Raw genomic sequence first — 115343 nt, 5'->3', positions numbered from 1 at the left:
CTTGCCCCGCCGGACCAGCGCGACCGTGTCGATCTCCAGCAGCAGCGCGGCCGTGCAGCGCTCGGCGTCCGCCTCGGGGTAGAACACGTGCGCCGTGCCGTACGAGGTGGAGAAAGCCTGGGCCCTGCCGGGGTGCTTGTGCAGCAGGTACCCCAGGTCGGTGGCCGGGTGCCCGGCCGTACCGGTGGTGGAGATCGTCACGAACATGCGGTCGAGTCTCCCCGGCCGGTGCCCCCGCCGACCACCGGTTTTCCTTACGGCGACGGCCGGCCCGCGCCGGACCGGCCGCGCCGGCTCCTCGCTCAGGACGCGGCGTCGACGATCTTCCGGGCGTTCGCCATGGCCCGCCGGTCGTCCGCGCGCCGGTCGTCCAGCGCCTTCTTGTTCCGGGTGATGACCTTCTTCTGCGCACGGCTCTCGACGGCGTGCACCGCCTGGATGTACCGGGTGTCGAGCTTGCACCGGGCGTCCGCGGCGGCGGTCTTCTTCTCCTTGGCCGACGGCTTGTCACCGCGGTACCAGGCGGAGTCGGTGGAGGCCTGGTCCGGATCGCTGTAGTGGAAGCCCTCGTCCTTCATGCACTTCGACCAGGCGCGGTCGGCCTTCTTCCAGGCAGGGTCCTTCCGCGCGTCCTTGTGCGCCATGTACCAGTACTGCAGGGGGAGCGAGTAGTAGCCGCTCAGCTTCACGCCGCCGATCTCCGTCGGCTTGGGCTCGGGGCCGTAGATCTTCTTGAGCGCCTCGCCCATGCACCCCTTCCTGGGGATGGGGTTGCCGTGCGCCCGGTGGCTGTCGCCGGACTCGAAGGTGCCGGTGAGGGCCGCGTACTGGTCGGCGGGCCATTCCATGGACTGGTTGTCGGACTCGGTGTCGGACTCGTCCCGCCGCGCGTGGTGGTAGCCGTGCTCGGCCGCCAGGTCGGGGTCGTCCACGCCGTACGGGCTGGTGTCACCGACCGTGCTGCTGACCGTGAGGGCGCCCTGCCGGACCGGGTAGGTCGACTCGACCGTCCTGATGTCGAGCGTCTTGAAGCCGCTGAAGCCGAGCCGGACCATGCACTGCTTGGCGAGGATCCACTGCGCGGTGCCGACCGCCTTGCCGTCACGGCTCGTCGCGTCCGGTATGTAGGCGTTCAGCGGGAACGACTTCATGGTGTTGAGGCGGCGGGCCTCGCCGTCGGTGTCGTCGTCGCCGACGAACTGGCAGGCCGAGACGGCGAGCAGGCCGGTGAGGGCGAGGGGGAGGAGTTTACGCACCGGGTCATCCGATCAGCCGGAGAACGGGTGCGCTGTGGTGGAGCCCACAGTTCCGCCACAGGGTGTCCACTGTTGGTCTGTTGTGAACTCCGCGTGTCCTCCATGTGATCTCCGTTATGGCTCCGAGGTCCCGGACCTGATGGAGTGAGCCTTCGTCAACTGACCAGTGACAGAAGGGGGAAACCATGACCCACGGCCAGGGAATCCGCGGCCGCCGGAGAGCCGCCGTAGCGCTGACGGCCGGAGCCGTCCTCGGCGCCGGCGTCCTCGCGACCGCTCCCGCCCAGGCGGCGGCGCCGGCCACGGCCTCCGCCCCGCACTCCGCCGCCGCGGCGCCGCAGGTGTCGGCCCAGGGCGCGTACGCCATGAACACGGCCACGGGCAAGCAGCTCTTCGGCAAGGCGCCGGACGGGCGGCTGCGCACCGGCTCCACGACCAAGATCATGACCGCGCTGGTGGTGCTGTCGCAGCGCGACGTGAACCTCGGGAAGAAGGTGAAGATCAAGAAGGAGTACACCGACTACGTCATCGACCCGGTCACGCACCAGCAGCGCTACTCCAGCGCCGGCCTGCTCCTCGGCGACTCGATGTCGGTCGGCGACCTGCTGTACGGCCTGCTGCTCCCCTCGGGCTGCGACGCGGCCTACGCACTGGCGGACGCCTACGGCACCGGCTCGACGACGGCCCAGCGCACGAAGTCGTTCATCGGCAAGATGAACGCCAAGGCGCGTGAACTCGGCCTGACGAACACCCACTTCGACTCCTTCGACGGGGTGTCCAACGGGAAGAACTACTCCTCGCCGCGGGACCTGGCCAAGCTGGCCGGGGTCGCGCTGAAGAACAAGACGTTCAAGAAGGTCGTCGGGACGAAGGTCTACGACGACATGAAGTCGTACCGGCCCGGCGGCGGCACGCACGCCATGCAGCCGTGGAACAACTCCAACAAGCTCCTCGGCTCGTACCGGGGCGCGTTCGGCGTGAAGACCGGCTCCGGGCCGGAGGCGAAGTTCTGCCTGGTCTTCGCGGCCACCCGCGGCTCGAAGACGGTCGTGGGCACGATCCTCGCGGACACGTCGCCGGACCAGCGCTTCAAGGACGCGACGAAGATCCTCGACTACGGCTTCACTCAGCGCGGCTGAGCCTCGCCGGGGGGATCATCCGGTCCCCCCGGCAGCTCTTCCGGCGGCGGAGCGTCGCGGGACGCGGAGCCCGGCGGGTCTGCCCGGGGGGCTACGACAGCTGCGACTGGACCTGGCCGGCGATCAGTTCCAGGTGGTCCAGGTCGTCGAGGTCCAGCACCTGGAGGTAGATCCGGCTGGAGCCGATCTCGGCGTACCGGCCGATCTTGTCGACGACCTCGGCGGGGGAACCCGCCAGCCCGTTGGCCTTCAGCTCGTCCACCTCACGGCCGATCGCGGCGGCCCGCCGGGCCACCTCCTGGTCGTCCTTGCCCACGCAGACCACGAGCGCGTTGGAGTACGTCAGGTCGTCCGCGGCCCGGCCCGCCTCCACCGCGGCGGTCCGCACCCGGGCGAACTGCCGCGCGCTGTCCTCGACCGAGCCGAACGGGACGTTGAACTCGTCGGCGTACCGGGCGGCGAGCCGCGGGGTACGGGTCGCGCCGTGGCCGCCGATGAGCACCGGGACCTTCCGCTGGGCGGGCTTGGGCAGCGCCGGCGAGTCGGTGAGGTCGTAGTACGTGCCGTGGAAGTCGAAGGTCTTGCCGACCTCGGTCGCCCACAGTCCGGTGACGATCGCGAGCTGCTCCTCCAGCCGCGCGAACCTCTCCTTCGGGAACGGGATGCCGTACGCCTTGTGCTCCTCCTCGAACCAGCCCGCGCCGAGACCGAGTTCGACCCGGCCGCCCGACATCTGGTCGACCTGGGCGACCTGGATGGCGAGCACACCGGGCAGCCGGAAGGTGCCGGCGGTCATCAGGGTGCCGAGGCGGATGCGCTTGGTCTCACGGGCCAGGCCGGCCAGCGTCATCCAGGCGTCCGTCGGGCCGGGCAGCCCGTCCACGGCGCCCATGCGGAGATAGTGGTCGGAACGGAAGAAGGCGTCGAATCCGAGGTCCTCGGTGGCCTTCGCCACGGTGAGCAGGGTGTCGTAGGCAGCCCCCTGCTGGGGCTCGGTGAAGATTCGAAGGTCCATACACCTATCCTGCACGGCACCTGCCGTGTCAACCGCGCCGGCGCCCTGCGGCACGGCCGTGCCCTGCCGGGTGAGAACCGGCCGCCCCGCGCGCCGGCCCCGTCGCCGGCACGATCGACTTCTCGGACGTCGATCGACGCCACCGCCGTCGCCGAGGTGCCCGCGGCGCTTCACACCCCGGACGGGCTGTCCTGGGCGTCCTCCGGCACCACCTCCGCCCGTGCCGCCAGCTTGCGCAGCATCTCCAGGACGCGGTCGCGCGACTCGTCGGCCGCGTCGATCGCCTCCATGCACTGCCAGTACGTCGTCTCGTCGGCCGCGGCGCTGGCCATGCCGACCAGGGCCATGCCGACCTCACCGAGCAGGCCGCCGAGGCAGAGCAGGGTCTCGCGGGCGTCGTCCAGCCGGGTGAGCTGGGCGGCGCGCAGGTCGCCCGGGTCGAGGTCGGGCGGGTCCAGGACCCCGCAGCCCCGGCCCGCCAGCTCGGTCAGCCCCAGTGCCTCGCCCCGCAGCTCCGGCGGGCCGGAGACCGCGAGCCGGCTGCCGATCGCCTGCGCCAGGGCCTGGGCCTGCCAGACCTCCGTCATCATCTCCGCCGTGTCGGCGCCCCTTGCCAGGGCGCGCCTGCTCGTGAGGATGAGCCGAACCGCATCCATACGATGAACCCCCGTCCGTCGGCCGCGCCATCCCGCACGGCTACGTGAACTCCCTTGTTCACTACCCAGAGTGAGGGCCAGTGAGACGAAAAGCCAGAGGTAGGCGGAAATCTGTGGACAACAATTCGGATTCGACAGGCAATTCGGCTACGCAGCGTTATAACGGAGTTCAGGCGTCCGGCCGGCGGTCACCGGCACCGGGGAGCGGGAAGCGGAGTTCGTTGCGCTCGATCTTCGCGGCCAGGGCGGCCAGCGGATCGACGCCGAGGACGTCGCAGAGCTGAAGCAGATAGGCCAGGACGTCGGCGACCTCGTCGGTGACGCGGTGCGCCGTGCCGGGGTCGTCCATCACCCGGGCCGACTCCTCCGGCGTCAGCCACTGGAAGATCTCGACCAGTTCGGAGGCCTCCACCGAAAGGGCGGAAGCGAGGTTCTTGGGCGTGTGGTACGGCTGCCAGTTGCGCGCGGCGGCGAACTCGGCCAGCCGGCGCTGGAGTCGGGCCAGGTCGGGGTGTTCCGTCACGGGTTCAGGTGTACCACCGTGGTCCCGGGGATCCCGGTGGCCCAGGAGGCGTCCTGCACAGCGGCCACGCAGCGGATGTGCCCGCGCTCGCCCATCCGGACGGCCAGCCGCAGCAACTCGCGGCGCTGGCGGGGGTCGAGGCCGCGGTCGAAACCGTCGGCGAGGACGGTGAGGGTGCGCAGCGCGTCGGGCACCTCGCCCGGGGTGTCCACGTCGAGCACGCCCGGACCGGTCAGCAGCACCAGCGTCAGCGCGAGGTAGCGCAGCTCGCCGTCGCCGAGCCGGGCGAGAGCGGTACGGAAGCCGTCGCCGCGGTCGAGCAGCGCCCGTACCGTGCCGTCGGCCATCGGCTCGGCGACCAGGTCGGTCACCGGGCCGGCGCAGCCCGCGTGCAGCGCCCCGACCAGCTGACCGTGCCGCCGGCCGCACTCCGCGCGCGTGCGCCACAGTACGTCGGCGAGGTTGTCGCAGCCGGGCAGCAGCCGGCCGGAACCGGACGGCACCGGCCGGCGCATGCGCTCCGGGCGGGGATCGCAGGGGAAGACGGAGCGCAGGGCGACGACCATCTGCTCGGCAGCGGCGAGCACATGCCGCTGGCCGTCCGTCTTGCCGGCCACCCGCAGCGGCAGCAGGGCCGTGCCCAGGCGGTCGTCGGGGAGCGGGGCGCGGGTCACCGGGGCGGAACCCGCGGTGTGCCAGGCGGCCTGGACGGTGCGGCGCCCGGGGTCGCGCAGCGCGGTCTCCAGCAGGACGACCCCGCGCGCGGTCAGCCGCTCCCCCACGATCCGCGGGTACGGTTCGGCCTGGACGGCGACGTCGAGCCGGACCGGACCCTCCGCGCCGTCGGCCGTACAGCCGATCCGGAAGCCCCGCCGCCCCTCGGCGTCGGGCCGCGCCCGCTCCGGCACGCAGGAGACCGGGTCCGGGAACGCCTCGGCGAGCGGGGCGCCGCCGCCGAGCCGGGCCAGCGCCTCGTACGCGGCGAGCGCGGTGGTCTTGCCGGAGCCGCTGGGCCCCGCGAAGACGGTCACCGGCCCCAGCGGAAACCCGGCCCGCCGGTGGCCGGCGAAGGCCGACAGCCGCAACTCGGTGATCCGGCACCGGACGTCGACGGACTCCCGACCGTGCGCGCGGCCTTGCGCGGCAAGGGTGGCGGCGGACGCGTCGGCCGCCGGCGGCTGAGCGGACGCGGAGGGCGCGGAGGGCACGGCCATAGGCGGACCGTAGGGCTCCGCCCCCACGGGGAACCGTTTCGGCGCGGGGACGTTCCTACGATCGGGGGACACCCCGCTCCCCCCGGAGCCGCCGCGCGTACCGGACCGGCCGGCACCGCACGCCGGGGCGGGCCGAAGGCGACCGAACCCCGGCCGGGTGTCCGCCACACCGGAAAGCAAGCCGGCCTGGCGCCCGCCCCGCACGCTGGAAAGCAAGCCGGAGGCGACCGAAGCCGGGCCGGGTCCCGCCTCGCACGCTGGAAAGCAAGCGGAAGCCCGACCGGAAGGAGCAGCGCCCGCCCCGCACACCGGAAAGCAAGCGGAGGCGGCCGGCCCCGACCACAAGGGACAGCACCCGCCCCGCCCGCACACCGCAGACCGACAGCGACGGACCCCGACCGGAAGGAGCAGCGGCCGCCCCGCACACCGGAAAGCAAGCGGAGGCGGCCGACCCCGACCGCAAGGGACAGCACCCGCCCCGCCCGCACACCGCAGACCGACAGCGACGGACCCCGACCGGAAGGAGCAGAAGCAGCGGCCGCCCCGCACACCGGAAAGCGAGCCGGAGGCGACCGAAGCCGGGCCGGGTCCCGCCCCGCACGCTGGAAAGCAAGCGGAAGCCCGACCGGAAGGAGCAGTGCCCGCCCCGCACGGCGGAAAGCGAGCCGGAGTCGACCGGGCCCGACCGCAGGGGACAGCGCCCGCTCCCCACTCCGCAGGCCGACGGCGACCGGACCCCGGGCTGAAGCAGCGTCCGGAGGCGGCCCGCCGCCCGGTGCGTGCCGGCTGTCAGCCGCCCGAGATGCCCGCGCCCTCCATCAGGCCGCTGACCTCGGTGCCGGGCGGGGTGAGGAGGAAGACGTTGCGGTCGACGCGGTGCATTCCGCTGCCCAGGCCGAAGACGACGCCGGTGCTGAAGTCGAGGACGCGCTTGGCGACCTCGCCCTCCGCGCCGGACAGGTCCAGCAGCACCGGCACGCCGGCCATCAGGGTCTCGGCGACCTCCCGCGCGTCCGCGAAGACGTTGACGCGCAGGACCACGAACCGGCGCCGGGTCTCTGTCTCCGCGTCGGGCAAAGAGCGGTGGTTCACCGCCGACGGCCAGGCGTCCCGGCCCCGCAGCGGCACGACCTGGGCGAGCCCTTCCCACTGTTCATCGGTGACGTCGTAACGGCTCACCGGCTCCCCCCGACCTGACTCGCACTCGATGCCTGCACCAGCCAATTCTTACGCCAAGTCACCCGTTCGGCCCAACAGCGACACGGTGCGCGACCGATTCGGCACCCCCTCCTCCGCCCCAACCGGCGACATATATCCGCAATCGCCCGCTTCTTACCGGGCTCATACCCGACTCTTCACCACCCTCCGCGCCCCGCTCACTCGGCACCGGTAGCGTCCCGTGCCGTGCACTTGGCAGAAACGCAGCAGGTGACACCCGGTCGGCGGCTGCCGGCGGCGGTGTCCGCCGTACCGGTTACCGCCCCACCGGCCCCGGACGGCCCCGCGCAGTGGCACCGCGTGCTGACGCTCCTCGCCGACGTCAGCCTGTTCATCGGCACCCGTTCGGTGTGGACCCAGGCGGCCACGCACCAGCTGGTCCTCGCGGGGGTCATCTCGGTCTGCTACGCCTCGATCCTGGTGACCGGCGTGCTCGCCCTCACCGTCCGCCGCACCCGCTCGCTGGCCCGCCTGGACCTGGTGGTCCTGGCGACCGCGGTGACCCTCACGCTGTGCGCCTGGACGCTGAACCACCGCGGCGGCGACGAGGCGGCCCTGACCAGCCAGGCCGCGCGGGAACTCGTCGCCGGCCACCCGGTGTACGGGCAGCCCTGGCCCTGGCTGTTCCAGGCCAAGGGCGTCGCGCTGACGCCGACCTTTGACGGCGGGTACGACTTCACGTACGGCTATCCCCCGCTGACCCCGCTGCTCACCGCCCCGCTGCTGTGGCTGGGCCACGGCGGCGCCCCGGCCACGGGGGCGGCGACGGTGGCCCTGGTCGTGGGCGCGGTGGTGCTGTGGCGGCTGCTGCCGGTGCCGTGGCGTTCGGCGGCGACCATGGTCTGCCTGGGCTTCGGCTTCCTGCCGGGGTACGCCCGGCAGGGCTATCCGGCGATCGTCGCCCTGGCCCTGCTGGTGCCGGTGGTGGTGCGCTGGCCGCGACTGGGTGCGCGCGGCCGGCTGGGCGCGGCCGGGATCGCGCGGGCCGCGTGTCTCGGCGCCGCGTGCGCGGCCCAGCAACTGCCGTGGTTCGTCACGCCGTTCCTGCTGGCCGGGGTCTACGCGGTGCGGCGCGGCGAGCTGGGCGGGCGGGCGGCCGCGCGGGTGGTGCTGCGCATCGCGGGGATCGCGGTGCTCACCTGGCTGCTGGTGAACGCGTACTTCGCGGTGAGCGAGCCCGGCCACTGGCTGGAGGGCATCGCCCTGCCGCTGACCCAGGGCGCGGTGCTGCACGGCCAGGGCCTGGTGGACGTGTCGCTGTACTTCACCCACGGCAGCGACCGGCTCGACTGGTACGGCCACGCGAGCGTGCTGCTCGCCGCCGCCCTGCTGGCGGTGTTCGTGCTGTTCGTCCGGCGGCTCGGTCCGGCCGCGACCGTGCTGCCCTGGTGCGCGTTCTACGTGGCGACCCGGTCCCAGGACGGCTACTACCTGATGATGACCCCGCTGTGGCTGGCGGCGGCGGTCACCGCGCCGCTGCCGGAGTTCGCCCGCGCCTGGCAGCCGCGGCCGCGCCCGCTGACCGGCCCGCGCCGCCGGCCCGCGCTGGCCGCGGCCGTCGTGGTGCTGCTGGCGCCCGCGCTGGTGAGCGCGGCCCTGGCGGCGACCGGGAGGCCGCCGCTGCGGATGGACGTCACGGCGGCCCGGCACACCTCGGGGCAGACGCTGTCCCGGCTGACCCTGCGGGTCACCAACACGGGCGGTACCGCGCTCACCCCGCACTACATGCTCACCACCAGCCAGGGCATGAGCCGGTACTGGTCGCTGGCGCGCGGCCCGGCCACGCTCGCCGCGCACACCACGGCGACCGTGGAACTGCGGGCGCCGTCCGGCGGTTTCACGCTGCCGGCGAAGAAGAGCGCCCGGCTCCGGCTGCGGGCCTTCACGGGGAGCCCGCAGACGCTGTCCACCCGGGACCTGAGCCGGGCGGAGCTGGGTCTCAGGCCGCCGCGCGGGTGAAGCGGAGCGCGGCCGTCACCGCGGTCAGGCCGCGCATCATGCCCAGCTGGTTCCAACCCATGCCGAACTGGTCGCGGTCCACGGCGAACTCGGCCTCCAGGGTCAGCGCCTCGGCGCTGACGCCGGTGAGGCGGGCCGTGACGGACAGAGGCCGGCTGACGCCCCGCACGGTCAGCTGCCCGGTGATCCGCACCTGGTCGCCGTCGAGCCGGTCGGCCCCGCGCACGGCGAAGGTGATCTCCGGGTGGTGGCCGGTGTCGAAGAAGTCGGCCGACCGCAGGTGGGTGTCCCGCTTGGCGCTCCTGGTGTCCAGGGAGGCCGCGTCCAGGGTGACGGCGCCGGTGACCGAGCCGTCGGGACGGACCTCGCCGGAGCCGCCGACGCCGGCGAAGGTGCCCTTCACGGTGACCAGGCCCCAGAAGGTCCTGTGCCGCAGGCCGACGGTGGACGCGGTCGGGTCGAGCTGCCAGAGGCCTGTTTCCACGGCGACGGTCATGGTCGTACTCCAGAGTGGTTCAAATTTGGATGACTTTGCCGCCTCACGCTAGCCCTTCATCCAAATTTGGACAACCCTGGCGGAGGGGGCTCGCGGCCAAGCCGTACAAATGTGGACGACGGCTAGACTCGCCTCCATGTCCGCCGCCGACACGCACGCCGCCGACCAGCCCGCCTGTCCCCTCGCGAGCGGTGACGGGCTGCTCCCGGACGAGCTGCGCGCCTGGATGGTCCTGCTGGCCGCGACGGGCACCGTGGAGCAGCGGCTGCGGTCGGTCGTGAAGGAGACCCTCGACGTCTCCCACGACGAGTTCCTGATCCTGTGCCTGCTGGCCGGACAGCCGCACACCGGGTTGCGCATGACCCGGGTCGCCGACCTCCTCGGCCGCCCCAAGACCCGCCTCACCTACCAGATCGCCTGCCTCCAGCGGGCCGGTCTCGTCACCCGCACGTCCGTGTGCGGCGACAAGCGGGGCGTGCAGGTCGCCCTCACCGACAAGGCCCGCGAGCTGCTGCGCGCCGCCTCCGCCCGGCTCGCCGGCACCGTCCGCCAGGCCCTCGCCGACTCCATGGGCCCCGAGCAGCGGGCGGCGATGTGCGCCCTCGTACCGGACCTGGACGACGAGGCCCGCTGACCCGCCGGGCGGGGCCGGGAATGTCAGTGGGGCCCTGCATGATGGGGCAGAGACGCGGCGAGATGCGCGGGGGGATGCGTTGGAAGCCATGACTGCGGCCGAACTGCAGAGCACCTTCGGGTTGTCGGCGAACAGCTGGGAGCAGATCACCTCCAGTCCTGACATGCCCCGGCCGATGGACCCGAAGTACACGGACGGCGTCACGAAATGGGCCGGACAGTACTTCGCCCGCTGGCTGGCCCGTCAGCACCCGCTGCTGGCCGGCAGGGTTCCGTCCCTGCTCCATCCGGCGCCCGCCACGAAACCCTGCTACCTGGACGGTCGCTACGCCACGTCCGACGAGGCGGGATGGGACCGGGAGCACTTCGCCGGGCTGTGGGAGACCTGCACCGGGGTCGTGGCCGTCATCTATCCGCGCTCCCGTATCGGCGCTCCCCGCGACCTCCTGGAGTTCCACGAGAACGCCGCGACCGTCGTGACCGTCCAGCCCGACTACGACCTCTACGGCCCCTCCCTCGAGGCGGTCGACCGCGCCCTTCCCGATCTTCAGTACGAGCCCCGGTGGTCGGAGGTCGCCGCGCATGTCGGCACCCAGGTCCCCTGGTGGCCCAGTCAGCTGCGGCGCCCCGAGCATCTGACCTCGTGGCGCCCTGGCGACGATCCGGTCCCCGTGGACGTGGTCACCTGGCCGTCCTGGGAGCCGCTGTACGAGCTGGCCGGGGCGGAACCCGAGGGCTCGCCGGTGCGCGGCGCGTGCTTCACGATCGGGCACGAGATGAGGACGAAGGCCGCCGAGTGGATCGAGCACGAGGTGACGGAGATCCTCGACACCCGGGGAGACTTCGGCAGGGGCAAGAGCCCCAAGGCGGCGGCCGAGAGGGCGGCCATGGTCCTCCCGGCAGTCCCCTCGACCGAGGACCCCGGTCGGTCCGAGACCGTCTCCGCCGACGTGGTCGCACTCGGCCTCGCCGAACTGTGCCGACGCACTGACGACCACTCGGTGGAGTGCCTGGAACAGATCAGCATGTGGAGCAGGGAACACCTGCCGTTCGGTGGTGTCTTCAGCATCACGCGCACCGACGTCTCCCGCGAGGGCGCGGAGTGGATCAATCGGCTGCGCCGCGTCAGCCCGACGGCGATCCACCGTCTGTGGACGGTGAACGGAGACGATCCGGTGGGCACGTTCGTCGACCCCGTCACCGGCAGTCCCGTGGTCGCGTTCAAGGGCCGCTTCATGTTCCGCGACAGCCGCGAGATCAGTTACCTGGGCAGCGCACCCAAACGGCTGCCGGCCGGGTCCGTCCTCAAGGAGGTCATCCTCGACGAACCGGTCTGGGTCAGGACCACGGACGACATCCTCTATCCGGCGCCGTCCCTGGACGCCCCGGGGCTCTCCTGGGGATACAGCGGCTCGGGGCCCGGCACCCTCGCTCAGTGCGTGGGCCGACTGCTGGACGACGGGTCGGCCCACGCGGTCACCTACGGCGACCGTCAGGACGAACCAGGACTCGAAGCCTTCTTCCAGATCAAGCACGAGCGAGGCACGCGGATACCGCGGCAGCGCCTCGAAGCTCTGCGGACCTCCTCCTGACACCGTCTCCGCACTCCGAAAGGTTCGCCACACCATGCCAGGACGCCGCCGGGCCGCACCATGGCAGGTCGCCGATCACTTCGCGTACGGGCGGGAGGCCACCGCCTACGACGCCGTGCTCGACGCCTGTCTGGCCGAGCGGGGCATCGCACGACGGCTGGGAATGAGGCCCCAGGCCACAGCGGAGAACGTCCGCGCGACCATGCTGACGGAAGCCAACGTCGGGCGGGCGCTCGAGCCGTGCCGGGCACACCAGGAGCGGTTCCGTGCCGCGCTCCGCCGGTACGAGTCCATACGGACACGGATCGACTACCTGCATGACCCGGTCGCTCCCGAGACGGTGTTTCTCTCCCTGCTCTCACTCGGCTTCCTGCTCGTCCTCGCCGTGGCTCCGTGGACGGTGGTGGCCGTCGTGGCGATCCCGCCGGTCGTGGCAGGGTTCGCGGTCCGGCTGAATCCCGTATGGCGGATGCACGTACGCCACAATGCGGGTGAACTGGCCCTGACATCGATCAGGCCCGTGTACGAGGCCCTCGCGGACTCGAGGGAGCGGGCCTGGCGCCGTGAACTACAGGCGAACGGCGCCGGCCCCCTGATGGGAAGGGTGGTCGAGGCGCTCCTCGGCGAGGACCGTGACTCGCTCCTCCTGCCGGACAGCTACGAGGGGCTCCGTTCCCCACGGAACCGGCAGTACGTGATCGGCAACGAGGCGTCCCAGCGGCTCTCCCGGAAGATGGCGCAGCTCGAGGGCGGCACCATAGCCGTCAGCGGGCCGCGCGGGGCGGGGAAGTCGACACTGCTGGAGAGCTGCGCGGAGGAGGCGGACTTCGCAGTCGTTGTCCAAGCGCCCGCGACCTACTCGCCGCACGAGTTCCTCCTGTCGCTGTACATAGAGGTCTGCGAGCGGTATCTCACCGAGCAGGGCCACGACCTCCCTGAGTTCGCCCGGCTGACCATTCTGCGCAGAATCGCCCGGCAGTTCGCTCCGACGGCCCGGCGCCTCGCGCGGTGGCTGGTGTTCGCCCTACCGGCGGGCGCGTTGGTCGTCCTCGGACTGGCCGCCGCGACACGCTCCGTGGGACTGCGTTACGAGGACGGGGCGCGGCACCGTGCGCAGGATCTCTGGGCGGACCTGACCGACACCGCGCAGGGGGTGTGGGGCGGTGAGAGGGTGGGCACGGCACTGGCCGTCACCGTCGCCGGGGTGCTGCTCTGGCAACTGCGCCGATGGCAGGGCTGGGGTGCACTGTTCGGGACGCTGCGGCTGCTGGCCACCACCGTGGGCGGCATTCTCCTCATCCTCGCGGCCCCTGCCTCTCTCTTCTTCGACACAGGGGTTCGGCATGGCGCCCGGGAAATGCTCGACGGAGCACCGCTGGCGACCCTGTACCTGGCGCTCGTGGTCTTTCTCCTCGTGGGCTTGGAGGGCCGGTCCCGATGGACCGTGGGCGGGGTCAGTCTCGCCCGCCGGCCCGTCTACGGTTTCCTGCTGGTCGGCGCCCTGGTCCTGCTCTACCGGACTCCGCCCATGTACGCGATGGTGACCGACACCGGCAACACCCTCCGTGTCGCCTGTGTGCTGCTCGGTCTGCTGCTTCTGAAGGCGCGTACCTGGACCTTCCCGCAGCCGGAGCCTCCCCTCGTCACCCAGTGCCGCAACCAGCTCTACCGGCTCCAGACGGTGCAGACCTCGTCCTCCGCCGTCACCACGGGCTCGCCCGCCCTGGTGTCCGCTCACACGACGTCTCTGTCCACCGTGCCGCCGAACTTCCCCACGCTTGTCTCCGACTTCCGGGAGTTGCTGACGAGCATCGCCCGGGAGCGGTTCGCCAGGAAGGGCCGGGTGGTCATCGCCATCGACGAGGTCGACCGGCTCGGTTCCGACACGCAGGCCTTGGCGTTCCTCGGCGAGATCAAGGCGATCCTGGGCGTGCCCCATGTGCACTACCTCATCTCGGTGGCCGAGGACGTCGGCGCGTCGTTCATCCGCCGTGGGCTCCCGCACCGCGGGGTGACCGACAGCTCGCTGGACGACATCGTCCATGTGCAGCCCTGCACGCTCAAGGAATCGAAAGGCATCCTCGAACGCCGGGCACCCGGGCTGTCGGAGCCGTACAGCCTGCTGGCCCATGCGCTCTCCGGGGGAATACCGCGGGACCTCATCCGTTACGGACTGCGCATCATGGAGATCGAGGACAAGACGCGCTTCTTCGAGTTGACGGACATCTCCCGGCAGATGATCCTCGAGGAGCTGGCGGAGACACTGGCCGGCTTCCGCGTCCTGCTCGCCAAACAGGAGTGGACCAGCGAGACGAGCGCGGTGCTGCTGAGTTTCCGCAACCTCATGGGGCATCTGCGCCATGTGTGCCCGTGCCCGGACGGCAACCTGCACCGAGCACTGCACCACATCGCCTTCTACGACCCGGACCAGCACTTGGGCAACGCCGCCGGCGGGCTTTCGGACAGGGCACGCTCGCTGCTCCAGGAGGCCTCCACCTATGTGCTCTTCTCGCTCACGCTGCTGGATGTCTTCGGTGCCCCCGACTTCGCTCGGCGCAGGGCGGCGGCGGCACTCCGCGCGGACGGCGACCCGGACATACTGGCGCAGGCCCGGCACGAGCTGGAGGTGTCGCCGTACAGCGCACGCTCGTTGATCATGGCGATCCGAACTGCCTGGCGGGTCCCGCACCCCTCCGGCCAGATCGTGACGGCCGTCCCCTCGCCGCGCACCGCCCCCTGTTCCCTGCACCCGCAGCCGGCCTCCTGAAGCGGCCCCCATCAGGCACGAGAGCCAGACCACAGCCGTAAGGAGGGAAACCTCACAGCCCCTGCTCCGCCTAGGCCCGAGCCGCCTGCCCTAGCATCCGAGCCATGACGGTCCTGCCTGACGACGGGCTCTCACTGGCCGCCGAGTTCCCTGACGCGACACACGAGCAGTGGCAACGCCTGGTCGAGGGCGTACTGCGCAAGTCGGGCAAGGAACTTACCGGCGCGGCAGCTGAGGACGCCCTGTCCACGACGCTGGAGGACGGGCTGCGCACCCGGCCCCTGTACACCGCGCGCGACAGCGCGCCCGATCCCGGACTGCCGGGCTTCGCCCCCTTCGTGCGGGGCAGCCGCCCGGAGGGCAACCTCACGAGCGGCTGGGACGTACGGCAGCGGCACACGGCACTCGCCGGCGGCACGGCGGACGCCGTCCTCACCGACCTGGAGAACGGCGGCACCTCCCTCTGGCTGGTGCTCGGCGAGGGCGGCATCCCGGTCTCCGAGCTGGGCCGCGCCCTCGACGGCGTCTACCTCGACCTGGCGCCGGTCGTCCTGGACGCGGGCCGCGACACGGAGCAGGCCGCCGAGGCCCTGCTCGCGCTGTACGCGCAGAAGGGCGTGGACGCCGAGGCCGTACGCGGCAACCTGGGCGGCGACCCGCTCGGGTACGAGGCCCGCACCGGGACCCCGCTGGACTGCGCGCCGTACGCCGCCTTGGCCGCGCGCTGCGCCGGGCAGTACCCGGGGCTGCGCGCGCTGACCGTGGACGCGCTGCCCTACCACGAGGCGGGCGGCTCGGCCGCGCAGGAGCTGGGCGCCTCGCTGGCCACCGGTGTGGCCTACCTGCGGGAGCTGACCGAGGCCGGGCTCGGGATCGAACAGGCCGCCGCGCAGCTGGAGTTCCGCTACGCCGCCACCGCCGACCAGTTCCTGACCATCGCCAAGCTGCGCGCCGCGCGCCGGCTGTGGGCGCGGGTCGCCGAGGTGTGCGGTGCGCCGCAGGCGGGCGCGCAGGTGCAGCACGTCGTGACCTCGCCGGTGATGATGACCCGCCGCGACCCGTGGGTGAACATGCTCCGCACGACGGTCGCGACGCTCGCCGCGGGGGTGGGCGGCGCCGACTCCGTGACCGTGCTGCCGTTCGACCACGCGCTCGGGCTGCCCGACACCTTCGCCCGGCGGATCGCCCGCAACACCTCGACCATCCTGATCGAGGAGTCCCACCTGGCCCGGGTCATCGACCCGGCGGGCGGCTCCTGGTACGTGGAGCGGCTGACGGACGAACTCGCCGAGGCAGCCTGGCAGTTCTTCCGGTCGATCGAGCGCGACGGCGGCCAGGCGGCCGTCCTGCGCTCCGGCCGGCTGCGCACCGACCTGGCGACGACCTGGGCGGAGCGCTCCAAGCGGCTCGCCAAGCGGCGTGAACCCATCACCGGCGTCAGCGAGTTCCCGCTGCTGGCCGAGAAGCCGGTGGAGCGCGAGCCCGCGCCCGAGCCGCCGTCCGGCGGTCTGCCGCGGGTACGCCGGGACGAGGCCTACGAGGAGCTGCGCGCCCGCTCCGACGCCCATCTGGCGGCGACCGGCGCCCGGCCCCGGATCTTCCTCGCCACGCTCGGCTCCGCCGCCGAGTACACCGCCCGCGCGACCTTCGCCGCGAACCTCTTCCAGGCCGGCGGCATCGAACCGGTCACCGGGGGCCGCTTCGAGGACAGCGGCGCGACCGAGGCCGTGCTGTGCTCCAGCGACGCGCTCTACGCCGAACAGGCCGGGCAGGCCGCCGAGTCGCTGCGCGCGGCCGGCGCCCGGCACGTGTTCCTGGCGGGCCGGGGCGACCACCCCGGCATCGACAGTTACGTCTTCGCGGGCTGCGACGCCGTCGACGTCCTCTCCGCGACCCTCGACCGCATGGGAGTGTCCTGATGGGAATCCCCGACTTCTCCGGCATCGAGCTGGGGACCCCGGTCACCGACGGCACCGACGGCGAGTGGCGTGCGGCCCTGGAGCGGGCCACCGGGGGCGCGGAGCCGGTGTGGGAGACCCCGGAGGGCATCGGGGTCAAGCCGCTGTACACCGGCCGTGACCTGGAGGGCCTGGACTTCCTGGGCACCTACCCGGGCATGGCGCCGTACCTGCGCGGCCCCTACCCGACGATGTACGTCAACCAGCCCTGGACGATCCGCCAGTACGCGGGCTTCTCCACCGCCGAGGAGTCCAACGCGTTCTACCGGCGCAACCTGGCGGCCGGCCAGAAGGGCCTGTCGGTCGCCTTCGACCTGCCCACGCACCGGGGGTACGACAGCGACCACCCGCGCGTGACGGGTGACGTCGGCATGGCGGGCGTGGCCATCGACTCGATCTACGACATGCGCCAGCTGTTCGACGGCATACCGCTGGACAAGATGACGGTGTCGATGACGATGAACGGCGCCGTGCTGCCGGTGCTGGCGCTGTACATCGTGGCGGCGGAGGAGCAGGGCGTACCGCCCGAGAAGCTGGCCGGGACCATTCAGAACGACATTCTGAAGGAGTTCATGGTCCGCAACACCTACATCTATCCGCCGAAGCCGTCGATGCGGATCATCTCCGACATCTTCGCGTACACCTCGCAGCGGATGCCCCGGTACAACTCCATCTCCATCTCCGGCTACCACATCCAGGAGGCGGGCGCGACGGCCGACCTGGAGCTGGCGTACACGCTCGCGGACGGCGTGGAGTACATCCGGGCCGGACGGGAGGCGGGCCTGGACGTGGACGCGTTCGCGCCCCGTCTCTCCTTCTTCTGGGCGATCGGCATGAACTTCTTCATGGAGGTCGCCAAGCTGCGCGCGGCGCGGCTGCTGTGGGCGAAGCTGGTGAAGCAGTTCGACCCGAAGAACACCAAGTCGCTGTCGCTGCGCACCCATTCGCAGACCTCGGGCTGGTCGCTGACCGCGCAGGACGTCTTCAACAACGTCACCCGCACCTGCGTGGAGGCGATGGCGGCGACCCAGGGCCACACCCAGTCGCTGCACACCAACGCCCTCGACGAGGCGCTCGCGCTGCCGACGGACTTCTCGGCGCGCATCGCCCGCAACACCCAGCTGCTCATCCAGCAGGAGTCGGGCACCACCCGGGTCATCGACCCGTGGGGCGGCAGCGCGTACGTGGAGCGGCTGACGTACGACCTCGCCCGCAAGGCCTGGGCGCACATCCAGGAGGTCGAGCAGGCGGGCGGCATGGCCCAGGCCATCGACGCCGGCATCCCCAAGCTGCGCGTGGAGGAGGCGGCGGCCCGCACCCAGGCCCGCATCGACTCGGGGCGCCAGCCGGTGATCGGCGTGAACAAGTACCGGGTGGAGAACGACGAGGCGATCGAGGTCCTCAAGGTCGACAACTCCTCCGTGCGGTCCCAGCAGATCGAGAAGCTGCGCCGGCTGCGGGAGGAGCGGGACGAGACCGCGTGCCGGGACGCCCTGGACGCGCTCACCCGGGCCGCCGACGGCGACGGCAACCTGCTGGAGCTGGCCGTGCACGCGGCCCGCGCCAAGGCGACGGTCGGTGAGATCTCCGACGCCCTGGAGAAGGTGTACGGGCGGCACGCGAGCCAGATCCGTACGATTTCCGGCGTGTACCGCAACGAAGCAGGCCAGTCCCCGTCGGTGGACCGCACCCGGGCCCTGGTGGACGCGTTCGAGGAGGCCGAGGGGCGCCGGCCGCGGATCCTGGTCGCCAAGATGGGCCAGGACGGCCACGACCGCGGCCAGAAGGTGATCGCCACCGGTTTCGCGGACCTCGGTTTCGACGTCGACGTCGGCCCGCTGTTCCAGACGCCGGAGGAGGTCGCCCGGCAGGCGGTCGAGGCGGACGTGCACGTGGTCGGCGTGTCCTCGCTGGCCGCGGGTCACCTCACGCTCGTCCCGGCGCTGCGCGAGAAGCTCGCCGAGGAGGGCCGCGAGGACATCATGATCGTGGTCGGGGGGGTCATCCCGCCGCAGGACGTGCCGACGCTGCGGGAGATGGGCGCGGCGGAGGTGTTCCTGCCCGGGACGGTGATCCCGGACGCCGCGTACGACCTGGTGCAGCGACTGTCGGCCGACCTCGGCCACGACCTGTAGCCCCCGCATGGCTGCGATCGATCTCGACACCTATGTGAAGGGTGTGCTCGACGGGAAGCGGGCCCTGGTGGCCCGCGCCATCACGCTCGTGGAGTCCACCCGGCCACAGCACCGGGCGCTGGCCCAGCAGTTGCTCACCGAGCTGCTGCCGCACAGCGGCCGGGCGCGGCGGATCGGTGTGAGCGGGGTGCCCGGTGTCGGCAAGTCGACGTTCATCGACGCGTTCGGCACGATGCTGACCTCGCTGGGCCACCGGGTGGCGGTCCTCGCCGTCGACCCCTCGTCCACCCGCACGGGCGGCTCCATCCTGGGCGACAAGACCCGGATGGAGCGCCTGGCGGTCGACCCGGACGCCTTCGTCCGCCCCTCCCCCAGCGCGGGCACGCTGGGCGGCGTCGCCAAGGCCACCCGGGAGTCGATGGTGGTGATGGAGGCGGCGGGCTACGACGTGATCCTCGTGGAGACCGTCGGCGTCGGCCAGTCCGAGACGACGGTCGCGGAGATGGTCGACTCCTTCCTCCTGCTCACCCTGGCCCGCACCGGCGACCAGTTGCAGGGCATCAAGAAGGGCGTCCTGGAGCTGGCCGACGTGATCGCCGTCAACAAGGCGGACGGCCCGCACGAGCGCGACGCCCGGGCCGCCGCCCGGGAACTGGCGGGCGCACTGCGCCTGATGCACGGCAAGGACGCCTTCTGGACCCCGCCGGTGCTGCACTGCAGCGCCCGCGAGTCGACCGGCCTCGACACCGTCTGGGAGCGCCTGGAGCAGCACCGCACCCTGCTCGACTCCACCGGCCGGCTGGCCGCCAAGCGCCGGGACCAGCAGGTCGGCTGGACGTGGGCGATGGTGCGCGACGAACTCCTCGGCCGCCTGCACTCCGACCCCGCGGTCCGCGCGACCGCCCCTGACCTCGAACGGCAGGTCAGGGAGGGCCGTTTGACGGCGACGCTGGCGGCGGAACGCATCCTGGCGGCGTTCGAGGGCCGCACGCCGCCGTCACCCGCGGGCTGAGCGGGGGGCGTTGAGGGCTCCGGGGCGGTTTCGCCGGAGAGGCCTGCAGGAGCGCGCGTACGACGTCCGTCGCCGCGCGTTCCTGGGCCTTCCGGGTGCTGGCGAGGACCTCGGCGTCCACGGTGGCGGCGGTGCGGACGAGGAGGGCGAGGGCGGCCGGCGGCAGGCGGTCGGCGACCGGGACGACACGGCAGGTCATCGAATTTCTGCCCAGCGGGTGTGGGAAGCTGCTGGGCTGTGCGGGGGTGACGTGCACCCGGGGTGGCCGGATACGGGCGGGCCACCCCGGTGCCGCGGCTCAGCTCTCGACCGCCATCACGATGCCGAAGGCGATCATGACCGTGCCCGCGGTGGCGTCGACGTTGCGGCGGACCGTGCGGCGCTTCATCCAGGTGCGCAGGCCGTGGGCGCCGAGGCTGATCAGGCCGTACCAGATGATCGCCTCCACCGCGTTGACGGCGGCCAGCGCGGTGCCCATGAACGCGGGGGACGCGCCGGACGGGATGAACTGCGGGATCGTGGCGCCGTAGAAGACACCGACCTTGGGGTTGGCCAGGTTGTTGAGCATGCCGCGGCCGAAGGAGCGCCACAGCGAGGCGGACTCCGGTTCCAGCTCGGTGTCCTTCTCCTGCCCCGCGCCGATGGCCCGGGCCGAGCGCCACAGCCCGATGCCCAGCCAGACCATGTAGGCGGCGCCGACGATCCGGAACACGGTGTACGCCGTCTCGGAGGCCTCCAGCAGCGCGCCGATGCCCACCGCGATCGCTGCGCCCCAGATGACGGCGCCGACGCCCACACCCACGCCGGTGATGAACCCGTGGAGCCGGCCGCGCGCGACGGTGTTGCGGATGACCAGGGCGGTGTCCACGCCCGGCATGATCACCAACAGGGCCGACACCAGGGCGAACGAGACCAGTGACTGAAGAACCGACACGCTTACACTCCTGACTTCTCGGCCGTGATGTCGGCCAGGGGGATTCCGCCGCGCGTGAGACCACGCAGCCAGTTGCGGTAGAAGAGCCGTCCGTGATCCTGCCAGTTCTCCACCGGGTCCGCCGAAGGATCGTCGTCCGGGAAGTAGTTGACCGGAAGGGCGATGTCCGCGCCCTTGGCCTGGTCGCGGCGGAACTGCCGCAGCAGGGTGTCGGGGTCGTACTCGGGGTGCCCGGAGACGTACAGCTCCCGGCCGTCCCGGCCGGCGGCGATGTGCACCCCGGACTCGGGCGACTCCACCAGGATCCGCAGCTCCCCGGTCTTCTCGAAGTCGGCGCGGAGGTTCTCGGTGTGGCGCGACTGCGGCACCGCCACGACCGGTTCGAAGTCGGCCAGGAGCGGGGAGGAGGGGTCGGTGAGCCTGTTCGGGAAGTTGCCGAACAGCTTGGCGGGCAGCTCGTGCTTCGGTATGCCGTACCGGTGGTACAGCGCGGCCTGGGCGCCCCAGCAGACGTACTGGGTCGAGGTGACGTGCTCCTGCGCCCAGTCCATGATGCCGCGCAGCTCGTCCCAGTACGTCACCTGCTCGAAGGGCAGCAGCTCGACGGCGGCGCCGGTCACGATCAGGGCGTCGAAACGGCGGTCGGCGACGTCCTCGTGCGTCTGGTAGTGCTCCTTCAGGTACGTCTCGGGGGTGCTCCTGGAGACGTGGTCACGGGGGCGCAGGAGGGTGACGCGGACGGGGAGCCCGGCGCCGGACAGCAGGCGCAGCAGCTGGGTCTCGGTGACCGGTTTGTCCGGCATCAGGTTGAGGATGGCGAGTTCGACGGCCGGGATCGCGGCGCCCGCCCCGCGGGGCTCGACGGTGACCGCGATGCCTTCCTCGGTGAGCTGGTCGACGGCGTCGATCCGGGTGGGGACGATGAGGGTCACTGCTCAGGGCTCCTGGTGGTCTCGGGCTCGGTGGCGGCGGCGAGTTCGGCCAGTACGGCGGTGACGCACCGGTCGGCGTCCGCCAGCGCGCGGTTGCGCCCGCCGGGCGAGGGCACGTAGTGGTTGTAGAAGGTGGCCCCCTCGCAGAGCGGGCCGAGGACGCGGACCTTCCGGTCGGGCCGACCGTCGGCGGCGACGGGATGCTGGTCCGCCGTGATGTCGACACCGAGGCTGCTGCGGGCGCCGGGGCGGTGCCGGCACAGACGCCCGCCGGCCACGAGGTCCGCCAGCAGCGGGCTGCCGGTCGCCTCGACGTCGGGCTGGCCCGAGGTGGCGTACGCCAGCCAGTCGGCCCGTGCGCTGTGGCCGGTGCCGAGCCGGGTGGAGGAGATCCGCCACGCCGTGCCGTCCCACTCGACGCGCGGTGCCGGCCCGAAGGGGACGCTGACGATCCCGGCCTCCAGCAGGGCGAGCAGCTCCTCGTGGCGGTCGAGCTGCGGGCCGGTCACCGAGCGGTTGAGGGTGGCGGTGAAGGAGCCGTAGAACTCGTCGTGGGAGTCCTCGTCCAGGCCGCCGAAGTCGACGGCGTGGCGTACGACGTCGCGCAGGTCGCGCAGGACTTCCAGGCCGGCCTTGGTGGGGCTGCCGCCGAGGCCGAGCCGGGCCTCCACGAGGTCCGACCGCAACCGCTCCTCGTACCACTTCTGGTAGGCGTCGCTGGAGTCGGACTCGGCGCCGTCGGGGAAGAGCAGATCCTGCGGGTCGAAGTGGCCGAACCGCTCGGCGTGTGCCAGGTCGAGGGCGCGCAGTTCGTCGTCCAGGGTGCCCGCGTCCGCCGCCGCCCGGAGCTTCGCCGTCAGGGCGCCCTCGGCTTCGGTGCCCCGGGCGAGGGCGGCGCCGTGGCGGTGGAAGGCGATGCGCATCTCGGTGCGCAGCAGCGGAAGCAGGTCGCCGCGCAGGCTCAGGGGGCGGTCGTCCCCGGTGGAGCGGAGCCGGTCGAGGGCCTCGGGGGTGAACACCACCGGCCGGTACGGTCCGCCAGTGCGGTTGGCGGCGGGCCGGGCCCGGAAGGGGATGCCGGTCCGGGAGAACAGCAGGACACGCGGTTCCCGTCCGCTGGGCAGGTAGCGCAGGCCGCCGTCGGCCGCCTCGTACCGGCCGCCCCGGCCCAGGGTGAGCGAGGCGAGGACGTCCATGGCCGACAGGCCGGTGCCGCCGAGGGCGAGGGTCCGGCCGGCGGTGACGGCCGCGAAGGCCGCGGCGGGCGGGTAGATCTCGTGGATACGGCGGGACGCTCCCGGTGCCTCGGGGTCGGGGGCGGCCGGCGGGGTGTGGCCGGTGGTGAGGAAGACCGAGTCCACCGGCAGGGTCTCGCCGGTGTCGAGGGTGATCCGCCGGGAGTCGTCCGGGCCGGCGGACAGGCCGGTCGCCGTGGCGCGGTGGAACCGTATCTCCACGTTCTCGGGGACGCGGTCGAGGAGGCGCCGCAGGAACCAGGCCAGGTACTCGCCGAGCACCCGCCGGGGCAGGTAGTCGTCCGGCCGTACCGGCCGGCCCTCGTCGCCGAGGGTGTGACCGTCGTCGGCCACCTTCAGGCCCCGGTCCGTCACCCAGGTGTACAGGTCGGGACCCCGGTCGCCGACGGCCGCGCCCACCGTCGCCTCCTCGGGGAAGAGGCTCACCTGCGTGCAGATCGTGTTGAGCAGCAGGTGGTCGGGCTGGTCCACGGTGTGGATGCCGACGCCGGTGCCGTCCGGGTCCACCACCTCGACCACGAGCCGGCGGCCCGCCCAGTCCGGCCGCGCGGCGCGGGTGACGAGGCGTTCGAGGACGCCGATGCCCCGCGAGCCCAGGCCGATGATCCCGACGGTGCCCGCGACCGGCGTCCGCCGGAGGGAAGTCGTCACCACCGCTCGGTCTCCCCGAAGAAGTCGGCGATCGCGGTGACGCGGCCCGACTCGGCGGCGACGCGGTGCACTTCGAGGCCCACGGCGAGGTCCAGGACGCCCAGGCCGAAGGGGGAGAAGACGACCGGCTTGTCCGTGCCGACCGTGACCTCGCCGTTGATCACCTCGGCGATGGTGCCGGTGACGAAGTCCCGGTTGCCGTACTTCTGTTCCGCCAGGTGCGGGGAGGTGTTGGCCTTCAGGCAGTGGTCGACGTCGTCCAGCACGTTGTAGGAGCCGGCGATGATCTCGGCGCCGATGTCCCGCAGGGAGATGTTGAGGACGATCTGCCCGGGGGCGAAGGCGCCGGGTTCGAGGACGTACGGCTCCCCGGCCGTGGTCGCGAAGACGACCACGTCGGCGCCGGACACGGCCCCCTGGAGGGTCTCGGCGTAGGACGCCGGGTACGCCAGCCGCTCGGTGGCGTGGGCCGCCAGGGCCGTGCCGTACTCCTGGCTCAGGTCGTGCACCGCGACCTGCTCGAACGTCCACTGCTCGGCGTGGAAGAACTCCAGGATGTTGCGGGCGATGATGCCGGCGCCCACCACCGCGAGCCGGCCGCCCTTGCGCCCCCCGGTGAGGACGTCCGCCGCCAGGACGGCCGACGCGGCGGTGCGTGCGGCGCTGATCTGCGAGGCCTCCAGGAGCGCGAACGGGTAGCCGGTCTCGGCGTCGTTCAGGACGAGCGTGGCCGAGGCGCGGGGTATGCCGCGCTCGATGTTGGCCGGGAAGCTCGCGATCCACTTGATGCCGGCGACCTCGCGCTCGCCGTCGAGGTAGGCGGGCAGGGCGATGATCCGGTCCGCCGGCTTCTCGGGGAAGCGCAGGAAGTAGCTGTCCGGGTTCACGGAACGCCCGGCGTGGTGGGCCAGGTAGGTGTCGCGTACGACCCGGACGATGTCCCGGCGGCTGTCCCGGACGATGTCACGGACGGTTCGGCCGGTGACGACATCGAATTCGAACATGGTGACTCCTTCGATTTCTGTGCGAGGTGCGCGGTCGTGCGGGGACGGCGACGGGGTCCGGGTCAGTCGTCGACGGCGCCGAAGCGCTCGCCGACCCAGTCGTCGTCGTAGATCGTGTCGAGGTAGCGCTCGCCGAGGTCCGGGCTGATGGCGACCACCGAGGCGCCCTCGGGGATGTCGCGGTGCCGGGTCTCGACCGCGGCGAGCACCGACCCGGTGGAGCCGCCGGCGAGGACGCCCCGCCCGGTCGCGAGCCGCCGGCACATGCGCACCGCCTCGGCCTCCGGCACCATGACGACCTCGTCCACGAGTCCGTCGCGGAAGATCTCCGGGCGCCGGCTCGTGCCCAGGCCGGGGATGTGCCGGCGGGCCGGGGAGGAGCCGAAGGTGACCGAGCCGGCCGTGTCGACGGCGACGATGCGGGTGCCGGGCGAGTGCTCGCGGAAGTACTCGGCGCATCCCCTGAGGGTGCCGGTGGTGCCCGCGCCGACGAAGAGGACGTCGACCTCGCGCTCCTTGAGCAGGGCCGGGGCGGTGCGCCGGTAATGCGCCTGCGGATTGGCCTTGTTGGCGTACTGGTTGGGCCACACCAGGCCGGGGTCCTCGCGCAGCCGGGCGTGGATGTGGTCGATACGGGACTGGAGGAAGCCGCCGTTGGCGTCCCGCCGGTCGACGATGACGACATCGGCGCCGTACGCCCGCATCAGACGGACGCTCGTGGTCGCGGTGTTGGGGTCCGCGACACAGGTGAACCGGTAGCCGCGGGCCGCGCAGACCGAGCTGAGCGCGATGCCGAGGTTGCCGGATGACGACTCGATGACCCGGCCGCCGGGCTTGAGCAGGCCACGGCGCTCCAGGTCCTCCAGGAGGCCCACGGCCGCCTTCAGTTTGATGGACCCGGCGAGGTTGAGTCCCTCGATCTTGAGCGTGAGATCGACGCCGGGGACGAAACCGCTCAGGTCGAGGAAAAGGTCGTCGAGGACCAGGTCGTACGCATTGCGAAAGATCATCGAGCACCTTCGGAAACAGGTTGAACGTGACGGAGGTGGTACGAGTGCTGCGGTGCGGTGCCGACGGCATGACGACGACGCCCCGGGCGCGGCAGGAGCACGGGCAGGCCGACGCGGGGCGGGACCGGCGTGGGAGATCGCACGGACGGGAGCCGCGGCGCGCCGACGGGGTGCTGCCCACCCCGTCCGTCCGGACGTCGGGAGAGCGCGGTCTCAGCCGTGCAACGTGCCTGGTCTGTCGATGAGTTGTCCGGTGCGGCAGAGTGGAAGGCGTGCCCGGGCTCGCGGACACGGGGCGGGCCGGGCGGCGGCGCAGGGCTCGTCCCCGGATGCGGCGAGTCGCCGGCGCGTCGGAGGGAATCCGCCGTACTGGTCAGGACACCGCTCTACGCGGTGTGGTTGCCGCCGACTCCGGTCGGCCGGACGGGAGTTCGCTCGCCCTGGCGACAGGGCCTCGATGAGCGCTAAGTGGTCGTCCGACTCCTCGCGGACCGACGCCGCCGACGGTCCGGAGCGGCTTTCCCTCGGTGCGACGAGCGCATGCGTGACGTGCACGCCTTTCCCCTTCCCCCGTGGCAATGGTGTTGCCGGTGCGTCACGGACTGCCGGTGTGGCCACAGTGCGTGATCTTTGGGCAACTCTAACTCGCTCTCCGTGACGCGTCTATGACAGCCAGATGAAACGCCTACGACAGCCGCTGCCCGCCGGACGCCCGCCCCGCGCTCAGCCGGGGAGACGCCCGGACGAGCGGAGCGTCCAGCGGCGCTCGGCGTAGGCCAGATCGTCGCGCCACAGGCGGGCGGCGGCGGCCCGGACCAAGGGGCGCAGCAGGGGGGCGGCGTGGCGGACGGCGGTGAACCCCGGCCGGCCGGAGGTGGCGACGACGGCCTCCACGACCGCCGTGCGCGGCCGGCCCAGCACGTCCGGGCCGAGCGGGGTGGCATGGGTCTCCACGACGGACCCCTCCCCCTCGCCCCGCACGATCCGCATCACCACCGTGCGCGGCCCCGGTGCGGTGAACACCGCGCGCACCGGGACGACCAGCCGCCCGGTGACCCGGAACGACACGTCCACCGTGAACGCGTCGCCGTCCCCGTCCGGTCCGGGCACCCCGACCACGGTGAGGTCGGCGAAGGAGTGCGGGTGGAACCACGCCCCGTGCCAGGGGTCGAGGCGGTTGGCGACCACGTCGTCGGGCTCGCACCGGCCCACCCCGGTGTACACGGCCGTCAGTGCCCCGGCCACCGCGGGGCGCTCCGGCACCGGCGGGCGGCCGGTGGGTGGGTCCGCACCGGCCTTGTCCAGCCGTACCCAGAGCAACACCCCGTCGTCGTGGGCCGGGTACGGCTCCCAGCCCGCGAACGGCCCGCCGTCCAGAGCGAGTCCGTGCCAGCGGCACACCAGGGTGCCGCAGCGCACCGCGCCGTCCCCGAGCGGGGCGCCCAGGTGCGGGCAGCTTCCCGGCCCGGCCACCGGGCGTCCCTCTCCGTTCCGCCACAGCACGATCTCCCGCCCGGCGACCGTGCGGGCGAGCGGCCGGCCGGGGCGCAGGCCGCGGGAGGCGCCGACGACGTACCAGTTGCCGGCGGGACGGGCCAGGGCCCGTTCGAGCGCCTCGGCGATCAGCGCGGGCCGGGCCTCGCGCCAGGTGGGGCGCTGGCGTTCCCAGGCGACGGGGGCGCGGCGCAGGCCTAGCGGCAGCCGCCGGGGACGGGACGGCGGGGCGGGGCTCACGTGACCTCCTCGTGGCCGCGTGGGGAGCGGGCGGCGGTGCGGGGGGCCGGAGGTACGGCGGGCGGCACGGCCCGGCGCCCGGCCAGGCGTGCGGCGGTGCGGGCCGCGGTCACCCGCACCAGGCCGTCCGCGGCGACCAGTGCCCGGCGCCGCCGGGGCACCGCGGCACGGCGGTGCAGTACCGCGTAACCGGTGCCCGCGACGGCGTCCAGGATGCCGCCGTACAGGACGAACGCGGTGCGGATGCAGGGCCGGGAGACCGGGTCGAGCAGGTCGATGCCGGGGGCGGCGCGCCGGTAGGCGGCGCGGGTGAGCGACGCGAACTCCCGCAGCGCGCGCACGACGTGGGGTTCGGAACGGCCGGTGGCCCGGCAGTGGCGGAGCAGGGCGCGGTCGACGCCGTGGGCGGCGAGGAGGTCCTCGGGGAGGTAAACGCGTCCGCGGTCGAGGTCCTCTCCCACGTCCCGCAGGAAGTTGGTGAGCTGGAAGGCGACGCCCAGTTCGGCGGCGTAGGGCTCCGCCTGCCGGCGGGGCGCCACCGTGCCGAGTACGGGCAGTATCTGCAGGCCGATCACCGCGGCGGAGCCGTGCATGTAGCGGCGCAGGTCGGTGTAGGTGGCGTAGGAGACGGTCGTCAGGTCGCTGCGCATGGCGGCGAGGAAGTCGGCGAAGTGGTGGTGGTCGATGGCGTAGCGGCGGGCGGTGTCGGCGAGCGCCCGCACCACCGGCTCGGCTCCCGTGCCACCGGCCAGGCCGCGGGCGAGATCGGCGTCCAGCCGGTCGAGCGCGCGGGCGCGGGCGTGCGGGCCGGCGGTGCTGTCGAGGGAGTCGACGATGTCGTCGGCCCAGCGTGCGAAGCCGTACAGGGCGTGCACGGCGGGGCGCCGGCCGGGGGTGAGCAGCCGGGTGGCGAGGAAGTACGTGCGGCCGTGCCGGGCGTTCAGCTCGCGGCAGCGGGTGTAGGCGGCCCGCAGTTCCGCACCGGCGACACCGGCGGCGTCCAGCTCCCGCGCCGTCACGACCACACCTCCTGCACACGGGCCTGCGCCCCGGCCCTGCGGGTCATACGCCCGCTCCCCTCGGACGGGCCGGCACCCCGGCGCTGCGGGTCGTGCGCGGGCTCCTGCCGGGCGTCCCGGCGCTCCATGCCGTACGCCCGGCTCCTGCCGCGCGGGCCGGCACCCCGGTGCTCCAGGTCATGCGCGGGCTCCTGCCGGGCGGGCCGGCGCTCCATGCCGTACGCCCGGCTCCTGCCGCGCGGGCCGGCACCCCGGCGCTCCGGGTCATGCGCGGGCTCCTGCCGGGCGGGCCGGTGTCCCGGCGGGTCGCGGGGTGGTGGTGCGGGCGGTGCCGGTGAGGCGGGCGGCGGCGAGTCTGCCCGACAGCAGCACGGGCGGCACGCCCACGCCGGGCGTGGTGCCGCAGCCGGCGAGGACGGCGTTGGCCGTGCCGCGCACCAGGTTGCGGGGGCGGAACGGGCCGGTCTGGGCGAAGGTGTGCGCCGCGGAGAACGGCGTACCGGCCGCGTGCCCCTGCGCGGCCCAGTCCGCCGGCGTCACCAGGCACTCCTCCTCGATCGCGGCGGCGATACCGGCCAGGCCCCGGCGGTCCAGGGTGCGCAGGACGCTGTCGCGGTAGCGCGGGCCGAGGTCCGTCCAGTCGGCGGCGCGGGGCCCGATGGCGGAGTTGGGGCAGGGCGCGAGGACGTAGTGCAGATGGCGGCCGGGCGGGGCCAGCGCGGGGTCGGTCGCGGTGGGCCGGCTGATCAGCAGCGAGGGGTCGCTCATCAGGTCGCCGGTACGGGTGAGTTCGTCGAAGGTTCGCCGCCAGGCGCGGCCGAAGGACAGCGTGTGGTGGGCCAGTTCGGGCCACGTACGGTCGCAGCCGGCGTGCAGGACCACCGCCGACGGGGCGTGCCGCAGCCGCAGCGGACGGCGCGGGGTGCGGCCCAGCAGGCGGTAGGTGACGGGCAGGTCGGGGGTGAGGACGACCGCGTCGCACGGGATGCGCTGGTGACCGGCGATCACGGCGGTGACGCGGTCGCCGGAGCGTTCCAGCCGGGTGACCGCGTGTCCGTAGTGGAAGACGGCTCCGGCCTCCGCGGCCGCCTCGGCCATCGCGCGCGGCAGGGCGTGCATGCCGCCCCGCGGGAAGCAGACGCCGGCGACGGTGTCCATGTAGGCGATGACCGCGTAGGCGGCCAGGGCGCGCGCCGGGGGCACCCCCGCGTACAGGGCCTGGAAGGTGAAGACGCGGCGCAGCCGTTCGTCGCGCAGGTGCCGGGCGACGGCGGCCTCCCAGCGGCCGAAGCCGCCGAGCAGGGCCAGCCGGAGCAGGCCGGGCCCGAGCAGTTGCCGCGCCGAGTCGAAGTCGGCGTCGAGGAACCGGTGCCGTTCTGCGCGGTACAGCTCGCTCAGCCAGTGCCGCAGGTGCTGGTAGCCGGCGGCCTCACCGGGGCCGGCGAAGCGCTCCACCTCCGCCTCCATCGCGTCGGCGTCGGTGTGCACGTCGAGACTGCTGCCGTCGGCGAAGCGGGCGCGGTAGGCCGGATGCAGCGGGATCAGCTCGACGTGGTCGTACAGCGAGGCGCCGACCGCCGCGAACGCCTCGTCGGCGATCTCCGGCATGGTCAGCACGGTGGGGCCGGTGTCGATCAGGTAGCCGCCCCGCTCGATCCGGCCGGCGCGTCCGCCGGGCCCGGCGTCGCGTTCCACGACGGTCACCCGGCGGCCCGCGCCGAGCAGGTGCAGTGCGGCGGACAGGCCGGCCAGGCCGGCACCGACGACCACGACATGATCGGTGGGCCCCTTCACCGCTCTGCTCACCGGACGCCTCCGTAGCCGTGCGCGGCGGCGCCCGGCATCCCCCCGGCCGGTCCGGGGAGCTGCCCGAACGCGCCGGTGACCCCGGTGGGCGGCACACAGGCGCCGGACAGGCCGGTGACCCCGGCGGGCGACACACACGCGCCGAACACCCCGGTGACCCCAGCGGACAACGCACACGCGCCGGACGGGCCGCGGCCTGCTGCCCGGTGGTGGCCGCGAGCGTGCCGTGGGCGGGCGCCGGGTGGCTCCGGGTCCCGGTGGGTGTCCTGGGTGCAGCGCATCGCGGTTCCTCTCGCCGGTCGTGACATCGCCTGCCTGTGTCCCTTCCGCGCGGGGCGCCGAAGCGGCTGCGCCGTTCGGGTGATGCGGTGCGCTCCGAGGCGGGTGACACGCGACACGCCGGGTGCCGCATCCGTACGGTCCGGTCGGCCGGACGCACGTCACACCACGGGACGCGGGCCGCGCGGGGGACGCGACGGCCGCCGGACGCGGCGGGCGGGAGAGGAGCGAGGGACGTGGAGCTGGAAGCCGATGTGGCCGTCGTGGGGGCCGGCGCGGCGGGGCTGTCGCTCGCGCTGCGCCTGGCCCGTCCGCCGGCGCACGCCCGGCGGCTGGACACGGTGCTGCTGGCCGCCCCGCCCGGCCCGGGGCGGGCCGCACCGCGCACCTGGTGCTTCTGGGAACCGGACGGCGGCCCCTACGACGAGGCCCTGACCGCCTCCTGGCAGCGGCTGCGCGTCCACGGCGCCGACGGCGCGGCCGTGACCGCCGGCATCGCCCCGCTGCACTACAAGATGCTGCGCTCCGACGCCTTCGAGGAACTGGCCGGCCGGGCGATGGCGGCGAGCGGCGGACGGGTGGCCCGGGTCGACGCGGCCGTCGGCCGGATCACCCCGGCGCCCGGCGGCGGCGCCCTGGTGCACGCGCGGCGCGCGGACGGCACCAGGGTCGCCGTACGCGCCCGCCGGGTGTTCGACTCCCGCCCGCTGCCCCGCCTGCCACCCGCCCGTACGACGCTGTTCCAGCACTTCCGCGGCTGGTTCGTCCGTACCGCGCGACCGGTCTTCGATCCGTCCGTCGTGGAGCTGATGGACTTCCGCACGCCGCAGCCGGCGCACGGGCTGTCCTTCGGCTACGTGCTGCCCGTCGGCCCGTGCGAGGCGCTCGTGGAGTACACGGAGTTCTCCGGCCGGCTGCTCGACCGTGCCGGGTACGACCGGGCGCTGCGCGACTACGCGGGGCGCGTGCTGGGCCTGGAGGGGTACGAGGTGACCGGGTGCGAGCAGGGCGTGATCCCGATGACCGACGCGGGCTTCCCCCGGCGGGCCGCGCCGGACGTGTACCGGATCGGGGCGTGCGCCGGCGCGACCCGCCCCTCGACGGGCTACACCTTCAGCGCCGTGCAGCGGCAGACGGCCGCGGTCGCCGCCGCCCTGCACAGCGGGCGGCGGCCGCTCCCGCCCCGCCCCCACTCCGCCCGCGCCCGTCTCATGGACGCCGTCCTGCTGCACGCACTCGACCGCGGCCGGGTGGACGGACCGGCCTTCTTCACCCGCCTGTTCACGCGCGTGCCCGCACCGCGGCTGCTGCGCTTCCTGGACGGCCGCACCGGCCTGGCGGAGGACCTGGGCATCGGCGCGCACGTGCCGGTCGCCCCCATGCTCGCCTCGGCCCTGACCCTGCCCTTCGTCCCGCGCCGGACCTCTCCCGCCGCCTGACCCCCGGAGCCACGACCCGTATGCCCCCGTCACCCCGCACACCCCGGACCCGGCCCCCGCTCCTGCGCGACGCCGAACTGGCCGGCGCCTTCGACCACGCCGCCCGCAGCTACGACACCCTGGTGGCCGCCAACCCCGGATACCACGCCCAGCTGCGCCGCTCGGTCCGGCGGCTCGGTCTGCCGCCGGACGGGAGCGGGCTGCGGGTGCTCGACCTGGGCTGCGGCACCGGAGCGTCCACGGCCGCGCTGGCCGCCGTACTGCCCGGCGCGGACATCACCGCCGTCGACGCCTCCGCGGGCATGCTCCGGCGGGCCGCCGCGCGGCGCCGGCCCCGGCCGGTGCGCTTCGTCCACGCGCCGGTGGAGCGGCTGGCCGAGGCCGGGGTGCAGGGCCCGTTCGACGCGGTCTTCGCCGCGTACCTGCTGCGCAACACCGCCGACCCGGACGCCGTACTCGCCACCGCCCGCCGGCTGCTCGCACCGCACGGCCGCCTCGCGGTGCACGAGTACGCGCTGAGCGGCCGGGCCGTGCACCGGGCGGTGTGGACCGCGGTGTGCGGCGGACTGCTCCTGCCGGTCGCCACCCTGCTCGGCGACGGGCCGCTCTACCGCCACCTGTGGCACAGTGTCGTCGCCTTCGACACCGCCGGCGCCCTGGGCCGACGGGTCGAACGGGCCGGTTTCGAGCGGGTGCGGGTGCTGCCGCTGCCCGGCTGGCAGACCGGCATCACGTACACCGTGGTGGCCCGCCGGCCGGACGAGGCAGGGTGCGGCGGCGTCGATGCGGAAGGCCCCCGGTGACCCGCCGCGCCGGGCGGCCCCTGCCCCGCCCGGGCCGCGACCGGCTGGCCCGGCTGCTGCCCGCACCGCCCGGGGCGCTGCGGGCGGACCCCGCCTCGGCCCCGCGCGCAGCGGTCGTCGGCGGCGGCATCGCCGGGCTGTCCGCGGCGACCGCGCTGGCCGAGCGCGGGGTGCGGGTCACCCTGTACGAGCGCGAGGAGACACTCGGGGGCCGGCTGGCCGGGCGGCCCACGCGGCTGGCCGACGGGAGCACGGTCACGATGAGCCGCGGCTTCCACGCCTTCTTCCGCCAGTACTACAACCTGCGTGCCCTGCTGCGCCGCACCGATCCGGCCCTGTCCCGCCTCACCGGCCTGCCCGACTACCCCCTGCGGCACGCGGACGGCGCCCGCGACGGCTTCCGGCACGTCCCGCGCACCCCGCCGCTCGGCGCGCTCGGGTTCGTCGCGCTCAGCCCCTCCTTCCGGGTGCGCGACCTGGCCCGGATCAACGTCCGGGCCGCGCTCGGGCTGCTCGACGTGCGGGTACCGGAGGTGTACGACCGGCTGGACGCGACCAGCGCCCACGACCTCCTGGAGGAGATCCGTTTCCCGGCCGCGGCACGGCATCTCGCCTTCGAGGTCTTCTCCCGCAGCTTCTTCGCCGACCCGCGCGTGCTGTCGGCGGCGGAGATGGCGCTGATGTTCCACATCTACTTCCTCGGATCGGCCGAGGGCCTGCTGTTCGACGTGCCCACCGAGCCGTTCCCGCAGGCACTGTGGGATCCGCTCGCCGGGTATCTGGCCCGCCGCGGGGCGCTCCTGCGCACGGCGACCGCCGTCGAGTCGGTGACGGCCCTGCCCGGGGGCGGCTTCGCCGTGGCCGCCGGCGGCGGGGAGGAGCACTGCGACGCCGTGGTGCTGGCCGCGGACCCGGGCGCCCTGCGCGCCCTGGTCGCCCGGTCCGCGGACCTCGGGGACGAGCCGTGGCGCGAGCGGATCGCGCGGCTGCGCACCGCGCCGCCGTTCCTGGTCTCCCGGCTGTGGCTGGACCGGCCGGTGCGCGGCGACCGGCCCGGCTTCCTGGGCACCAGCGGCTACGGCCCGCTGGACAACGTCAGCGTCCTGGACCGCTGGGAGGGCGAGGCCGCCCGCTGGGCCGCCCGCACCGGCGGCTCGGTGGTGGAACTGCACGCCTACGCCCTGCCCGGCGACACCGACCGGGAGCGGTGGCAGAAGGAGCTGCTCGCCGCGCTGCACCGCCTCTACCCGGAGACCGGCCGGGCCCGCGTGGTGGACGCCCGCCACGAGTGGCGGGCCGACTGCCCGCTGTTCCCGGTCGGCGGACACGGTGACCGGCCCACCGTGCGCACGCCCGTGCCGGGTCTGGTCGTCGCGGGCGACACGGTGCGCACGGATCTGCCGGTGGCCCTGATGGAGCGCGCCGCCACCAGCGGCTTCCTCGCCGCCAACACGTTGCTGGAGCGCTGGGGTCTGCGCGGGCACCCGCTGTGGACGGTGCCCGGCGGTGGCCGCTGGGCCGCCCTGCGGCGGGCGGCGCGCGCGACCCGCCGCGGTTGACGACGGCCGGCGGACACGAGGTCACTGCGGACGGGCGCGGGCCCGGCGGAAGCGCTCCAGGCCCTCGGCCAGCCCCACCACCGGGTCGGGGTAGTCCAGCGCGGCCCGGTCGGGGCCGGGCAGCTTCCAGGGCTCGTGGACCGCGGGGCACTCCACGCCCCGCAGTTCGGGCACCCAGCGACGCACGTAGGCGCCACCGGGGTCGTACTTCTTCGCCTGCGTGACCGGGTTGAGGACCCGGTTGGGGCGGGTGTCGGTGCCGGTGCCGGCCACCCACTGCCAGTTCAGCTGGTTGTTGGCCACGTCCCCGTCGACCAGCCAGTACAGGAAGTGCGCGGCGCCGATCCGCCAGTCGACGTAGAGCGTCTTGGTCAGGAAGCTCGCGGTCAGCAGCCGGGCCCGGTTGTGCATCCAGCCCTCGTGGCGCAGCTGCCGCATCGCCGCGTCGATCACCGGATAGCCGGTGCGGCCCTCCTGCCACGCCTCGATGTCGTCCCGCGCGGTGCTCTCGGTGCGCCAGCGGTCGTGCCGGGTGCGGTAGTCGGTGTGCGCAGCGTCGGGGCGGGCGGCCAGGACCTGGCGGTGGAAGTCGCGCCAGACGAGCTGCCGGACCAGCGCCTCGGCGCCGGGACCGCCGTGGCGGCGGGCCCGGTGGACGAGTTCCACCGCGGACAGGGTGCCGAAGTGCAGGTGCGCGGAGAGCTTCGAGGTGGCGTCGGCGGCCAGGTCGTCGCGGGTGTCGTCGTAGGCGTCGAGTCCGGTGCGCCAGTAGGCGGTCATCCGCCTGCGGCCCTCGCTCTCCCCGCCGGGCGCCAGGGCGGGCGAGACGCCGGGGACGGAACCACGGGCGGGCAGCGGCTCGCCCCGGACGTGGTCGGGGACGGGGACGCGGCGCGGGGCGTCGAGGGCCGCGCGCAGCGGGACCTGCGTCCAGCGCCGGAGGTACGGCGTGAAGACGGCGAAGTGGTCGGACGAGGCGGGGGTCACCTCGCCGGGCGGTACGGCCACGGTGACCGCGTCGTGCACGGACAGGCGGCGCCCGTCGGACTCCAGCGCCCGCCGCAGCCGCTCCTCGCGCCGCGTGGCGAAGCGGCTGTGCGCCGCCGCCAGGTGCACCTCGTCGGCGTCCGCCTCGCGCGCCGCGCGGCACACCTCCTCCACCAGGTCGCCGGAGCGCACCACGAGCCGCCCGCCGCGCTCGCGCAGCGCGGCGTCGAGGTCGGTGAGGCAGTCGGCGAGGAACGCGCTGCGGTTGGGGGTGGCGAACCCGGCCGCGGCCACGGCGCGGTCCCGCACGAAGAGCGGCACGACCGCGTCGGCGGCCGCCAGGGCCGCGCGCAGCGGCGGGTGGTCGTGCACACGGAGGTCGGAGGTGAACAGGACGACCGAGACACGCATCGGTGTCAGCCTCTCTCGTGGGACGCGGTGCCGGGTCGGTCCGCGTCGCCCGGCCGGGCGGCGGTGCCGCGCTGCTGCACGCGTTCGGCGGCACGGACGATGTTGCGGGCCATGCCGCCGAAGACGACCGCGTGGAAGGGCGACACGCTCCACCAGTACAGCTGGCCGAGCAGCCCGTGCGGGTGGAACACGGCCCGCTGCCGGTAGCGGGCGCCGCCGGCCCCGTCCGCGTCGACGTGCATCTCCAGCCAGGCCAGGCCGGGCAGCCGCATCTCGGCGCGCAGCCGCAGCAGCCGCCCGCGCTCGATCTCCTCCACCCGCCAGAAGTCCAGCGAGTCGCCCACCCGCAGCCGGCGGGCGTCCCGGCGTCCCCGGCGCAGGCCCACTCCGCCGGCGAGGCGGTCGAGCCGGCCGCGCACCGCCCAGGCCAGCGGGAACGAGTACCAGCCGTTCTCGCCCCCGATGCCCTCGACGACGTCCCAGAGCGCGGCCGGAGCCGCCTCGGCGTGGCGTTCGCGTACGTCGGTGTAGAGGCTGCCGCCCGCCCAGTCCGGGTCGGTGGGCAGCGGGTCGCTGGGCGCTCCCGGTACGGAGGCGGAGGACCAGCGGGTGGCGACCTGCGCGTCGCGCACGCGCTCCAGCGCGAGGGCGACGGCGCGGTCGAAACCGATCGGGTGGCCGGGCGGGCTGGGTACATAGCGCTCGATGTCCCGCTCCCGGCACACCACTTCGTGCCGCAGCGACTCCGTGAGCGGGCGGGCGAGGGCGGCCGGTACGGGGGTCACGAGGCCGACCCACTGACTGGACAGGCCGGGGGTGAGCACGGGCACGGGGACGATGAGGCGCCGGGGCAGCCCGGCGACGGCGGCGTACCGCCGCATCATCTCCACGTACGTCAGCACCTCGGGGCCGCCGATGTCGAACGCCCGGCTGACGTCGGCGGGCAGCCCGGCGCAGCCGACCAGAACGCGCAGCACGTCCCGTACGGCGACCGGCTGGATGCGGGTGCGCACCCAGCGCGGGGTGACCATCACCGGCAGCCGTTCGGTGAGGTAGCGCAGCATCTCGAAGCTCGCGGACCCGGAGCCGATGATGACGGCGGCCCGCAGCACGGCCGTCGGCACGCCGGAGCCGAGGAGGATGCGCCCCACCTCGGCGCGGGAGCGCAGGTGCGGGGACAGCTCCCGTTCGGGCACGCCGGCCGGGGTCAGCCCGCCCAGGTAGACCAGGCGTCCGATGCCGGCCCCGCGGGCCTGCTCGCCGAACACACGGGCCGCCTCCCGGTCGGTCTGCTCGAAGTCGCGGCCGGTGCCGAGCGCGTGCACCAGGTAGTAGGCGACGTCGACACCCTCCATCGCCGCCGCCACCGAGCCGGCGTCGGTGACGTCGCCCCGCACGACCTCCACCCGCCCGGCCCACGGCTGGTCGCGCAGCTTCCGGGGCGTGCGCACCAGGCAGCGCACCCGGTACCCGGCGTCCAGCAGCTCAGGCACCAGTCGCCCGCCGATGTAGCCGGCGGCGCCGGTCACCAGACAGAGCCTCGCGTCCTCCACGTGTACCGCCGCCTCCGTAGTCGTCCGGGCGCCGTCGCGCCCCCTCGTCTCCCGGTACCCACAACGGTGCCTCCCGGCCGTCCGGATGCACCGGGTGCGCCCGGCAACCGGGTGACGTCCGGTGGTGCCGGGCACACACGCAGGGCCCGGCCGTCCGTCGGCCGGGCCCTGCGAGGGGGTGTGCGGGTGTCAGATCACCATCTGTACCACCGGCTGCGGCCACCGCCGACCGTGGTGGAGCGCATGACGAAGCCGAGGAGCCACAGCACGAGCACGGCCACGGCGACCCACCAGAGGACCTTGAGCGCGAAGCCGGCTCCGAAGAGGATCAGTGCCAGAAGCAGGACGAGAAGCAGGGGAACCATGTGTATCAACCTCCTGGCGCCCGTCTGCCCTTCAATCCCACCCATACGCCCCGACAATGGCTTGTTTATGAAGGGAAAGACCGGGCACCAGCCGTCAGTTGACGCTCGTCCCGGTGATGCCGTCCTCCTCCTGGCGGTCCGTCGTGCCCTCGCCGCTCGCCGGGGCGGTGAGGTGGTCCAGCACGTTCGTCAGACGCAGCATCCGCTCCAGGACGTCGGGCCGGTGGTCCAGGTGCAGTGTGGCGCCGACGGCGGCGGTACGGCGACGGACCACCAGCAGGGCGGTCAGGCCCGAGGAGTCGATCCAGGTCAGGTCGCGGAAGTCCAGGCGTACGTCGCTCGGCTCGGCCTGGTCGGCCGTCAGGTGCCGGGCGACCATGTCGGTCAGGCCGTCGCTCGTGTCGTAGTCGAGTTCGCCGGCCACCCGCACGGTGAGCGTGCCGGCCGTGCGGTAGACGGTGACGGTGAATTCGGTGGGGTGCAGGTTGGTCATGCCTTGGGGTGGGGGCCGGGGACAGGACGGGTGGGGCGGGCGGCCACGACGGCACTGCCTGCGTGGAGGAGGCCGAGGGTGCGGGGGAACTCGCGGAGCTGCCCGGCCAGGAGGTCCAGGCCGGTCGCCACGGAACGGGCGGGCACGTGCCTGGCTTCGAGGATCTCGGCCGTCCAGGTCAGGAACGCGGTGAAGATCCCGGGGTCGTCGACGTAGAGGGCGGTGGCCAGGAAGTCGACGATGTGGGCGAGGTCCTGCGCGGTGTGCTCGCGCTGGGCGTCGTCGTAGCCGCGCATGGCCGGGAAGCGGGTTTCGAGGTCGGCCAGAGTCTGTTTGACGAGGAGGGGCCGGGACTGGACCACCATCGTGTACTCCTGGTCGGCCAGGTGCGGCAGGTCGTCCGCCACCTGCCGGATCGCCGCCGGGCCGGGCCGGGCGAGACCCGTCTCCAGCACGGCGGCCGCGCCGCGGGCGTCGGCCGCCCACCCGTCGGCCCCGAGGAGGCGGGCGTGGCGGCCGTCCGCGCCGAAGGCCCGGCCGCCCGCCAGGACGGGTACGCCGACGGCCTGGCAGGCGGTGACGGCGACGTGGGCCGTCGGCAGGCGGGTGGGGACCGAGGCGGACAGCAGGACGGCGTCGGGGTCGGTCCCGTGCAGGTGGGCCACCAGATGCGGGGTGGGGATCCGGGCGCCGAGGTAGTCGACCCGCCAGCCGCGCAGCCGGAGCACCTCGGCGACGAGCCGGGCGGGGAAGGCGTGCCATTCGCCGTCGACGCAGCCGACCGTCACCCGGCCACGGTCGGGGGCGTGGCGTCCGGGTCCCGCGCGGCGGTGGGCGAGGGTGGCGACGACCCGCTCGCTGATGGCGGTCGCGGCGTGTTCCTGTGCCACGGTGATGCGGCCGGCGGCCCATTCGGCCCCGGCCTTCTCCTGAACGGGCGCGATCACCTCCAGGAGCAGCGTCTCCTCGTCCACACCGTCGGCCGCTGCCTTGTGCAGGATGTCGACGGCCGTGTACTCGTCGCCGTCGGCCACTGCCTGCCACAGCCGGTCCGGCAGATCGGCCGCCCCGGTGGGGTGCCTCACGTTCTCCTCCTGTTCTTGGCGCCCGCCCGTCCGTGCAGCACGGTCAGCGGGCCGGTTCGGGGGACGCTGATGGCGACGGCGGCCATGTCGTCGTGGCGGCCCCCGCCCAGCCACTCGGCGGCGAGCATCTGCACCCGTTCCACGACCGCTTCCGCCGGGAGGCCCGCGCATTCCGCCAGGGCCCGGCGCAGGCGGTGCTCGCCGAAGAACTCGTCGCCGAGCGGGCCGCCGCGCGCCTCGGTGATGCCGTCGGTGTAGAGCAGGCAGGTGTCTCCGGGCGCCAGCACCATCCGGACCGTGTGCGCCGTGACGGCGGGCAGCGCACCGACCAGGGTTCCGTGGGCGGGTACCTCCTCCACCGTGCCGTCGGCGCGGACGATCAGCGGCGGCAGGTGGCCGGCGCTGGTCAGCCGGAGCTGGGCCCGGCTGCCGCGACGGCGGACGGAGGCGAGGACCAGCGTGGCGAAGCGGGCGTGCCGGGAGGTGAGAAGCGCGCCGTTGAGCAGGTCGAGCACCCGCTGGTGGTCGTCGGTCAACGGCAGCAGCGCGTGCAGCGTGTTGCGGATCTTGCCGGTGAGCACGGCCGCGTCCAGGCCCTTGCCCGCGACGTCGCCGAGGACGACGAGGGTGTCCTGGGAGGGGTCGGAGCCGGGGTGGACGTCGTAGAAGTCCCCGCCGACCCGCTCGTGGTCCTTGGCCGCGCGGTAGCCGCCGGCGTACTCCACCCCGTGCACGCTGCTCAGCGGCGGAGGCAGCAACTCGCGCATCAGCGTGGCGGTGACGGTGGCCTGTTCGCCGTAGAGGCGGGCGGCGGAGAGGGCGGCGCCGGCGCGGGCGGCGAAGAGCCGGGCGAAGACCTCCTCGCCTTCGGTGAAGGACTGCTCCGTGCTGGAGCGCACGAGGATCAGGGCGCCGGCGGGTACGCCGTGACCGGGGAGCGGAGCGACGATCACGGAGCCGACCGGGCCGGCGAAGCCGTCCGGGGCGACCCAGTCGGGGATGTCGGCGGGGTTTATCCACCGGGCCGGTACCGGCGGGAAGCCCTGCAGGGCCTCGGTCAGGCCCGGTACGCCGGAGACGTCGACCAGCCGTGTGACCTGGGTGACGGGCCCGCCCCTGACCGCGTAGGTCAGGGGGTGGCGCCGCCCCTTCGGCGGGGCGACGAGGACCGCGGCGTCGGCGATGTGCTCCGCGGCCATGGAGGCGGTCACCTCCATGCAGCGCGGCACGTTCAGGGTGGACAGCAGCCTGCTGGAGACCTGCGAGAGGATCTCGGTGCGCGTCTGCGCGTCGGTCAGCGCGGCCTCGGCCAGGCGGCGGTCGGTGTCGTCGAGCAGCCACCACACCACGTCGCCGTCGCCGGCCGCCGTGGGGTGCGCCTCGAAGTGGCGTTCCCTGATGGGTCCGCTCAGCGGCTCGGCGCGCGCGCCGCGCAGCCCGTCGCTGATGCGCTGGTGAGCGTCGCAGAGCCAGGAGGGGACGTGCTCGTGCAGCCAGTCGCCGCTGGCGGCACCGGGGAGGAGTGTCCGGGCGGCCCCGTTGACGTCGACCAGACCGCCGTGGCGGTCGACGATGAGAACGGGACAGGGGGCCTCAGTCCACGTCGCGCCGACCGTGTGGCCGGCATCGGGCGGACGGGCGGAGGTACCGGGGGAAGAAGACACAAGCGGAGGCACGCACGTGCGCACCCCACCACCTTCCTGCCATGGGGAAATAGATGTCTTACGGCAACAGTCCCGCACCGGCGCCCACCGTCGCAACCCGCCCTGGAAAACCGCACCGGACCATCACATTCGTTCCGATGGCGGCCATGACGACGACATCCGGGCATGACGGCGGCGTTTCCGGGAAGGCGACCGGCAGTCGTGGCCGGGGTACGGCCGAGCACCGGGGGTGAGAGCATCCGCCTCGTGGAGGACGCAGACGGTCGTACGGCACGGTGGTGGGCGGCGTTGCGCCGGACGCCGGTGGCCGTCTGGAACGACGACGTGACCGACTGGGCCGCCGCGCTGACGTACTACGCGGTCCTGGCCCTGTTCCCGGTCCTGCTGGTGATCCTCTCGATCGTGGGTCTGACCGTCCCGACGGCCAAACCGGAGGTCATCGACCGCATGTCGCAGGCCGCCCCGGTCGCCTCCCGCGAGCTGCTGCGCAGCACGCTGCTGCAGATGGCCGGACAGCCGTCGACGGCATGGACGCTGATCTTCCTGGCGGGGTCGGGAGCGCTGTGGTCGGGCTCCAGCTACCTGAGTGTCTTCCGCCGGGCGTTGCACTCCATGCACCGCATCAGTGCGGACCGGCCGTTGTGGCGTACCGCTCCGCGGATCGTCGCCACGGCCCTCGTCCTGATCTCGCTGCTCCTGACGACCACCCTGGCGCTGTTCCTCACCGGCGGCCTGGCCCGGCGGCTGGGCCGGGCGCTGGACCTGGGCACCGGGCCGCAGGTCGCCTGGGACGCTCTGCGCTGGCCGCTCGTGGCCGTGGTCGCCGTGGCCCTGGTGCTGGTCCTCTACCGCTCGGGTCCGGCGCCCTCCCGCCCGGTGCGGAGGATGGCGCCGGGTGGCGCCCTGGCGGTGGTGCTCCTGCTGGTCGCCTCCCTCGGATTCGCCGTCTACACCTCGCACGTCACGACCTATCACCGGCTGTACGGTTCGCTGGCGGGTGTCGTGGTCTTCCTGGTCTGGCTGTGGCTGGCCAACCTGGCCCTCCTGGTCGGCGCCCAGTTCAACGCGGAGCTGGTGAAGCCCGCCCGGGGGAAAGGAGCCGATCGTCCCGCGTCCGCCGCTCGGCGCCCGTAGCCGCCGCCCGCCACGAGCAGGCCGCTCAGGCGTGCCTGCCGGTGCGGCCGGGTGGTCCCGTGCCGCAAACGCTGCTTGCCTTCCGACCGCTCGGGTACAGCGAGAGATTATGGGCTGTCCCCGCAGCACCCGGATCTTACGGAAAGTGATGTGTTCGTGACTCTTCCCGGCGGCGCCGACGATCGCGCTGAGGGCTCGGGTGACGAGCCCGGCGCCGGTGCGCGTGAGATCGCCGATGCCGTGGAGTGCCTTGCGAACCTGTGGTCCCTCGCCGCTCAGGAGGCGGCCGTACGGCTGTCCCTCCATCAGTTGCGGGCGCTCAGGGCCCTGGAGACGACACCGGAGCTGAACCTCACCGGCCTGGCGGAACGACTCGACATAGGGCTTCCCACGGCCAGCCGGCTGTGCGACCGGCTGGAGGCGGCCGGGATGCTGGAGCGCGCGCTGCACCCCCGCAACCGGCGTGAGGTGCAGCTGAGGCTCACGGGTCAGGGGCGCCGGGTGCTGGGAGACGTGGCCCGTCGGCGCGCCCAGGCCCTGGCCGGTGTGCTGGCCCGGATGGCGCCCGCGGAGCGCGCGGCGCTGGTCCGTGGCATGAAGGCCTTCCTCTCGGCACACGGCGAGACGCCGTTCCGGCCACCGGAGGCGCCGTAGGCCGGCGGACGGGACCGCCTCTCAGGTGGTTGCGGCGGGGCGGCCGTTCCAGTCGACGCAGACGACGGCGGCATCGGCGAGCAGGCCCTCGGAGCCGACGTGTTCGAGCAGCCCGGCGACGACCGCTCGTGCCGTCTCGTGCGGAGGTGTCTGCCGGGTCGCGCCCAGGATCTGGCGCAGGACGCTCTCGCCGAACACCTCTCCGGTCGCCGAGCGGGTGCCGTGCACGCCGGTGCTGATGGCGACCAGGCGGTCGCCCGCTTCGACATGGAACGTCTGCTCCTCGTAGAGGGTCTCCTCGAACATGCCGAGAGGCAGCTGGGCTTCGAGTTCGACGCGTTCGATCATGGTGCCGCGGAGGCGGTAGAGCTGTGGGGAACCGGCGTCCACGGCGTGCACCCTGCCGGTGGCGAGGTCGAAGTGCAGCAGGAGGGTCGAGGCGTACGACTTGCCTCCGTACTGTGAGTAGACGGCCTGGTCGGCGAGGCACGCCTGGTCCGCGAGGCCGATGCCGGCGCGGCGGGCGTTGCGCAGCGCGCCGACGGCGAGGGCGGTGAGCAGGGAGGCGTCGATGCCCTGGCCCATGCCGTCGGTCATGGTGAGGGTGAGGTGGTCGGCGCCGGTGGACCAGTCGAAGTTGTCGCCGCCGATGGCGTAGGCCGGCTCCAGGTGGGCGCCGATGACGTACTCGTCGCGTGCGCACCCCCGGCCCGGGAGGAGCTCCCACTGCATTTCGGCGGCGAGGGTGAGCCGACGGGTGCGGCGGGCCTGGAGGTACAGGTCGGTGTCCCGGCCGGCCGTGGCGACTTCGTGGGCCAGTGCGGTGGCGAAGTCGCCGAGCCGCAGGACCGTGCCCGGGTCGATGGAGGTGCCGGGTACGCGCACGCAGAGCACCCCGAGACGGTCGCCGCGGACGGTGATGGGCAGGTGGACCAGCTCGGTGGGCGGGTCGGCGATGACTTCGACCACCGGTTTCTGCGTGGTGAAGGCGGTACCGGCGGGACCGTCGTGCGCGGAGACCGGGTCGCCGGTGTGCGGCAGGTGGGTGACGGGTTGCAGCACGGTCAGGCCGTAGTCGGCGAGGAGGAGCGTCACCTCCCGCGCGCCGAAACGCTGCGCCAGCAGGCGGCCGGCGGTGGCGACCAGGGCGTGGGGCGGAGCCGCGCGCAGCTGGGCTTCCACGGACGGGACCGGTTCAGAGGCATTCACGGCGTCTCCATCCTCTTCCCTTGTGACCTCCACGCTATCGCGGTCGGGGGTGGCCTCCGGCAGGATCGGCGCAACGGTGGGCGCTCACCGCGTTCGGCCGCGGGCGAGCGGGCGGCGGACCTGCCGTCGCTGCCGGACGTGCGGCCGGCCGGCGGGCGGCCGCCACCGGTGTGCCCGGGCAGGAGTCGCGCCCCGGGAGGTTTCCGCACCGGCGTCATCCGGTCCCCGTCCGAGGGGTGGGCACGCCGGCCACCCAGGCGACGACGGTGACGACGGCGCCCTGCCCGGGCCGGGTGTCCAGAAGGAACTCGTCCACCAGCCGCCTTGCCCCGCCGAGGCCCAGTCCGAGACCGTACGCGCTGCTGTACCCGTCGGTCATCGCCAGTTCGACGTCTCCGATGCCGGGTCCGGTGTCGATGAAGCTCAGCCGCAGTCCCCGCCTCGGGCCGTCGGCGAGTGCGGTGATCTCGACCCGCCCTCCTCCGCCGTGGACCAGGGTGTTCCGGGCAAGCTCGCTGGCCGCGGTGACGAGTTTCGTCTGCTGGACGAGCCCGAACCCGAGCCCGGCCGCGAGCTGCCGCACCCGCCGGCGGACCCACGAGAGATCCGCGTCGGAGCCTATGGGCAGGCTGGTCGTCTCGGCGGGGCCGGAGGCCGTCATCCCGTACCCCCAGGGGGAGCGGGCCGACGATCCCGGGAGGCCAGGGGGGCGTCCCCCGGCGCCGGGAGCGGCGGAGGGGCCGAGCCACCCGGGAGGAAGGGGGTCATAGCGGTGCCGCGCCGTCCGCGCGTCGGGAGACCTCGATGCCCTGCCGGGCGAGCGCGTACGCCAGGGCGTCGGCCAGCGAGCTGCGGGTGAGCACCCCGCTCAGGTCGATGCCCAGGTGCACGATCGTCTGCGCGATGGCCGGGCGGATGCCGGAGACGATGCACTCGGCGCCCATCAGCCGAGCCGCGGCGACCGTCTTCATCAGGTGCTGCGCGACCAGCGAGTCGACGGTGGGTACGCCGGTGATGTCGAGGATCGCGTAACGGGCCCGCTGTTCCACGACGGCCTGGAGCAGCGACTCCATGACCACCTGGCTGCGGGCGCTGTCCAACGTGCCGATCAGGGGCACCGCTACGACGCCTTCCCACACGTTGATCACCGGGGTGGCCACTTCGAGCAGCTGCTGCCGCTGCCGGGCGATCAGCTCCTCGCCGGCCAGGACCGTCGTCTCCATGATCACCAGGCGCAGCGTGCCCATCAGGACGGTCAGCGCCAGCAGGGCTTCCCGCGCCTCGGGATGGGGCAGGTCCTCGGCGCGCAGCAGCCCGGCGGTCACCGTCCGCAGACGGGCGGCCTCGTTCGCGATCTCGGCCGGGCTGACGCCCCTGCGGGCACGCGAGGCGGCCATGCGTCCGAGCTGCTCGCGCGCCGGGTCGAACCCGGGAGCCGCGACGTTCTCCAGCCGGCCGCTCGACGCCACCTCGCCCAGCGCGTCCACGACGACCTTGCACGCCTCCACGGCCTCGTCACGCGAGACGGTGAAGACCGTCCGGAAAAAGGGCGCGTCCGCCCACCGCTGGGCGATCTGTTCGCGTCGGCGCTCCAGGAAGGCTGCCAGCTCCCGCGCTCCCGCCCCTTCCGCGGCCTGCTCCGACACCTGCATCGTTTCCTTCCGCGACAGGCCGCTGCGCCGAGACGGACGCAACCACGACAATTATTGCCTCATGACAAGTATGCGCGCTGCGGGAAGGGCCGAACGACACAGCATCGACACATCCGCCGTCGCGGACGCGACGGCCGGAACGACACGTCAGCGCCCGTGCCAGTCCAGGCACACCACCAGGGCGTCGTCGTCCGGGACGGACCGGCCCCGATGGCCGGTCAGCTCGCGCAGGATGGCGCGCGGGACCTCGGCGGCCGGCAGGAGCCGGGTGGACGTGATCGCCCGAGCCAGGGCGGCGTCCCCGTACGCCTCCCCCTTGGGCGAGGCGACCGCGTGCACGCCGTCACTGACGAAGACGAGCCGGTCGCCCGGCTCGACCTGGAAGTCCTGGGCCACGTAGTCGGTCTCCTCGAACATCCCCAGCGGAAGCTGCGCCTCGAACTCGACTCGCTCGACCACTCCCGCACGCAGCCGCAGCAACTGCGGGGAACCGGCGTCCACGACCTTCGCCCGGCCCGTCGCCAGCTCGAAGTCGAACATCAGCACGGAGAGGTAGCAGCGCCCCTGGTAGTGCGCGTACACCGCCTGATCGGCCAGGGCGGCCTGGTCGTCGATGGCGATACCGGCTCGCCGGGCGTTGCGCAGCGCGTTGATGGCCAGGTTGGTCAGCAGGGAGGCCTCTATGCCCTCCCCCATGCCGTTGGTGACGTAGAGCATGAGGTGGTCACGCGTGGCGGACCAGTCGAAGTTGTCACCGTAGATGGCGTACGCCGGCTCCAGCTGTGCACCGAGTTCGTACTCGGGGCGGGAGCAGGCGCGGCCGGGCAGGAGCTGCCACTGCATCTCGGCGGCCAGGGTCAGCCGGTCCTTGCGCCGCGCCCGCAGATACACGTCCGTGTCCCGCTCGGCGACCACGATCTCGTGCCCGAGCACCTCGGCGATGTCCGCGAGCTCGCCCAGAAGACCGGACGCGCCGTCCCCGTCCGGCAGGGTGACCGTCAGCACACCCAGCCGGTCCCCGCGCACGGTGACCGGCAGATGGAGGCGTACGGACTCCTCGTGGACCACTTCCACGAACGGCTCCTGGGCGCCGAAGGCACGGCCGGCGGCGCTGCCGTGCACCGGCAGGGGCTCGACTGCGCGGGACGGCGACAGCGGCTGCAGGACGGTGAGGCCGTAGTCGGCCAGGTACAACTCCACGCAGCGCGCGGCGTACTCCTCGGCCAGCACCCGGCGCACGGCGTCGAACAACTCGTGCGGGGCCGCCGTGCGCAGGGCGCGCTCGGCGGTCACAAATCTGTTCACGACGGTATATACACCAATCTTTCGACGGACACTCGGGCCTCGCCCAGGACGAGACCGCCCGGAGCCGAGTCGCGCCGATCGTCCGAACCATCTCCTGCCGTCCCGCACCTAGTACGCTGGCGGCCGTCCCAGTGCCTGCGAGAGTGTGACGGTGACTGTCTTCCGCCCCCGCCCGGAGCCCGCCGAGGTCGCACGCGTGACCCTGACGGCCGTGGAGTTGCTGGAAGTCCTCTGGGGCCGGGCCTCGACCGCGCCGGCCTCGCCGTCACAGATGCGCGTCCTGCTCATGCTGGAGCACCAGGACGGCATCAACCTGCGCACCCTCGCCGACTCCCTCGCCTCCACGCCTCCGTCCACCAGCCGGCTCTGCGACCGCCTGGTGGCCGCCGGCTTCGTCGAGCGAGCGGTCAGCCCGACCGACCGCCGCGAGGTGCGGCTGCACCTCAGCGGCCGCGGCCGCGCCTTCCTCGACGACCTGCGCGCCCGCCGGGAGCAGGAGTTGCAGGCGGTGCTGGAGCTGATGCCCCCCGCCAAGCGGACGGCGCTCCTGGAGGGGCTGGAAGCGTTCTGCGACACGGCGGCGCTGCAGATACACGACAACGCGCCGCACGCCGGAGACCAGACGGCCTGACCACCGGGCCGGGCCACCGGTCGCCCCCGCACCTGAGAGCGGGGACGGCCGACGCACGGAGCGACCTCCGTCCACCGGAACATTGCGGATCCTTCCCCGGTCGTCACGACTCCGACACTTTGTTGCCTCACGGCCATTGTTGTCAAACGGCAACTGTTGGGGCTGCGGGTCTCCCGCTCCGGGTACCCCGTCGCCCCCGGGACCTGCTGTGAGCGGCGTCTCGGAGGTGACCCCGAAGAGGGACGGTGACGGGCGGCGGGAGGTGGACGACCCTGGGAGGCACGGGTCTGCGGACCGGGAATACCCGATCGGGCGGCTCGTGCCCGCCGCCGAGAGGAGCCGGGGGCCCGACTGGTGGGCGGCGTGTGGATCAGGTGGTGCTGAGCATGCCTTCGCGCAGGCGGGCCAGCAGACGCGTGATCAGGCGGGAGACGTGCATCTGGGAGACGCCCAGGCGCTCGCCGATCTGGGCCTGGGTGAGTTCCTCCACGAACCGCCAGTGGATGATCTTCCGGTCGCGCTCGTCCAGCTCGGCGATCATCGGGGCGAGAGCGTGGAAGTCCTCCACCAGGCCCAGCGCCGCGTCCTCGTCGCCGATGAAGTCCGCCAGCGCCGCCTCGCCCTCCTCGCTGCCGCTGATCGCCGCGTCCAGGGAGGCCGACCTGTAGCCGTTGGAGGCCAGCTGGGCCTCGACGACCTCGTCCTCCGGAAGGCTCATCAGCTCGGACAGCTCCCGGGTCGTCGGCGTCCGGCCCAGACGGCTGCGCAGCTCCTCGTTGGCACGGGCCAGCTGGACCCGGGCCTCCTGCAGCCGCCGCGGCACGTGCACCGCCCAGGAGGTGTCCCGGAAGAACCGCTTGATCTCCCCGACGATGTAGGGGACCGCGAAGGAGGTGAACTCCACCTCGCGGGACAGCTCGAACCGGTCGATCGCCTTGATCAGCCCGATCATGCCGACCTGGACGATGTCCTCCATCTCCTCCGGCCCACGGCTGCGGAACCGGCCGGCCGCGTAGCGGACCAGCGACATGTTCATCTCGATCAGCGTGTTCCGCGCGCACTGGTACTCGGGCGTGCCCTCCTCCAGCACCGCCAGCCGGTCGAAGAACAGCCGCGACAGCTCCCGCGCGTCCTTCGGAGCGACCTGGGAAGGATCCGCGATCTCCGGCACGTCCACCGTACGGTCAGTGGTCTGCACGGTCGTCGTCGCCATCATGCGCCCCTCCCAGTCGATCAGTGCTGTCTGCGCCGGCCCTTTGTCCGGCAAGCCCGCGTCTACCCCGGCCGCCCGCCGTCACGCCTCGAACTTTTTCAGTTTCCACCCGGCTCTCCGTGACTCCGTACGATTTCCTTCACCTGGGCCACGACGAAGCCCCAGCACTGTTCGACGGACCGCTTGGCCGGAACCCGCGCGATCCGGCATCGGCCTTCGCGCCCGGCAGCACCCCGCCGATCCCCCGCTCGGCGCCCTGCGAGAGCTTCGGGGACGCGTCAGACGTGCTCGTGCGCGGCCTCGTCGGCGAACTCCGCGGGGTGGAAGCCGCCGCTGGCCGGAGGCTACGGTGCGGCCTCGTCCGGTGACAGGTAGGACCAGAAGAGGCCGTCCGGGTCGTACCGCGTCCTCACGTTCCGCAGGCGCTGCCAGTCGTCCGCGGTGAAGGAGCGGCGGGCACGGGACGACGCCGCGGTGAGGTCCGCCTCGGCGATGTAGTGGCCCGTGCCGAGGGGTTCCACCCTGTGCATCGCCTCCCGCAGCCAGCCGGTGTTGGCGGCGTCCTGACGAGGGTCGTCCCAGACGGCGTAGGGAACGACGTAGCTCTGCCCGAGCACCGAGAAGGCCATGTCCGGCGGCGGCCGGCCCGCCGGCGAGAACGGTGCGAGGACCAGCGCTCTGTCCGAAGGAGCCGTGTCCAGGGCCTCCGCGAGCTCGCCGAGCAGAGCGGGGAAGCCGGCGTCCGACCACAGGGTGTCCGCCGCATAGCGGAATCGCGCAGGCCACAGTGCGGCGGAGGAGTCGTACAGGGCCTCGAACGTCATCGGCTCGTCCAGCCGGCGGGAGAGGGCGAGGCGGCGCAGGGGACAGTCGCGCAGTGGCAGGAGGAACTCGCCCGCCTCCTGTCGCGACGCGCCGAAGGCGGTACCGGTGACGGTCACCGCTCTGGTGCCGGGCTCCGTTCCGGGGCGCACCGTGCCGAGGGAGAGACTCGCCTCCACGGCCGGCGGGAGCCCTGCGGCCACTTCGGTGGCCCAGTGCGCCACCTCGGTGACGTGCGCGAGGGGGAAGGTCCAGACGGTGCTCGTGATCGCGCCGGGGCGGGGATACAGCCTGAGGCGGAAGGCGGTGACCGCGGCGAAGAAGCCGGGACCCGCTCCCCGGGCCGCCCAGAACAGGTCCCTGTGCTCGCTCTCGCTGCAGGTGACCGGTTCCCCGTCCGCGGTCACGGCCTCTATCCGCTCGACACCGGCGCAGGCCGGCCCGCAGGCCGGCGAGTTCCAGCCGAGCCCTCCGCTCAGGAGGTATCCGCCGACGGCGACGGAACCGCAGTGGCCCGTGGGGAACGCGAGTCCGTGGCGGCCGAGTTCGGAGGTGAGCTGCACGCCCGTGACGCCGGGCTGCACCGTCGCCGTCGCCGAGTCGGGGTCGACGGAGCAGTTGCGCAGCCCGGACAGGTCGATGAGCATGCCCCCGTCGCGCAGGGGCGACCCGCACCAGCTGTGTCCCCCGGACCGTACGGCGACCTGGAGGCGCCGGGACCGGGCCAGGCGCACCGCTTCCACGACATCACCGGCCGACGCCGCGCGCACGATGACGTCCGGGAACCGCGCCGGTGTGAGCTCGTTCCACACGACGCCCCTGCGGATGTCTTCGTAACCGGCGTCGTCCCGCCGTACCGACACGTCCCCGAGACCGCGCTCGTCCGTGTAGCGGCTCATCCTGTCCTCCTTGCCCCGGCACCCGCGGTCTGCGCGCTCTCGACGGAGGAGTTGCGGAGACCGTCGTGGTACACGACGCTGAAAGGAGGTCGCTGTTTCAGTGACGAGTCATGGCGGTTCGAGCCGTATCAGCTTACCGCGCAGCCCGCAGGGAAACGACTCGTGGCCGGCCGGCAGGGATTGCCGCAGACACCATGAAATGCTTCGTCATGAGAAAGGTCGGCGAGGTCGCCGTCCTCGACAAACGCGTTCCGGAACCCGGACCGAATGAGGCCGTGGTGCGTACGACCTCCGCGATGCTCTGCAGTTCCGACGTCCATACGGTGCGGGGAGCGATCCCGGTCGCCTCCGATGTCACGCTGGGACACGAGGCCGTGGGCACCATCCACGCGCTCGGCTCCGCAGTGGAAGGCCTCGCCGAAGGTGAGCGCGTGGCGGTGGGCGGAGTCACGCCCTGTTTCCGGTGCGAATTCTGTCAGCGCGGTCTGTCCTCGCAGTGCGGAGGCAGAATGATGGGCGGCGCCAGGTTCACCGTGCAGCGGGACGGCAACCTGGCGGAATACTTCCTGGTGAACGACGCACAGGCGAATCTCGCCCCGATTCCCGAGGCGCTCTCCGACCACCAGGCCTTGTACGCGACCGACATGTTGTCGACCGGATTCGTCGCCGCCGAACACGCGGAACTCGACTTCGGTCAGACCGTCGCCGTCTTCGCGCAGGGAGCAGTGGGCCTGTCGGCCACCATCGGCTGCCGACTGCGCGGCGCCGGGTTCGTCATCGCCGTCGAATCCCGGCCCGAACGACAGGAGCTGGCCCGTCACTTCGGCGCCGACGTGATCGTCGACCACACGCGCTGCGATCCCGTCGAGCACATCCTTGAACTGACGGACGGGCAGGGTGTGGACGCGGCCATCGAGGCACTGGGCACACCAGGCACCTGGGAGGCGACGTTCCGCGTCACCAAGCCGGGCGGCCGCATCTCCAATGTCGGCTACCACGGCGAAGTGCCTGAACCGCTGAAGATCCCGCTGGAGCCCTTCGGATACGGGATGTCGGACAAGCATGTCCACGGCGGGCTGAACCGAGGGGGCAGGGAACGCTTGAGGCGGATCTTCCGGCTGATGGAGCAGGGCAGGGTGGATCCCACCCCCATGACGACCCACGCGTTCGGCTTCGACGAGGTCGAAAGGGCCTTTCGGATGATGGAAGCCGGCGCCGACGGCATCATCAAGCCGCTGATTCATTTCGGCGGTTGACGGTACGTTCGTCCAGGGCGGTGATCTCAGACGGAACGTCAGACGGAATGTCAGACGGTGAGACCGAAAACCAGGAGGAGCGCGGCGTAACACACCGTCACGACCGCCGCGCCCCTCACATCGGTGCGGCGTGAACGCGGTCGGTCGGGTGCCAGCCAGAAGGCCAGAGCGCGATTGACGACTGGCATCAGAACCCAGGTCAGAATCGAAACACTCAGCACGTTCGAAATGAAGAGGCCGAGGTACCCGGCGACGCCGAGCTGCGTGAGGACGCGCCCCACGGTGAGGTTGAGCACCATGACGGTGGGGTAGAGCGCGAGGAGAACGGACATGGCCTGCTTCCATCTGGGCGGGACACCCGCCTCCTCCCCTTCGCCGAAGCGGAACCATCCGCTGAAGGCTGACGCGATTTTGCGCACGTCGTAGTCGGCGAAGTATTCGCGCCCCTCGTCCAGCAGTTTTCCGCGCACGTCCGACTGCAGCCACTGGTCGAGGTGTTCGCGGGTGTCGAACCGGAACACAACGACCCAGCGGTCCTGGATGCCCTCGACGGGTGTGAAGAGTTCGGACCCCATGAAACCCGGGTGCTTCTGCTGGGCCCGCAGGACCTTGCCCTGCCAGCGCTCGAAGTCCTGCTCGCGGCCCCGCCGCACCGTGTGGGAGACGACGGCCGTCACGGCCTCCTGAGCAGAGTGCCCTCCGTGCAGAATTTCCTGGGAGGGCTCCCCCTCGAACAAGTCGCCGCCGTCATCGAGGAGTTTCCGGCGCGGAGCCGATCCGAGCCAGGCACTCAACCGGTCGAGGTCCGAGAAGCGGAACACCACCACCCACTGGTTGTCCTCGGGGGAGTCGGGCGGGTACAGCTCCGTTCCCTCGAAGCCGTCGAAGGCCTGTACGGCCCGGTTCACCCGCTCCTGCCAGCGCTTGTAGTCCTCCTCGCGACCGGGGACGACCTTCTGCGAGGTCACCACGGTTGCTCCGGCCTCACCGCGACCGCGGTTGGCGCTGACACTCATACGGAGTAGCGTAGGCACAAAAGGACTTACAGGACAAATGCCTAAAGAACCATCAAGCTACGGATTCCCTTGTCATCGATTGTCATCGACGGGGAATGCCTGATCCGGTGCGGAGTGGAGGTCGCCGTGGGTCACAAAGAGTTCATGGCGGAAGCGGTACGGCTGGCCACGGAGTCGGTGGAGCGGGGCTGGGGCGGCCCGTTCGGCGCCGTGCTCACCCGGGACGGCGAGATCATCGCCCGCGGCCAGAACCGTGTCCTCCTGACCGGCGACCCGACCGCGCATGCCGAGGTGGAGACCATCCGCAAGGCGTCCCAGCTCCTCAACCCCGAGGCGCCCACCATCTCGGAAGAGCACCAGAACGAGGGCACGCTGGAATACGTCCCGCGCCCCGACGGCTCCCCCGACCCGGTCCCGGAGCGGGCCCGGATGTTCCAGGGCTGTTCGATCTACATCAGTGGCGCACCGTGCCCCATGTGCATGAGCGCCATCTACTGGTCGCGCATCGACAACGTCTACTTCAGCTGCGACCTGGACGCGACACGGAAGATCGGCTTCGACGACGCCTTCCAGTACGAGGACTTCCAGAAACCTTTGGACCAGCGCCGGATCCACATCGAGCAGATCTACCCGGAACTGGGCGCACACGCCTACGAAGCCTGGGAGGCGAAGCCGGACCGGCACGCCTACTGATTGTCACCGGTTCCCGTAGTCCTCCACCAGGTTGCCGATGAGCGAGAGCAGGGCATCGGCGCGGTGCCGGTCCTCGCGCTGGGCGCGCAGGGCTTCGTCGGCGGCCCGCAGGCGGAACAGGGCGGCCGGGTCTCCGTCTTCCACGTCGTGGATCACCGGCTCGGTGACCAGATCCAGGCACTCGGTGAGCAGCCGTCGAGTGGCGTCGGACGGCGGGGCGGTGTCGGGTGGGCCGAACGCGGTGGTCAGGTAGCGCGCGGGATCCGTGAGGCTCCATCCGACGGCGGCGCCGTGCTGGACCAGGAGCGCCACGTCGGGGGCGATGCCGATGCGGGCCTCCAGCGGCTCGTCCAGTACGCCGAGATCGCGCAGACAGGTCAGCACGGCATCCCCGGGTGCGCGGCACAGTACCGCGCACATCTCGTGCCGGAAGTCCCGGACCTGGTCCGCCCGCAGCCCGCCCGGGCGGAGCGCGGGCATGACGCGAAGGCGGGCGGAGGTCTCGGTGCACGCCGACACGTACGGCATGCGGAACTCCACCCCGACCAGCTTCCGGCTGCCGGCGTCGAACCGGAGGACGTCGGGGGCGTCCCACAGCCATTCCTGGCTGCCGAAGGTGGCCACGAGGAACCGCTCACGTTCCTTCACGTCCGCGTAGGGCCCGATGTCCACAGAGCCACCCGCGAAGCGGGGGGTGACGGGCAGCGGCTCGTCCGTCACCGTCGCGGACCAGTCACCGTCGAAGGTCAGTTTCATGGTCGGTCCCGCCTCATCTGATCTGTACACCCCTGGAGAACTGTCGGATTGTCCGGCGGACCGCGAGTCGTCCGGTCACTGACGGCCTACGACCACTGACCTCGGAATCAGTCATCTGGGCGCTCCGCCCGGGGCGATCAGCCCCGTCTCGTAGGCGAAGACGACGGCCTGGACTCGGTCGCGCAGGTCCAGCTTCGACAGGATGCGGCCGACGTGGCTCTTGACCGTGGTCGGGCTGAGGAACAGCCGTGAGGCGAGTTCGGCATTACTGAGGCCCGTCGCGAGCAGGCGGAGCACCTCGAGCTCGCGCGGGGTCAGGCCGGACGGATCGCGGTGCGGGGCGATGGTGTGCGGTTCGTCGTGACGGGCGAAGCGCTCGATCAGCCGACGAGTGATCGTGGGCGCGAGGAGGGCGTCGCCGGTCTGCACAAGGCGTAAGGCGGAGACCAGATGTTCGGGGGTGACGTCCTTGAGCAGGAAGCCGCTGGCACCGGCCGTGAGCGCGGCGTAGACGTAGTGGTCGAGGTCGTATGTGGTGAGGATGATGACCCGCGTTCCGGCCGGGCCGGCGTCGCCGATGATGCGCCTGGTGGCCTCGATGCCGTCCATCTCCGGCATCCGGATGTCCATGAGGACGACGTCGGGCCGCGTACGGCGAACCGCTGCGACAGCCTCGGCCCCGTCGGCGGCCTCGGCCGTCACTTCGATGCCGTCCGCGGCCAGGATCATCTTGAAACCGGTGCGTACGAGGGCTTGATCGTCGGCGATGACGGCGCGCAGAGGTGGCCTGTCCGCGGTCATACCGCGCTCCGTGGGATGCGGGCCGTCACCCGGTAGCCGTCGGTCGGCGTCGGCCCGGCCGTCAGCTCGCCCCCGTAGACGGCCAACCGCTCGCGCAGCCCCATGTGGCCACGGCCGTTGCTGCGCACCGGCGGGGAATCCTTGGCGCCACCGGTGTCCGTGATCTCGATCTCCAGACAGGCGTCGGTGTACCCAATGGCGACGGACGCCTGCGCGCCACGCGCATGTTTGATCGTGTTGGTCAGCGCCTCCTGTACGACGCGATACGCCGCGAGGTCCACCCCCGGTGGCAGCGGCTCCGGGGGCAGCGACACCCTGACGCTGACGGGCGTACCGGCGGCGCGTACTCGTGCGACGAGCGCGTCGAGCTGTGCGAGCCCCGGCTGGGGCTCCAGGCCGTCGGGCCTGTCCTGGTCCGGGGCGGCCAGCAGGCCCATCACGTGGCGGAGTTCGGCCATGGCGGCCCGACCGCCCGACTCGACGGCCAGCAGTGCCTCCTTCGACTGCTCGGGTGCCATGTCCATCACCTTGCGGGCCGCGCCGGCCTGGATCACCATCACGCTCACATTGTGGGTCACGACGTCGTGCAGTTCGGCGGCAATGCGGGCACGCTCCTCCGCGACGGCGCGGCGCGTGGCCTCCTCCTGAGCAGCATGCAGATCTGCCACCCGGTCCCGGCTGGACGCCAGCCGCAGTTGCAGAAAGCGGACGAGACTGGCCAGCATCCCTGCCACCAGGAGCACGAATCCCGGGCTGGACCATCCGGGGAGCACGGGGTCAGCGTTGCGGAAAGCGAAACCGGACAGCGCGGCGGCGATCACCAGGACGGCGATCGCCGCTATGCGGTAACGGCTGTACACGACGGCGCTGTAGGCGCCGACGACACAGGCCAGGACGGTGATCCAGGAGGCGGAGCTGCCGATGGCCAGTGCTGCGCCCAGCACCACTACGAACAAGGTCAGCGGATACCGGCGCCGGGCCGCCAGCGGCAGCGTCGACAGGACTACCAGGGCCCAGGGCACGGAGGAGGGTTCGCCCTCCACGTGTACCCGACCAGAGCCGGGCGGTGAGGGCGGGGCCGGGACGTCGGTGCCGACGCCCACCGTAGGGGGGTTGATGTTCACCGGCCCGTCGCCGGGATGGCGCACCGCCACGAACAGGCCGGTGATGGTCAGTACGAACGCCAGCACCACGTCGGCGCGCACCGCTCGCCGGGACGGCGGAGCGGACTGCGCCTCCGGGCGCAGCGCGTCGACGAGTTGCTGATGCCGGCTACGCCGGTCTTCCGTCTCCATCCGTGCATTGTGCTGCGCTCTCCACCCGGCCCGCGTCCGCCTGTCCGGCCGGGGCATTGCCCCAGAGGCCTACTTCTCAGGTATGACTCCGCGACCGAACCCTCCGCGGGAAGGACCTGATGTTGGTTCCGCGGCCGACGCGCCCCGTACGCGGCCCCCCTAGGTTCGCAGGACCGGCAACGGCATGTGCCTCTCGCGACCGCAAGGACGGACAACTGGTATGCATCAAGTGATCGAACTGGAGGGTGCGGCGAAGCGCTACGAAAGCGCTGGCCCGTCGGCACTCGGACCGCTCACGCTCAGCGTCGCCAAGGGTGAGGCCCTTGCCGTCACAGGCCCTTCCGGCAGCGGCAAGTCCACGCTGCTGAACCTCGTCGCCGGCCTGGACAAGCCGACCGATGGCGCTGTAGTCGTGGCCGGGCGACGGATCGACCGGTTGAGCGAGCACGCTCTCGCCAAGTTCCGTCGCGAGCACATCGGCATGGCCTTCCAGTTCTTCAACCTTCTCGACGACCTCACCGTCACCGACAACATCCAGCTCCCGGCCCAGCTGACCGGGACCAGTCGGCGCAAGGCCGCGGCCCGCGCGGGTGAGCTCATGGAGATGCTGGGCATCCAGAAGCATGCCCGCGCCTACCCGGGCCGCCTGTCCGGAGGTGAACGCCAACGGGTCGCGGTCGCCCGGGCCTTGGTCAACCGGCCCGCGCTGCTGCTCGCCGACGAGCCCACCGGTGCGCTCGACACCGCATCGGGCCACGACGTCCGCAATCTGCTGATGGATCTGCATCGCGCTGGGCAGACCATCGTGCTGGTGACGCACGACCTGACGCTGGCGGAGGCATGCGCGAGCCGCACTGTTCACCTGATCGACGGTCACGTCGCCGTCGACTCCTCTGCACGAGCTGTGCGATGAGCCTGTTCGGTACGGGCGCGATGAGCCGGGTCGTACGCTCCGGGGTCGGCCGGCGGCGGGTGCAGACAGTGGTGATCGCCCTGGCCACGATGATGGCCGTGGCCTCGGCGGTGGTCGCCGGGTCGCTGATGGTCGCCGCAGCCGCGCCCTTCGACCACGCCTTCGAAAAGCAGCAGGGTGCGCACATCACCGCCCAGCTCGATCCGGCCGAGGTGAGTGCGGCGCAGCTGGCAGCGACCGGAAAGCCGGCCGGCGTCACGGCAAGTTCGGGGCCGTACCCGTCCACGGTGTTCCGCCCGGTGGATCAGGCGGGCTTCCGACTGCCGACGCTGACCCTGGTCGGGCGGTCCGGTCCGGACGGCGACGTGGACCGCGTGGAGCTGAAGTCCGGTCGGTGGGCACAGAAGCCGGGCGAGATCGTGCTCGCCGCGTCGTTCGAGGGTCCCACCATCGGGATCGGCGCCACCTTGAAGGCTTCGGACACCATGAACGCCCCCACCCTTTCGATCGTCGGCTTCGCCGTGTCGGCCAGCAGGACCGCCGACTCCTGGGCGACTCCCGCGCAGGTCGACACGCTGGCGTCGGAGGGCAGCCCGCTCACGAGTCAGATGCTCTACCGTTTCGACTCCGCGAGCACGAAGGAACAGATCCTCGCCGACCGGAAGAAGCTTGCCGCCGCCGTGGGGTCCAAGGCGCTGCTGGGTACCCAGTCCTGGCTGGACACCAAACGCGCCGCTGATCAGGGTGCGGCGGCGACCGTCCCGTTCGTGACGGCTCTCGGCATGCTCGGCATCGTAATGTCGGTGATCATCGTCTGCAGTGTGATCAGTGGTGCGGTCGGCACCAGCCTGCGCAGAATCGGCATTCTCAAGGCCATCGGCTTCACCCCACGCGAGGTCGTACGCGCCTACGTGGCCCAGGCGCTGGTTCCGGCCGGTGCCGGCATCGCCCTGGGGGTCGTTCTGGGAAACCTCCTGGCGGTGCCGCTGCTCTCGGACACCGAGGCGGTACACGGCGGTGTCTCGCTTTCGGTGGCCTGGTGGGTGGATGTCGTGGTGCCGGCCGCCGCCCTGGTCATCGTGGGGCTTGCGGCGCTGATTCCCGCCCTGCGGGCCGGAAGACTGCGTACGGTCGAAGCCATCGCGGTCGGCCGGTCGCCACGTACGGGGCGCGGCCAGTGGGCGCACCGGGCGATGGCACTGCTGCCGCTGCCGCGACCGGTGACCTACGGCCTCGCCACCCCCTTCACGCATCCGGTCCGCACGCTCGCAATGCTGCTCGCGGTGGCGTTCGGTACGGCCGCGGCAACCTTCGCAGTAGGGCTGACCTCTTCCCTTACTGCGGTCGGCACCTCGCAGGACCCCGAGAGCCGTGCCGCGGTCACGGTCACGACCACCAGGCCGAACAACGCCGCTCCCCCTCCGCCTCCTCCTGCGGGGGGCAGCGTGGCAGGCACGCCCCCCGTAGGCGGCAGCGTGGCAAGCAGGTCCGGACTCAGGGTTGCCGACCCGGCGAAGGTGCGGTCTGCCATCACGTCGCAGGCGGGCACGGAGTCGTACTACGGCAAGACCCAGGCCGAGGTCGCCGTGGCCGGGATCTCCGGTTCGGTTCAGGCCAGCCTCTACGAGGGCCGTTCGCGCTCCGGCAGCTACGAGATGATTTCCGGGCATTGGATCACCGGTACGGGGCAGGTCGTGGTGCCCACGCGTTTCCTGGAAAGGAGCAGCACCAAGATCGGTGACACGGTGCGGGTGACCTACGAGAAGGAGACCGCGAACCTGCGGATTGTCGGCGAGTCCTTCGACACCTCGGGCAGCGAGCTGGAGATTCACGCGGACATGGCCAACTTCGCGTCTGCCGTGCCCAGTTCCTTCCTCGTCGAGGTGAAGTCCGGCGTCTTGGCCGACGAGTACGCCCAGAAGGTCGCCGCGGTCGTACAGCCGCTGGGCGGCGACGCCATGGCCAACGCCCCCTCGGGGCAGGAGGGCGTCCTCCTCATCATGTCCTCGATGGCGGTGCTGCTCACCCTGATGCTGGTCTTTGTGGCCGGCCTCGGCGTACTCAACTCCGTGGTCCTGGACACCCGGGAACGCATCCACGACCTGGGCGTCTGCAAGGCGATCGGCATGTCGCCGCGGCAGACCATGAGCCTCGTGCTCGCCTCGGTGACCGCGATCGGCGTGATCGGCGGGCTGATCGGCGTGCCGGCCGGGTACGCACTGCACAGCCTTGTCATGCCGGTGATGGGGCGTGCCGTGGGCACCAGTCTGCCGTCGCCGGTCCTCGATGTGTACGAGCCTGTTGAGCTGCTCCTGCTGGGGCTGGGCGGGGTCGTGATCGCGGTGCTGGGCGCGCTGATCCCGGCCGGCTGGGCGGCCAGGGCGCGTACGGCCATGGCGCTGCGCACCGAGTAGCGTCCGGCGGAGCGCGACCTTGGCTGGACGGTGTCAGCGGCCCTTGTCGGCAGGCTCCAGGATCGTCACGCACTCCACATGATGCGTCATCGGAAAAATGTCGGCCTTGAGCGAGTCGCGGAAAACTGCAAGTCAGAGCCAATTTCTCGGCTCGCTGTCCCACGTGCGGGCACCCAGAGCGTCAAACGAGCGTCATGACCACCAGTCCGCCCCTCCTCTTCGGACGGAACAGGCTGCCACGACCAGCTCCCCGACACGAGCCCTCTCCCGCTCGCTGGCATTGCGGCCCCAGAGCGGGCCCCTGACCCAGGGTGTGCGCAGCAGCGGCCGTCGCAACGCGGAGCATCCCGGGCGGCTTCACGTACGGTGGCTGTCGGCCGGACCTCGTCGCCGCTGTCGACCCGGACGCCGCGTCGACCGACCGGATTACCGGTCCTTCTCGGCCTGCCCCGGCTTCGCGGTGAGCATCTGTGTGGTGGCCAGATGGCGGTAGAGGGCATCGGTCTTCATGAGTTCGGCGTGGGTGCCGACGGCCTGGACCCGACCCGCCTTCATGATGACAATGCGGTCGGCAGTGGTGACGGTGGACAGCCGGTGCGCCACGACCAACACGGTGGTGGTGCGGGCCGCTTCCATCACGGTCTCGCGCAGTGCCGCCTCATTGTCGGCGTCCAGCTGTGACGTCGCCTCGTCCAGGAGGAGCAGCCGGGGGCGGCGCAACAGGGCGCGGGCGATAGCCACGCGCTGGCGTTCCCCTCCGGAGAGTCGGCTGCCCCGGTGGCCGACCAGGGTGTCCAGTCCCTGAGGAAGGCGGGCGACGAGCGATTCCAGCCGGGTGCGGCGCAAGGCCTCGTGCAGTTCCTCGTCCGGGGTGTCCTCGACGCCCAGGGTGAGGTTGTGGCGCAGGGTACCGGACAGTACGGGTGCGTCCTGCTCCACGTAACTGATGGCCGCGCGCAGATCGGCCAGTGGCCAGCGTTGCAGGTCCCGACCGTCGAGGAGAATGCGCCCGGTGTCAGGGACGTAGAAACGTTCGATCAGAGAGAAGAGGGTGGTCTTGCCCGCGCCGGAGGGGCCCACGAGGGCGGTCACTCCTCCGGCCGGCACGGTGAAGGACACCTGGTGGTGCACGGCGGGAAGTCGGGGATGGTAGCGGAAGCCCACGTCCTCGAAGCGCACCGTCGCCGGCGGCTGCTGCGGTCGCTGTGCGGTCCTGGTGGTGCTCGCCAGCGACGCGTCGGCGGCGGTCTCCGTGTCCATGTGCTGGACCGCCTCGATCCGCAGGGCTGCCGCGCCGCCGATCTGGAACTGCCCCACGGCGTCGACGAGCCGGCTGATCTGCGGTGCCAACGCGAACAGGTACAGCAGGAACGCGACCAGGGTGGACACGTCGATCGCCCCAGAGGCGACCCGGGCACCGCCCACACCGAGCACCGCCAGGAAGGCCGTCTGCCCCGCTACAGCGGAGGCGGCCGCCGACAAGGCCTGCCAGCCTGCAGCGCGTACGCCGGTGCGGCGGGCGTCCTGGGCCATCCGCTCCAGCACCTGCGTCTCGTGCTGCTCCGCCCCGGCGGCCTTCACCGCGCGCACCGCCCCGAGGGACCGCTCCAGGACTGCGCCGATCTCACCGACCGACTCCTGTGCCTGCCGGGTGGCACGTCCGATGGCGGGCGCCGCGGCCGCTACCACCGCCCCCAGGAGCGCGATGACCAGGAGCGTGACGGACAGCAGGACCACGTCCAGCAGACCCATCAGCACCACCGTCATGACCAGGACGACGGCACCGGTGACGGCGGGCGCGGTGGACTGGATGGCGGCTTGGCGCAGCAGCATGGTGTCGGAGGTGGCGCGGGTGATCAGGTCGCCCGGTTCGTGCCGGTCCAGTTCGGGCACGGTCAGCCGGAGCAGGCGCCTGGTGATCCGACGCCGGGCGGAACACACGACGTCCTCGGCGGTGCGGTGCAGGACATACTGGCCCAGCGCGCAGAGCACGGAAGTGCCGACGAGGAGGGCGGCCAGGACCAGGACCGGTGTGACGGTCGTGCGTCCGGTCTCCAGGGTCTCGATCAGCCGCTTGGCAGCCAGGGGCTGCGCCAACCCGAGGGTGCTGCCGGCCAGTCCGAGCAGCGCCCCGGCCAGACCCGCCCGGCGGTGGGGCCGCAGCGAGGCGGCCAGGGCCCGGTAGCCGGAGGTGGGTGTGCGGTCATCGGTGGAGCGGGCAGCGGCTCCGGGCGGGGCGACGGCCATTGGCACGCCGTCGCCGCCGTCCGCCGCGGTGGCCAAGTCGGTCTGGGGTGTGGGCCGGGCGGTGACGGGCGGGTGTGCGGCCATGGTCAGTCGACCGCGAAGAAGCGCTGGAAATATTCCGCGGGGCAGTCCTCGCCGACCGGTTCGGACTCCGCCTCCACCCAGGCGTGCGCCGCGAACGGCGGCTGCTTGCGCACGCCGACGCACCAGGTCGGCCACTGACCGCGCATCCGGCACAGCAGGACGGTCGCCAGCGATCTGGTCAGGCACCCCTTGCGGCCGCCGGCGGTCAGGCTCACGGCCAGGACGGTGTCGAGAGCTGCCGCGGTCTGTGCCGCGGAGGCCGGACGGGCGCCACGGCGCACCTGGCGCAGCACGGCGCGTATCCGGGCGGGCGGCAACATGGCCAGCAGGCGGGCACACCACGCGGCGAGACGGGCCGCCCACCGGGTGGGCAACGGTACGGAACGAGGCCGGTAAGGGATCGCTTCGGGCGTCGACATGGCCATTCCTTTCTGCGCGTTCGAACCCCAGGTGCCGGGGGCTGCGGCTTCTCAAGTCGCGGGCCGTTCGCTCGTCGGTCGCCGTCGACGGCGACCGGCCGTTCCGCTCGTCAGTCGCCGTTGATGAGCCCAGCCGACCGCAGCTCCGTGAGGATGCGGTCGACGTCCTGCTGGGCAAGGTCGCCGCCGACGTGGTACCGCTCGGTGAGGGCGTGCACCGCCTCGTCCGGGCCGCGGCCTGCCAGCAGGGTTTCCAGGACCAAGGCAGCGGTGGGGTTGAGGGTCCAGTACTCGCCGCTCTTCTCGTCCAGCAGGGCGAGGCCGTATTCGGTCTCGGCCATCAGGACGCCGCCGCGCAGCGTCACGTTGGTCGCGTTCATCGCGAAGACCTTCCAGACAGGGGACTTCTGGGATCGTGGGGTGTGCACGGGGATGCCGGCCGGTGGTGGTGTCGGGTGCGTCGAAGGGTCCCTGGCCGGTACCGCGTCGCAGCCGGCGTGTCAGCCGTCCAGGTGGTGGGGCAGCGTCTCGCGTGTGCGCAGCCACACCTCACAGCCGACGGTCGGGTGAAGCAGTACGTTCTCCAACTCGGCCGACACCGGTCCGGAGCACCAGGTGCGCCACACGTCGGCGTCGATCAGGCCGTACTTGGCCAGCCGGGAGTCCTCACACAGGGCCAGCAGGGCCTCGCGGTGGCGCCGCAGCCCAACCTCCTCCTCCATCGTGGCATTGGCCTTGGTGGCGCGGGTGCGGCTGGCCTCGGGGACGACGCCGCGCATGGCTTCCACGATCAGCGGCTTGTACTGCCACGGAGTCACGCGTTCCGTCGGCCGCACCGCCAGTCCGGTCTCGATGACACGGTCGTCGTAGAAGGGGGAGGCGAAGAGCAGGCCGCTCGGGTGCGTCATCTGGTTCAGGTGTCGCGCGAACCGCGACACCGTCTGCATGGTGGCGAGTTCACGGTGCTCTCCGTGGCCGGGGCCCAGTGGCTGCGCCACCGCGGCCTCCTGCCGGATGAGGGTGCGTACGGCGTCGACGGCGTCCGCGGTGGCCCAGGGTGGCATCCTGGCGGGCGCGCACCACTGGAACAGCGGCTCCTCCAGGGAGGGTAACGGGCTGGTGAGGTCCGTGGCGATCTGGCCCAGCCACACCCCGTAGGGACGCCTGTCCAGTAACTGACGTAGGGCTTCCCGCCGTGACCATCGGTACTTGGCCAGGTATCCGCGAGCATGGCGCAAAGCCGTGCGCGGGTGGCGTGGCAGCAGATCATGAACGCGAGCGGAAGCACCCGCGAGCAGCTCGTCACCGCCGAACCCGCTCAGGTGGACGGTGGAACCGCGCTCCGCGGCGAGGGCGAGCAGATGCATCCGCCGGTTGCGGTCCACGGCGTACAGCGAGGGAGCGTCCAGGACGTCGGTGAGCGCGTCGACACCGTCGTAGGTGAGCGGGAACTCTTCGGCGGGAACGACATGGTGCTCGATGCGCCCCGCGCCGCGGCCGGCCGGAGACAGCTCCTCGACCGTGCGGCGAGCCCAGTACACGTCGTCACCGCGGGAGTCGTGGGTCGCCGCGGTGTAGGCGACGACGTCTGCGCCGTCCCGTACCGCGGTGCACACCACGGCGGTCGAGTCCAAGCCGCCCAGATCGGCGGTGATCGGATCCCGGCCCCTTACGCGGATCGCGACGGCCCGTCGCAGCTCGTCGCGCAGCATCGGCGCCCCCTCGGCCAACGGCATCTCTCGGCGCGGCAACCGCCACCAGCGCTTGGAGCGGGCCCGGCCGTCGCGTTCCAGCACGAGGTAGTCATGGCCGGGCAGGGCCTCCACTCCCCGCCACACAGGTCGCGCCGACAGCGGGTGAAGCACACCCAGACTGAGCATCTGCAGCGCGAGCCGCCCCTCGTCGAGCGGGGCTCCGATGAGGTCGGCCAGGATGTCGGCGCGGTCGGCCGCCAGATGCGCCGTGTGAGCCGCGCCGTGGAACAGGGTCCGGACACCGGTCACCGTGCCCTGTGCGCGCACCTGCCCGTGCACACTGGCCAGGAGGTGGTAACTGCCTCGCCAGGAACGGGCGAAGCGGTCGAGGGAAGCGACATCGGTGACGGTGGCCGCCGCCCGGGCCGCTTCCTCACGGGTGACGGCGTGCTCCCCCCACACCGCCAGGCGCACCCCGCCGCACTCGCCGACCGTCAGCTCCCCCGGGCGCCAGCGGCCCATCAGCCACGGGCGGCCGGAGACATGCGTGTGGCTTTCGGTGGCGTGAGGAAGAGCCCTGGCTGCCACAGCCGCCGCCGCGTCGGTATCGGGCAACACCACGAGCCAGGCGGCTACCACGGCGAGCGACATAGGGCTGTTCATGGACTCACGTACCTCCGGTCGTTGGCGCGCCCGCCGGTGCGGGAGGGACAGGGGGCGGCGGAGGGCGGCCGGTGACCGCCTTCCGCCGCCGTGGACGGGGCCCGGTGCCGCGCGTTACAGCAGCGCGAGGGCACAGGGCCCGGTCAGCTGGAGTCAGACGAGCTGGTGACCGCCGGCGAGGTCCTTGGCGGTACCGCCGGCCAGGCCCGTCGTCTTGCGGAAACCGCCGGCCTTGGTGAGGGTCGGACGCTCGTATGTCATAGCCACACTTCCTTTCGTCCACGCCGACCTGAGTGGTCGCCGTTTTCGTTGTCTGAAGAGGGACACAGCACAGGCGCCTGTTCGAATCAGCCCCGTTTCACCGCGGTTCCGGACCCGCCGTCGGCCGATTCGGTGAGCCACCCTATGAGCCTCGAACAGATCATCACAACAGTGCCCGACGGGGGCATCAGAGCCCACAGGATGCAAACTCTGCGTCTGCACGCGGCCTGATGCATCAGAAGTCCCTCTAACACACGCCATGCATAGGCGTATTGCGGGTAGACGGAGGAGTTCTCGCGCTACCGGGGACTGAAATCCGGACACTGCCGAGGCCAGCCGACCCCGTTCACCGTGACCGTTTCGGCACGCCTGAATCGGGCCTGCTACGTCCACGTGGGCCCGTAGCGCGCCAGAACCCTCCCAGCCGCAGGCGCGTCCACCTGCGGCCCCCCTTCCCAGATCCGTTATCCGCCGGAAGATCCGCGGCCTGCTGCTGGCGCTGGTCGTCGGCGTCCTCGGTGTGGTCACCGTACTGGCCGCACCGCCATCCCCTCGGGCAGGCTGGGCGACTCGGCGTACACGACGATCGGGAGCCGTGAGTCCAACATGGTGACGGCCGAGAACGAGATGAAGATCAACGCCACCGAACCACAGCGGGGCCAGTTCAACTTCAGCTCCGGCGACCGCGTCTACAACTGGGCGGTGCAGAACGGCAAGCGGGTGCGTGGCCACACACTGGCCTGGTTCGCCCGGCAGCCCGGCTGGATGCAGAGCATCAGCGGCAGCTCACTGCCCCAGGCGATGATCGACCACATCAACGGCGTCATGGGCCACGACAAGGGCAAGATCGCCCCGTGGCGCTGAGCAGACTGCGGCAACCAGCTCACCCGGGGATCCGCCTCGCTCGCTTCGGACACCGGCTCGCACTCGGCTGCCGCCATCCCGGACTGCGGGTGCGCGTCGCCTTCCCCCGACAGGACGTGCCAGCTGGCGATTGACCCGCGCTATCTGATCCGGGACAACCGCGTCACGCCCATCAGGATCAGCGTCGAACGAGCGTCAAGACATTTCCCGAACCCGTCCCTCATGGAGTTGAGGAAGAGCGTTCTCGATCCGCGCCCTGCTGCGAAACCGCAAGGTGAGGCATGTGGAAGCAACCTGCATCATGCTCCACGCGGTGGACCCGCGGAAACATGTAGGCACGACCCGCCCGCCACCTGGGAAACCAGAAGAACAGCAGGTCAGACACCCTTTGCTACAGGCTCAAGAATCGCGACGCACTCCACATGATGCGTCATCGGAAACATGTCGCCCTGGACGCAGGCGGTAAAACAGCAGGTTAGAGAGGCTTGCGGGTCCCGAATGAGGGCCAGCGGGCGCCCGGAGCGTCAAATGAGCGTCACGGCCGTACGTCGGTTCGGCACCAACAATCTGGCGTGGCATGGCTACCCTCAGTACGGCAGCGCCTCCCCCGGTACGGAGCTTCACGCGGTGGAGTCGTGTCGGTGCGCCCACTGTGGACCCGCCACGCGTCAGTCGGCGGGGGGCTCTGTCCCCTGCATGTCGTGATCGATTCCGGCATGCAGGGTGCGGCCGCCCGACGGGATCACCTCGATGATGAGGTTGATCCCCGGGAGTGGTCACCGGGTTTCATGCGACGAGTGACAGCGTATGTGATGTGATCAGTTGCTGTTCGAACTCGGCTGGTGTGAGGTAGCCGAGCGCGGAGTGCCGACGGCGCCGGTTGTAGTACGACAGCCAGCGGAACAGCTCCAGCCGGGTCTGTGCCTTTGAGGTCCAGCGGCGGCCATGGAGCAATTCGCGCTTGAGGCCCTGGAAAAACGACTCGGCGAGGGCATTGTCGTAGCTTGAGCCGACACGGCCCATGCTGCGGCGGATGCCGTGCCGGCGGCAGACCTCGGCGAAGGCGGCCGCGCTGTATTGGGCGCCCCTGTCGGTGTGGAAGACGACGCCGTGGACCCGGCTGCCGCGGGCAGCCACGGCCATTTCGATCGCGTCGGTGACCAGGGAGGTGCGCATGTGGTCGGCGATCGACCAGCCCACCACCTTTCTCGAGTAGATGTCGATCACTGTGGCGAGGTAGAGCCACGTCGTGCCGACGGCTCTGTATGTGATGTCGCCGCACCACCTGGTGTTCAGTGTGTCCGCGGTGAAGTAGCGCATCACCAGGTCCGGCGCGGGCGGCGCCGCGTGGTCCGCGATCGTCGTCCGCTTCTTTCTCCGCAGGTGCCGGCCGACGATGTGGTTGATCCGCATCAGCCGGGTGACGCGCTTGCGGTTGATGCTCCGTCCCCTGGCACGCAGCTCGGCATGGACGCGCGGAGCGCCGTAGGTGCCATGGTGCTCGGCATGGATGGCACGGATCTCGCTCACGGTCCGCTCCTCCTCGGCCTGGCGCTCGGCGCGGGCCTGCGCGGTGGCCAGGTGCCGGTAGTAGCCCGAGCGGGAGACTCCGAGCACATGGCAGATCCGCTTGACGCCGAAACTGGCGCGGTTGTCGGAGATGAAGTCTCACCGGCGAGGGCTCACTTCACCTCCCGGGCGAAATAAGCGGCTGCCCGGCGCAGGATCTCGCGCTCCAGATGCCATTCTTTCTCCGCCTTCAGCAGCCGGGCATTCTCTGCCCGCAGCCGGGCCAGCTCCTCCGCCTCGCTCCCGCCCGCGTCAGGGCGTCCGGGCACGGCCTGTGAGTCGTCCTTGCGGACCCACGTCCGCAGCGACTCCGCGGTGATCCCGAGATCCGCGGCCACCACCGCGTACGTCCGCTTTCCGCCCGCGGCGCGATAGAGCGCGACAGCGTCCCTCCTGAACTCCTCCGGATACGGAGACTTACGTCCCAACTGGACATCCCTCCCTGGACCATCAAGATCCATTGTCAGGGTGTCCACTCCAAAGGATCAGCCTCACGCCGAGGTCCACTCCTTCAAGGGCGACTCCTACCGCATGAAAGGACGCGAACTCGGACGCATCCCTCACGACACCACCGACAACGACTGAACAACCCCATCAGACACCACCTGGGTCAGCATTCAACCGCCCAAAGTGGGTCAGCGTTCAGCCGCCGCCGACAGTCGGCCCGTGGCCGCCGGACCGGATCCGCTGGCATTGGCTGCTCGATCCGGTCCCACAACTGACCAGCCGGTCAAAGAGACACGCGCTACACCGAAGCCCTGGCGGTTGCCTCATCAACGAGAAGGCATCGACGAGCGGATCTCCCGTATGACCTCCGCGCGCGAAGGACCGCTGGTTATCATCTCCATGTGGCTTCCGGATATTTCGACCACCCGGACCCCGTCGCTGTAAAGGGACTGCCAGTAGGAGAGGTACTGGTCGAAGCTACCGCCTCCCTGCAGCGATCCGTCGGATATCGCTTTGGCGTCATCTCCCACAACGAGGATCGCCTTGGCCCGGGAAAGGCTGGGATCGTACTGCGCGGCCGCCTCCATAATTCCGCCCAGCGCCTGGAACGGGAGCCAGTCCCGCAGCCCAGGAGATTCCGTGATGAACTCCAGCGACGCCACAAAGCTCTGGAATCTGGATTCAATTTCGTCCCGCTGGCTCCCTTCGGCGGCCCGCCCCTCCAGCCACATCTCGGCAGCCTCGCGATACTTCTCGGAGTACGAGAGCATCTGACGCTGCACGTCCGGCTGAACGGTCGGTGGTTCCAGCAGGTAGACCGCGGCCACCTCCTCCGAATGCTGTCGACCGATTTCATGGGCGATCAGGCCCCCCAGGGACCATCCCAGAACGTAGTAGGGTCCGTGCGGCTGGATTCCCTTCATCTCCTCCCAATAGCGGTTCGCCATCTCCTCCATGACGCGGTACGGCACCTCGCTCGGATCCAGCCCTGCGGCCTGTATGCCGTAGGTTCGGCAGGAATCCGCCATCTCCTGTGCGAGCGCTTCATACCAATGCGCGCTGCCGCCGCTCGGATGGATGCAGAACAGGACGTGCTCGGCGCCCTGCGCAGATGCCAGCGGTGCCAGTTCGAGGGTCAGAGGGCTTACCGACGGGCGGGCGTCCTCGGCGACCGCGCAGGCGAGCTCCGCGATAGACCTGTGCTGCATAACCTGGCGGACGGAGACGTCTATGTTGGCGGCCTTCAGACGCATCGCGACCGTCACTGCCCGCAGTGAGTGTCCGCCGAGGTCGAAGAAGTTGTCGTGGATGCCGATCTGGTCGATGCCGAGGACCTCGGACCAGATGTTGGCGATGGTGGTTTCGATGTCGTTGCGTGGGGCGGTGTAGGTGTCGGCGAGGTCGGGGCGGTCACCGGTGGGTTCGGGGAGGGCTTTGCGATCGACCTTTCCGTTGGGTGTCAGGGGCAGGGCGGGCAGGGTGAGGAACCAGCCGGGGATCATGTAGTCGGGCAGGGCACGCTTGCACCACTCGCGTAGCGCGGGTGTGTCGAGGGTGCTGCCGGCTGCGGGGACCAGGTAGGCCACCAGACGCTTGTCGCCGGGGGTGTCCTCGCGGACGAGGACCACCGCGGAGGTGATCTGGTCGTGGGAGGTGAGGACTGTTTCGATCTCGCCGAGTTCGATCCGCAGTCCGCGGAGTTTGACTTGCTGGTCGATGCGTCCCAGGAATTCCAGGTTGCCGTCGGGCAGCCAGCGGGCGAGGTCACCGGTCCGGTAGAGACGGGCGTCGGGATCGTCGTCCCTGAAGGGGTGGGGGACGAACTTCTCCTGGGTCAGTTCCGGCCGGTTCCAGTACCCGCGGGCCACCCCGGATCCGCCGATCCACAACTCGCCAGGGACACCGAGCGGTGCGAGGCGACCGTAGCGGTCCATGACATACGCCTCGGTGTTCGCAATCGGCCGACCGATCGGCGTACGGTCACCGTTCTCGCCTTGGTGGTGGAGGGTGCTGCAGACCGTGCCCTCGCTCGGGCCATAGGCGTTGATGAAGGTCCGGCCTGGTGCCCATTCGTTGACGGTCTCGAGGGAGCACGAGTCTCCCCCGACGACCAGGTTCCTGAGGCCGGGGAGCTTGTCCGCAGAGAGCGTGGAGAGCAACGTCGGCGCCACTATGAGCATGCTCACCTCCTGCGATTGCAGGGTCAGCTCCAGGGGTTCGCCCAGCTGGAGGTCGTCGGTGGAGGCGAGAACCAGGGTGGCTCCAGCACTGAATGTGGTGAAGACCTCCCAGACGGAAGCGTCGAAGCTTGGGGAGGAGAACTGTAGGACGCGGCTTTCGGCGGTCATCCCCAACTCTGCAGGGGTGTGCTGGCTCAGATTCACCAGGCCCCGGTGTCGAAGCATCACACCCTTGGGCGTTCCGGTGGATCCGGAGGTGTAGATGATGTAAGCGAGGTCATCCGGGCCAGCTTGTGGTTCGAGGTTGCCGGACCTGTGGCGTGATATGTCGGGCCATGCTTCGTCGATGACCACCTGCTCGATGTCGAGCACGGAGAAACGGTTTCGCAGCGCCGCATGGGTGATGAGGAAAGGCGCCTGGGCATCCCGCATCATGAAGTTGAGGCGCTGCTCCGGATATCCGGGATCCAGGGGCACGTAGACGCCGCCGGCCTTGAGGACACCGAGCAGTGCGACGATCAGGTCGATGCCGCGCTCGACACAGACCCCGACGAGTGTGCCGGTGCCAACGCCCCGGTCCATCAGGTACCGCGCAAACTGGTTGGCCCGGGAGTTCAGCTCGGTGTAGCTCATTGTCGTGGCGCCGTGCACGAGTGCCAGGGCCTCGGGTGTGTGAGCTGCCTGAGCCTCCACGAGCTGCTGGATCGCTATCCGGTCGGAGAACTCCTTGGCCGTGGCATTCCACTCGGAAACCAGCTGGTGCCGCTCCGATGCGGAGAGCATGTCGATGTGGCCAACCGGTACGGTCGGATCGGCAGCCACCCGCTGAAGCGTGGTCACCAGATGGCAGGTGAGCCTCTCGACCGTGGTGCGGTCGAATAGTTCTGTGGAGTACTCCACCCTGCCGTCGAGTTCCCCGTTCTCCCGTTCGCTGAGGGAGACGGAGAGATCGAACTTGGCGGTACGTGTCGTCACTTCGAGCGGAGAGATCACGAGGTCTCCCAGGCTCCATGTCCCCTCATCCGCATTCTGGAGATCGAAAGTGGTCTGGACCAGCGGAGCGCGGGTGAGATCCCGCTGTGGCACCAGTGCCTCGACGATCTGCTCGTACGGGAGGTCCTGATGCGCGTAGGCCCCCAGGGTCGTCTCCCTGACCTGCTCCAGAAAGTCCCCGAAGGTCGGGTTTCCGCTCAGGTCGGACCGCAGCACCAGCGTGTTGACGAAGAAACCGATGAGATCCTCGATCTCCGCGTGGTTCCTTCCGGCGATCGGGCTGCCGACGGAGATATCGTCCTGACCACTCCAGCGGGACAGCACGACCTGGTAGGCCGCGAGACCGACCATGAACAGCGAGGAACTGCGCTGCCTAGCGACCTCACGGAGCTCCGCAGCGATGTCCGCGGGCACGACGAACGACACCTCGCCGCCGACGCTGGACGGCGTCGGGGGGCGGGTCCGATCGGTCGGGAGTTGCAGCGGCTCCAGCCCGGTCAATTTTTCCTGCCAGTAGGCCAGCTGTCGTTCCAACGTTGTTCCGGACAGCCAGTCACGTTGCCAAGCGGCGAAGTCGGCGTATTGCAAAGGCAGTTCGGCGAGCGATGTCAGGTCACCGCACAATGCCTCCGCGTACAGCGCCTGGAGCTCCCTGGAAAGCACGCCCATCGACCACCCGTCGGCCACGATGTGGTGCATCGTGACGAGCAGCAGCCACTCCTCGTCGGCCAGGCAGACAGCCATCGCGCGCAGGAGCGGTCCGGAAGCCAGGTTGAAACTCCTGGCCGCCTCGGCGTCTACGGCCATGCGAGCGTCAGCCTCGCGCCGGCCCTGGTCCGCGACTCCTGAGAGGTCCAGCAGGTTGATTTCAACTGGCCAGGGAGCATCGACCACCTGGACCGGTTCGCCGTCACCGCGCACCACGAACCGGGTGCGCAGCACCTCGTGCCTCGCCACGAGAGCGGAGAACGCCGTCGAGAGGGCGGCGAGGTCGAGACTGCCGGCAATCCGCAAGCCCAGCGGTATCACGTACTCCGCGCTCCCTGGTTCCAGCTGGTCCAGGAACCAGAGTCTGCGCTGCGCGAACGACAAGGGTGCTTCGGTGGCCGCTGAGCGCCGAACCAGCTGTTGCGCGATAGCTCCTTCGACCGCTGGCAGCCCAGCAGCCATCAACGCGACTGTGGGTGACTGGAACAGGTCTCGAACCGAGACGTTCGAGTCCAGGACCTTCGCAACTCGGTTGACGACTCGGGTGGCGAGGAGTGAGTGTCCGCCGAGGTCGAAGAAGTTGTCGTGGATGCCGATCTGGTCGATGCCGAGGACCTCGGACCAGATGTTGGCGATGGTGGTTTCGATGTCGTTGCGTGGGGCGGTGTAGGTGTCGGCGAGGTCGGGGCGGTCACCGGTGGGTTCGGGGAGGGCTTTGCGATCGACCTTTCCGTTGGGTGTCAGGGGCAGGGCGGGCAGGGTGAGGAACCAGCCGGGGATCATGTAGTCGGGCAGGGCACGCTTGCACCACTCGCGTAGCGCGGGTGTGTCGAGGGTGCTGCCGGCTGCGGGGACCAGGTAGGCCACCAGACGCTTGTCGCCGGGGGTGTCCTCGCGGACGAGGACCACCGCGGAGGTGATCTGGTCGTGGGAGGTGAGGACTGTTTCGATCTCGCCGAGTTCGATCCGCAGTCCGCGGAGTTTGACTTGCTGGTCGATGCGTCCCAGGAATTCCAGGTTGCCGTCGGGCAGCCAGCGGGCGAGGTCACCGGTCCGGTAGAGACGGGCGTCGGGATCGTCGTCCCTGAAGGGGTGGGGGACGAACTTCTCCTGGGTCAGTTCCGGCCGGTTCCAGTACCCGCGGGCCACCCCGGATCCGCCGATCCACAACTCGCCAGGGACACCGAGCGGTGCGAGGCGACCGTAGCGGTCCATGACATACGCCTCGGTGTTCGCAATCGGCCGACCGATCGGCATTCCCGAGATTGCGGCACGAGTCTTGTCCACCGGGTAGGCGGTGGCGAAAGTGGTCGTTTCCGTCGGCCCGTAAACATGCACCAGCTCAGCCGGCCCGTGCTCGCCGCAGACGAGTTCCGAAGCCACCACCTGGTCGATCAGCTCACCGCCGTACAAGACCCGACCAACACTGGCGAACACGTCCGGGCATTCACGTACGTGCTGGTTGAACAGCGCCGAGGTCAGGAACAGAGCGGACACCCGATGACGCCGCAGCGCCGACCTCAACGCCGTGGCACTCAAAACGGTGTCCTTCGACAACAGCGCGATCGAGGCCCCGCAGACCAGAGGGGCCCAGCACTCGAAGGTGAAGGCGTCGAAGGAGAAGTTCGCGGCCTGGGCCACCACATCTTGTGACGTCAGTGGAGCGAACCAGTTGTCCTCCACCAGCCGGCGGATCGAGCGGTGTTCGATCATGACGCCCTTGGGCGTTCCGGTGGAGCCGGAGGTGTAGATGATGTAGGCGAGGGCGTCGGGTGCCGCCTGCGGCCGGGGGTTCGCCTGGTCGAGAGTCGCCAGAGCGGGCCGCTCCTGATCGATCAGCAGCTGCCGTACACCAGCCGGCAGACGCCCGGTCAGCGACGCCTGTGTGATCAGCAGGGGTGCCTGAGTGTCCTGGAGCATGAACTCCAGACGCTGCTGCGGATAATCGGGGTCCATCGGCACGTAGGCGGCGCCGGCCTTCAAGATCCCGAGCAGCGCGACGATCATGTCCGGTCCGCGCTCCAGGCAGACCGCGACGAGACTGCCCGACCCCACCCCTTGCGTGATCAGGCAGTGCGCGAGTTGGTTGGCGCGGGTGTTGAGCTGCTGGTAGGTGACCTCGATTCCACCGCTGACGACAGCGACCGCGTCGGGAGTACGCGCGGCCTGCCGTTCGACCAGCTCGTGCACGGTCAGCTCGTCGTTATGGGCGACGAAGGTGTCGTTCCAGGTGTGGAGCAAAAGCTCCCGCTCACCTGGATCGAGAACCTCCACCTGACTGAGGGACTGGTCAGGGTCAGCCGCCACCGCCTGGAGAATCCTGACGTAGCGATCCGCGAGGCGCTCGATGGTCGCCCGGTCGAACAGTTCCGTGGAGAAGACGAGGTCGCCATGGAACCCGCCGCTGCTGTCCTCGCTCAGGAATAGCGAAAAGTCGAATTTCGAAGTCTCGGTGGGAAGCTGGAATGGCTCCACGGTCAGCCCCGGAAGGGCCCAGTCCTCGCCAGAGCCGGAGATGGCAAACGTGCAGTTCACCAGTGGCATGCGGCTCAGGTCTCGCTGAGGGGCCAGGTCCTCGACGAGGAGGTCGAAGGCCAGATCCTGATGGGAGTACGCATCGAGGGTCGTTCCCTTGACCTGCCTCAGAAGATCCCTAAAGGTCGGATCACCGCTCAGATCGGAACGGATGACCAAGGTGTTCACGAAGAAGCCGATGAGGTCTTCCACCTCTGCCCTGTTCCGGCCTGCGATCGGAGTGCCCACGGAGATGTCGTCCTGCCCGGTCCAGCGCAGCAGCACGGTCTGGAAGGCAGCCAGCATCGTCATGAAGAGCGAGGCGCCTTCTTCGGTGGTGAGTTCACGCAAGCCCGACACCACGGCGTCAGGCACCGTGAAGTAAACACTGTCGCCGGCGCCCGATGGCACCGCGGGGCGGGGACGGTCCGTCGGCGGCTCGGCCGGTTCGAAACCGGCCAACTGCTCACGCCAGTAGGACAGCTGGCGCTCGAGTACCGGGCCGGACAACCACTGGCGCTGCCACGCCGCGAAGTCAGCGTACTGGATACCGAGCTTGGGGAGGTCGGTCTCGGCAGCACGGATCCGCGCCGCGTAGAACGCGCGAAGGTCCCTGGTCAGGATGTCGATCGACCAGCCGTCGGCAACGATGTGGTGCAGCGAGACGAGCAGAAGGTGGACGTCGGCCGCGAACCGGACCAGTTTGACGCGCAGCAGCTTCCCGGAGGACAGGTCGAAAGGCCGACAGGCCTCTTCCTGGATCAGTTTCAGCGCGCTCTCCGCCTGGGGTTCAGAGTCCTCCGAGATGACCAGGTCGAACACGGAGAACTCGAACTCTGGAGAGTCGTAAGCGATTTGTACCGGGACGCCCTGGTCGCCCGTCTCGAACCTAGTCCGCAGCACTTCATGCCGTTCGACGACATCCCGGAAGGAGTCCCTGAGCACCGGCACGTCCAACGGTCCGTGCACGCGGAATGCGAACGGCATCGCATAGTCTGCGCGCCCCGGGTTCAACTGATCCAGGAACCACAGCCGCTGCTGGGCGAAGGACAATGTCGCGGGGCCGAAATCGTCCCGGGGTGAGATTGTGCTGACCTTGCTGCCTCGGTGCATCCGAGCGAGCAGAAGCGACTCGGCGGTTGGCTTGTCCATACTTACTCCACTCTTGTGCTGATCAACGTTCTTCGGCCGCGCCATCGTCGGTGGGGTCATCCGCACCAACACCGGCCACAAGTTCCACGAGCTTCTCGGTGAACGAGGCCACGGTGGGAGCCAGGAAGAATTCGCGCAGGGAGATCTCCAGGCCGGTGAGGGACTCAACTCGGTTGACGACTCGGGTGGCGAGGAGTGAGTGTCCGCCGAGGTCGAAGAAGTTGTCGTGGATGCCGATCTGGTCGATGCCGAGGACCTCGGACCAGATGTTGGCGATGGTGGTTTCGATGTCGTTGCGTGGGGCGGTGTAGGTGTCGGCGAGGTCGGGGCGGTCACCGGTGGGTTCGGGGAGGGCTTTGCGATCGACCTTTCCGTTGGGTGTCAGGGGCAGGGCGGGCAGGGTGAGGAACCAGCCGGGGATCATGTAGTCGGGCAGGGCACGCTTGCACCACTCGCGTAGCGCGGGTGTGTCGAGGGTGCTGCCGGCTGCGGGGACCAGGTAGGCCACCAGACGCTTGTCGCCGGGGGTGTCCTCGCGGACGAGGACCACCGCGGAGGTGATCTGGTCGTGGGAGGTGAGGACTGTTTCGATCTCGCCGAGTTCGATCCGCAGTCCGCGGAGTTTGACTTGCTGGTCGATGCGTCCCAGGAATTCCAGGTTGCCGTCGGGCAGCCAGCGGGCGAGGTCACCGGTCCGGTAGAGACGGGCGTCGGGATCGTCGTCCCTGAAGGGGTGGGGGACGAACTTCTCCTGGGTCAGTTCCGGCCGGTTCCAGTACCCGCGGGCCACCCCGGATCCGCCGATCCACAACTCGCCAGGGACACCGAGCGGTGCGAGGCGACCGTAGCGGTCCATGACATACGCCTCGGTGTTCGCAATCGGCCGACCGATCGGGGCGGCAGGGATCTCGTAGGTGATGAGGTGCGAGGTGGCAGTGATGGTCGTTTCGGTCGGCCCGTATGTGTTGTGGATCGGTGTGGTGGTGTGCTTGAACCACTGGCCGAGCAGCTTTGGCGGTATCTGCTCGCCGCCGAGGATCATGAGGCGGAAATCGGTACCGAGCGGCTGGTCGGCGTCGAGGTGAGGGAGGAGATGCTGCCAGAGAGAGGGGGTCAGTTCCGCGACAGTGATGCTGTTATTCCGGATCTCACTGATGATGCGGGTCGGGGTCCACTTGTGGTTGTCGCGAAGGATGATGCGCCCGCCCGACATGAGAGTGGGGAAAATCTGTTCGGCAGCGGCATCAAAGCTGACCGAGGCGAACTGGAGGGTGCGGTCGGTTTCCGTGAGCGCGTACTGCTGTCGCATCTCCTGGAGGCGGTTGCTCAGGGAGCGGTGTTCGATCATGACGCCCTTGGGCGTTCCGGTGGAGCCGGAGGTGTAGATGATGTAGGCGAGGGCGTCGGGTGCCGCCTGCGGCCGGGGGTTCGCCTGGTCGAGAGTCGCCAGAGCGGGCCGCTCCTGATCGATCAGCAGCTGCCGTACACCAGCCGGCAGACGCCCGGTCAGCGACGCCTGTGTGATCAGCAGGGGTGCCTGAGTGTCCTGGAGCATGAACTCCAGACGCTGCTGCGGATAATCGGGGTCCATCGGCACGTAGGCGGCGCCGGCCTTCAAGATCCCGAGCAGCGCGACGATCATGTCCGGTCCGCGCTCCAGGCAGACCGCGACGAGACTGCCCGACCCCACCCCTTGCGTGATCAGGCAGTGCGCGAGTTGGTTGGCGCGGGTGTTGAGCTGCTGGTAGGTGACCTCGATTCCACCGCTGACGACAGCGACCGCGTCGGGAGTACGCGCGGCCTGCCGTTCGACCAGCTCGTGCACGGTCAGCTCGTCGTTATGGGCGACGAAGGTGTCGTTCCAGGTGTGGAGCAAAAGCTCCCGCTCACCTGGATCGAGAACCTCCACCTGACTGAGGGACTGGTCAGGGTCGGTGGTGACGGCCTCCAGCAGACGGATCAGACGGTCCGCGATGGAGACGACCGTCGAGTGGTCGAACAGATCCGAGAGATACTGGACGTGCGCGGTGATGCCGGCCGGCTGTCGGTCCGCGGTATGCGTCTCGGTCATGCCGAAGTCCAGGTCGAACTTGGCCGTGCCGGTACTGATGTCGTGCCAGGTGGTGTTGATGTTGGTGAGGCTGGTGTCATCGCTTCCGTCGTTCTGGAAGGCGAGCATGACCTGGAAGAGGGGGTGATGCGCGGCGGTGCGGGTGGGGTTGAGTTCCTCGACCAGGCGCTCGAAGGGAATGTCCTGGTGTGCGTAGGCGTCCAGGTCGGTGACGCGGACACGTGCGAGGAGCTCGCGGAAGGTCGGGTCACCAGTCGTGTCGGTCCGCAGGACGAGGGTATTGACGAAGAACCCGATGAGGCCCTCGAGTTCTTCTTCGGTGCGCCCGGCGATGACGGAACCGATGGGGATGTCAGTGCCCGCGCCAAGACGGGTCAGCAAAGTGGCCAGGGCAGCCTGCATCACCATGAACATCGTGCACTGGTTCTCACGTGCCAGGTCCGCCAGCCGCGCATGAAGATCCGCCGACAGCCGGAACTGGTGGATACCGCCATCGTGCCCGGCCACCGCCGGACGCGGCCGGTCGGTGGGAAGCCGAAGCTCCTCCGGCAGATCCGCGAGCTGAGCACGCCAGTACTCCAGCTGCCGTGACACAACGCTCTCGGGATCGCCCTCCGCGCCGAGGAGCTCACGCTGCCACAGCGTGTAATCGGCGTACTGGACGGGCAGCGCATCCCACGCCGGACCCTCACCATCCACCCGCGCGTTGTAGGCCGTGCTCAGATCACGGCCCAGCGGACCCAGCGACCAGCCATCACTCGCAATGTGGTGCAACAGCAGGAGCAGAACATGCTCATCCGGCGTGGTGCGGAACAGATGCGCGCGGATCGGGATCTCGCGGGCCAGATCGAACACGCCGGCCGCGGCCTCAACCGCCCGCTCCTCCACCTCCCCAGCCTCAACATCGAGCTGATGAAGCGTCACCAGCGCCTCCGCCGCCGGCAGCACACACTGATACGGCTCACCGTCCACGGACGGAAACACCGTCCGCAAACTCTCATGCCGCTCCACCAGATCGTTCAGCGCCGCCCGCAACGCCGAAACATCCAACTTCCCCGACAACCGCAACAGCCACGGCACGTTATACGTCGCACTCGGCCCCTCCAACTGACCAAGGAACCACAAACGACGCTGAGCAAACGACAACGCCACCTGCTCACCCCGCTCCACCCGCCGCAGCACCGGCCGCGACCCGCCAACCGCACGCAGACACCGGGACAACCGCGCAACCGTGGGCGCCTGGAACAAGTCCCGAATCCCCAACTCACTGCCCAGCACCGCACGCACCCGGCTCACCAACCGCGTCGCCAACAGCGAATGCCCACCCAAGGCAAAGAAGTTGTCGTCCACCCCGACCCGGTCCGCACCCAACACCTCGGCGAACAGACCGCACAGAATCTCCTCCTGTGCAGTCCTCGCCCTGTGTTTCACCTCAGGTGGCTGCTCGTCGGGTGCCGACAGTGTGCGCCGGTCGAGTTTCCCGTTAGACGTCAACGGCAAAGTGGACAGCACGACGAACCCAGCCGGGACCATGTATTCCGGCAGCTCGCGGGCCAGGAACTCACGAACCGCGGCAAGATCCAGATCGGCTCCACGACTCGGCACCACATAGGCCGCCAGCCGCTTGTCCCCCGGCACGTCCTCACGCACGATCACAACGCACCGGCCCACACCCGGGCACCGCGCCAGCACCGACTCGACCTGTCCGAGTTCGATCCGCAGTCCGCGGAGTTTGACTTGCTGGTCGATGCGTCCCAGGAATTCCAGGTTGCCGTCGGGCAGCCAGCGGGCGAGGTCACCGGTCCGGTAGAGACGGGCGTCGGGATCGTCGTCCCTGAAGGGGTGGGGGACGAACTTCTCCTGGGTCAGTTCCGGCCGGTTCCAGTACCCGCGGGCCACCCCGGATCCGCCGATCCACAACTCGCCAGGGACACCGAGCGGTGCGAGGCGACCGTAGCGGTCCATGACATACGCCTCGGTGTTCGCAATCGGCCGACCGATCGGCATTCCCGAGATTGCGGCACGAGTCTTGTCCACCGGGTAGGCGGTGGCGAAAGTGGTCGTTTCCGTCGGCCCGTAAACATGCACCAGCTCAGCCGGCCCGTGCTCGCCGCAGACGAGTTCCGAAGCCACCACCTGGTCGATCAGCTCACCGCCGTACAAGACCCGACCAACACTGGCGAACACGTCCGGGCATTCACGTACGTGCTGGTTGAACAGCGCCGAGGTCAGGAACAGAGCGGACACCCGATGACGCCGCAGCGCCGACCTCAACGCCGTGGCACTCAAAACGGTGTCCTTCGACAACAGCGCGATCGAGGCCCCGCAGACCAGAGGGGCCCAGCACTCGAAGGTGAAGGCGTCGAAGGAGAAGTTCGCGGCCTGGGCCACCACATCTTGTGACGTCAGTGGAGCGAACCAGTTGTCCTCCACCAGCCGGCGGATCGAGCGGTGTTCGATCATGACGCCCTTGGGCGTTCCGGTGGAGCCGGAGGTGTAGATGATGTAGGCGAGGGCGTCGGGTGCCGCCTGCGGCCGGGGGTTCGCCTGGTCGAGAGTCGCCAGAGCGGGCCGCTCCTGATCGATCAGCAGCTGCCGTACACCAGCCGGCAGACGCCCGGTCAGCGACGCCTGTGTGATCAGCAGGGGTGCCTGAGTGTCCTGGAGCATGAACTCCAGACGCTGCTGCGGATAATCGGGGTCCATCGGCACGTAGGCGGCGCCGGCCTTCAAGATCCCGAGCAGCGCGACGATCATGTCCGGTCCGCGCTCCAGGCAGACCGCGACGAGACTGCCCGACCCCACCCCTTGCGTGATCAGGCAGTGCGCGAGTTGGTTGGCGCGGGTGTTGAGCTGCTGGTAGGTGACCTCGATTCCACCGCTGACGACAGCGACCGCGTCGGGAGTACGCGCGGCCTGCCGTTCGACCAGCTCGTGCACGGTCAGCTCGTCGTTATGGGCGACGAAGGTGTCGTTCCAGGTGTGGAGCAAAAGCTCCCGCTCACCTGGATCGAGAACCTCCACCTGACTGAGGGACTGGTCAGGGTCGGTGGTGACGGCCTCCAGCAGACGGATCAGACGGTCCGCGATGGAGACGACCGTCGAGTGGTCGAACAGATCCGAGAGATACTGGACGTGCGCGGTGATGCCGGCCGGCTGTCGGTCCGCGGTATGCGTCTCGGTCATGCCGAAGTCCAGGTCGAACTTGGCCGTGCCGGTACTGATGTCGTGCCAGGTGGTGTTGATGTTGGTGAGGCTGGTGTCATCGCTTCCGTCGTTCTGGAAGGCGAGCATGACCTGGAAGAGGGGGTGATGCGCGGCGGTGCGGGTGGGGTTGAGTTCCTCGACCAGGCGCTCGAAGGGAATGTCCTGGTGTGCGTAGGCGTCCAGGTCGGTGACGCGGACACGTGCGAGGAGCTCGCGGAAGGTCGGGTCACCAGTCGTGTCGGTCCGCAGGACGAGGGTATTGACGAAGAACCCGATGAGGCCCTCGAGTTCTTCTTCGGTGCGCCCGGCGATGACGGAACCGATGGGGATGTCAGTGCCCGCGCCAAGACGGGTCAGCAAAGTGGCCAGGGCAGCCTGCATCACCATGAACATCGTGCACTGGTTCTCACGTGCCAGGTCCGCCAGCCGCGCATGAAGATCCGCCGACAGCCGGAACTGGTGGATACCGCCATCGTGCCCGGCCACCGCCGGACGCGGCCGGTCGGTGGGAAGCCGAAGCTCCTCCGGCAGATCCGCGAGCTGAGCACGCCAGTACTCCAGCTGCCGTGACACAACGCTCTCGGGATCGCCCTCCGCGCCGAGGAGCTCACGCTGCCACAGCGTGTAATCGGCGTACTGGACGGGCAGCGCATCCCACGCCGGACCCTCACCATCCACCCGCGCGTTGTAGGCCGTGCTCAGATCACGGCCCAGCGGACCCAGCGACCAGCCATCACTCGCAATGTGGTGCAACAGCAGGAGCAGAACATGCTCATCCGGCGTGGTGCGGAACAGATGCGCGCGGATCGGGATCTCGCGGGCCAGATCGAACACGCCGGCCGCGGCCTCAACCGCCCGCTCCTCCACCTCCCCAGCCTCAACATCGAGCTGATGAAGCGTCACCAGCGCCTCCGCCGCCGGCAGCACACACTGATACGGCTCACCGTCCACGGACGGAAACACCGTCCGCAAACTCTCATGCCGCTCCACCAGATCGTTCAGCGCCGCCCGCAACGCCGAAACATCCAACTTCCCCGACAACCGCAACAGCCACGGCACGTTATACGTCGCACTCGGCCCCTCCAACTGACCAAGGAACCACAAACGACGCTGAGCAAACGACAACGCCACCTGCTCACCCCGCTCCACCCGCCGCAGCACCGGCCGCGACCCGCCAACCGCACGCAGACACCGGGACAACCGCGCAACCGTGGGCGCCTGGAACAAGTCCCGAATCCCCAACTCACTGCCCAGCACCGCACGCACCCGGCTCACCAACCGCGTCGCCAACAGCGAATGCCCACCCAGATCGAAGAAACTGTCGTCCACCCCGACCAGGTCCGCACCCAACACCTCGGCGAACAGACCGCACAGAATCTCCTCCTGCACCGTCCTCGCCCTGCGACCCACGCCCTGCGACTGGAAATCGGGCGCCGGCAACGCACGCCGGTCGAGTTTCCCGTTAGACGTCAACGGCAAAGTGGACAGCACGACGAACCCAGCCGGGACCATGTATTCCGGCAGCTCGCGGGCCAGGAACTCACGAACCGCGGCAAGATCCAGATCGGCTCCACGACTCGGCACCACATAGGCCGCCAGCCGCTTGTCCCCCGGCACGTCCTCACGCACGATCACAACGCACCGGCCCACACCCGGGCACCGCGCCAGCACCGACTCGACCTCACCGAGCTCGACCCGGAAACCACGGATCTTCACCTGGTCATCGACCCGCCCTAGGAAATGCAGCGTCCCCTGCGCTGTCCAACGGACCAGATCACCCGTGCGGTACATCCGCGAACCACTGGGCCCATAAGGACTAGCGACGAAACGCTCAGCAGTCAGACTTGGACGGTTGAGGTAGCCACGAGCGAGGCCCGCCCCGGCGAGATACAGCTCACCGACGACGCCGGGCGGAACCGGGAGGAGTTTTGTATCCAGGATGTAAGCGCGCATGTTCTCGATCGGGTGGCCGATGGAGATCGCCCCCATCGGTATCTCCGCGTCTGGTTGCACCCTGAATTCGATGCACCCGACCGCAGCCTCGGTCGGACCGTACTCGTTGATCACAGTGACGCCGGGATGGGCCGATCGCCACTCCATGAGCTGTTCGCCGACCAGCGCCTCACCGCCGACCACCAGGTCCCCGGTCTTGAAGGCATCCGGCTCAAGTTCCGACAGGAGACTGAGGTGGCTCGGCGTCGCTTTCAGGAAAGTCAGCGAATGGTAGCTGGCAAGCCCCTCCTGCAAGCTACCGATCTCCATGCAGCCACCTGAGACGAGCACACCGTGCAGGGGCGTAACGGTCAGGTCGAAGGAAACAGAAGAATGCAGGATGGTGCGCCCAGAAAGTCCGGGATAGGCATCGCGAGCCCAACTCACGTAGTGAGCCATGGCACTGTGACTTACCACGACGCCCTTGGGGTTTCCCGTCGATCCAGATGTGTAGATGACGTACGCAGGATTCCCCATAAGTAGGGGTGCGACGCGTTCGGTATCGGTCAGGTCGTCAGAGGCGAAGGCTGCCCAGACCTCGATCGATTCCTTCGAGACGGACAGGCGGGCAAGAGTGGCGGGCAGCGCACCCTCGAACGATTCGAGCACCTCGGGCGCGGCGAGCAGGAGCGAGGGACGTGCATCGGCCAGCATGAACGCCACGCGATCAGGCGGCTGTTCCACCTCGAGCGGCAGGTAGGCCGCGCCGGCCTTGGCAATAGCCAGCAGCGCGATGATCAGCTCGGCCGAGCGAGGAACTGCCACAGCTACAAGCTGTTCTGGGCCGATGCCCTGTCCGACGAGCAGGCGGGCGAGTTGGTTGGCGCGGGTGTTGAGCTGCTGGTAGGTGACCTCGATTCCACCGCTGACGACAGCGACCGCGTCGGGAGTACGCGCGGCCTGCCGTTCGACCAGCTCGTGCACGGTCAGCTCGTCGTTATGGGCGACGAAGGTGTCGTTCCAGGTGTGGAGCAAAAGCTCCCGCTCACCTGGATCGAGAACCTCCACCTGACTGAGGGACTGGTCAGGGTCGGTGGTGACGGCCTCCAGCAGACGGATCAGACGGTCCGCGATGGAGACGACCGTCGAGTGGTCGAACAGATCCGAGAGATACTGGACGTGCGCGGTGATGCCGGCCGGCTGTCGGTCCGCGGTATGCGTCTCGGTCATGCCGAAGTCCAGGTCGAACTTGGCCGTGCCGGTACTGATGTCGTGCCAGGTGGTGTTGATGTTGGTGAGGCTGGTGTCATCGCTTCCGTCGTTCTGGAAGGCGAGCATGACCTGGAAGAGGGGGTGATGCGCGGCGGTGCGGGTGGGGTTGAGTTCCTCGACCAGGCGCTCGAAGGGAATGTCCTGGTGTGCGTAGGCGTCCAGGTCGGTGACGCGGACACGTGCGAGGAGCTCGCGGAAGGTCGGGTCACCAGTCGTGTCGGTCCGCAGGACGAGGGTATTGACGAAGAACCCGATGAGGCCCTCGAGTTCTTCTTCGGTGCGCCCGGCGATGACGGAACCGATGGGGATGTCAGTGCCCGCGCCAAGACGGGTCAGCAAAGTGGCCAGGGCAGCCTGCATCACCATGAACATCGTGCACTGGTTCTCACGTGCCAGGTCCGCCAGCCGCGCATGAAGATCCGCCGACAGCCGGAACTGGTGGATACCGCCATCGTGCCCGGCCACCGCCGGACGCGGCCGGTCGGTGGGAAGCCGAAGCTCCTCCGGCAGATCCGCGAGCTGAGCACGCCAGTACTCCAGCTGCCGTGACACAACGCTCTCGGGATCGCCCTCCGCGCCGAGGAGCTCACGCTGCCACAGCGTGTAATCGGCGTACTGGACGGGCAGCGCATCCCACGCCGGACCCTCACCATCCACCCGCGCGTTGTAGGCCGTGCTCAGATCACGGCCCAGCGGACCCAGCGACCAGCCATCACTCGCAATGTGGTGCAACAGCAGGAGCAGAACATGCTCATCCGGCGTGGTGCGGAACAGATGCGCGCGGATCGGGATCTCGCGGGCCAGATCGAACACGCCGGCCGCGGCCTCAACCGCCCGCTCCTCCACCTCCCCAGCCTCAACATCGAGCTGATGAAGCGTCACCAGCGCCTCCGCCGCCGGCAGCACACACTGATACGGCTCACCGTCCACGGACGGAAACACCGTCCGCAAACTCTCATGCCGCTCCACCAGATCGTTCAGCGCCGCCCGCAACGCCGAAACATCCAACTTCCCCGACAACCGCAACAGCCACGGCACGTTATACGTCGCACTCGGCCCCTCCAACTGACCAAGGAACCACAAACGACGCTGAGCAAACGACAACGGAATCATGAGTTCTCCACTTCAAGTTCAAGCCGCATACGCCGCAGCGTCGGGGAGATTGAGGGGGCGGGCTGGAGACGTTGCACCAGATCGGACCGTCGGTGCGTGGGAGGGTTCCTGAACACCCAGTTCGCTCCCCATCGCCACGCGAACACGGGTCGCCAACCGCGTCGCTAATGGGAGGTCACGTCTGAGGATTGAACAAGCTCGCCATAGCATCGCGCAGGCTTTGAGGGCGCATGTCATTCCAGTGTGCGTCAATGTATTCGACGCACTCCTTCTTCGCGGTGGCACCGTACTCAGTGGTCCATCCGGCTGGGATTTTCACCGTCGATGGCCAGAGGGAGTATTGCCCCTCAGCGTTTACCAAGACGAAGTAGGTAGAATTGGTGCCCTCAAATGGGTTCGACATTATTCGACTCCTTGCTGGTTAATTCCGGGAAAGCATCCTGCAGGTGCACTGGATTGCGGTCGTTACGCCATCAGCCTGCGAATTTCGGATATGACTTCGACGAGAGCTGCCCGCTCCGGGATAGTCGTCTCCGGGTGCCAGAGATCCACCAGGAGGCAGGTCCGTGGGCGAGCCCCCTTGTTCCAGGCTTCATGCTCGAACGAGTAGTCGAAGAGAAGGCAGTTCCCCTCCTGCCACTCCCTGGTCTCGCCGGCGACTGTAATCCCGCACTCTTCGGGTATATCGACGGCGAGATGCAAATTGATGCTGAAGTTCCACAGGTCGCAGTGTGGGCTGATGGTAGCCCCGGGCAGCAGGGTGGAGAAGTGACTCTCCAAAAGTGGGCAGATCTTACCTGTCTCCACGGCATATTCGTTGAGAATGCTGAAAGCAGTGGGAACGGACGCGCGCGAGGCGGGAACGGGTGCCCCATCCCGAAACAGGTAGAGCGCCTGCCAGTTCTCTTGGCGGGTCAGGTAGTGCTCGTACGCCGAGAACGCGGTGCCGTTGCCGGTCCAGGCTGCATCGAACTCCCGCTTGATTGTGACGTGGTTCGATTCAAAGGCGCGGACTATGGGAGCGATCTCGGGGTGGGCATAGGGGTCGTGCCAGGGGTTCTGCGAGATGCCTGGCATGATCCACTTTGCTCCCGCCTGAAGTGGGTGCCGTTTCTTTCTGTCGGCGTAGAGCATTTCCTCGACCCGCTCAATCGAGTTCTCCCCATGAGTAGCTTTGATTTCTTCGAAGATCTTCTCTATCTCAGGTGTCATGATCCTTCGCCGGTTCCTTCCAGTGAATGTGGGGTCAGGTGGGGATAAGAAGAAAAATACGGCGAGCCAGGCGGCCCAATGCCGTGTCAGTCATGCGCACCTCGATACGTTGGTGGATCGGCAGGGCGCCAGCCGTAGGTAATGGTGGAATGGATTTATCCAGCAAGCGCGCGAAGAATAGATGTACAGGTCAGGTCAGGCCGTAATTAGGTATTATCTTCCGGGACTTCGTGCCCGAGCCACAGGAAAGAACACTGCATGCTGCGCCGGCGCAATGCTGGGAAGTTGGCTATTTGCGGCGCCCGTCAAGGTTGAGCGAATGCGGGGACTGCATGTTGTAGCTGACATGACATGCTGTACTGGCTTCGCGCAGAACGGGGAGCTGGCGTCGCGCCACGGCGTAGACGGGGTGTTGGGTGGCGCATGGGCGCACTCGGCCGGCGTCGCTTGGGAAGGGGTCGGCCGGTTCGGGGAGTTGCACGCCTGGCGGTCGAGACCTCGGTGTTCCGCTGAGGATCACACCCGCGCGAGAGTGCCGATCGCAGCGATGTACTGCGGCAGGTGCTTCCAGATCTCGGGCGTGTAGAAGTGCCCACCTGGCAGCGGATCGTGACGGTAGTCACCCACTGTCAGCTCCCTCCATCGCACCCCAGCATCGCTCTCAATGACTCCATCATCGATACCGGACAGCATCTGTACAGGCGTGGTCACCTTGGAGTCGGCGGTGTAGCGGAACGTGTCCCGCACACGAATGTCGGCACGCATGATCTCCAAGGCCATTTCCTGGAGATCAGGATCGCCGAGGACGTGCGGCGCCATCAGCCCGTGCGTTTTCATCCACTCCAGAAGCTCTGTGTCGGTGTCATCCCTGGACGGGAACATGTCCCTCGGTGTCAGGCCTCGGCTCGGAGCATTACACGATGAGACCACCAGCGCGTCCGGAGCCCGCTGGCCAGCGGCCTCGATGCGGGCAGTGACGTCGAAGGCCATCCAGCCACCCATGCTGTGGCCGAAGAGGATGTACGGACGATCGACAGCCGAGATCACCGCGCTGGCAGCGTCCTCGGCCAGAGCCGCCCAGTCGGTGGCGAAGTCCTCCAAAAACCTTCCCTCCCTGCCGGGGTAGCAGATCGCCGTGAGATCGGTGCCCTCAGGGAGTGTGTCTGCCCACAGGTGGTAAGCACCCGCTCCGCCCCCGCAGAAGCCCAAGCAGATGAGCGTGCGTGCGGCATCCTCCGACCGTCGCAGGCGTATGACTGTCGTGTCCTGAAACAGAGACATGAAGAACCTCTTGGAATGGGTCAGGTTCCGATATTTAGCGGGGCTGGTCAGCTGCCCGCCGCTACGCTGGCATGCAGAGACTCGACGTGCGCGGCCAAGTCGCGCAACCGGGGGTACTGGTACACATCCTTGGTAGGCATGATCAGACCCAGCTGCTTCTTCAGGCGGGCCACCACGCGCAGCGCGATCAGCGAGTGACCCCCCAGCGCGAAGAAGTCGGCATCTGCACTGACGCGGTCTTTCCCGAGCACCTCGGCCCACACTTGGGCGATCAGCGTCTCAAACTGGCCCTCCGGCGAGGTCTCAGCGGCTTCCTCCTCGCCAGGCCCCGCCGCATCCGGCGCAGACAGAGCAGCGATATCGACCTTGCCGTTGATGGTCAGCGGAAGCGCTTCGAGAGAGACGAACGCAGCGGGAACCATGTACGCCGGCAACCTGTCACCGACGTACTGCCGCAGTCCTTCATCGGCCGGACCGGTCTCCGCAGGCACGTAGTAGGCCAGCAGTTGCTCACCGGCAGTAGGACTGCTGTGCAGGACCACGACCGCCTGTGCGACCCCCGGGGCGGAACGCACCATCGCCTCTATCTCGCCCAGTTCCACACGGAATCCGCGAATCTTGACCTGCCGATCGAGACGACCGAGGAACTCCAACGCTCCATCCAGACGCCGGCGGACCCTGTCTCCGGTCCGATACATGCGGTCTCCGTTCCTCGCGAACGGATCGGCGACGAATCGTTGAGCGGTGAGCCCCGGACGGTTCACGTACCCTCGCGTCACCCTGGGACCAGCAAGATACAACTCGCCTGGAGTGCCGGTAGGCACCACCTGGAGCGCGTCATCGAGCACATACGCTCGAACTCCCTGCAGCGGAGGGCCGATGTGCGGTCCCTCTCCCTCGATCCATGCGGCAGCGGCATCCACCGTGCATTCGGTGGGTCCATACAGGTTTAGAGCTTCGATCCTTCCGCCAGCACCCGCTGACGCGAGTTCCTGCCACATGCGCTCTGACACAGCCTCGCCACCAACGAAGAGCCGCAGCTTCCGCCCATTCGCTACCGGTGCCAACAGACAGTCGCGAAGGATCTCCCAGTGGGACGGCGTCAGGTCAAGGTCGTCGACCTCGTGTTCGTCGATGACCGCACGCAGTTGTGCGGGATCCGTGCGCTGCTGCTCGTCGATGATGACCAGAGTGTCCCCTCGGCATACGCGAGCCCACTGCTGGACTGACGCGTCGAAGGACACACTGGCATTCCAGCCCACGATCCGGGGCTGCGGAGCGTACATGCCGGCAGTTTCCAGGGCGGTCAGTAGCGAAGCAACGCCCCCATGGGTGGCTTCGACCCCCTTTGGAACACCCGTCGATCCGGACGTGTAGATCACGTAAGCCGCTGAGTCAGAGCAGAACAGCGGCTCCACCTGCGGGTCGTCGTCAACCCCATTGCTCACGTCCTCCGCCAGGACCCTCTCGATTCCCGTCGGCCAGGCATGTCCGGTCCCCTCATCCAGGACGACCTTGATGCCCGAGTCACGAGCCATGTACTCGAGCCGCTCCTGCGGATATGTGGGGTCGAGAGGCACGTACGCCGCGCCGACCCGCCACACCGCCAACAGCGCCACTACCAGATCCACACCGCGGGGCAGGCACACACCGACCCGTTCCCCCTGCTGCACGCCGCTGGACGCCAGAGCGCCTGCCAGGAGAGCTGAACGCCGGTCGACCTCCGCGAAGGTGACACTGCCCCTCTCGCTCTTCACCGCGAGGCGACCCGGGTGCGCCAGCACTGCCTGCTGAAAACGCGACATAAGGCCGACCGCATGATTGCCCTCCACATTCTCTGAGCTTTGAGTGTCGTGGCCGCCTTGGTCAAACACGCGTTACCCTTTCTAAACCTACGAAGCGACTTATCCTTCCCGGAGGCTCCCCGCTCCGTGTCGTGCTCTGCAGGCAGACAGGAAGCGCGCCGGTTGCGAACTCCGCCGTTACAGCCGGGTCGCAGCGGGGGCTACGGTTGGTCGGCAAGCCTGGATGTCAACGGGAGCCCCCATCGCCACGACGATCTTGCGATCGCCCTGGAAGGAATCCCGTCCGTGAGCGGTCAGGATGTTGTCGACGAGCATGATGTCGCCCGGCTGCCAGGTCTCCCGCACAGTGGCCTCCGCGTAGGCGGCGCTAATGACCTCGAGTTCCTCCTGGGTGAGCCTGGCGCCATCGCCGAAGCTGGTCTCGAACGGCAGCCCGCCAGGGCCAAACTCATCGATCAGCGCCTCACGGATGTCCGGGTCCAGCGCCCACGAATTCCAGAATGCAAGGTGGTTGAACCACACCTCTTCCCCCGTCTCGGGGTGCCTGACGATTCCAGGCCGGAGCTGGGCGGTCCGAAGGTGGTCGGCGTCGTCCCAATTACACGAGATTAGGTTTTCACCGCAATACTCCTCCACCTGCTCCTTGCTGTCCGAAGCGAAAACTGTCCGCCAGTCCAGGGAGATGTGCTCGGAGTAGTTCCTGGTCAGGATCCACCCGGTCGCCCGCATCCGCTCGACCAGTTCCGAGGGAAGGCTCCGCAAAATCCTCCGGCAGTCCGCCACCGGCGTGGCTCCGCCCTCCTCTGGAGCGGTCAAGCAGGCGAACATGAGCAGGCCCGGGAAGGTCAGGGTGTAGCTGTTCTCGTTGTGCATGCGGATCGGCTGGGACGGCGGAAGGTCGGTGGACGAATATATGTCCTTACCGAAACTGCTGCGAGGGGTGGCCTTTTCGCGATAGGGAGTGCGCTGAGGAATGAATACATCCCTGATCATGGCAACAGAATCAACAGTGTTCACCGGTAGCCCGCGTAGGTAAACGGCACCGTACTCGCGCAATCCTGCCATTATCTCCGGATGGGTCGACGTGAGCCACTTGCAGGTGTCACCGATTCCGTCGAACTGAGGAGCGGTGACACTGGCAGGCTTACCCGCCTCGAATGTCCAGGCCAGGCAAGGAGCACTGCCGAAGTCTACTGAAGTCCCCACTACACATCCTTTTATTTCTCATTGAAATCGACTATCGACTGGCGTGACCGTGCTATGAGCGTCGGCGAGCATGGTCGATCAGCCGGTCTTACGTGGGAGTGAACGGGTCAGCCTCGCGCTCATGGCCGCGGCCGTGTCCATCACTGCCGCTATGTAGCGGGATCGGTTCGCGAGTCGCTCCATTTGGGCATCGCCAGCGAGCAGCGCAACGGAGCCGGCGACCACCGGGCCGAACCAGAGGGGGGCCGCGATCACGGTTCGACCCGGCAATGAAGAAGGGCCCACCGCGTGTCCTTCCGCCCTGATTCGAGAAGTGCCGATATTGCGGCTGGCGGCGGGTCCGAGACAGGCGAGAATCACGAGGCCTGCGGCATCTGCCTCCAGAGGCGCGGCTTCTAGCGTCTGCAGCGCTGCACGCGGGGCGGTGAGCAGCTCTTCGCCGTGAGCTCCGCATGCTCGCGCTTCGCAGATACGCATCGGGCTGCCGATGAGGTGTGGCCGGTAAGCAAGTGCGATCTGCCCGGTTCTCGACTGCATCCTGACGAGCTCGGCCCTTACCGCTGGCGAGACCTGATCATCTGGTGACGGTCGACGTGTGATGAGAGAAGGCGGGTTATCGTGCCGTAGGCCGATCAGGGAGTACCGGGCGCGTGGCCCCCGCTGTTCGACGGCTCCTTCTCGAACGAGCGCCTGCAGGTACCGGTGCGCCGTAGGCGCGGGAAGTCCTGCAGATTCCGCGATCACGGCAAGCGGCTGCTCTCCGACACCTGGCCGGCGCAGTGCTCTCAGCACAGCCATGGTGCGTGACACGGCGACACCCGTGCGGTCTGAAGCGGCGGCATTGGGACGCAGCAACGCGAACTCCCCTCGCTGTCGAGGACCCATCGCGTCTCCCACAACGCCCATGCGATCCTGAGGGGAATCCTTCCCGGCAACGCCTTGACGTGCCAGGTTCCGTATATTCCTATCGTGGAAATATAGGAACGTGGATTTCCCATAATTCATCAGCCGTTTAGACGTCTTCTCCCGGCCTCACCAGGGTGGTCCACCGGGCTTCTTCCCGCGGACGTATAGCTGGGCGCCGTTCGTCCTCGACTGAGGTCAGGGCCGTTGGAGCGGCCAGGCGAGACCCGTTGCGACGGCGGAGGTGAGGCGGGCGGATGCGTCGAGTTGCATTAGATCGATCTCATGTATGCATTCGCGAGGTGGACGACTGCCAGCTCCCTCAGCAAGGCAGGCAGGGGGGCCAGAGCGGTTCCTAGTCCATGTCGGCCGGTACATGGCGACTGGCTGCGGAGACCCCTTTCCATGGTCTGCCTGCAGCCAATCGTGTCGATCATCACCCCCTACGGAGTGATCACTTCCGCTAGGTTGCAGACGTGACTGGCTCTCAACTCCCATGCATAACAAGCATTTCCGCGGACTTCACGCGCGTACTGTTCGGTCCTCACGCGCAGCGAATCCACGAGCCCTGGAGGCGCCTGTTCAACGGCACCCGATTCGCCTTCGAGGAGGGGCTCAGCCCACAGGAGCGCATAGCGCTTTCGTACAAGCGGCTGAGGTTCATCAACGAGGCCGTGCCAGACCCTATCGCCCTGGCCTCGGACCTCGAGAGGCTTGCTGCGATGCACGAGTGGGCGGGAGTGGTGGATGCCGGCATGGCGACGCTTGCGAGTATCCACTGGAACTTGCACATCGGCAGCCTGGCCGACCACGACGATGGGCGGGACCTGCGACCTTATGCCCGCATGGAGAGCATCGGGACATTCTTGTGCACCGAACTGGACCACGGCAACGATGCTGCTGCGCTGGAGACTCGGGCTACGTTCGATCCCGAGACGAGCGGGTTCATACTGGATACGCCCACCGCCGGTGCTTGCAAATGGATGCCGAACACCTCCAGTAGCGGTGGTGCCAAGACCGCCCTCGTCGCTGCCCGCCTGATCGTCGGCGAAGTCGACCACGGGGTCTTCCTCTTCCACACGCCGCTCACCGACCCTGAAGGTCGCCACTACCCAGGTGTGGAAGTCCAGGTCCTCCCCCAGACCGCCAGCGCGCCCGTCGACCACTGCGCCACCTACTTCCACGGCGTGCGCCTGCCCTTCGAGGCCATGGTGCAGGGCGACCACGGGCGTCTGTCGCGTGACGGCAGGTTCACCAGCGTGCTGGGCAATCCACGCAAGCGATTCCTGCAGTCAGTCCGGCGCGTCCATGCGGGCAAACTCTGCATGACCGCCTACAGCCTTGGTGTGACGCGCCACGCCCTCGCCGTCGCTATGCAGCACGCCCACCAACGGCTCACTTCCGGTATGACGACAGGCCGCAAGGTCTCCCTCATCGAGCACCGTAGCCACCACGCCCCGCTCCTTTCTGCAGTCGCCACCACATACGCGGCGACCCTGTTACACCGTGAGGTGGTAAAGCGGTGGACGGGCAGCGCAGCAACCGAACGCGATGATGTGGAACGGCTGGCCGCCGTGGCCAAGGCCTGGATCACCTGGCAGGCGCGGGCGGTCATGACGGAATGCCGTGAGCGCTGCGGAGCGCAAGGCCTGCTGCTGTCGAACGGGATCGCCTTCCAGCTGGCCGCGAACGAAGGCACAGTCACCGCCGAGGGTGACAATGTAGTCATCCTGGTAAAGGCAGCTGGCGAGATGCTGATGGGCGGGTTCACTCCGACGCCGGCGTCTAGGGTGCCCGCGGTCGAGCGTTCATTGGACGATTCGGACTACTTGCAGGAACTCCTTGCGGACATAGAACGAATCTGGCACAGCAGGGCTCGCGGGCGGCTTCGAAGCGGACCCGCCGGCGATCCGTTGGCACGGTGGAACGGAACTGTGACCCCAGCCTTGCGGCTCGTCGAGGCCCATGCAATCCGCCTTGCCGCGCAGGCCTTGCTGAGCGCCTCAACAGGAGTGTCCGCCCCGGAGGTCCAGGAAGTTCTCGCGGACCTGCACCGCCTGTTCGCCCTGCGGCAGGTCAAGGCGAACAGTGGGGACTTGCTCGCGGCTGGCTACATGACCTCCGATCACGTATGCCAGTTGCCCGATGTAGAGGAGACACTCATCGAGGCGTTGGTGCCCTATGCTCTGCCCCTGACTGATGGGTTCGCCGCCCTCGAAGAGGTTCTGGGCGCGCATCCGATGCTGCGCGCCACGAAGCCTGTGACCGAGATGGTACGCACATAGCTCGGCAGCCGTTCATGGCGCTGCTGTCCGCCGACAGCAGCGCCCCCGCGTCTCAGATTGCGTAGAGCCCCCGGTGCGCAGCGTAGGCAAAGCTGTCATCCGCGCTGAGAATGCGGATGATGTTGTCGCAATGAGCCGAGTACTCGCTTTCCTGCTCGGCGTTGAGGGCGAGGGTCGTCGCCGGCCCGTGTGATGTCACGCGGCGCACGGCGCGGAGCAGCTCCGGAGGAGAGGAAAGGCTGAGGACCCGTAGCACTCGACGGTACATACTGATGTAGTCTATGCCGTCGTTGATCTCCCGCAGCACGTCCGCCAGGGGGTCGCGCCATCCGTCCAGTTGGGCCTGGCGCAGCATCACGTAGCAAGCTTCGAGGTGATCGACGCGGTTCCTGACGTCTACCGCGTAGAGCCGTGTCAACCGTTGCCCCGCTACGCTCTCAAGCACGTATCCGTCGTCGTCACCGGTAACAGCGTCTGGTTCCATCGTCTGGAACCGCCCGGGCAGCATCTGCTGCAGCTCTCCCCAATGCTTGTAGGCCTCTTCGACCGTTCTTGCCTGGGAGGACGTCAACTCGGTGGGGTAGTAGTAGTAGAGGGAGTACAGGAGTGGCCGTTCAAGTGAGATGAAGTTCGAAGCGAGTACCGGATCATCAGGTATGAGTATGTGCACGGACACCTCCGTCGGCATCAGCTAGCAGGGCAAAGCCGTGGCCCGGCTAGGCACTCTCGGTAAGGAACGTCAGCAGGCGGCATCCCTCAGATTCGGCCGCCAGGGTGCGCACGCACATGGTGCCGAACTGCGCATGTCGCAGTGAGCCGGCACGGCCGTTGATGTCCGTGCCCACCCTGGGGAGAGTTTGGAGCCGAAGGTCATCGGTCAAGTCTGCATAGAGCCGATGGACAGCAGCATGGTCGCGATACCGGAAGAACAGCAGGCGGCACTCCTCCAGGAGGTAGGGTGCCCAGTCCTTCTCCCAATCGACGAGTACGGCCTCTCGCGCACAGTCGGACAACAGCGCCCAGCGCCAGAAGTTCTCCGGCGCGACCTTGTCGGCGAACATCGCGCTGAAGGCGGCATTTCGAGCCAGGACGCGACCGTCCGGCGCCACGACACACATCATTTCCCGCTGGCCGTCCACGACCCTCTGCAGATGTGGTGAGGACGTGTTCACTGCAGGCGGCGGCTCTGAGCCACAGAGGTCAAGGTGGCCAACGCGCAGGTCGTGCATACTGAAGCCGAGTAACGCCGCGATACGCAAGTACAGGTCCGAGGATGGGCGCATCCGGTCGTTCTCTATCTTCTCGGTGACACCGACGCCGCAGCCCACGGCCTCGTCGACATCCGGCTGACGTAACTTCATCGAGCGCTGCCCGCCCAGACGTGGGGGAAGCCCTACGTCCAGCCGAGTCCGTCTATCCCGGTAGCCCCTCATGAGCCGCTGGTACTCACGGGATGGTTCGCGTCCCACAGCTCCTCCCCTGCTTCCACACGAGCCTCGTGCCAGCCGCACTATCCATGCGCGCGACTCCAGTTCGTTGCCATACCGGCCATGGCTGTGAACGATGCTCGCTATCCAACCATGCGTCCGGTCGGTCTCAACAGCCGCCCTGGCCGTCAACTTCTCGACTAATCAGTTAAAAGGCGGGTGAATTGGACGCTCGTTCAATCGTCGCAATGGGCGACACCGACGACCAGGAGCCCCTGTAATCTCACACACCGTAAGAATACGAAGAGGGTTGTCGCACTGAGTGATGTCAGAGTGCCCGGGGCGGACGTCGAACCAGGGACATGGTCGGTATCTCCTTACCCGGCCACGAACACCGACGAACCCCTCGCTCGCCCCCAGGGGGCTTCGGTTCTGAAAGGCGCCTGCCAGCTGAGCGCTCGACGTCCTCCCGCCGGCATCACGCCAGGAGGCTGGCCTTCGGCCATGACATCCGCTTGCACCCTGGCGCGCCGGCCGCCTGGAGGGAAGCGGTGATCACCGTGTCCGCCCTTCCCGGCTGCCGCTCGGCAGTGAAAGCGGGTCAACTGCAGCTGGTTCCCTCGTTCATCTCGAACGGAAATAGCAAGCTCCAGGTGTGACTGGACTGCCCAAGGTGACGAAGGACAGGGGAAGCTGGACTCTCCCCGACTCTGCTTGGCCGCTCAGAATCATCTGTCCTGGCAGGGAGCCCGTTGCCTCAATGACTCGCTTCGGACGCTTGCGGTGCCACCTCGCGCAGGTACTGCCTCGCCCACGGCGACTGCTCCATCAGCTCACGGCCCCGCTCCGCCCTCATGTCCAGCTCCGCCAGCGCCCTTTCGGTGGCGAGGCCCGAAACGAAGACGCGGTTGATCGTGGCAATCTTCCGAGGCAGGGATTCGTAGTCCTGCCGGGTCATCAGGTCGACTCCGGTGTAGGCGGCAACCCAGGCAAAACACCACTCTTCTGGCCTTGCCCCTGGCTTGATCTCTTCCAGGAGCTTGGCCTGCACCAGCAGCTTTTCTACCGCGGGGATGTACTGCGTCCAGAGGTATCCGTACGTCTCCTCCAGATCCTGATCCGTTCCCAGCCTCGCAGCCGCCTTGACCACTGGTACCCGCGGGGTGAGCCAAGCCAGCAGAATTGACGCGTCAACGACCGCCTGCAAGGGCCCCACTTGTGGCGGTGTGTCATCCATCGCGAAGCCTTCGACGACGACAGCGACGGCGATTGCCTCCTTCGTCTTGAAGTGGTGGTAGAGACCACCCTTCGTGAGTCCGGTCCGGTCCATGATGTCCTGCATCGACGTCTGCGAGTACCCCATGTCGGCGAACAAGGTCGCCGCCACGTCGAGGATCTCGGCACGCTTGGATTCCCTCACTGTCACGTCCTTCGTCCTGGATAGGCACCTCGGCGGTCGAGGGCGCAGCCGCCCACCAGCCTGTGCTCGTCGCAGTAGCCCCATGCCCCTGTCGGCCACAAGCGATGCGACGGCAACCGCATAATCACTGCGCCCACTATCGCTCCGTTGATTTCGCCTCCCGAGCGTGGAAGGGTCCTGCCCATCCAACCAGTCTTGCGGTCGGTTTTACAGTCACTGCTGGCTGTACATACCGGCATTCCCGTACCCACAGTCGGTTCCTAGCCGGATCTGCACAGGCAAGAAGGGAGTCTCAGGGACTTTGAGGATGCATGACCGGCTTTGCCAGCCTGCGTAGGGGCCGATGGGGACGTGCGATGGGGCTCGGCGCAAGCCCGGCGTCCTGGTTGACATCCCAGACCGATGCGGTCGCTCACTGCAGTAGGAACGGCCGCTGCTGACAAACCACCCAGCGCACACGAAGCGCTGGCCGATCCTGGAACAGGTCGGCTGAATCAGATGCGCGCATGAGAGCGAGCCACAGGCCGGAGCTCCGGCCGACTCCCCGGTCGGGCCACTGGGGACGCTCGCTTCGTCATGCGGAAGATCAGCACGAGGAGGCCGCGCACTCCCGTTCCAGGCTGAATCGCATAGGGGGAAGACGATGAGCGACAAGAGGTTGTTGCAGCAACTGCTTCGATGGAAGCGCGGACAGATAGATCCGGCCGAGCTCGGTTGGCCCAGCCGGTCCGGAAGAGGACGCCGCTCGACGGGCCTGTCGCAGGCCCAAGTCGCCCATGCCCTATATATGACAGAGCGCACATACGCCAACCTGGAGCGCGGCTCAGCCTCGCCGACTTCCTCGTTCCTCGACAAAGTGGCGAGGGTCCTACGTATGGACGAGCATGAACGCACCGCGCTGTACGTGTACGCACTGGGGTACGAGCCTCCCCTTCCCACGGACTCGTACTCCGGGACAAGTGTTGCACCGGAATGGCATCAGGCCGTCAGCAACGTCGTGGGGCAACCCTGCTACGTGAACGACGTTGCCTGGAACGTGCTTGCCGCCAACGACGAGGCCATCCGCATGTTTCCCCAGCTGCGAGGGCAGCTGCCCGCGTTCCCTGAGAAGAACCTGATGCGCTGGATGCTGCTGCACGAGGATGCGCGTGAGCACCACCTTGTCGACTGGGAGAAGCAGTGGGCCAAGCCGGCGGCGGCGCAGTTGCGAACTGCAGTGGCCGCTCACCCCGACAACGAAGACCTGCAACTGCTCGACAAGGAAGTTAGCGAAGATCCGGTCGTGGGGCCGATCTACCGGGACCACAGCATCGCCCACACTCACCCCGACGGTGACACCCGCCCCATGCGGCACGCCGGCTACGCCAGCCCTCAGGGTGGCACCGACCACCGCGACCGTTGCTGCGAGCGGCATACCCGCTCCCAACTCGGCAGTGTCACCATGTGCGCCGCACAGCCTCTCGGCAGCCCGGGCACCCGCCTCTGTCTCTTGGTCTTCGAACCGAAGAACTGAGCGCGCCGCCGTAGTTCTAACGTCCACGGCTGATGTCGGGCCCTCGCCCGGCGGAATACTATCCGTCACGCCCGCTTCCAAGGCCCACTCCCGCCGCTGAGGCTGATCCTTTGGAGTGGACACCCTGACAATGGATCTTGATGGTCCAGGGAGGGATGTCCAGTTGGGACGTAAGTCTCCGTATCCGGAGGAGTTCAGGAGGGACGCTGTCGCGCTCTATCGCGCCGCGGGCGGGAAGCGGACGTACGCGGCGGTGGCCGCGGATCTCGGGATCACCGCGGAGTCGCTGCGGACGTGGGTCCGCAAGGACGACTCACAGGCCGTGCCCGGACGCCCTGACGCGGGCGGGAGCGAGGCGGAGGAGCTGGCCCGGCTGCGGGCAGAGAATGCCCGGCTGCTGAAGGCGGAGAAAGAATGGCATCTGGAGCGCGAGATCCTGCGCCGGGCAGCCGCTTATTTCGCCCGGGAGGTGAAGTGAGCCCTCGCCGCTGGGACTTCATCTCCGACAACCGCGCCAGTTTCGGCGTCAAGCGGATCTGCCATGTGCTCGGAGTCTCCCGCTCGGGCTACTACCGGCACCTGGCCACCGCGCAGGCCCGCGCCGATCGCCAGGCCGAGGAGGAGCGGACCGTGAGCGAGATCCGTGCCATCCATGCCGAGCACCATGGCACCTACGGCGCTCCGCGCGTCCATGCCGAGCTGCGTGCCAGGGGACGGAGCATCAACCGCAAGCGCGTCACCCGGCTGATGCAGATCAACCACATCGTCGGCCGGCACCTGCGGAGAAAGAAGCGGACGACGATCGCGGACCACGCGGCGCCGCCCGCGCCGGACCTGGTGATGCGCTACTTCACCGCGGACACACTGAGCTCTTTCAGCGCTGCCGCTCCAGGGTGAGGACGGCCGCGGCGATGGACGTCATTCGATTCGGGCTGCACCGGGACCTGCGGAAGATCCGCCACGACTTCAGTCGTGTGACGCCGCGTTCGGCCGGCGCCCGTGCTGTGGACAGCGCTCGGTTGACGCTTTGCTGGGTCGGCGTGAGGTCGCGACCCGGTGGGCGTCTGAGGGGTGTCGTCACCCAGGGGCCGGCTCCCATGTAGGCGCAGTCGGCGAGGATGGGGACGCCCTGGCGTTCGCAGATCCGGATGATCCGGTGGGCGCGGGCCGCAGTGAGATCGTGCGTGCGGCCGGGCAGCGTCGGCGAGATCCACAGCAGGTGTCCGACAGGGTCGGTCACCACCTGCACGTTTACCCCGTGTCGGCGGTGCTTGTGGGAGAAGTCGGCCCGGCTGTCGCCGACCCGGTCGCACTCCGCGAGGGTGCCGTCGAGGAGGACGTAGTCCGGGTTGGCCTCGCGCAGGGCGCGTAGCAGGCCGGGTGCACGGGCGGCGAGCAGGTCGATCACCGCGGCCGTGTAGACGTGGGCGGTGCCGACGGAGATGCCGACGCCGGCCGCGAGCTGGGCGAGGGTGTCGTGCCGGCGCAGGTACACCAGGCCGACCAGGGCACGCTGGTGCGGTGGGAGCTTGCAGCGGCGGTCACCCTCGCGGGTGACGATGAGCATCGTGACCCACTCGACCAAGGCGTGAGGCAGGTCGAGTGCGGCAGAATACGGAACCAACGCGACTCATGTGCCTGTGGGTTGAGACTTCGAACACCTCCCCCGGCGGCACGTGAGCCTCGTGCGTTGCGGGCATCGATCCCGTCACCCGATCAGTCGCCACGCTGAAACAGCTCCCTACGTTGTTCTGCGGGAGGCGGTGAGCCCTTCGTATGGTTCACCCACCCAGGGGCACCGGGTGTGGTTGAAAAGGCTCTGCCGCTTGTGGCTCTCAGTGATTGGCCGCCCGGTGCCCCACGACGACTCGGCTGCCAATTAGGAATTGCGAATGATCGCTCTGTAGGGAATCGACAGCGAGGTCGTCCGTGGGAGGGACCAGCAACACCGCACGGAGGTACCACATGGCCGCGATCTGGGCTGGAATCGACGCAGGTAAGACCCACCACCACTGCGTCGCGATCGACGACAGCAGCCGTCGGCTGCTGTCACGACGCGTCGCCAACGACGAACCCCAACTGCTCCACCTCCTCGCCGACGTCCAAGCCCTGGGCGACGAGGTGGCTTGGGGCATTGACCTGGCCGATGGCGGAGCCGCCCTGGCCATCACGATTCTCCTCAACCACGACCAGCCTGTGCACTACATCTCCGGCCGGGCCATCCACCGCGCCTCCGAGAGCTACCGCGGCGAGGGCAAAACCGACGCCAAGGATGCTGCCGTCATCGCAGACCAGGTCCGCGTCCGCCGTGATCTGCAGCCTTTACACGCCGACGACGGAGCCGTCACCGACCTCAAGATCCTCACGGGGCGACGCACGGACCTGGTCGCCGACCGCACTCGGACTGTCAACCGCCTCCGTGCCCAGCTGACGGGCATCTTCCCCGGACTGGAACGGGCGTTGGATGTGACCAACACCGGCCCGCTCACCCTGTTGGCCGGCTACCAAACCCCTGGTGCCATCTGCCGGATCGGCAGCAAACGGCTGGTGACCTGGCTGCGCAACCGGCACGTACTTCGCGCTGACCGGCTCGCCGAGATCGCGGTCGAGGCCGCCGAGCGACAGCACACCAGCCTGCCCGGAGAGAAGCTGACCGCCCAGTTGGTGCACACACTCGCGGCGGAGGTGATGGCCCTCAACCAGCGGATAGCCGAGCTCGACAAGGCTATCGAGGAGCGGTTTCGCGACCACGCCACCTTTGAGGTGATCACGAGCATGCCCGGTCTGGGCATCATCCTCGGAGCCGAGTTCCTGGCAGCCACCGGCGGCGACATGAGCCTCTTCGGCACCGCCGACCGTCTCGCCGGCTTCGGCGGTGTCGCTCCGGTGCCTCGCGATTCCGGGAAGGTCAGCGGCAACCTGCGGCGTCCGCAGCGATACAACCGCCGTCTCCAACGAGTCTTCTACATCGCGGCGTTGTTCAGCATCCGGCACTGCCCCGAGTCCCGCCGGTTTTACGATCGCAAGCGGGCCGAGGGCAAGCGTCACGCCCAGGCCGTCCTCGCGCTCGCCCGCCGCCGCGTCAACGTGCTCTGGGCCCTCTTGCGTGACGGACGGTGCTATGAGCCGACCCCACCCACGGTTCTCGCGGCTTGACAGACCGCATTAGGAATCACTGAACACCAGGTGGTGCGGCGACATCACATACATAGCTGTCGGCACGACGTGGCTCTACCTCGCCACAGTGATCGACATCTACTCGAGAAAGGTGGTGGGCTGGTCGATCGCCGACCACATGCGCACCTCCCTGGTCACCGACGCGATCGAAATGGCCGTGGCTGCCCGCGGCAGCCGGGTCCACGGCGTCGTCTTCCACAGACAGGGGCGCCCAATACAGCGCGGCCGCCTTCGCCGAGGTCTGCCGCCGGCACGGCATCCGCCGCAGCATGGGCCGTGTCGGCTCAAGCTACGACAATGCCCTCGCCGAGTCGTTTTTCCAGGGCCTCAAGCGCGAATTGCTCCATGGCCGCCGCTGGACCTCAAAGGGACAGACCCGGCTGGAGCTGTTCCGCTGGCTGTCGTACTACAACCGGCGCCGTCGGCACTCCGCGCTCGGCTACCTCACACCAGCCGAGTTCGAACAGCAACTGATCACATCACATACGCTGTCACTCGTCGCATGAAAACCGGTGACCACTCCCGGGGATCAACCTCACCGCCCTGGTTACACCCTTGGTTTGGGTCTGTTCCGTAGTCGGTGGTGACGGAGGGTGCTCGCCTGTGATCATTGAGCGTGCATGATGCGAACACGCTTGTGGGAACGGTGTTTTCGGGGTTGCCGGCGTTGGTCATCGAGGATGTGGCGGACGGTGGCGAGATGGTCCGGGTTTCGGCTCGGACCCGGGATGTTCCCGTTCCCTGTCCGGTGTGCGGGGTGGTGACGGGGAGGGTCCACGGGTATCACGGCCGGACGGTGCGGGATGTGCCGGTCGACGGCCGACAGGTCGTGGTCCGGGTGAGGATACGACGGCTGGTCTGTCCGGTCCTGGGCTGCAGGCGGCAGACCTTCCGAGAGCAGGTCCCCGGGCTCCTGGAGCGCCATCAGCGCCGCACCACACGTCTGACCGGCCAGCTCTCCGAGCTGGTCAAGGAGTTATGCGGCCGGGCCTCCGCACGAGTCGCCCGATCCCTGGCCGTGCCCGTGTCGTACGCCTCCGCCCTGCGGCTGCTGCGGCGGGTGCCCGTGCCGGAGGTGCAGATCCCGCAGGTGATCGGGGTCGACGACTTCGCCCTGCGGCGCCGGCACAGCTACGCCACGATCATCATCAACGCCGAGACTGGTGAGCGAATCGAGGTACTGTCCGGCCGCGAAGCCGCCACTTTGGAAGCCTGGCTGCGCGGACATCCGGGCATCGAGGCCGTCTGCCGGGACGGATCGGCCACCTACGCCGAGGCGGTCCGCCGAGCCCTGCCCGACGCGGTCCAGATCAGCGACCGCTGGCACCTGTGGCACAACCTCGCCGAGGCCGTCCGCAAAGAAGTGGCCGCGCACAGCACCTGCTGGGCGAAAGCGGGCCCGCCCCCGGCCAAGGGGAGACAGGCCGCCACCACCCGCGAGCGCTGGCAGCAAGTCCACGCCCTGCGCGAGCGCGGAGTCGGACTTCTGGAGTGCGCGCGCCGCCTGAACCTGGCTCTCAACACCGTCAAGCGCTACGACCGCGTGGCCGAGCCCGAGCGCCTCATCCGCGCCCCCAAGTACCGGCCCACCCTCGTGGACCCCTACCGCGATCACCTGCGCCGACGCCGGCTGGAGAACCCGGCCGTCCGCATCACCCATCTCCTCCAGGAGATCAGGGAACTGGGCTACACCGGCAGCTCGAACCTCCTCGTCCGCTACATCAACCAGGGCCGCGTCGAGGCCGACCGGCCCGCACTCTCGCCGCGGCGCCTCGCCCGCTACCTGCTCACCCGCCCCGACCGCCTCAAGGACCACCAGCGGGAACGCATCGAGGCCGCCCGCACCGCCTGCCACGAGATGACCGCTCTGGCCGACCTCATCCACCGCTTCGCCGTACTGCTGGATCCCGCCGACGGCAACGCCGCCCTGCTGAGCACCTGGATCACCTCGGCCCAAGGCGAGGACCTGCCCCACCTGCATGCCTTCACCCGGGGCGTCGAGAAGGACCGCGCCGCAGTCGACGCCGCCCTCACCCTGCCGCGCCACAACGGCGGCACCGAAGGCGTCAACAACAAAACCAAGCTGATCAAGCGCCAGATGTACGGCCGCGCGAGCTTCCCCCTCCTCCGCCACCGCATCCTCCTGGGCTGACCACACCCTCCGTCACCACCGACTACGGAACAGACCCGTTGGTTTGACAGACCCTTCCACCGCTGTACCGACACGACCCGACGGCCATGACGCTGGCAGTGGTCGCCCTCAGTCACCGGTCGTCGGGGCTCAGCAGCGCGGCGGCCGCGGGGATGAAGGCGACGGATGCTTCCTTGGCCGCATGCCGCCGGGCATCCAGCTCGGCACGGTCGACGGCCTCGCGCAACGCGTACGTGGTATCCGCGTCCTGCTGGGCGGGGCCGACCAAGTCGGGGACCAGCACCCGAAGGCGGATGCGGGGCGCGGTGACAGCCGCCCGGGTGTCGTGGGACCTCGTCCGAGCCTCCAACTGGTGCTCGGTGCCTGCCTCGGCCAGGTCTGCTCGCTCCAGCTCAACACTCACGTAGTCACGCTGTACGCACCGGGAGCGGCACTGGGCGGGGGCGAAACAACATCCGGCCGATCAGGCTGCATGTTGCTAGTTGTGAAGTTCCGCCGCACCGGTCTCATGGGCGAACCAGCAGCCGCGTGATGAGCGCTGGACATTGAAGCGGCGCCCAAGATCTGGATGCGCCGGGTGGCACGCTCAGCGACGGCGACGACGCAGCTGCGAACCCTGGCCAAGTGCTCTCGCAGGAACGCACGCGATCACCGGCCTGGCAGCGTGAGAACGTGCTCCAGATGAAGGATCTGCCGTCGGGTGCGGGAGGCGTCAAGCCCAACCCAAAACCCTGCGCTACTGCAACCGCCACCTCCCCGCACGACTGAATGCGGTCCACATGGATGTCGCCTCAAGCTCCCCGCCGCCTGACCGTGAGCGGCAGCGATCGTGCGGGCCTTCAGCCACATCCGTGCCCCACCCCACCTAGCCTGACCAGCCCACCCGGTTCCACCGAGAACACGAGCCTAGGGCCCGCCGCACCGGCTCCCCGCGACGCCCAACTCCGCGCCGGCAGAGGGCAGGAGGGTCTTGACATAAGTCTCTCGATAGAACACTCTCATCAGGTGCCAGCCAATGATCATTCGTCTTCGCCGCAGCATCTGACCGATCCCTCGACCATAAGGGCCCTCTCGCACGCGGTGCGGTTGGCCTTGATCGAGGTCCTCGGTGTGCACGGCGCACTCACCGCTACACAGGCTGGGGAGTTGATCGGCGAGAGTGCTACTACGTGTTCTTTCCATCTGCGCCAGCTAGCCAAATACGGCTTTGTTGAGGAGGCAGGCAAGGGGCCCGGTCGCTCACGCCCGTGGCGTGTTAAGCAGGTGGGGTGGATCGTTGAGGAAATCGCAAACGATACGGAACAGAATGCTGCGGCAAAGATCTTGGGTGAAATAGCTCTCGAGCGGCAGCTCCAACGGCACCAAGAGTTCAATCACCGAAAGCATGAATATCCAGTTGAATGGAGAGATGCTGGCGATGAATCTCATACGGTGTGGTGGGTAACGCCGAGCGAGATGGCCTCACTGCAGCAAGAAATTAACAACCTGATTTACCGGTTCCGTGAGCGACTCGAGAATCCGGAGCTACGGCCGGCTGGCGTTTTGCCGGTAGAGGTCATGGTGCTGACCCACCTATTCACTCCACCGGATATCGTCGCCCAGTCGCACGAGCAGGATAAAGATTGACTCTTAGACGAAGAGAAGAAATAAAGGGGGGAGCGTGAAGGCCGCAGAAGCAGAGGTCGGATACACCAGTACAAATTGGGTGCCGCTGCTAAAGTATAGAGATTTCTCCCTGTTATGGACTAGCCAGGCCGCGTCGCAGTTGGGATCAGCTGCCTCGATCCTGGCCTTCCCCTTGCTGGTTCTCTCGATACATGGCTCAGCAGTCCAGGCTGGCGCGGTAGGCACCGTGCAGGCCGTAATCAGAGCAGTGCTCCAACTTCCTGCAGGTGCGCTGACGGACCGCTGGAATCGCAGGCATTTGATGCTGGGATGCGATGCCGGCCGGACGGCTCTATTCATAACTCTAGGGGTGGCAATTCTGACAGGCCACGTCTCACTTCCTCTAGTTTTTGCGATCTCCGGCGCTGCGGCGATTCTGGACGTTTTGTTTGGACCCGCTGAGACCGCGGCTATCAGTCAACTTGTTCCGACGGAAAGGGTCTCTGAAGCTTTCGCCAGAAATGAGGCCCGCTCTTACGCCGCGTCTCTGGCGGGACCCTCGCTCGGAGGTTTCCTCTACAGTGTCGGCCGCGCGGCCCCCTTTCTATTCGATGCCTTAAGCTATCTCGTATCGTTCATCTCAATCACCGCTATCCGTAAGCCCTTGCAGCACTCGCGCACGGACAGATCCGACAGCTCACTGGTGAGCGACATCCGAGAAGGCCTCAAATATGTGGCGGGCAGCCCTTTCCTTCGCGCCGTAATCTTTGTTGCTACGCCGGTCAATTTTGCTCTCACTTCGGCGCAATTCTCAGTCGTATTGACGCTTCGCGAGAACAGCTATCCCCCCTTCCTTCTCGGGATGGCGCAGGGCATAATTGCTGTCGGTGGACTCCTGGGTGCGATTTCCGCGGCATGGATACAGAGGCGTGCTTCCTTCCGTACTCTGCTGGTAATCGCAGTCTCGGCTCTGTTTGCGCTCCTAATAGTCAGCGCACTATTGACCGGCAATTTCTATATGGTGTTTCCACTGACTCTCGGCCTGTTCCTTGCTCCCGCTATCAATGCGGCTCTTTTTGGTCGGCTGGCTACCACAACACCGGATCACCTCCAGGGTCGAGTTATAAGCGTCGTCGTCCTATCTGCCACAGTAGTCGCATCCACGGCGCCGCTTGCTGCCGGACTATTTATCGAACGACTGGGCAGTGCTGCTGCTATGACTGTCTGCGTCGCCGCTACGGGATTGTCGCTAATCTCGGCGCTTTGTCTTGGAGGGCTCCGCAGTCCGGCCCTCATCGCCGAGGATTCCGTGCTTGGGGAGTAGCGACCTGACATAAGCCTTCACCATTCAAAAAGTGGGAGATTGGGTTGGGCTCCTCGAGCACCAGCACTCTGTACGAGGTGAGAAATCCGCCCTCGTTCGGGACCGTCCCGCGCGGTTGCGCACGACGGTGACTCGCCCCGAGCGTTACGGCGATCCGGAGACAGCTTTCCGGACGGAAGCCGTCGACACCTCCGAGGTTCCGCCAGCATTCGTTCTGGGCGCGGTCATGACGTCCGAAAACAACTACAAGGTCAAGCCGTTCGACAGGATACGACTGTGAAATTCCAGTTCTACGCGCATCCCCCCGACACCGAGGGCCTGGACGTCGTGGTCACCAGCGTGGCTTCGGACGCTCACACATGGAATCTGGTCTACATACAGCTCCTCCTTGAGGAGCTGGGGCATCGGGTAATCAACCTCGGCGGCTGTGTGCCCGACCAGCTGGTGGTCGACGCATGTCGCGCCCGGCGTCCCGATCTGATCGTGATCTCCACGGTCAACGGGCACGGTTTCGTCGACGGCAAGCGCGTGGTGAGGCTGCTTCGCAACTACCACGAACTGTACGCCACACCCATTGTCATCGGGGGCAAGCTCGGCATCGCCGGTGGAGAACAAGGGCACGGTGTCCGTCAGTTGCTAGAGGCCGGATTTGACGCCGTATTCGAAGAGAGCGCCGGGATCGTCAGCTTCCGTGACTTCGTCCAGTCCCTGCCAGCCAGGGTGATGACGCGATGAGCGGGGGTGATCAGGCAAGGCCCATGCATAACCCCGGCGGTTGGCCCGGTGCGGGGCCGTCGGTCAGGTCTTTCGGGGCGTTTGTCGACGCCGCTCAGCGTGCTGGTCATCTAGTGGTCCAGCCGCGGATGGGAATGAGCGACCCACGGCTGATGCGGTCCGGGCTGCGGGCGACCCGGCAGGCCGAGGCGGTCACGGTGGGGACGATCACACTGGACAGCTATACCCGCCTGAACTCCCACGAGTTAGCTCGCCGCGCGCTGGTCGAAGGCGTGGCGCTGAACGGCTACCCGATGGTGGCCCACGGAGCCGCGACCACGCTCGGCGTCATCGAAGGGATCGCCGGCCCGGACTTCCCGGTCCAGGTCCGGCACGGTTCGCCTTCCCCCTACGCAATCTTCGAAGCCTTGACGGCTGCGGGGCTGGCCGCCACTGAGGGCGGCCCGGTCTCCTACTGTCTGCCCTACAGCCGGAACCCGTTGGAGCAGTCCGTAGCGGACTGGGCTCGCTGCTGTGAGATGTTCGCGCAGCTCCAGGAGACGGGCGCCGAGCCGCACTTGGAGACCTTCGGTGGCTGCATGATGGGCCAGTTGTGCCCACCCGGCCTGCTGGTTGCTCTGGCGGTGCTGGAGGCTCTCTTTTTCAAGCAGCACGGGCTGCGCAGCGTCTCGCTCAGCTATGCGCAGCAGACGAATGCCGCGCAGGACGAAGAGGCAATCGATGCGCTGGCCACGATCGCCGCCGAGTTGCTGGGCGCCATGGACTGGCACATCGTTCTCTACGCGTACATGGGAGTGTTTCCGCGTACGCCGACTGGGGCCGCGCTGCTCCTGAAGGACGCGGCTCGGCTGGCGGTGCGGACGGGCGCTGCGCGGCTCATCGTCAAGACGTCCGCTGAAGCGCATCGGATACCGAGCATCGCCGAGAATGTCGCGGCCCTGGAGCTCGCTGCGCAAGCCGCCGCCCAGGAACCAGCCAGGCGCACGGCGAGCAGCGGCGAGAACACCGGCATCCTCGACGAGGCGCGGACGATCATCGATGCCGTTCTCGCTCTCGCCCCCTCTGTCGGCAGGGCGCTGGTCCAGGCGTTCAGGACGGGGTTGTTGGATGTTCCGTACTGCCTGCATCCGGACAATGCCGGGCGCACGCGGAGCTACTTGGACACCGAGGGACGGCTGCACTGGTGCGACGTCGGCTCGATGCCGGTGCGCCGAACGGTCCATGGCCGAGTCCGGCTCTCCTCCGCCGACCTGCTTCGCTCCCTCTCCTTCACCGAGCGCAGATACGACCAGCTCGCTCTGGCCGACGCGACGTTCTCCTCCCAAGTCACTCGAACCCAACACGAGAAGGAATCGGTCTCATGACGCATGTTACGGGGTCCGCGCTGCTCGAGCAGCCGTTGCCTGCGCCCGGTAAGCTTCGGCAGCACCTCACCTCGGACATCACCAGGGCCGTGCTGGCAGTCCAGCGGCACATACTGGTCGTGGCCCGTGAGCACCTTACCGAGGCCGGGTTCATGGAGATGTTGCCGCCGATCATCGGCCCGGTAACGGATCCGGGGACGCGTGGCTCGAAGCAGGTGGACCTGGATTACTACGGCCATCGATACAAGCTGATGACCAGTGCGATCCTCTACAAGCAGGCCTCGCTGCTGACCTACGACAAGATCTTCTACATCGCGCCGAACGTCCGCCTGGAGCCGTTGGAGACGACCAACACCAGCCGCCACCTCGCCGAGTTCCATCAGATCGACGTCGAGATGGCCGGTGCCTCGCGCGAGGAGATCACCGGTGTTCTGGAGCAGCTGGTCCGGCAGATCGTGCGCCGGGTGATCGCCGATCTGCCAGCGGAGCTGGAGACACTGGGCCGTGATCCCTTGGCCTTCGAATCGCTGGTAACGCAAGTCTTTCCGTCCATGACGCACGCTCAGGCCCTGCAGCAACTTCGGGAACTGGGCCATGTGCAGAATACGGACGCAGAGATCGAATGGTCGGGTGAGGCGCTGCTGTCCGGCCACTTGGGTCGACCGGTTTTCGTCACCGACTACCCAAAGGGGTCACGCGGCTTCTATGACCGTGAGAGCCAGACCGAACCGGGTATGCTGCGCAACTTCGACCTGCTGGCCCCGGAAGGGTATGGCGAGCTGTGCAGCGGCAGTGAGCGGGAGTACGACTACGCGCGCATCGTCAGCCGCATCCGGGAGACCGGCGAGAACCCGGCCAAGTACGGCTGGTATCTGGACCTGCTGCGCGACGGCATTCCCGCCAGCGCCGGTTTCGGCATCGGCCTGGAGCGGTTCACCCGCTACATCGCCGGCCTCGACAGTGTCTGGCAGGCGTCCGCGTTCCCGAAGCTGCCGGGAGTGGTGTCGCCGTGACGGATCTGCACACCCACGACTTCGGCGAGGAAGCGGTCCGAAGGCGCGCTCGCGAGGGCATGGCCGCAGCCTTCCCCGACCGGCGGGACTACGGGCAGCTCCTGTTTGGTTCGGTCCCGGCACCGGCCCGCACCGGCGATCCCCTGGACGGCATGCGGCTGACTCCGCCCGTCTTCATGCCGCAGCGCCTGGAGAAGCTACTCGAACTCGGCCGCGAACCCCTGCACAGCGACGTCGTCCTGGACACAGTGATCGGCGGGCTGCGCTCCCCGCTGCCGCTCTACATGTCCGCCTTCGGATCGACCAGAGCGGCCGGCACAGAACAGGTGCTGAACGCCGGCCGACAGGCCGGGCGTCTGGGCATTCCCATGACCATCGGCGAAAACATCGTGCCCATGACGGGATACGGCAGAGCCGGTGAGCAGACCCGACGCAGTGTCCTCGACAGGCTCGCCGCCTACCAGGAGGAACTGCCGGATGGGTGCGGCGGGCTGGTGATCCAGCAAAGCACCGAGGACGCCGATGCCGAGGTATGGAACCTCGTCTACAGCGACCCGTCCGCCCGGTCGCTGCTGGACAGCGGCCGGCTCGCCTTCGAGCTCAAGGTCGGTCAGGGGGCCAAGCCTGGCCTTGGCGGAATGACCCTGCTGAACCGCTCGGCCGCCGCTCAGGTGGACAAGCAGTTCGCGATAGACGAGATCTTCGGCCAGGACGCCGATGAGGTCCTGCGGTCCGGCAGCGCGGGGACCTTCACGGAGGAGATCTTGCGCCAGCAGGTCCGGCTGATGCGCAACAACTTCCCCCGGGTGAAGGTCTGGGTGAAGCTGCATCCGGGGCGGGACATCGCGCACGCCGCAGCCACCGCATGGGAAGCGGGCGCCGACGCCGTCGTTCTCGACGGGGCGGAGGGCGGCACTGGCTGGGCCCCCCTCGCTACGATCGGCCAGGTCGGACTGCCGTTGGGCGAGGGCCTGCTCCGGATCGGCAACCGTGAAGCGTGCCTGCTCGCCTCCGGCCGGATGTGGGAGGGCAGCCGAGCCGTCAAGTGTCTGGCGCTGGGTGCCACTGCGGTCGGACTCGGGCGCGCGGCGCTCCTCGCCGTCGATGAGGATCCGGCGGCGGGGCTGACCCGTCTGGTGTCCTGTCTGGCGCTCGAACTGCGGCTGCTGATCAGCGCGTTGGGCAAGTACGCCCCCAGTTCCCTGAGGCCCGAGGATCTGTGGCCTCTACCACGTTCGGCGGCGGCTCCCACGACCAGTTGACCGGCTAACTCTTGGGAAACCTGTGATGACTTCATCAGCTTTCGATCAGCCCCGGCTCTGGCTTCACGACCTTCCAGATGGTCCGCGCCCGCAGGGCACCGTCCCGTTGAGCATCAGGCTGCGAGGGCCGTTGGACGTGCACGCCCTGCGGGCCGCAGTGACCGACCTCGTGCCTCAGACGCGGCTCCCCCGGGCGGTGTCCCACTGCTCCGAGGAGGACCTTTACGACGCACTGGAAGCAGCCGTGCGTGACTGTATGCGAGCGGGCGACGCGTCCGTACACGCCCAGTTGTTCTCGGTGGGCGCCGAGGACCATGTGGTGCTGCTGGTGATGCAACACCCGGCCGCCGTGTCCGGGTCACTCGACCAAGTGCTCGGTGATCTGGCCGCGGCCTACACCGCGCGGTGTCAGGGCGGCACGGCTGACGTGCGGCCGGGCTCTCCCCGCCGTGACGATCCGGCACCCGTTCCGCAGAGCGAGCTGTCGCGGCAACTCGCCCACTGGCGCCGCGCCCTGGCCGATCTACCCGAGGAGTCGGCCCTGCCCACCGACAGGCCCCGTCCTCCCTCGCTCTCCTTCCGTCGCGCCCTTCATGCAACAAGGATCGGGGCCGGACTGCACGAACGGCTCATCGCGTTCGCGCTGGAGCACCAAGTGCCAGTGTTCTTGGTGCTCCAGGCAGCCATGGCGGGCCTGCTGTCCCGGCTGGGCGCCGGCACGGACATTCCCCTGGGCACCCCCGCTCCCGGACAAGAAGCGTCCGGTACGGCCAACTCCCTTGTGCTGCGCACCGATGTGTCCGGCGACCCTTCGTTCCATGAACTCGTCGCGCGGGTCCGCAAGACCGCCATCGAGGCCGACGCTCACCAGGACGTGCCCTTCGACCGCCTCGTGGAGGAACTGGCACCTGCTCGTCCCCCGTCCCGCCACCCGTTCTTCCAGGTGATGCTGGTGCCCGGTGACCTCACCGCAGTTCGCGCCGAGTTCGGTCGCCTGACTGCCGAGGCGCGGGTGCTCGACCTGAACCTCGCCGCAGTCGATCTCGTCATGGAGTTCTCCGAGGGTCAGCACGCCGACGGGTCCGCGGCTGGCGTCGATGTCTCAGCCAGGTACTCCATCGAGCTATTCGACCGATCGTCGATCGTCGCCCTGGCAGATCGTCTGGTTCGCTTCCTGAAGACGGCACTCGCCACCACTGAGCAGCCGGTGAGCAAGCTGGCGGTGCTGTCGGACGCCGAGCACCGGATGCTGCTGGTCGACTGGAACGGCTCATCGGCACGGCAGCCGGCGGACCGTCTAGTGCACGAGGTGTTCGAGCAGCAGGCGGCGGAGCGGCCGGACGCCGTTGCCTTGATCTACGAGCGGACGCGACTGTCGTATCGCGAGCTGAATGTGCGGGCCGATCGGCTGGCCCACCACCTCGTCGCCGCCGGACTGCGACGCGGCGATGTGGTGGGGGTGTATCTGGAGCGCGGTATCGAGCTGGTGGTCGCCGTGCTAGCCGTGCTCAAGGCCGGTGGAACGTACACCATGCTCGACCCCGATCTGCCGGTCACTCGTGTGGAAGCGCTGCTCACACACGCCTCCGCCCGCGCCGTAGTGACCGGAACGCAGCTCGCTGGGCGGCTGCCCGTACGTCCTGATCTGCTGATACGTGTCGACGCCGACGCGGAGTCGATCGCCCGGCAGCCGACTTCGGGGCTTGGGCACCGTGCCAGCCCGCTAGACGCGGCCTGTGTGATGTTCACGTCGGGCTCGACGGGCGCGCCAAAGGGCGTGGTGACTCCGCACCGCGCGATCGTCGGCACCATGCTGGGCCAGGACTTCGCGGCCATGGACCCTTCCCAGGTGTGGATGCAGTGCTCACCCGTGTCCTGGGACGCCTTCGCGCTCGAACTGTTCGGCGCCCTGTTCTCCGGCGGCACCTGTGTGCTCCAGCCGGGGCTGCGTCCCGAACCGGCGGTCATCGCCTCCCTCGTGCGGGAACACGACATCACCACGCTCCACGTGTCGGCGAGCCTGTTGAACTTCCTGCTGGACGAGCACCCGGCGACCTTCACCGGCCTGCGGCAGGTGATGACAGGCGGGGAGCCCGCTTCGGTGCATCATGTGATGCGGCTGGTGCGGGAGTTCCCGCAGATCAGGCTGATCAACGGCTACTCGCCGGTCGAATCGACGATCTTCACTCTGGCCCACCGGATCACCGCCGGAGACGATGCCCGAGCCTCCATCCCAGTGGGGCGGCCCCTGCGCGGCAAGGGCCTGTACGTGCTGGACAACAACCTCGCTCTGGCGGCTCCGGGGACCGTGGGTGAGCTCTACATGTCCGGGGTGGGACTCGCCCACGGCTACCTCGGCCGACCGGATTTGACCGCGGAGCGGTTCGTGGCCTGCCCCTTCGGCGCGCCCGGCGAACGCATGTACCGCACCGGTGATCTGGTGCGCTGGCGGGCCGACGGGGTCATGGAGTACCTGGGACGTGCCGACGAGCAGGTGAAGATCCGCGGCTTCCGGGTCGAACCCGGTGAGGTGCAGTCGGCGCTGGCCGACTACCCGGGGCTGCTGCGAACCGCAGTCATCGTGCGGGAGGACGTGCCCGGTGACAAACGTCTGGTGGCGTACGTCGTGGCCAGGGACGGCAGCGGCGTGGATCCCGCGACGGTCCGTGCTTTCCTGGCCGAACGGCTGCCCCATTACCTGGTGCCGTCCGCGGTGGTCCCGGTGGCGGCGCTCCCCATGACGGCGACCGGCAAGCTCGATCGCCGCGCCCTGCCGGTCCCCGTCCTCGCTCGGCGCGAAGTCGGCCGTGCACCGCGCAGCGCGCAGGAAGCAGTTCTGTGCGACCTATTCGCCGAGGTTCTCGGAATCGACCGAGTCGGCATCGACGCCAGCTTTTTCGATCTGGGTGGCCATTCCCTGCACGTCACCAAGCTGATCAACCGGGTCCGCTCGGCCCTCGGGGCGGAACTGTCCATCAAGGCGGTCTTCGAAGCGCCGACGGTCGCCGTTCTCGTCGGCCGGCTCGCACCGCCACGCACTGCCGTACCCGTGCTGAGCGCCCGCCGCCGAGGCAACTCATGACCAACCGTCCCCATCGAGGAGGCACGACAGTGACCACCGCTCCCGACGAACCGCTCGCGATCCGCACAGTTCGCCGCTTCTACGACCTGGTCGACAGCGGAGACGTGCACGGCTTGGCCGCTCTGTTCGCCCCCGACGCCGCCTACCGGCGGCCCGGGTACGACCTCATGGTCGGTCCCGAGGGCCTGCGCGGCTTCTACGGCCGTGACCGCACGATCCGCGCAGGCCAGCACGCTCTCACCACGTTACTCACGGATGGTCACACGGTCAGTGTGTTCGGCGAGTTCCAGGGTGATCTGCACGACGGCACCCCGGTGCACCTGCGCTTCGCGGACGGCTTCACCGTGCGTCCTGACGGCCTCTTCTCCAGCCGCGACACCTATTTCTTCGCCCCTCTCGTCTGAGACCACCTTTCCGAAGGAGCAACAGATATGTCCGCTATATCTGAACCGAACACTGCCCCGCACAACCGTGCGGTGCGGCACCCTGGCCATGGTGAGTCGTTCACTGAGCACATGATCAGCCTGGAATGGACCGAGGGCGATGGCTGGTCCGAAGGCCGGATGACCCCGCTGGAGAATCTGTCCGTTCACCCTGGGATGATCGGCCTGCACTATGGTCAGGTCGCATACGAGGGGCTGAAGGCCCACCGGCGCGTCGACGGTTCGATGGGTGTCTGGCGCCCGTACGACCACGCCGCGCGCTTCCAGCGTTCCTGCCGTCGGCTCGCTATGCCGGAGTTGCCGGTCGAGACGTTCGTGGCGGCCATTGATCAGCTGATTAACGCGGACGAGAGCAGCCTGTCCGACGATCCCGCCCACAGCATCTACGTACGGCCGATCATGTTCGGGACAGACACGTCGCTCATGCTGCGTCCGTCGCGGACGTACCGGTTCCTGGTCATGGCCTTCGTCGCCGGCGGTTTCTTCGGTGACGGCGTCGAGTCGGTCTCCGTTTTCGCGAGCCATGAGTACAGCCGCGCTTTTCCCGGTGGCACCGGTGACGTGAAGGTGGCTGCCAACTACGCCCCCTCATTCCTGGCTCAGCGTCAGGCAGAAGCCGCGGGCTGCCAGCAGGTCCTCTGGCTGGACGCCGCCGAGCGGCGCTATCTGGAGGAGATGGGAGGGATGAACCTCTTCCTGGTCCGTGGCCAGGGGGCACAGGCTCAGGTGATCACCCCGAAGTTGACCGGCACCCTGCTGCCTGGCGTCACGCGCAGCACAGTTCTCACCCTGGCCGAGCGCCTCGGTTACGACGCTGTGGAGGAGCGCATCGCCCTTGACCAGTGGCGCGCCGAGTGCGCTGCGGGGCTGATGTCCGAGGCGTTCGCCTGCGGAACGGCCGCCGTGGTCACCCCGATTAGCACCGTCGTGGACCGCAGCAGTACCTGGACCATAGGGGAGGGCAAGCCGGGCCCGGTCACGATGGCGCTGCGCACGGCACTTACCGATCTGCACCACGGGCTGGCCCCGGATCCGGAAGGCTGGCTGCACTCTCCGACCGGGCCGGGCCATGCCACGCACTGAGCAGCCCCGTCAGGCAGGGCTGTGTGCCCATGGCCGACGTCATCGTCGCGAACCCAAAAACTCCCCTAACTAATCGTTACAGAATGACTTGAGCTGGTGTCCGGAGTGCGTGCTGATCTTGTTCCTGACGACCTGTGGGAGCGGGTGGCCCCGCTGCTGCCGCCCGCTCCCGAGCGGCGCCGCCGCTATCCCGGGCGGCTGCGTGTCTCCGACCGAGTGGCCCTCGCGGGCGTCATGTACGTGCTGGGGACCGGTGTGGCATGGCGTGATGTACCCGCGGAAGCGGTGGGCTGCCCCGGTGTGACGGCCCCACGCCGACTGCGGGACTGGACCGAGGCTGAGGCTGATCCTTTGGAGTGGACACCCTGACAATGGATCTTGATGGTACAGGGAGGGATGTCCAGTTGGGACGTAAAGGAGTTCAGGAGGGACGCTGTCGCG

84 protein-coding genes and 5 pseudogenes (2 of these 89 cut by a window edge) are annotated in these 115343 nt (G+C 69.3%); 36 read left to right on the top strand and 53 right to left on the bottom strand.

The annotated features are described in order from the left end of the window. Together S1361_RS29625 and S1361_RS29620 are read right to left on the bottom strand one after the other, a co-directional pair. Positions 1–207 carry the 5' portion of a 3' terminal RNA ribose 2'-O-methyltransferase Hen1 gene (locus S1361_RS29625; protein ID WP_208034950.1) on the bottom strand. 1281 nt of this gene lie to the left of the window's left edge, so 207 of the gene's 1488 nt are visible here — the first part of the coding sequence; it begins with the start codon at positions 205–207; its stop codon lies off the left edge, out of view. Positions 208–302: 95 nt separating this feature from the next. Beyond that, complete coding sequence (locus S1361_RS29620; RefSeq protein ID WP_208034949.1) at positions 303–1256, bottom strand: hypothetical protein; 954 nt, start codon at positions 1254–1256, stop codon at positions 303–305. Between the two features lie 185 nt (positions 1257–1441). Here S1361_RS29620 and S1361_RS29615 point away from each other — a divergent pair, with 185 nt between their 5' ends. Continuing rightward, the gene (locus S1361_RS29615; RefSeq protein ID WP_208034948.1) at positions 1442–2395 is read left to right on the top strand and encodes a D-alanyl-D-alanine carboxypeptidase family protein; all 954 of its coding nucleotides are present in this window, start codon (positions 1442–1444) and stop codon (positions 2393–2395) included. Positions 2396–2486: 91 nt separating this feature from the next. Here the strand turns inward: S1361_RS29615 and S1361_RS29610 are convergent, their stop codons facing one another. The 5 genes from S1361_RS29610 to S1361_RS29590 form a co-directional block, all read right to left on the bottom strand. Then, positions 2487–3410, bottom strand: a complete 924-nt coding sequence (locus S1361_RS29610) for an LLM class F420-dependent oxidoreductase (protein WP_208034947.1) — start codon at positions 3408–3410, stop codon at positions 2487–2489. A 170-nt stretch (positions 3411–3580) separates the two neighbouring features. Beyond that, positions 3581–4066 (bottom strand): DUF6099 family protein, encoded by a 486-nt coding sequence (locus tag S1361_RS29605; RefSeq protein WP_208034946.1) that lies wholly within the window; start codon positions 4064–4066, stop codon positions 3581–3583. A gap of 169 nt (positions 4067–4235) precedes the next feature. Further along, a complete protein-coding gene (locus S1361_RS29600) occupies positions 4236–4589 on the bottom strand; it encodes a nucleotide pyrophosphohydrolase (RefSeq protein WP_208034945.1) in 354 nt (117 codons plus the stop codon). After that, positions 4586–5803 (bottom strand): AAA family ATPase, encoded by a 1218-nt coding sequence (locus tag S1361_RS29595; protein WP_208034944.1) that lies wholly within the window; start codon positions 5801–5803, stop codon positions 4586–4588. Before S1361_RS29595 ends, S1361_RS29600 begins: the two co-directional genes overlap by 4 nt. A gap of 789 nt (positions 5804–6592) precedes the next feature. Next, positions 6593–6982, bottom strand: a complete 390-nt coding sequence (locus tag S1361_RS29590; RefSeq protein WP_208034943.1) for a cell division protein SepF — start codon at positions 6980–6982, stop codon at positions 6593–6595. Positions 6983–7249: 267 nt separating this feature from the next. Here S1361_RS29590 and S1361_RS29585 point away from each other — a divergent pair, with 267 nt between their 5' ends. Further along, a complete protein-coding gene (locus S1361_RS29585) occupies positions 7250–8980 on the top strand; it encodes a hypothetical protein (protein ID WP_425088080.1) in 1731 nt (576 codons plus the stop codon). On the opposite strand, the gene S1361_RS29580 is transcribed toward S1361_RS29585, so the two are convergent. Then, entirely contained in the window at positions 8961–9476 is a 516-nt protein-coding gene (locus S1361_RS29580; RefSeq protein ID WP_208034942.1) for a YceI family protein, read from the bottom strand. The genes S1361_RS29585 and S1361_RS29580 overlap by 20 nt on opposite strands. Before the next feature lie 136 nt (positions 9477–9612). Here S1361_RS29580 and S1361_RS29575 point away from each other — a divergent pair, with 136 nt between their 5' ends. From S1361_RS29575 to meaB, 6 genes are all read left to right on the top strand, one after another. Then, positions 9613–10110 carry a MarR family winged helix-turn-helix transcriptional regulator gene (locus S1361_RS29575; protein WP_208034941.1) on the top strand — a complete coding sequence of 166 codons (498 nt, stop codon included), beginning with the start codon at positions 9613–9615 and terminating at the stop codon, positions 10108–10110. Positions 10111–10198: 88 nt separating this feature from the next. Next, positions 10199–11701: a hypothetical protein gene (locus S1361_RS29570; RefSeq protein ID WP_208034940.1), complete on the top strand. Its 1503-nt coding sequence runs from the start codon at positions 10199–10201 to the stop codon at positions 11699–11701. 34 nt (positions 11702–11735) lie between these two features. Further along, positions 11736–14468, top strand: a complete 2733-nt coding sequence (locus S1361_RS29565) for a hypothetical protein (RefSeq protein ID WP_208034939.1) — start codon at positions 11736–11738, stop codon at positions 14466–14468. 104 nt (positions 14469–14572) lie between these two features. Next, entirely contained in the window at positions 14573–16387 is a 1815-nt protein-coding gene (locus tag S1361_RS29560; protein ID WP_208034938.1) for a methylmalonyl-CoA mutase family protein, read from the top strand. After that, positions 16387–18561, top strand: coding sequence for a methylmalonyl-CoA mutase (gene scpA / locus S1361_RS29555; protein ID WP_208034937.1), 2175 nt, complete (start codon positions 16387–16389; stop codon positions 18559–18561). The genes S1361_RS29560 and scpA overlap by 1 nt, the downstream gene beginning before the upstream one ends. Positions 18562–18568: 7 nt before the next feature. Beyond that, positions 18569–19573 carry a methylmalonyl Co-A mutase-associated GTPase MeaB gene (meaB, locus tag S1361_RS29550; protein ID WP_208034936.1) on the top strand — a complete coding sequence of 335 codons (1005 nt, stop codon included), beginning with the start codon at positions 18569–18571 and terminating at the stop codon, positions 19571–19573. Positions 19574–19871: 298 nt separating this feature from the next. Here the strand turns inward: meaB and S1361_RS29545 are convergent, their stop codons facing one another. From S1361_RS29545 to S1361_RS29500, 10 genes are all read right to left on the bottom strand, one after another. Continuing rightward, positions 19872–20507, bottom strand: coding sequence for a LysE family translocator (locus S1361_RS29545; RefSeq protein ID WP_208034935.1), 636 nt, complete (start codon positions 20505–20507; stop codon positions 19872–19874). Positions 20508–20509: 2 nt separating this feature from the next. Then, positions 20510–21439, bottom strand: coding sequence for a homoserine O-succinyltransferase (locus S1361_RS29540; protein ID WP_208034934.1), 930 nt, complete (start codon positions 21437–21439; stop codon positions 20510–20512). Then, positions 21436–23346: an FAD/NAD(P)-binding protein gene (locus tag S1361_RS29535; RefSeq protein ID WP_208034933.1), complete on the bottom strand. Its 1911-nt coding sequence runs from the start codon at positions 23344–23346 to the stop codon at positions 21436–21438. Before S1361_RS29535 ends, S1361_RS29540 begins: the two co-directional genes overlap by 4 nt. Then, positions 23343–24350, bottom strand: coding sequence for a 2,3-diaminopropionate biosynthesis protein SbnB (gene sbnB, locus S1361_RS29530; protein ID WP_208034932.1), 1008 nt, complete (start codon positions 24348–24350; stop codon positions 23343–23345). Before sbnB ends, S1361_RS29535 begins: the two co-directional genes overlap by 4 nt. A gap of 62 nt (positions 24351–24412) precedes the next feature. After that, positions 24413–25360: a 2,3-diaminopropionate biosynthesis protein SbnA gene (sbnA, locus tag S1361_RS29525; RefSeq protein ID WP_208034931.1), complete on the bottom strand. Its 948-nt coding sequence runs from the start codon at positions 25358–25360 to the stop codon at positions 24413–24415. 723 nt (positions 25361–26083) lie between these two features. After that, positions 26084–27094: a DUF5914 domain-containing protein gene (locus tag S1361_RS29520; RefSeq protein ID WP_208034930.1), complete on the bottom strand. Its 1011-nt coding sequence runs from the start codon at positions 27092–27094 to the stop codon at positions 26084–26086. Continuing rightward, positions 27091–28113, bottom strand: a complete 1023-nt coding sequence (locus S1361_RS29515; protein ID WP_208034929.1) for a phytoene/squalene synthase family protein — start codon at positions 28111–28113, stop codon at positions 27091–27093. The genes S1361_RS29520 and S1361_RS29515 overlap by 4 nt, the downstream gene beginning before the upstream one ends. Next, positions 28110–28328, bottom strand: coding sequence for a hypothetical protein (locus tag S1361_RS29510; RefSeq protein ID WP_208034928.1), 219 nt, complete (start codon positions 28326–28328; stop codon positions 28110–28112). The genes S1361_RS29515 and S1361_RS29510 overlap by 4 nt, the downstream gene beginning before the upstream one ends. Before the next feature lie 49 nt (positions 28329–28377). Next, complete coding sequence (gene crtI, locus S1361_RS29505; protein ID WP_208034927.1) at positions 28378–29919, bottom strand: phytoene desaturase family protein; 1542 nt, start codon at positions 29917–29919, stop codon at positions 28378–28380. Beyond that, entirely contained in the window at positions 29916–30200 is a 285-nt protein-coding gene (locus tag S1361_RS29500; protein WP_208034926.1) for a hypothetical protein, read from the bottom strand. Before S1361_RS29500 ends, crtI begins: the two co-directional genes overlap by 4 nt. Positions 30201–30434: 234 nt before the next feature. On the opposite strand from S1361_RS29500, the gene S1361_RS29495 reads away from it, so the two are divergent. From S1361_RS29495 to S1361_RS29485, 3 genes are read left to right on the top strand one after another with little or no spacing between them, the layout of a single operon-like run. Next, a complete protein-coding gene (locus S1361_RS29495) occupies positions 30435–31637 on the top strand; it encodes a lycopene cyclase family protein (RefSeq protein ID WP_208034925.1) in 1203 nt (400 codons plus the stop codon). A 20-nt stretch (positions 31638–31657) separates the two neighbouring features. Further along, positions 31658–32440, top strand: coding sequence for a methyltransferase (locus tag S1361_RS29490; RefSeq protein ID WP_208034924.1), 783 nt, complete (start codon positions 31658–31660; stop codon positions 32438–32440). Further along, positions 32437–33999: an FAD-dependent oxidoreductase gene (locus tag S1361_RS29485; RefSeq protein WP_208034923.1), complete on the top strand. Its 1563-nt coding sequence runs from the start codon at positions 32437–32439 to the stop codon at positions 33997–33999. The genes S1361_RS29490 and S1361_RS29485 overlap by 4 nt, the downstream gene beginning before the upstream one ends. Before the next feature lie 21 nt (positions 34000–34020). On the opposite strand, the gene S1361_RS29480 is transcribed toward S1361_RS29485, so the two are convergent. The 6 genes from S1361_RS29480 to S1361_RS29455 all read right to left on the bottom strand — a co-directional run bounded on the left by S1361_RS29480 (position 34021) and on the right by S1361_RS29455 (position 40557). Beyond that, positions 34021–35397 (bottom strand): cryptochrome/photolyase family protein, encoded by a 1377-nt coding sequence (locus tag S1361_RS29480; RefSeq protein ID WP_208034922.1) that lies wholly within the window; start codon positions 35395–35397, stop codon positions 34021–34023. A gap of 5 nt (positions 35398–35402) precedes the next feature. Then, a complete protein-coding gene (locus tag S1361_RS29475; protein WP_243769346.1) occupies positions 35403–36950 on the bottom strand; it encodes an SDR family oxidoreductase in 1548 nt (515 codons plus the stop codon). 194 nt (positions 36951–37144) lie between these two features. Beyond that, positions 37145–37315, bottom strand: coding sequence for a hydrophobic protein (locus S1361_RS29470; protein ID WP_208034921.1), 171 nt, complete (start codon positions 37313–37315; stop codon positions 37145–37147). Positions 37316–37409: 94 nt separating this feature from the next. Further along, positions 37410–37808 carry an STAS domain-containing protein gene (locus S1361_RS29465; RefSeq protein ID WP_208034920.1) on the bottom strand — a complete coding sequence of 133 codons (399 nt, stop codon included), beginning with the start codon at positions 37806–37808 and terminating at the stop codon, positions 37410–37412. Next, complete coding sequence (locus tag S1361_RS29460; RefSeq protein ID WP_208034919.1) at positions 37805–38893, bottom strand: cobalamin B12-binding domain-containing protein; 1089 nt, start codon at positions 38891–38893, stop codon at positions 37805–37807. The genes S1361_RS29465 and S1361_RS29460 overlap by 4 nt, the downstream gene beginning before the upstream one ends. Next, positions 38890–40557, bottom strand: a complete 1668-nt coding sequence (locus tag S1361_RS29455; protein ID WP_243769345.1) for a PP2C family protein-serine/threonine phosphatase — start codon at positions 40555–40557, stop codon at positions 38890–38892. Before S1361_RS29455 ends, S1361_RS29460 begins: the two co-directional genes overlap by 4 nt. Before the next feature lie 246 nt (positions 40558–40803). Between S1361_RS29455 and S1361_RS29450 the strand changes: the two genes are divergently transcribed. Further along, on the top strand, positions 40804–41691 hold the full coding sequence (locus tag S1361_RS29450) for a YihY/virulence factor BrkB family protein (RefSeq protein WP_243769344.1): 888 nt from the start codon (positions 40804–40806) through the stop codon (positions 41689–41691). Positions 41692–41841: 150 nt separating this feature from the next. After that, complete coding sequence (locus S1361_RS29445; RefSeq protein WP_208034916.1) at positions 41842–42345, top strand: MarR family winged helix-turn-helix transcriptional regulator; 504 nt, start codon at positions 41842–41844, stop codon at positions 42343–42345. 21 nt (positions 42346–42366) lie between these two features. Here the strand turns inward: S1361_RS29445 and S1361_RS29440 are convergent, their stop codons facing one another. From S1361_RS29440 to S1361_RS29425, 4 genes are all read right to left on the bottom strand, one after another. Then, positions 42367–43554, bottom strand: coding sequence for a PP2C family protein-serine/threonine phosphatase (locus S1361_RS29440; protein ID WP_208034915.1), 1188 nt, complete (start codon positions 43552–43554; stop codon positions 42367–42369). A 214-nt stretch (positions 43555–43768) separates the two neighbouring features. After that, positions 43769–44215: an anti-sigma regulatory factor gene (locus S1361_RS29435; RefSeq protein ID WP_208034914.1), complete on the bottom strand. Its 447-nt coding sequence runs from the start codon at positions 44213–44215 to the stop codon at positions 43769–43771. Positions 44216–44318: 103 nt separating this feature from the next. Further along, a complete protein-coding gene (locus tag S1361_RS29430) occupies positions 44319–45206 on the bottom strand; it encodes an STAS domain-containing protein (protein ID WP_208034913.1) in 888 nt (295 codons plus the stop codon). A gap of 147 nt (positions 45207–45353) precedes the next feature. Beyond that, entirely contained in the window at positions 45354–46511 is a 1158-nt protein-coding gene (locus S1361_RS29425) for a PP2C family protein-serine/threonine phosphatase (RefSeq protein ID WP_208034912.1), read from the bottom strand. A gap of 145 nt (positions 46512–46656) precedes the next feature. Here S1361_RS29425 and S1361_RS29420 point away from each other — a divergent pair, with 145 nt between their 5' ends. Beyond that, complete coding sequence (locus tag S1361_RS29420) at positions 46657–47142, top strand: MarR family winged helix-turn-helix transcriptional regulator (RefSeq protein WP_243769343.1); 486 nt, start codon at positions 46657–46659, stop codon at positions 47140–47142. A 370-nt stretch (positions 47143–47512) separates the two neighbouring features. On the opposite strand, the gene S1361_RS29415 is transcribed toward S1361_RS29420, so the two are convergent. Both S1361_RS29415 and S1361_RS29410 read right to left on the bottom strand, forming a co-directional pair. Next, complete coding sequence (locus tag S1361_RS29415; RefSeq protein WP_208036821.1) at positions 47513–48355, bottom strand: RNA polymerase sigma factor SigF; 843 nt, start codon at positions 48353–48355, stop codon at positions 47513–47515. Between the two features lie 344 nt (positions 48356–48699). After that, positions 48700–50076, bottom strand: coding sequence for an FAD-binding oxidoreductase (locus S1361_RS29410; RefSeq protein ID WP_208034911.1), 1377 nt, complete (start codon positions 50074–50076; stop codon positions 48700–48702). A gap of 209 nt (positions 50077–50285) precedes the next feature. Between S1361_RS29410 and S1361_RS29405 the strand changes: the two genes are divergently transcribed. Then, the gene (locus tag S1361_RS29405; protein ID WP_243769342.1) at positions 50286–51332 is read left to right on the top strand and encodes a zinc-binding dehydrogenase; all 1047 of its coding nucleotides are present in this window, start codon (positions 50286–50288) and stop codon (positions 51330–51332) included. A 50-nt stretch (positions 51333–51382) separates the two neighbouring features. Here S1361_RS29405 and S1361_RS29400 read toward each other — a convergent pair whose 3' ends face one another. Then, entirely contained in the window at positions 51383–52348 is a 966-nt protein-coding gene (locus S1361_RS29400; protein ID WP_243769341.1) for an antibiotic biosynthesis monooxygenase, read from the bottom strand. A 144-nt stretch (positions 52349–52492) separates the two neighbouring features. Here S1361_RS29400 and S1361_RS29395 point away from each other — a divergent pair, with 144 nt between their 5' ends. Continuing rightward, positions 52493–53041 carry a nucleoside deaminase gene (locus S1361_RS29395; RefSeq protein WP_208036819.1) on the top strand — a complete coding sequence of 183 codons (549 nt, stop codon included), beginning with the start codon at positions 52493–52495 and terminating at the stop codon, positions 53039–53041. A 3-nt stretch (positions 53042–53044) separates the two neighbouring features. Here the strand turns inward: S1361_RS29395 and S1361_RS29390 are convergent, their stop codons facing one another. The 3 genes from S1361_RS29390 to S1361_RS29380 all read right to left on the bottom strand — a co-directional run bounded on the left by S1361_RS29390 (position 53045) and on the right by S1361_RS29380 (position 55893). Continuing rightward, entirely contained in the window at positions 53045–53797 is a 753-nt protein-coding gene (locus S1361_RS29390) for a hypothetical protein (RefSeq protein WP_208034909.1), read from the bottom strand. A 111-nt stretch (positions 53798–53908) separates the two neighbouring features. Next, a complete protein-coding gene (locus S1361_RS29385) occupies positions 53909–54598 on the bottom strand; it encodes a response regulator (protein WP_208034908.1) in 690 nt (229 codons plus the stop codon). After that, entirely contained in the window at positions 54595–55893 is a 1299-nt protein-coding gene (locus tag S1361_RS29380; RefSeq protein WP_208034907.1) for a sensor histidine kinase, read from the bottom strand. Before S1361_RS29380 ends, S1361_RS29385 begins: the two co-directional genes overlap by 4 nt. Before the next feature lie 220 nt (positions 55894–56113). Here S1361_RS29380 and S1361_RS29375 point away from each other — a divergent pair, with 220 nt between their 5' ends. Together S1361_RS29375 and S1361_RS29370 are read left to right on the top strand one after the other, a co-directional pair. Beyond that, entirely contained in the window at positions 56114–56806 is a 693-nt protein-coding gene (locus S1361_RS29375; protein WP_208034906.1) for an ABC transporter ATP-binding protein, read from the top strand. Continuing rightward, a complete protein-coding gene (locus tag S1361_RS29370; RefSeq protein WP_208034905.1) occupies positions 56803–59220 on the top strand; it encodes an ABC transporter permease in 2418 nt (805 codons plus the stop codon). The genes S1361_RS29375 and S1361_RS29370 overlap by 4 nt, the downstream gene beginning before the upstream one ends. 426 nt (positions 59221–59646) lie before the next feature. On the opposite strand, the gene S1361_RS29365 is transcribed toward S1361_RS29370, so the two are convergent. The 5 genes from S1361_RS29365 to S1361_RS29345 all read right to left on the bottom strand — a co-directional run bounded on the left by S1361_RS29365 (position 59647) and on the right by S1361_RS29345 (position 64588). Then, positions 59647–61467: an ABC transporter ATP-binding protein gene (locus S1361_RS29365; protein WP_208036818.1), complete on the bottom strand. Its 1821-nt coding sequence runs from the start codon at positions 61465–61467 to the stop codon at positions 59647–59649. A gap of 86 nt (positions 61468–61553) precedes the next feature. After that, positions 61554–61970 carry a lasso peptide biosynthesis B2 protein gene (locus S1361_RS29360; RefSeq protein ID WP_208034904.1) on the bottom strand — a complete coding sequence of 139 codons (417 nt, stop codon included), beginning with the start codon at positions 61968–61970 and terminating at the stop codon, positions 61554–61556. A 110-nt stretch (positions 61971–62080) separates the two neighbouring features. After that, positions 62081–62350: a lasso peptide biosynthesis PqqD family chaperone gene (locus S1361_RS29355; protein WP_208034903.1), complete on the bottom strand. Its 270-nt coding sequence runs from the start codon at positions 62348–62350 to the stop codon at positions 62081–62083. 120 nt (positions 62351–62470) lie between these two features. Next, on the bottom strand, positions 62471–64327 hold the full coding sequence (locus S1361_RS29350; protein WP_208034902.1) for an asparagine synthase-related protein: 1857 nt from the start codon (positions 64325–64327) through the stop codon (positions 62471–62473). Between the two features lie 153 nt (positions 64328–64480). Continuing rightward, positions 64481–64588, bottom strand: a complete 108-nt coding sequence (locus S1361_RS29345; protein WP_208034901.1) for a keywimysin-related RiPP — start codon at positions 64586–64588, stop codon at positions 64481–64483. 466 nt (positions 64589–65054) lie between these two features. On the opposite strand from S1361_RS29345, the pseudogene S1361_RS29340 reads away from it, so the two are divergent. Further along, positions 65055–65446 (top strand): annotated as a pseudogene (locus tag S1361_RS29340) (endo-1,4-beta-xylanase); the annotation flags it as partial. Between the two features lie 792 nt (positions 65447–66238). Here S1361_RS29340 and S1361_RS29335 read toward each other — a convergent pair. The 9 genes and pseudogenes from S1361_RS29335 to S1361_RS29290 all read right to left on the bottom strand — a co-directional run bounded on the left by S1361_RS29335 (position 66239) and on the right by S1361_RS29290 (position 90999). Continuing rightward, positions 66239–67449 (bottom strand): annotated as a pseudogene (locus tag S1361_RS29335) (IS3 family transposase). 345 nt (positions 67450–67794) lie between these two features. Further along, a complete protein-coding gene (locus tag S1361_RS29325; protein ID WP_208034900.1) occupies positions 67795–75015 on the bottom strand; it encodes a non-ribosomal peptide synthetase in 7221 nt (2406 codons plus the stop codon). A 22-nt stretch (positions 75016–75037) separates the two neighbouring features. Next, positions 75038–84610 carry a non-ribosomal peptide synthetase gene (locus S1361_RS29320; protein ID WP_208034899.1) on the bottom strand — a complete coding sequence of 3191 codons (9573 nt, stop codon included), beginning with the start codon at positions 84608–84610 and terminating at the stop codon, positions 75038–75040. Positions 84611–84785: 175 nt separating this feature from the next. Further along, positions 84786–85013, bottom strand: a complete 228-nt coding sequence (locus tag S1361_RS29315) for an MbtH family protein (protein ID WP_279577629.1) — start codon at positions 85011–85013, stop codon at positions 84786–84788. Between the two features lie 62 nt (positions 85014–85075). Further along, entirely contained in the window at positions 85076–85822 is a 747-nt protein-coding gene (locus S1361_RS29310) for an aspartyl/asparaginyl beta-hydroxylase domain-containing protein (protein WP_208034898.1), read from the bottom strand. A gap of 516 nt (positions 85823–86338) precedes the next feature. Then, positions 86339–87103 (bottom strand): thioesterase II family protein, encoded by a 765-nt coding sequence (locus tag S1361_RS29305; RefSeq protein WP_208034897.1) that lies wholly within the window; start codon positions 87101–87103, stop codon positions 86339–86341. 47 nt (positions 87104–87150) lie between these two features. Next, positions 87151–88977, bottom strand: a complete 1827-nt coding sequence (locus S1361_RS29300) for a non-ribosomal peptide synthetase (protein ID WP_243769339.1) — start codon at positions 88975–88977, stop codon at positions 87151–87153. Between the two features lie 108 nt (positions 88978–89085). Then, entirely contained in the window at positions 89086–90114 is a 1029-nt protein-coding gene (locus S1361_RS29295) for a TauD/TfdA family dioxygenase (protein WP_243769338.1), read from the bottom strand. 78 nt (positions 90115–90192) lie between these two features. Next, a complete protein-coding gene (locus S1361_RS29290) occupies positions 90193–90999 on the bottom strand; it encodes a helix-turn-helix domain-containing protein (RefSeq protein ID WP_208034896.1) in 807 nt (268 codons plus the stop codon). Positions 91000–91493: 494 nt separating this feature from the next. On the opposite strand from S1361_RS29290, the gene S1361_RS29285 reads away from it, so the two are divergent. After that, positions 91494–93302, top strand: coding sequence for an acyl-CoA dehydrogenase family protein (locus S1361_RS29285; protein WP_208034895.1), 1809 nt, complete (start codon positions 91494–91496; stop codon positions 93300–93302). A gap of 52 nt (positions 93303–93354) precedes the next feature. Here the strand turns inward: S1361_RS29285 and S1361_RS29280 are convergent, their stop codons facing one another. The 3 genes from S1361_RS29280 to S1361_RS29270 all read right to left on the bottom strand — a co-directional run bounded on the left by S1361_RS29280 (position 93355) and on the right by S1361_RS29270 (position 96149). Continuing rightward, the gene (locus S1361_RS29280; RefSeq protein WP_208034894.1) at positions 93355–93972 is read right to left on the bottom strand and encodes a hypothetical protein; all 618 of its coding nucleotides are present in this window, start codon (positions 93970–93972) and stop codon (positions 93355–93357) included. A gap of 46 nt (positions 93973–94018) precedes the next feature. Further along, entirely contained in the window at positions 94019–94663 is a 645-nt protein-coding gene (locus S1361_RS29275) for an MmyB family transcriptional regulator (protein ID WP_208034893.1), read from the bottom strand. Positions 94664–95486: 823 nt separating this feature from the next. Next, positions 95487–96149 (bottom strand): TetR/AcrR family transcriptional regulator, encoded by a 663-nt coding sequence (locus S1361_RS29270; protein ID WP_208034892.1) that lies wholly within the window; start codon positions 96147–96149, stop codon positions 95487–95489. A gap of 643 nt (positions 96150–96792) precedes the next feature. Between S1361_RS29270 and S1361_RS29265 the strand changes: the two genes are divergently transcribed. Both S1361_RS29265 and S1361_RS29260 read left to right on the top strand, forming a co-directional pair. After that, entirely contained in the window at positions 96793–97662 is an 870-nt protein-coding gene (locus S1361_RS29265; RefSeq protein ID WP_208034891.1) for an MmyB family transcriptional regulator, read from the top strand. Between the two features lie 163 nt (positions 97663–97825). Next, positions 97826–98535, top strand: a pseudogene (locus S1361_RS29260) (IS3 family transposase); the annotation flags it as partial. 1 nt (position 98536) lies between these two features. On the opposite strand, the gene S1361_RS29255 reads toward S1361_RS29260, so the two are convergent. Continuing rightward, entirely contained in the window at positions 98537–99286 is a 750-nt protein-coding gene (locus S1361_RS29255; RefSeq protein WP_208034890.1) for a transposase family protein, read from the bottom strand. 341 nt (positions 99287–99627) lie between these two features. Here S1361_RS29255 and S1361_RS29250 point away from each other — a divergent pair, with 341 nt between their 5' ends. The 3 genes and pseudogenes from S1361_RS29250 (at position 99628) to S1361_RS29240 (ending at position 102991) form a co-directional block, all read left to right on the top strand. Beyond that, a complete protein-coding gene (locus tag S1361_RS29250) occupies positions 99628–100818 on the top strand; it encodes an IS110 family RNA-guided transposase (RefSeq protein WP_243769337.1) in 1191 nt (396 codons plus the stop codon). A gap of 16 nt (positions 100819–100834) precedes the next feature. Continuing rightward, positions 100835–101345 (top strand): annotated as a pseudogene (locus S1361_RS29245) (IS3 family transposase); the annotation flags it as partial. A 110-nt stretch (positions 101346–101455) separates the two neighbouring features. After that, a complete protein-coding gene (locus S1361_RS29240; protein WP_425087489.1) occupies positions 101456–102991 on the top strand; it encodes an ISL3 family transposase in 1536 nt (511 codons plus the stop codon). A 112-nt stretch (positions 102992–103103) separates the two neighbouring features. Here the strand turns inward: S1361_RS29240 and S1361_RS29235 are convergent, their stop codons facing one another. After that, complete coding sequence (locus S1361_RS29235; protein WP_208034888.1) at positions 103104–103394, bottom strand: hypothetical protein; 291 nt, start codon at positions 103392–103394, stop codon at positions 103104–103106. A 602-nt stretch (positions 103395–103996) separates the two neighbouring features. Here S1361_RS29235 and S1361_RS29230 point away from each other — a divergent pair. From S1361_RS29230 to S1361_RS29180, 11 genes and pseudogenes are all read left to right on the top strand, one after another. After that, the gene (locus S1361_RS29230) at positions 103997–104617 is read left to right on the top strand and encodes a winged helix-turn-helix domain-containing protein (protein ID WP_243769336.1); all 621 of its coding nucleotides are present in this window, start codon (positions 103997–103999) and stop codon (positions 104615–104617) included. Between the two features lie 34 nt (positions 104618–104651). After that, on the top strand, positions 104652–105920 hold the full coding sequence (locus tag S1361_RS29225; protein WP_208034886.1) for an MFS transporter: 1269 nt from the start codon (positions 104652–104654) through the stop codon (positions 105918–105920). Positions 105921–106196: 276 nt separating this feature from the next. Further along, positions 106197–106655, top strand: coding sequence for a cobalamin B12-binding domain-containing protein (locus S1361_RS29220; RefSeq protein ID WP_208034885.1), 459 nt, complete (start codon positions 106197–106199; stop codon positions 106653–106655). Positions 106656–106678: 23 nt separating this feature from the next. Continuing rightward, on the top strand, positions 106679–108019 hold the full coding sequence (locus S1361_RS29215; protein WP_208034884.1) for a methylaspartate mutase: 1341 nt from the start codon (positions 106679–106681) through the stop codon (positions 108017–108019). After that, entirely contained in the window at positions 108016–109032 is a 1017-nt protein-coding gene (locus tag S1361_RS29210) for an asparagine synthetase A (RefSeq protein ID WP_208034883.1), read from the top strand. Before S1361_RS29215 ends, S1361_RS29210 begins: the two co-directional genes overlap by 4 nt. Further along, positions 109029–110294: a glutamate synthase-related protein gene (locus S1361_RS29205; protein WP_243769335.1), complete on the top strand. Its 1266-nt coding sequence runs from the start codon at positions 109029–109031 to the stop codon at positions 110292–110294. Before S1361_RS29210 ends, S1361_RS29205 begins: the two co-directional genes overlap by 4 nt. Before the next feature lie 244 nt (positions 110295–110538). Beyond that, entirely contained in the window at positions 110539–113376 is a 2838-nt protein-coding gene (locus S1361_RS29200; RefSeq protein ID WP_243769334.1) for a non-ribosomal peptide synthetase, read from the top strand. 29 nt (positions 113377–113405) lie between these two features. Then, positions 113406–113780, top strand: a complete 375-nt coding sequence (locus tag S1361_RS29195; RefSeq protein ID WP_243769333.1) for a nuclear transport factor 2 family protein — start codon at positions 113406–113408, stop codon at positions 113778–113780. A gap of 27 nt (positions 113781–113807) precedes the next feature. After that, the gene (locus tag S1361_RS29190; protein WP_208034880.1) at positions 113808–114902 is read left to right on the top strand and encodes a branched-chain amino acid aminotransferase; all 1095 of its coding nucleotides are present in this window, start codon (positions 113808–113810) and stop codon (positions 114900–114902) included. Between the two features lie 105 nt (positions 114903–115007). Then, positions 115008–115271, top strand: coding sequence for a transposase (locus S1361_RS29185; RefSeq protein ID WP_425087485.1), 264 nt, complete (start codon positions 115008–115010; stop codon positions 115269–115271). A 27-nt stretch (positions 115272–115298) separates the two neighbouring features. Beyond that, positions 115299–115343 (top strand): annotated as a pseudogene (locus S1361_RS29180) (IS3 family transposase); it runs 1161 nt beyond the window's last position.

The sequence above is a fragment of the Streptomyces cyanogenus genome, from assembly GCF_017526105.1.
GTDB classification, from domain to species: Bacteria; Actinomycetota; Actinomycetes; order Streptomycetales; family Streptomycetaceae; genus Streptomyces; species Streptomyces cyanogenus.
The sequence above is the reverse complement of the archived record's forward strand: the minus strand, read 5'-3'. Positions and strand labels throughout refer to the sequence as shown.

Bases quoted from the DNA above. Each gene is read 5' to 3' on its own strand.
- S1361_RS29595 (WP_208034944.1), bottom strand. From the start codon at position 5,803: ATGGCCGTGCCCTCCGCGCCCTCCGCGTCCGCTCAGCCGCCGGCGGCC.
- S1361_RS29395 (WP_208036819.1), top strand. From the start codon at position 52,493: ATGGCGGAAGCGGTACGGCTGGCCACGGAGTCGGTGGAGCGGGGCTGG.
- S1361_RS29355 (WP_208034903.1), bottom strand. From the start codon at position 62,350: ATGAACGCGACCAACGTGACGCTGCGCGGCGGCGTCCTGATGGCCGAG.
- S1361_RS29615 (WP_208034948.1), top strand. From the start codon at position 1,442: ATGACCCACGGCCAGGGAATCCGCGGCCGCCGGAGAGCCGCCGTAGCG.
- S1361_RS29380 (WP_208034907.1), bottom strand. From the start codon at position 55,893: ATGGAGACGGAAGACCGGCGTAGCCGGCATCAGCAACTCGTCGACGCG.
- S1361_RS29480 (WP_208034922.1), bottom strand. From the start codon at position 35,397: ATGCGTGTCTCGGTCGTCCTGTTCACCTCCGACCTCCGTGTGCACGAC.
- S1361_RS29570 (WP_208034940.1), top strand. From the start codon at position 10,199: ATGACTGCGGCCGAACTGCAGAGCACCTTCGGGTTGTCGGCGAACAGC.
- S1361_RS29430 (WP_208034913.1), bottom strand. From the start codon at position 45,206: ATGCAGGTGTCGGAGCAGGCCGCGGAAGGGGCGGGAGCGCGGGAGCTG.
- S1361_RS29345 (WP_208034901.1), bottom strand. From the start codon at position 64,588: ATGACATACGAGCGTCCGACCCTCACCAAGGCCGGCGGTTTCCGCAAG.
- S1361_RS29490 (WP_208034924.1), top strand. From the start codon at position 31,658: ATGCCCCCGTCACCCCGCACACCCCGGACCCGGCCCCCGCTCCTGCGC.
- S1361_RS29325 (WP_208034900.1), bottom strand. From the start codon at position 75,015: ATGGACAAGCCAACCGCCGAGTCGCTTCTGCTCGCTCGGATGCACCGA.
- S1361_RS29470 (WP_208034921.1), bottom strand. From the start codon at position 37,315: ATGGTTCCCCTGCTTCTCGTCCTGCTTCTGGCACTGATCCTCTTCGGA.
- S1361_RS29610 (WP_208034947.1), bottom strand. From the start codon at position 3,410: ATGGACCTTCGAATCTTCACCGAGCCCCAGCAGGGGGCTGCCTACGAC.
- S1361_RS29510 (WP_208034928.1), bottom strand. From the start codon at position 28,328: ATGGAGCGCCGGCCCGCCCGGCAGGAGCCCGCGCATGACCTGGAGCAC.
- S1361_RS29290 (WP_208034896.1), bottom strand. From the start codon at position 90,999: ATGGGTCCTCGACAGCGAGGGGAGTTCGCGTTGCTGCGTCCCAATGCC.
- S1361_RS29360 (WP_208034904.1), bottom strand. From the start codon at position 61,970: ATGTCGACGCCCGAAGCGATCCCTTACCGGCCTCGTTCCGTACCGTTG.
- S1361_RS29435 (WP_208034914.1), bottom strand. From the start codon at position 44,215: ATGACGGCCTCCGGCCCCGCCGAGACGACCAGCCTGCCCATAGGCTCC.
- S1361_RS29210 (WP_208034883.1), top strand. From the start codon at position 108,016: ATGACGCATGTTACGGGGTCCGCGCTGCTCGAGCAGCCGTTGCCTGCG.
- meaB (WP_208034936.1), top strand. From the start codon at position 18,569: ATGGCTGCGATCGATCTCGACACCTATGTGAAGGGTGTGCTCGACGGG.
- S1361_RS29580 (WP_208034942.1), bottom strand. From the start codon at position 9,476: ATGACCGTCGCCGTGGAAACAGGCCTCTGGCAGCTCGACCCGACCGCG.
- S1361_RS29320 (WP_208034899.1), bottom strand. From the start codon at position 84,610: ATGATTCCGTTGTCGTTTGCTCAGCGTCGTTTGTGGTTCCTTGGTCAG.
- S1361_RS29365 (WP_208036818.1), bottom strand. From the start codon at position 61,467: ATGGCCGTCGCCCCGCCCGGAGCCGCTGCCCGCTCCACCGATGACCGC.
- S1361_RS29385 (WP_208034908.1), bottom strand. From the start codon at position 54,598: ATGACCGCGGACAGGCCACCTCTGCGCGCCGTCATCGCCGACGATCAA.
- S1361_RS29500 (WP_208034926.1), bottom strand. From the start codon at position 30,200: ATGCGCTGCACCCAGGACACCCACCGGGACCCGGAGCCACCCGGCGCC.
- S1361_RS29215 (WP_208034884.1), top strand. From the start codon at position 106,679: ATGCATAACCCCGGCGGTTGGCCCGGTGCGGGGCCGTCGGTCAGGTCT.
- S1361_RS29350 (WP_208034902.1), bottom strand. From the start codon at position 64,327: ATGAACAGCCCTATGTCGCTCGCCGTGGTAGCCGCCTGGCTCGTGGTG.
- S1361_RS29390 (WP_208034909.1), bottom strand. From the start codon at position 53,797: ATGAAACTGACCTTCGACGGTGACTGGTCCGCGACGGTGACGGACGAG.
- S1361_RS29565 (WP_208034939.1), top strand. From the start codon at position 11,736: ATGCCAGGACGCCGCCGGGCCGCACCATGGCAGGTCGCCGATCACTTC.
- S1361_RS29305 (WP_208034897.1), bottom strand. From the start codon at position 87,103: ATGTCTCTGTTTCAGGACACGACAGTCATACGCCTGCGACGGTCGGAG.
- S1361_RS29275 (WP_208034893.1), bottom strand. From the start codon at position 94,663: ATGAAGTTACGTCAGCCGGATGTCGACGAGGCCGTGGGCTGCGGCGTC.
- S1361_RS29315 (WP_279577629.1), bottom strand. From the start codon at position 85,013: ATGTCGAACCCATTTGAGGGCACCAATTCTACCTACTTCGTCTTGGTA.
- S1361_RS29560 (WP_208034938.1), top strand. From the start codon at position 14,573: ATGACGGTCCTGCCTGACGACGGGCTCTCACTGGCCGCCGAGTTCCCT.
- scpA (WP_208034937.1), top strand. From the start codon at position 16,387: ATGGGAATCCCCGACTTCTCCGGCATCGAGCTGGGGACCCCGGTCACC.
- S1361_RS29370 (WP_208034905.1), top strand. From the start codon at position 56,803: ATGAGCCTGTTCGGTACGGGCGCGATGAGCCGGGTCGTACGCTCCGGG.
- S1361_RS29310 (WP_208034898.1), bottom strand. From the start codon at position 85,822: ATGACACCTGAGATAGAGAAGATCTTCGAAGAAATCAAAGCTACTCAT.
- S1361_RS29405 (WP_243769342.1), top strand. From the start codon at position 50,286: ATGAGAAAGGTCGGCGAGGTCGCCGTCCTCGACAAACGCGTTCCGGAA.
- sbnA (WP_208034931.1), bottom strand. From the start codon at position 25,360: ATGATCTTTCGCAATGCGTACGACCTGGTCCTCGACGACCTTTTCCTC.
- S1361_RS29410 (WP_208034911.1), bottom strand. From the start codon at position 50,076: ATGAGCCGCTACACGGACGAGCGCGGTCTCGGGGACGTGTCGGTACGG.
- S1361_RS29465 (WP_208034920.1), bottom strand. From the start codon at position 37,808: ATGACCAACCTGCACCCCACCGAATTCACCGTCACCGTCTACCGCACG.
- S1361_RS29605 (WP_208034946.1), bottom strand. From the start codon at position 4,066: ATGGATGCGGTTCGGCTCATCCTCACGAGCAGGCGCGCCCTGGCAAGG.
- S1361_RS29265 (WP_208034891.1), top strand. From the start codon at position 96,793: ATGAGCGACAAGAGGTTGTTGCAGCAACTGCTTCGATGGAAGCGCGGA.
- S1361_RS29250 (WP_243769337.1), top strand. From the start codon at position 99,628: ATGGCCGCGATCTGGGCTGGAATCGACGCAGGTAAGACCCACCACCAC.
- S1361_RS29375 (WP_208034906.1), top strand. From the start codon at position 56,114: ATGCATCAAGTGATCGAACTGGAGGGTGCGGCGAAGCGCTACGAAAGC.
- sbnB (WP_208034932.1), bottom strand. From the start codon at position 24,350: ATGTTCGAATTCGATGTCGTCACCGGCCGAACCGTCCGTGACATCGTC.
- S1361_RS29415 (WP_208036821.1), bottom strand. From the start codon at position 48,355: ATGGCGACGACGACCGTGCAGACCACTGACCGTACGGTGGACGTGCCG.
- S1361_RS29575 (WP_208034941.1), top strand. From the start codon at position 9,613: ATGTCCGCCGCCGACACGCACGCCGCCGACCAGCCCGCCTGTCCCCTC.
- S1361_RS29190 (WP_208034880.1), top strand. From the start codon at position 113,808: ATGTCCGCTATATCTGAACCGAACACTGCCCCGCACAACCGTGCGGTG.
- S1361_RS29400 (WP_243769341.1), bottom strand. From the start codon at position 52,348: ATGAGTGTCAGCGCCAACCGCGGTCGCGGTGAGGCCGGAGCAACCGTG.